Below are 113,996 nucleotides of genomic sequence, written 5' to 3'. Positions count from 1 at the left end.
TTTCTTACGGTAATACTCGTGAGCAAGCCATTCGCCGTATGCAGATTGCGCTCTCTGAGATGGTGATTGACGGCATTACAACCAACGTTCCACTCCACCGTGAGCTCATGCTAGATCCGAACTTCATTGAAGGCGGTACCAGCATTCACTACTTAGAGCATCGCTTAGAAGAGCAAGCTGCGAGTCGCGGTAAATCCTAATGATGAAAGCGCCTCATGTCTTATCGTGAACTGGTATTCACGGTAGCTGCTGAAACCGCCGAGCCTTTGGGTGATGCGCTTTTGGATTTGGGTGCCCTGTCCGTCACAGTTGAAGATGATGCTGCTGGTGGCTATGACGAAAACCCACTTTATGGAGAGCCTGGGCTTCATCCAGAAGTACAGGCTTGGGATAGATCCGCAGTAACCGCGCTTTTTAATCCAGAGATTGATGCTTCAGGCAGCGCAGAATTTATTCCCGAACTACTCGCATCCCTTAAAGAGGCAGGCTTTCATCTAGCACCTCCCCAAGAAAAAACAGTCGAAGAGCAAGACTGGGTTCGCTTAACCCAAAGTCAATTTGCACCCATTCAGATTGGTGAGCGGATTTGGGTGGTGCCATCTTGGCACGATGCACCGACTGATCCCAATGCGATCTGCCTTGCGGTTGATCCAGGTCTCGCATTTGGCACCGGCAGTCACCCAACCACGCATTTATGCCTTCTTTGGCTTGAGCAACAAAGTCATTTACAAAATCAAAGTCTCTTGGATTACGGTTGTGGCTCAGGCATTTTGGCAATTGCTGCCGCAAAGCTGGGTTGTAAGCCAGTGATCGGCACCGATATTGATCCACAGGCGATGGTAGCTGCTCGTAGCAATGCAGAAATCAACAACACCACTATTCGCTTCGTGCTTCCAAACGAGGGTGCGCTCGAATTGGCTGCTGAAACCAAATACGACATCGTGATGGCCAATATTCTGGCAAATCCACTGCAAGTTCTTGCTCCTGCCTTAGTCAACAAGATGAAAATAGGCGGACGTATTGTTTTATCTGGTGTACTTGCCCGCCAAGCAGAAGAAGTGATTGCTACTTATAGCCAATGGCTCAAGCTCTCTGTCTGGAAAGAGAGTGAAGGTTGGGTTTGCTTGCACGGCACCTTACACAAGGACAAGCAAAGTCATTCTGAATCTACTTTTGCTGCACCTGCTCAAAAAAAAAGTCTTAAGTTCGTCTTTCTAGCTGCCTTACTTCTGCTGCTCCTAGTTTTTGGAGAGCATCTCTCCAGAAATTCATTGCTTCCTGCATTAGCACCACGAATTGATGGGACATCGAATTCCATTTCCGTTAGTGCGTTTCATGTTTTAAAACGTATCGATGCAAAACTTTGTCGTGCACTAGGATGTCTAGATCGCACTGTGAGCGATTTTTCTGCATGGAAAATAACTTCCGCCGCACTTGCGCCAGAAAACGCGCGTGAGGGCCTTAAAAACCCTGCAAATCAATCTCTGTTGCAAGTGGAGATAAAAAATCGTCTAGCTATTGCCGTTTTAGCTCCAAATTTAGAAATTTCTTTGACTGATGCAGAAGAATCTGAAATCAAATTACTGCAATTCACTCCACAAGAGTGGCTGCCCAAAGCTTGGCAAGAATCTCATCCTGATTTTTTAAAAAAGGGGATCCCTTCTGGTGAAACGCTGCAGCTTGAGTTGCTTATTTCTCTTCCACCGAATGCTGCGGGCTATCGCGTTCGAGTGCTCTACCCCTAAATCAATTCAAAAACACCACATTTACACCCAATTTTTATAAAGAAAGTAATTTATGGCTAGCTTGATCTGCGGCTCTATTGCCTACGACACCATCATGAACTTTGAAGGCAAATTTGCCGATCAGATCCTCCCCGAACAGATTCATATCCTGAACGTAGCCTTTTTGGTGCCAACTATGCGCCGCGAGTTTGGTGGTTGCGCTGGCAATATTGCCTACAACCTCAATCTTTTGGGCGGCGATCCGATCATCATGGCTACAGTGGGTGGTGATGCTGCGCCTTACATGGGCCGCCTTGAGCAACTCAAAATTGATGCGAGCCATATTCGCCAGATCGATCAAGCGTTTACCGCACAAGCCATGATCACCACCGATCAAGCTAATAACCAAATCACTGCTTTCCATCCAGGCGCCATGGGGGAATCCCACCTGAACCAAGTCTCGGCAGTTGTGGTTGAGCGTAGCAAGAACGCTAAAGGTCCAGTGAAATTAGGAATCGTTGCGCCCGACGGTCGCCAAGGAATGTGGGAGCACTGCCATCAATTGGCCGATGCCAATATTCCCTTTATCTTTGATCCAGGCCAAGGTTTACCAATGTTTAATGGTCCCGAGCTTCTGGAATTGGTAGATATCGCTAGCTACTTGGCGGTAAATGACTATGAAGGAGAAATGCTTTCTCAAAGAACGGGCTTGAGCTTGGCAAAAGTGGCTGAGCGAGTCAAGGCACTGATCGTTACTAAAGGTGCTGAAGGTGCGGATATCTACTTTGAGGGTAAATGCATTGCCATTCCCCCGGTGCCAGCTGCAAAAGTAGTAGATCCAACAGGTTGCGGAGATGCATTCCGCGGTGGATTGCTGTTTGGTTTAGAAAATGGCATGGACTGGGACACCACTGGTCGACTTGCTAGTTTGATGGGTTCAATCAAAATTACCCACCAGGGACCACAAAATCACCAATTGAGCAAAGATCAGATCACTGAGCAATTTAAAGCGGCGTTTGGCTTTAGCTTCTAAGCAAAAACAGTCCTAGCTGGCCTAGGATCACTCGTTTAATAATCCAGAAATAAAAAAAGGGGTCTCGTGAGAGACCCCTTCTAGTAACACCCGTCCAATTAAGGACGTGTGCCAGTTGGGAAGGGCCAAGCAGCAGCAGGATTCAACGCACTAGTCGCTGGTGCAGCTTTCTTAGCCGCGGGCTTTTTTACAGCAGAGCCCGCTTTCTTCGCAGCAGGCTTACTTACTTTTTTTTTGCTACTTTACGAGCTACTTTTTTAGCAGCTGGCTTTTTAGCAGCTACTTTACGAGCTACTTTTTTAGCAGCAGGCTTCTTAGCAGCAGGACGCTTCTTAGCTACTTTTTTAGCGGCAGGCTTCTTAGCAGCAGCTTTTTTAGCAGCAGGACGCTTCTTAGCTACTTTTTTAGCAGCTGGCTTTTTAGCAGCTACTTTTTTAGCAGCAGGCTTCTTCTTAGCTACTTTTTTAGCAGCAGGCTTCTTAGCAACTACTTTTTTCTTAGCAGCTGGTTTCTTTGCAGCAGGTTTTTTCTTGGCGATTGCCATATTAATACTCCTTCACGTGAGGATTAGTACAAACTACATTAAGAAGACCCGACCACTCATTTCCGCCTGGTTTTGCAACCTTTTGGATCTGACGAGCGAGCCATTCATCGGCGCGCGGCTTGATGCTAGGTGCTGCACGCTAATGAATCCTGGAAAAAAAGCCGTGGTCCCAAAGGACAACGGCTTCTTAAATGTGCTGGAAAAAATGGAGAGAATAGCCCAGACACCCTTGAGCAAGGGTTTTCGGATTTGAGTCTGTTTTTGCTGACTTCTTAAACTATCCAACCGTCTAATCTCCAATTTAGCCGGCTATGCGCTTACTTACTGCTTACTACTCCCAACTTAGCGCACCGCCAGTTTGATACTCAATAACGCGTGTCTCAAAAAAGTTTCTTTCTTTCTTAAGATCAATCATTTCTGACATCCATGGAAATGGATTCTCTTCATTTGGGAACATCGCGTCAAGTCCTATTTGCAAACATCTGCGATTACAGATGTATCTTAGGTACCCTTTGAACATCGGAGCGTTCAATCCGAGCACTCCGCGAGGCATCGTATCTTCGGCATAACGGTACTCTAATTCGACTGCTTTTTCGAAGATGGATTTGATCTCATCTTTGAACTCGGAAGTCCATAGCTGCGGGTTCTCCAGCTTGATTTGGTTTATCAAATCAATGCCGAAATTGCAGTGCATAGACTCATCGCGAAGGATGTATTGATACTGCTCAGCAGCACCCGTCATTTTGTTTTGACGACCCATTGCAAGTATTTGCGTAAAACCAACATAAAAGAACAAACCTTCCATCACACAAGCAAAAACAATGAGTGATCGGAGTAACTTTTGATCGTTTTCTAATGTGCCAGTCTGAAAATTCGGGTCAGTTAAAACATCAATAAACGGAATTAAGAACTGATCTTTCGCGCGAATAGATTCAATTTCGTTGTACGCATTGAAGATTTCGGATTGATCTAAGCCCAAAGATTCAACAATATATTGGTACGCGTGGGTATGAATTGCCTCTTCAAAAGCCTGGCGCAATAGGTATTGGCGGCATTCTGGAGCGGTAATGTGGCGATAAGTACCCAAAACAATGTTGTTTGCTGCCAAAGAATCTGCAGTTGTAAAGAAACCCAGATTGCGCTTGATGATGCGACGCTCATCCTCTGTTAGGCCATTCGGATCTTTCCAAAGCGCGATATCGCGGTTCATATTGATCTCTTGTGGCATCCAGTGATTTGCGCAACCAGCTAAATACTTCTCCCAAGCCCATTTATATTTAAATGGAACCAACTGATTAACGTCAGTCTTGGCATTAATGACGCGCTTGTCAGCGGCATTAACACGCAAGGCGGCGCCACTAACTGCAGCAGCTTGTGATGGGCCGGCAGAAACAACTTGAGGGGCTACTTGAGCAACCTGATCCACCTGTGGGCGCTGTGGCTCGACTGCAACCGGTTGCGGTGCAAGATTCGCCTTGGCTAGTGCCGGAGCGACTTCTTCTTCCCAATTCAACATAACTTTCTCCTAATTCTTTTATTCTGACCAATAAGCAAATCGCTTATTGGCATGCTTCACATTCTTCGAAACCAGCATCGCCTGGGCGCATTGTGCAGGCTGGGCCATCTAATTCTTGCGCCGCTGCCGCATCAGTACCATTCACGCCACCACCACTAGAAACCGAATTCAACTGACCGCTAGTAACGGTTGATTTCTCAACGTGAGTTGCAGCCATTGTGCGGAGGTAATAAGTGGTCTTCAAGCCACGTAACCAAGCTAATTTGTAAGTGTCATCCAATTTCTTACCGGAAGCGCCGCCCATGTAAATGTTGAGTGATTGCGCTTGGTCGATCCACTTTTGACGGCGGGATGCTGCCTCAACCAACCAGCTTGGCTCCACTTCAAAGGCTGTTGCATACAAATCACGCAAATCTTGCGGAATGCGGTCAATTTTCGACAATGTGCCATCAAAGTACTTCAAGTCGGCAATCATCACCTCATCCCAAAGACCGCGATCTTTCAAATCACGCACCAAATACTCATTTACCACTGTGAATTCGCCTGAAAGGTTCGACTTCACAAACAAGTTCTGGAATGTAGGCTCGATACAAGCTGAAACACCAATAATATTTGAAATCGTTGCTGTTGGCGCAATTGCCACGCAATTGGAGTTGCGCATACCGTATTGCTTGATGCGTGCACGTAAACCACTCCAATCCATAGTAGAAGAGTTATCTACCTCTACGTAACCACCGCGCTCGGCCGCCAACATGGCCACTGAATCCTGCGGGAGAATGCCGCGATCCCATAAGGAACCTTTGTAGGTGCTGTAAACGCCACGCTCTTCAGCCAATTCATTAGATGCTTGGTATGCGTAGTAGCAAACCGCTTCCATTGAAGAGTCAGCAAACTTCACAGCCTCATCGCTAGCGTAAGGAATACGCTGCATATGCAAACAATCCTGGAAGCCCATGATGCCCATGCCCACTGGACGGTGCTTCAAGTTCGAATTACGTGCTTTAGCAACTGCGTAGTAGTTGATATCAATCACGTTATCCAACATGCGCATTGCAGTACGCACAGTTCTTTGGAGCTTCTCGTGATCCAAAATCATCTTGCCGTTGGCATCTGTAGTCATGTGAGCCGTTAAGTTCACAGAGCCCAAGTTACAAACCGCAATTTCAGTCTCGTTTGTATTGAGGGTGATCTCAGTACAGAGGTTGGATGAGTGAACTACACCGACATGCTGCTGTGGACTACGAATGTTGCAAGGATCTTTGAAAGTAATCCATGGGTGACCTGTTTCAAACAACATGCCGAGCATCTTGCGCCACAACTGTTGCGCCGGGATACGGCGGAATGGCTTCAATTCACCACGATCCGCTTTTTGCTCATAGGCAACATAAGCCTCTTCAAATGCTCTGCCGAATTTGTCATGCAAATCTGGAGTGTTTGATGGTGAGAACAAAGTCCAATCGCCACCTTCCATTACACGCTTCATGAACAAATCAGGAATCCAGTTTGAGGTATTCATATCATGGGTACGACGACGGTCGTCACCAGTGTTCTTACGCAACTCCAAGAACTCTTCGATATCTAAGTGCCATGTTTCCAAGTAGGCGCAGACCGCACCTTTACGCTTACCACCCTGGTTAACAGCAACTGCAGTGTCGTTCACCACTTTCAAGAACGGCACAACACCCTGTGATTTACCGTTAGTACCTTTGATATGGCTTCCCAACGCACGAACGTTAGTCCAGTCATTGCCCAAACCACCGGCAAACTTAGACAACAAAGCATTTTCTTTCAATGCTTCGTAAATTCCATCCAAATCATCATCCACTGTCGTCAAGTAGCAGCTAGAAAGCTGTGGGCGAGTAGTTGCTGAATTGAACAATGTTGGTGTGCTGGACATGAAATCAAATGTAGATAGGATTTCATAGAACTCGATTGCACGACGCTCACGATCCATCTCATTCAAAGACAAGCCCATTGCCACGCGCATAAAGAAAGCCTGTGGCATTTCAATACGACGCTCTTCAATGTGCAAGAAATAGCGGTCATACAAAGTTTGCAAGCCGAGATAGTTGAATTGCAAATCACGGCTGGCGTTCAAGGCTGCAGCCAAGCGTGGCAAGTCAAACTCACGCATGCGTGGGTCCAGCAACTCAGCAGAGATACCTTCATTGATGTACTTCGCAAAATAAGTGCTGTATTCGGCTTGCGTATCGCCCTGCAATACTTCCTTGCCAAAGATTTCTTTACGAATCACGTGCATCAAAATGCGCGCTGTTACTTGGCTATAGGCCGGATCTTTTTCAATCAAAGTACGGGAAGCCAAAATAGCAGAGTCATACACCTGCGCCATTGGTACGCCGTCGTACAAGTTCTTGATGGTTTCAGTAATGATTGGTGTTGCATCAATGTTATTACCCAAACCTTCGCAAGCTGCCTCAATCACAGTACGCAAAGCAGCCATATCAAGCCACTTCTCAACACCGTTGTCAGTTACCTTGATGCCAGACTCGCCAGCTTGATTCGCAGTTTGTGCTTCTTGGGAAACTTCTTGCTGAGCAGCGCGCTCTTGGTTGCGCTTTTCACGATAGAGGACGTAAGCACGAGCAACGTTGTGCTCACCACTACGCATCAAAGCCAATTCAACTTGGTCCTGAATATCTTCGATGTGGAAAGTTCCGCCATTTGGGCGGCTACGCAACAATGCGCGCACAACAGAGTGGGTCAACTGCTCTACTTGTTCGCGAACACGTGCTGATGCAGCGCCTTGTCCACCATTAACCGCTAAAAATGCCTTGGTTACTGCAATCGCAATTTTTGATGGCTCAAACGCTACAACTGAACCATTACGGCGAATAATTTTGTAATCAGACAATTGGGTTGCCTGGGTGCCACCAACACCACCAGCCACAAAGCTGGCAGAAGGGGCTTGATTTACCGCCCCTGCAGGACTCATTCCCGGGTTATTCGCTCCAGCTGGTTGGCCTGCTGTCTGTGGATTAGCGTATGTCATGTTGCTCCTGCGTATATATAGTTATTTGGACAAAATATCGTTAAAAAACAATGAGGTGTTGCTAGATTCAAACACTACATCTAGTGTTTCGAAGCGCATTAGGCACTAAGTATAGGGAAATATTTGATAATTGGTAAGCCATTTATGACAAATATTTATTAGTATTTTTACTAAGTTTTCCACTTATTCTGGGGTCATTTTGGTGCGGATTTTTTGACCCGTTTTAGACAAAGGCTAAAAAAGTAAGCGTACGCTCACATACAAAAATAAGACTATCGAGAACTTAGACCAAAAGGTAGTTTTTCAGGAGAAATGCCTGTCTCTTTTTGGAACTTTTTCCAGTCAAAATAAATTCCAGGATCAGTTTTGCGACCAGGCGCAATGTCGCTGTGTCCCGCAAATTGCAAATGAGGATAAGTGCTCGCCAATTTCGTAATGAGATTTGCCAAAACTTGATACTGAGAAGCCTCGAATGGCGAATCTCCATCTCCCTCCATCTCAATGCCAATCGAAAAGTCATTGCACTTTTCCCTGTCAAAAAATGATGAAATACCAGCGTGCCAAGCCTTGTTCTGTGTAGAGACAAACTGAATTAAATCTCCAGAGCGGGTAATCAAAAAATGACTGGATACCTTTTGGTCGGCAATCTGCGCAAAATAAGGGTGCTTGTTTGGGTCCAGCTTATTTTGGAAAAAGTCGACTATATGCTGACTAGATGATTGATTTTTGAAATCGCCTGGGGGAAGACTGATGTGATGAATCACCACTAAATCAGGGATAACATTTTCTGGTCTAGTGTCTTGGTTAGGCGAAATTCTCCATTGCGCATCCCCAACCCAACCATTTAAATCGAGAGCATGAAGATGTTCTTTGGAGCAATAAAAACGATTGTCAAAAGTAAAGGCTTCTGGCTGAGGAAGGTGCACTTTGCAGTATTGGCATTGCACCATTACCTCAGGCGCAGTAGGCCTCTCAGGCTTATTATTATTGGGTTTAGGGGGGTTTTCTGCGTTGAACTGCGCTTGCTTCTTACCCTTAATCCAAAGATAAAAAAGACCAGCACCTGCAAATAATAAAAGCCACTTAAACAATGGTTAAGCTCTCTGCAGAATGACTTCAACTACAAAACGACTGCCGACATATGCAAGCAACAAAGCGGTATAAGCACTTAATACCCATCGAATAGCCGCTCTGCCACGCAGCCCTACTCGCCAACGCGCTATCAAAAGACCAGCAAACAAAAACCAGGAAACCAAAGCAAAAATGGTTTTGTGATCAAACAACAAAGGTCTGCCAAACAAGGTTTGCGAAAAGAGTAGACCCGAGAAGACGGTCAAACTCAGAAGTGCAAAACCAACATAGAGCAAATTGAACAAAAGACTTTCCATTGTCATGAGCGGGGGCAAATCCTCCAACCAGTGAGCAAGGCGGCCATTGGGAATGATTGCCAACTGTCGATGCAATGCGCGATCTTGAACGCTCATGAGCATGGCATGCATCGCTGCTAGACTCAGCAAGCCCACTGAAACAGTAGCCACCACGAAGTGCCCCTTAAACCAAGGATCTGAAACCGCTTTCGGCGAAAGCAGGGTCCCTGGAAAAATGGAAGGGAGCAATGCGCAAATGAGCGCAAACATTAGGGCCATCCAACGTAAGCTTGAGATAGGTAAAAACCAAGATTGAAACCAATAAAAGGCCAGGCCAACCCAAGCAATCAAGGACAAATCCTGTGCAAAACCAAATACAAAGCCTTGAGGGGTAAAGACGGAGTCATGCAATTGCACCCCATGAATGACCAAAATCACAAAAATAGCAGCCTGGACCAGAGTGCTGGAGAGTCCAGACTCCACGCCGCTCTTGGCTTTGAAGCTCAAAACCAGCAAAAGCACTAAATAAAGTGCGGAAGGGAGCCATCCGTAACTTGAGTAACCTAAAATATCCATCTGGAAAGTCTAATCGATAAATGCTAGAAAACCTCACCGACCGCCTATCACGCGTTGTTAAAACAATGCGGGGCCAAGCCCGCCTCACTGAAGACAATACCGCAGAAATGCTGCGGGAAATCCGTTTGGCCTTGCTAGAGGCTGACGTAGCGCTGCCAGTAGTGAAGTCACTGCTTGAGCAAATCAAATTTAAAGCCCTTGGCGAGGAAGTGGTTGGGAGCCTCAGTCCTGGACAAGCTCTGGTTGGCTTAGTTCAACGTGAACTCGCCCAAGTCATGATGGGCGACACCAATCAAAGCGGCGAACTCAATCTTGCTACCCAGCCTCCTGCAGTTATCTTGATGGCCGGCTTACAAGGTGCGGGTAAAACGACATCCGTTGGCAAACTCGCCAAGTGGTTGAAGGAGAAAAAGAAAAAGAAGGTTCTGACTGTTTCTTGTGACGTCTATCGTCCTGCTGCGATTGAGCAATTAGAAACTGTTACCAAGCAGGTTGGCGCTGAGTTTTTTCCGAGCGACATTAGTCAAAAACCAAATGACATTGCTGTAGCTGCCCTAGATTGGGCACGCCGCCATTACTTTGATGTGGTGATTGTGGATACCGCAGGACGTCTTGGTATTGATGAAGCCCTCATGCAAGAAATAAAAACTTTGCATGCCAGTCTCAATCCAATTGAAACCCTATTTGTAGTTGACGCCATGCTGGGTCAAGATGCTGTCAATACTGCTAAAGCCTTCCATGAAGCGCTCCCGCTTACCGGCGTGATCCTGACTAAGTTAGATGGCGACTCTCGGGGTGGTGCAGCACTCTCCGTTCGACAGGTAACTGGTGTTCCACTCAAATTTATCGGCGTCGCCGAAAAGATGGATGGTCTAGAGGCATTTGATGCTGAACGCATGGCAAATCGCATTCTGGGCATGGGCGATATTCTGGCTCTAGTTGAGCAAGCTCAGCAACACGTTGACGTTGCCAAGGCAGAAAAATTAGCCAGCAAGATTTCTAAAGGTGGTTTTGATCTAGAGGATTTTAGAGATCAACTCATGCAAATGCAAAAGATGGGTGGCATGGCTAGTCTGATGGATAAGTTACCCAGCCAAATGGCACAAGCCGCCTCCAAAGCAAATCTCAGCAATGCAGATAAACAAACTACGCGTATGCGTGGCATTATTGATAGCATGACTCCTCGGGAGCGCAGAAAGCCTGAATTACTTAAAGCCAGTCGTAAGCGTCGCATTGCCGCCGGCTCTGGCGTAGAAGTGCAAGAGGTCAATCGCCTGCTAGCGCAGTTCGAGCAAATGCAAACCATGATGAAGCAATTCAAGGGTGGAAAAATGGCGCGCACCATGGCCACCATGGCTGCAAAAGGAGCCGCCAAGGGTATTGGCGGGCTCTTTAAGAAATAATTAATTAACTAAGATCTTCGCTGCTTGAACTGCAGCAATCACTTTTGCTTTGATGTCATTTAGTGGGATGTTCTCGGACTCAGCATCCGTGCGGCCCTTAAATTCGACTTGAGAGTCTGCCAAACCACGATCACCAATCACTACACGGAATGGTGCTCCAATTAACTCCCAGTCAGCAAACATCGCGCCTGGGCGTTCATTGCGATCATCCAGAATCACATCAACGCCAGCTGCTAATAGCTCGTCATGCAACTGATCGCATGCGACTTTAACGGCTTCTGATTTCTCGTAACCCATTGGGCAAATGACCACCTCGAAGGGTGCCATTGAGATCGGCCAGATAATACCCTTCTCATCATGGCCCTGCTCAATTGCAGCGCCAAGCAAACGAGTAACACCGATCCCGTAACAACCCATCACCATCGGCTGGGCTTTGCCCTGTTGATCCAAGTAAGTGCAACCCATTGCTTCTGAATAACGAGTACCCAATTGAAATACGTGACCCACTTCAATGCCGCGGCAAATATCAACAACCCCTTTGCCATCCGGCGAAGGATCACCGATCACCGCGTTACGAATATCCAACACTAAAGGCTCAGACAAATCGCGACCCCAGTTCACACCAGTCAAGTGATGACCAGCATCATTGGCGCCACAGACAAAGTCGGCCATATTAGCGACCGTGCGATCAGCAACAACAGTCACGTCAGCACTTACTCCGACGGGACCTAAATAACCTGCAGGCGCATTACAAGCTTGTTTGATTTCTGCTTCAGTAGCAAAACGTGATTCAGCCATACCCGGAATTTTGCTTGCTTTGACTTCGTTAAGCTCATGGTCACCGCGCACCAACAACATAAATAGCTTAGCTGGACCTTTTTCCTGATCCGCAGCAAACAATAGTGACTTCACTGTGCTCTCAAGCGGAATATTTAAGAACTTTGCTACATCTGCGCAATTTGTCTTGTCAGGCGTTGGCACTTTGGCCATCGCAGCAGCTGCAGCGGCACGTGTAGCAATTAAAGCTAAAGACTCGGCCGCCTCTAAATTGGCTGCGTAATCAGAGCTAGGGCAATACACAATCGCATCTTCACCAGTATCAGCAATCACATGAAACTCTTGACTGCCAGAGCCACCAATGGCGCCATTATCTGCGGTTACCGCACGGAACTGAAGGCCCATACGCTTAAAGATGCGGGTGTAAGCATCAAACATCATTTGATAAGACTTCTTGAGACCCTCAACATCGCGATCAAATGAGTAGGCATCTTTCATGCTGAACTCACGACCACGCATGATGCCAAAACGAGGGCGACGCTCATCACGGAACTTGGTCTGTATCTGATAGAAGTTCACTGGCAATTGCTTGTAACTCTTAATCTCATTTCGAGCCAAATCAGTAATGACCTCTTCAGAAGTGGGCTGAATCAAAAAATCGCGATCATGGCGATCTTTGATGCGCAGCAACTCTGGACCCATTTTTTCCCAACGACCAGTCTCTTGCCACAACTCAGCAGGCTGAATCATTGGCATGAGTAATTCAATTGCGCCAGCACGATTCATTTCCTCACGAATAATGTTTTCTACTTTGCGGATAACCTTCAAACCCAGCGGCAAATAGTTGTAAATGCCTGCGCTGAGCTTACGAATTAAACCTGCACGCACCATGAGTTTGTGCGAAACCACCTCAGCGTCGGAGGGGGCTTCTTTTAGCGTTGCGAGAAATGATTGTGAGGCTTTCATGTATGGATATAATCAAATCGTTGATTTTAAAGGATTTGAGGCACGATCATGCTTGACCGTGAAGGGTATCGCCCGAATGTCGGCATTGTCCTCCTCAACAGCCGTAACGAGGTTTTCTGGGGAAAACGCGTTGGGCAGCATTCGTGGCAGTTCCCGCAGGGCGGGATTCAGCATGGTGAAAGCCCTGAACAGGCTATGTACCGCGAATTGCAAGAGGAGGTTGGCTTACTGCCGGAGCATGTCCAAATTATTGGACGCACCAGGGATTGGCTTCGCTACGACGTCCCTGAGGAATACTTGCGCCGCCAACATGCCACTCGGGTCCATAGAGCAGCATACCGCGGTCAAAAACAAATTTGGTTTCTCTTGCGTCTCGTAGGTCTAGATAGCGATATCCAACTACGCGCTTCAGAACACCCCGAATTCGATGCCTGGCGCTGGGTACCATTCTGGATTCAACTAGATGCAGTCATTGGCTTTAAACGTGAAGTTTATCAACTTGCGCTTTCAGAATTAGCGCGTTTCTTATCCCGTGGCATGCGTATGCAGCAACTTGCCTGGGGATCCCCTCTTGATTTAATTCAGTCTTTTTACGGTGGCTCTCACGAACATCCGAAAGACGACAACCCAAACGATCAATCCACATGACTATTTCTCTGAAGCGCCTGTATCTCTCTTGCTGCACCGCAATCTTCGGCATTGCATTATCTGCATGCGGCGGAGATGCCCTCATTAGTGGCGAAGATCCATTTGCACCCATGGTATTTAAAGAGGGTACAACTACTATGCCCTTAAGCCCACCGAACCAGGCTACCTTACTGCCTTTTTATGTTTCTCAGCACACCATCTTTAAATTTGCCGTAGATACTGACTCTATTCTGATTGGTGCCGATGGAGTGACTCGCTATATTGTCGTGCTCACAAGTCCAAGCGGTAGCGTGCAGGCTCAATATGAAGGCATTCGTTGTGATTCATTTCAGTGGCGGCTTTATGGCACTTTAGAAAATGGCGCCTGGAAAGAGAATCCCTTGTCTACTTGGCGCAATATTCAAAGCAACGTACCCAATCGCTATCAAGCAGCTTTAGCACAAGGAGCTTTTTGTAATTTCAGCTCTCAAGAAAAGAATATCAAAACTATTTTGAATTCTCTCAACCCGAATGGCTTTATTGGTGGGCAAAAGCCAACCAACTCAAACGGTATTCAATAAAAAGTTGAGATCTACGTACTTGGCGCTTACTTAGCGCTCAAGTAGGTCCCAATTTTCTCGCCCGCCATTAGGCGAGTAAGCACATGAGGTTCGCGCCCAGAGGCAATCACGGTAGCTGCGCCGGTTTGTACGGCAATCTTTGCTGCCAGTACCTTAGTCAACATACCACCCTTACTGAGCTCACTAGCGGCACCACCCGCCATTTTTTCTAAAGCAGGATCTCCCGCAACAGCGTCTGCAAGCAAGGTGGCATTTGGATTTTGACGTGGATCTGCAGTAAACAGACCGCCTTGATCAGTCAAAATCACCAAAAGATCCGCATGAATTAAATTGGTTACTAAAGCGGCAAGGCTGTCGTTGTCACCAAACTTAATTTCATCGGTTACTACTGTGTCATTCTCGTTAATGATGGGAACTACACCCAACTTCAACAAAGTATCGAGGGTAGCTCTAGCATTGGCATTCCGTTCAGCATCAGCTAAGTCTGCATTAGTCAGCAAGACCTGAGCGCTACGGAGATTGAAGCGCGCAAAACAGCTTTCATAAACCTGAACCAAACCCATCTGACCGACTGCAGCAGCGGCTTGTAGTTGGTGAATTTCTTGTGGGCGCTTAGTCCAACCCAGACGCTGCATGCCTTCAGCAATAGCGCCTGAGCTCACCATCAACACCTCATGACCTGCCTTTAATAGCCCAGCCATTTGCTCAGCCCACATTGCAATCGCAGCATGATCCAAGCCTTCACCATTATTGGTGACTAGGCTAGATCCTACTTTGACAACAATCCGTTGAGTTTTTTTAGCGTTCATAGCAAAAGGCGAATGAAATGTTTAATCTGGTTTTTTATCTTCTAGCTGATCTTGATAACGCGGATCTTGAGCGCGCTCATCCGCATCATCTCGGTCACGACGTACAGAATCCAAATAATCCTGTAAAGAATAGCAAAGCTTGTCGCAACCCAAGCCTGTTAAGGCTGAGATCTCGAAGACGGGGCCTTTCCATTTAAAGCGCTTTATAAAGTCAGCAACGACTTTCTTGCGATCTTCTTCTGGAATCATGTCCACTTTATTTAAGACTAGCCAACGCGGCTTCTCAACCAAAGCTTCGTCGTACTTACGCAATTCATTCACAATCGCTACAGCATCTGCCACTGGATCAACATTTGCATCAAATGGAGCAATATCAACCAAATGCAGCAATACGCCTGTACGTTGTAAATGGCGCAAGAAGCGATGACCCAGACCAGCGCCTTCAGCCGCGCCTTCAATCAAACCAGGAATATCAGCGATCACAAAACTGCGTTCAGCTCCCACACGCACTACACCCAAATTTGGATGCAAAGTGGTGAATGGATAATCCGCAATCTTTGGACGAGCATTCGAAACTGCAGTAATCAAGGTAGATTTACCCGCATTAGGCATACCCAATAAACCAACGTCGGCCAATACTTTTAATTCGAGCTTCAGCTTACGGCGTTCACCTTCTTTGCCATTCGTCTTTTGACGTGGCGCCCTATTCGTACTACTCTTAAAGTGAATATTGCCCCAACCACCAACACCGCCCTGCGCCAAACATAAGCGCTCACCATGGGTAGTTAAGTCAGCAATGGGTTCACCAGTTTCATAGTCGGCAATGATTGTGCCAACTGGCATCCGTAACTCGATATCGTCACCAGCGCGGCCATAGCAATCTGCGCCACGACCAGGCTCACCATTTTTTGCAGTATGTGTTTTTGCGTAGCGGTAATCAATCAAGGTATTGATGTTGCGATCGGCTATTGCCCAGACGCTACCGCCTTTGCCGCCGTCTCCACCATCAGGCCCGCCAAATTCAATGAACTTTTCGCGGCGCATAGAGGCACTCCCGGCGCCACCTTGCCCTGCTATCACTTCGATACGTGCTTCGTCTATAAATTTCATGAATAAAAAAGGCCTCGCTTAGCGAGGCCTGTTCCTAAGAGTTAAATTCGGAATAAATCTGAATCAAACGTGTCTCAGTCAGGCTGCCTTATGAACGAGGCAAGACTGAAACTTGGGCCTTCTTCAAAGCACCCTTAACGCCGAATTCCACTTGTCCGTCAATCAAGGCGAACAAAGTGTGATCCTTGCCAATACCAACGTTAGCACCTGGATGAACACGTGTGCCACGTTGACGAATGATGATGCTGCCAGCATTAATATGCTCGCCGCCAAATACCTTAACGCCTAAGCGTTTCGATTCTGAGTCGCGGCCATTTCGTGTTGAGCCGCCGCCTTTTTTCTGTGCCATATCTTTCTCCTACCCTGAATTAGGCTTTAATCGTGTTGATCAAAATTTCAGTGAAATTCTGACGATGGCCTTGGTGCTTTTGATAATGCTTGCGACGGCGCATCTTAAAGATTGTCACTTTATCGTGACGTCCCTGGGAGACGACAGTGGCCATCACAGCTGCACCATTAACCAATGGATCACCTAATTTCAGTGAAGCGCCTTCGCCAACGGCGAGGACTTGGTCAAGAGTGATTTCGCTGCCGATTTCCGCTGGTATCTGTTCTATTTTCAATTTTTCGCCTGCAGCAACTTTATATTGTTTGCCACCGGTTTTTATGACCGCGTACATGGTTTGAAACCTCAATTAATATCTACATTTAAGCTAATCCACCCTGGACCAGCTAAGCCCATTATTATATCTTGCATGACGAGCACTGTCAAAACCAATGACTTAAGCCAAATTCTGGCCCCAATTGCCTTAGATTTCAAGGCCTTAGACGAGGTTATCCGTCAGCGTTTAGCCTCAAAAGTCGCCTTAATTGACCAAATCTCGAGCTATATCATCCAGGCTGGCGGCAAGCGGGTCAGGCCCGCCCTGTTGATGTTGGTGGCCAAAGCCCTCGCCAATGGCAAAGAAACACCCCACACCCTGGAAATGTCGGCTGTAGTTGAATTCATCCACACCGCTACCCTGCTTCATGATGATGTAGTTGATGAATCTACCCTGAGAAGAGGTCGCGAGACTGCCAATGCCGCTTTTGGCAATGCTGCCAGTGTTTTAGTGGGCGACTTCTTATATTCCCGAGCCTTCCAAATGATGGTTGGCCCAAACGACCTTCGAGTCATGCAAATTTTGTCAGACGCAACCAACACGATTGCCGAAGGCGAAGTTTTGCAACTTCTCAATATGAATGACCCAGAAGTAGATGAAGCAAGTTATTTACAGGTCATTCGCTATAAAACGGCCAAGCTTTTTGAAGCCTCTACTGAGCTTGGCGCCATCCTAGCCAACGCCTCCGATACGCAACGCGAACAAGCTGCTGCATTTGGACGTCACATCGGTACGGCTTTTCAGTTAATGGATGACTTGCTGGACTACACCGCTAATGCTGCACAGATGGGAAAAAATGCCGGGGATGATTTACGCGAAGGTAAGCCTACGCTGCCACTGATTTACTTGCTAGAAAACGGTAGTAATGAAGAACGTCTTTTAGTGCGCGCAGCAATTGAACAAAACCAAGATTTACCAGATGATGTGTTTACACAAATCCTTGCCGCCGTAAAAAACTCTGGCGCACTAGATTACACACAAGCAGCAGCCAAGCGTGAGGCCGACCTGGCCTTAGCCTGCCTAAAAGACTTCCCATCAAATGAAGCCAGTGCTGCGCTGGAAGCTCTGTGTGCCTACTCTCTTACGAGGCAAACCTAAGATCCCAAAGTATTCAATCTGAGTTCACGCGCAGTCATTCGGACCTGTTCCGCCTCTTCACGCAAACGTGCAATTTCTTGCGGCAATAACTGCTCTAGATTGGAATAATCTAGTTTCCACGAAGGATCTTCTGACCATACCAATGGTGATTGAACCGTTGTGCGGGCTGCAGGAGCAGACTCCAAAAGCCGTAATGCCAACTCAAAATTCAAATCCTGAGAAGGCACATCATTTGGTTTTGCAGCCGCATTACCTAACGGAAAATCACTAAACATTAGTCGTGGCACCCCACAATATTCAACAATGTCTTTAGCGGCGCCCATCACGACTGTTGAAATGCCTGCAGCCTCTAAGTAACGCGCTAATAAACTTTGGCTCTGATGACATATTGGGCAGTTCGGAATTAATGCCACTACATTGACACCGTCGGCTTTTATCATCTCTAAAACGCGGGGGGCATCAATCTCTAATGTGTGGCGCTGACTTCGATTAGTCGGCAAGCCATAGAAGTTTTCTGAAACCTCACCTATCCTTCCATCTGCAAGCGCTCGTTTAGCAGCGTCCAGCGGAAACCAACAATTGCCGTCTTCCATATTGGCATTCTCGCGATCAACCCCAACATGGGCAATTCGTAAATCGATACTTCCTTCGATTGACTGTTGATAGGGCTGATAAAACTTGGCTGCAGCATTGTAAGGAGCGCCCTGGCCTTGAGGTCCTTTACTGGGGTCATGAGGAACGGCCGTAGTAATGAGACCCAAGACAGATTGCGCAAGTGGTTTTTTCAGCGGAGTAAATGGCACATCAATATAGTGAGCCCATACATACGGATTCTCATAGCCTAAACCCAAGTAGTAGCTGCGGGTGCGCTCTATATAGCGAATCGGCTGATCCCGTTCTGGTGCAAATATGAGTTCAGAAATCTTAGACATCAATCCATCCCTGTAAGATATTGCATATCAAATATTTAATCTCATAGGAACTCATTATGGCTCAGTGGCTTAGATTTCAGCATCAAGGAAAAAGTGGTTTAGGACAAGTACAGGGCGACCAAATCGCAGTGTATGAGGGTGACTTATTTAAAGGACCCAAGGTCACAGGCGAAACACTCAAGCTGGCTGATGTAACGATTGATATCCCATGCACTCCTTCCAAGATGGTTGCCATGGTCGACAACTTCCATGCACTGGTAACGAAGCTTGAGCATGCCGTACCTGCAGAGCCTTTGTACTTTCTCAAGGGAAATAACTCCTTCTTAGCCGCCAACCAAGTGATTCGTACCCCCAAGTCCTATTCCGGAAAAGTTGTTTATGAAGGGGAGCTTGGTATTGTGATTGGCAAACGCTGTCATGAAGTGGATGAGGCGGAAGCAGCTCAAGCCATCTTTGGCTATACCTGCATTAATGATGTTACCGCGATTGAAATCCTGAACCGCGACCCTGGTTATGCACAGTGGACTCGCTCTAAGAGTTTTAATACCTTTGGCGTATTCGGCCCTTACATCACTACCGATGTAGATCCGAGTAAGCTAACGATCAAAACCATTCTCAATGATCAAGAGCGTCAAAACTATCCGATTGCGGACATGATTTTCGCACCCGCAAAATTAGTGAGCCTCATTTCCCAAGATGTACCGCTTGAAGCTGGAGATATCATTGCTTGCGGCACTTCCGTTGGTGTGGGCTCCATGAAGCCTGGTAGCAATGTCAGCATCATTATTGATGGGGTTGGCCAACTAGATAATCGCTTCGAATAATTTCTATCCCCACAAAAAAACCCTTGCTATGTTCAGTAGCAAGGGTTTTTTGTTTCAAGAAACTTTACTTTTTTAGTAGCCTGATACTGATGGCAATGCCAAGCTACCTTTAGAGGCCTGGACGTTTTCATCCAAGTATTTAGTCAAAGCAAATACGGTATTCAAGCAAGGTGTTGGGGTTTGGGTGATCTTACCCAGCTCAATCACTGACCCCAATAAAGCATCAATCTCTAAGCTACGACCCGCTTCCAGGTCTTGCAACATGGAAGTTTTGTGTTTACCGACTTTTTCAGCACCAGCGATACGACGCTCTATATCCACACGGAAAGTCACACCCAACTTCTCGGCAATCGTCTGCGCTTCGGCCATCATGTTGCGAGCCAACTCTTTGGTCAATGGGTATTGGCAGATGCCTTCCAAGGTTCCATGCGTCAAAGAGCTAATTGGATTGAAAGTCATATTGCCCCATAGTTTGAGCCAGATCTCAGAGCGAATGTCATCCAGAATAGGAGACTTAAATCCAGCTGCGCCCATCATCTCCGATATCTTCTGAATGCGCTCAGTCGTTGTGCCATCCAACTCACCCAATGGAAAGCGATTACCTTCAACGTGACGAATCACGCCAGGCGCTTGAGTAAAGGTTGCTGGATAGACTACGCAACCAATAATGTTATTTGGGTTAATGGCATTCTTAGCGATACCACCAGCATCCACTGTTTCCACTGAATGATCTTGATATTCACCGCTCAACTTCTGGAAATACCACCAAGGAATTCCGTTCTGCATTGGGATCAAAATAGTTTCGGGACCCATAATGGCCGCCAAATCATCAATGATCGGCTCTACTTGATGAGCCTTCACCGCAAGAATCACAACATCAGGAGTCTCGGCATCACCAATTTTTTCCACCGCTTTAACTTGGGCAACCAAAGGCTCTGGTTGGTCATCCATAATTAAAGCTAGGCCACGCTCTTTAATTGCGGCCAAAGTAGCACCGCGCGCAACAACCGTTACCTCATTGCCCGCTCGCGCCAACATGACAGCTAAGTAACCGCCAATAGCGCCACCCCCGCCGATCACACAGATTTTCATAGGAACTCCATAAGAATAAAAAATTTTGTATTACTGTCATATTAGAGGAGATCATTTTGCGGTGCAATATATTCTTAGTTGCATCATTTTTAAGCAGATCATGCTCTAAACAGCCTTTAATGAGTCTTTCGGTACGAGGCTACCTAAAATCATGCCTGCGATGCTAGCAAATAGACCGGCTAATTGGGGCGGCAATATGGCATTCGGAGCCAAAGTCTCACAACTGATCCAAATCGTTAAGCCTCCAACGACGGCCAATAATCCGCCCAAGGAGTTCGCTCTAGGCCAATAAACCCCAAACGCTAATGGCACAAATGCGGCAACTAGAGTCACTTTATAGGCACTCTCCACCATCTTAAAAATAGACAGCTCCGAGTTCACCGCAAAGAAAGTGACCACTACAGCAAAACATAAAACCGTAATCCGCATGACCTTTAACAAATCATGATCAGATAAATGTTTGAAAAAACCTCGCACAATATTTTCAGCAAACGTTACCGATGGCGCTAATAAGGTAGCGCTGGCACAACTCTTAATGGCTGAGAGGAGTGCACCAAAGAACATCACCTGGGCAATAAGAGGTGCGTGGTTCAGAATCAACTTAGGCAAGATCATCTGTGGATCAGTGGTGAGGTATTCCTTGACCAAATCCGGACTAATCAAGGTTGCCGAGTAAGCCAAATACATGGGTACAAATGCAAAAATAAAATAGAGCACTCCGCCTAGCAAAGCTGCTTGGACAGCAATGTTCACATTCTTAGATGAGGTAATTCGCTGAAAGACATCTTGCTGCGGAATAGATCCCAACATCATGGTGCATAAGGCAGCAACGAAGCCCAAGATCGAAGCTAAATTCATATCTGGCCAGAAGTTACTAAATTGGCCACCGGCGGCTGCATGCTCAATCACCACACCAATACCGCCAGTCTGCGAGGTCATCTCACCACCGATATAGAGCATGCCGACCACAATAATGATCATCTGAATGAAGTCCGTAATAGCAACCGACCACATCCCGCCAAATAAGGTGTAAATCAATACACTAGCAGCACCAATCATCATGCCGCCCGTCTGAGAAATGCTTCCTTCAGAGACAACATTAAATACCAATCCTAGAGCTTTAATTTGTGCAGCAACCCAACCCAAGTAAGAAACAACAATACAAAGAGTGACTAAAACCTCAACTGTGCGGCCATACTTCTCGCGAAAAAAATCACCGATAGTGAGCATGCGACGGTTATAAAGATGGCGAGCAAAAAACAGTCCCACCAAAATTAAACAAAGAGAGGAACCAAAGGGATCTGCAACCACTCCCCCCAATCCTTCTTTTAAAAAAGTGGCCGGAATTCCTAAAACGGTTTCAGAGCCAAACCAGGTTGCAAATACAGTGGCGGTAACAATGGGCAAAGGTAGGCTATGGCCAGCCGCAGCAAAGTCAGCAGTATTTTTGACTCTTAGGGCTGCCCATAAGCCAATGCCGACCGAGATAACCCAGTAAATAATGACAAACCAAATTAGCACGCCCAAATACTCCTTGTGAAATTTGATGAAATTATATGGCTATGTCACTTTTGGTAGTTAGCAAAAAGTACCCATTTGGATCACTCCACGTTGAGCATTGGTCTGACATAATTCAAGAGTGAGAACACCCGAACAATCCCCGACATTGAGTCCATCAGCCGATCTGGCCTACCAAAAGGCTATTTTGGGATCTGTCTCGCGTACTTTTGCCCTTACCATCCCACTTCTACCCCCAAGCATCGAAAAGGTAGTCGGCAACACCTATTTGCTATGCCGCATTGTTGACACTATTGAGGATGCCGCAGATTTAAGCCCACAGAGCAAGCAAGCTCTTTCGGCGCTGTTTTTGGATGCAGTGCTTGAGAGGGCTCCAGTTGAGGCATTTGTTGCACCCTGCCTCAACGCATTAAAAAATTACAGCAATCAAGATGAGTTGGATTTAATTTCTCATACACCCACTGTTCTGCGAATTTTGCATACCTGCTCTACCCAGGATCAAGCAGCAGTCAGTCGTTGCGTTTCCATCATGTCTGAAGGAATGTCGTGCTTCCATGGAAGACAAAACCAAGCCGGCCTTCAAGATCTTGCTGAGTTTGAACAATATTGCTATGTCGTGGCAGGGGTAGTTGGCGAACTGCTAACAACCATCTTTAGCAACCATTCCCAGGCCTTCAAAGAAAAAATGGCGGAGCATGAAAATTTGGCAATTGCATTTGGTCAAGCACTACAAATGACCAATATTCTTAAAGACTCACCAGAGGATAAGGCCCGCGGGGTCTCCTGGAAGCCAATCAATGTTAGTCATGAAGCACTTCTCAGGCTTGCCTATGAAAAGCTCCGGGAATCTCTGCATTACATTCTGTTGATTCCTAAACAGGAACAGGGTATGAGACGTTTCTGCTTTTTGGCTTTTGGTTTGGCGGTAATGACTCTGTCAAAGGTTGCAGATCGTAAAGAATTCGACAGTAAAGATGAAGTAAAACTTTCTAGAAACACTGTCATGAGTTTCTACGGCTTTACAAAGTGGGCCGTTAAAAGCGATATGGTGATGAAGATTTTTTTCAACCTTAGTAGCAGATCACTCGCTAAATAAGCAAACCTACAAAGCGCCTTCATGCTTTAAAAGCCAGAGCTTAATTTGGCGATACAGACCTGGGGAGTTTTCTTTCATAAAGCCACCAATACCTTGGGCTGACACGACTCGATGGCATGGTGCAATTAAGGGGTAGGGATTGGCACCGCACGCTGTGCCTACTGCACGCGCCCCACTCTTGATCTTTTTAGCTACATCACCATAGGTTCTTGTTTTTCCAGCAGGTATGTCTTGGATACTAGTCCACACTTTTCTTTGGTGCTCAGTACCCGCGGGTTTTGTGGGTAAGTCAAATTGCCAATGAGGATCCTGAAAGTAAGCCATGCACTGCCGCGCAACCTCTTTAGCCAGCTGATTCTGTGGAGCGATTAAAACCGTGTTGGCTGGCAAATAATCCATTCTAGAAAGCATTAGGCTACCCTCCACCATTTCCGTCGAAATGCCCAGACACCCAAAAGGCGCCGCAATAACACAGTAGTTAGCGCCATTTGAGCTCAAAGGGGTTGGTATGGAAGCCATATCAAGTGATTCTCACATAAATAAACAAGAGGGATGACAGATATTTATTCCATGGCTATAGCTTGAGAAATGCCACTTTGCTATATTGACTCATCCTTACTTTTTTCAGGCAGACCTCATGGACACCTTTTTTGACGATTGGCCGCTTTATGGCCAAGTTGCTCTAGTCCTATTTTTACTTGCACTCTCTGGCTTTTTCTCGATGGCAGAAACCAGCATGCTGTCCTCCAATCGTCACCGTCTACGTGCAATGGCCAATGGTGGCAATGCAGGTGCAGCGCTAGCTGACAGACTCCTAAAGCGTATTGACTCCTTATTGTCGGTGCTGCTGATTTCGAACAACCTGATCAATACCGTTCTTCCTATTCTGGTTACGGGGATTGCTCTGCATATTTTTGGTGATAGTGGTCTCGTACTCTCAATTGCTACTTTAGTTGTTGCCCTACTCATCATTATTTTTAGCGAGATTACCCCGAAGGTCATTGGTGCCGCTTTTCCAGAAAAGATTGCCTCCAATGTTGGCTGGTTTATTTTGCCCCTGACTTTTGTATTGAAACCGCTGCTTTGGTTTATCAATAACTTTGTTTCTGGTCTTATGAAAGTATCTGGCCTGCAATCCTCTTCTGATAGCAGGGCTATGAGTAAAGAAGAGTTACGCAGCCTCGTTTTGGAGTCAAATCGTTTTGTCTCCAATCATCATCGCAACATCCTGCTCAACTTATTCAATTTAGAAAACATTACTGTTGATGATGTGATGACACCCAGGTCCAAGATTGAAGTTTTGGATCTCTCAAGACCTATTAATGAAGTAGTCCAACAATTGGAGACTTGCTATCACAATAAATTACCCGTTTGTGATGGTGACTCTGAACGTATTGTCGGAATCCTTTCTGTCAAAAAGGCCTTGACTCTGCTAGGTGACACCGACCTTGAGCATGAAGACTTTAAGGTGTTATTAAATGAGCCTTACTTCATCCCGAGTAGCACCCCCGTATTGCAGCAAATGCAATTTTTCCAAGATAACCAACAACGCTTAAGTTTGGTTGTAAATGAATATGGCGAAGTTCTGGGACTAGTCACTTTTGAAGATATCGTCGAAGAACTTATTGGGGAATTCACGACCTCTTTCTCCAACCTCTCAACTGATCCTCATTGGCTCCCCAATGGAACCTATCTAGCAACAGGTGGTGCCTCACTACGAGATCTGAATCGCTTACTCAACCTTAGCCTCCCTTTAAATGGTCCGCGCACCTTAAATGGACTCATTCTCGAAAAACTCGAGGCCATCCCCGATCATGATGTCAGCATTCGTATTGCTGGCATCGTCATGGAAATTGTTCAATTTGACGAGCATAGTGTTAAAACAGTGAAGCTTTATCGTCCCGCCATTCGGACTCCAGAACAAGATTGAGCGTTAACGCTGATGACTCACTGATCATTCGCACTTGGTATGAAATCGCTACATATGCCCTAGATGCTCGAGCGAGTGATATTCATATAGAGGCTGGAGTCCAAGCCACACTCATTCGTATTCGGGTCGATGGCCTGCTACAAGTACAGTCGCATTACCCGATTGAATTTCATGACCGCCTCATCACACGCATTAAAGTGCTGGCGCGCTTAGATATTGCAGAAAAACGCCTGCCGCAAGATGGACGCCTTTGCATTGGCCATGACTTTTCCAAACCCAATATTGATTGCCGGGTCTCAATCTTGCCAACCCTTCATGGAGAAAAGGCGGTTGTTCGCATACTACCCAGCTGCGTAGAGGAGCTTGATCTTCAAGACATTGGCCTCCTCTCGGAACAACTCGAGATATTTCAGCAAGCCCTTGCTCAATCCAGCGGGCTGATCCTAGTGACCGGGCCAACTGGGAGCGGCAAGACTCGAACGCTCTATAGCTGCCTGCGTCAGCTCAATCAAAATCATCGCAATCTTTGCTCGATAGAAGACCCCATTGAAATTCGTCTTGCTGGAGTCAACCAAGTAGCCTATCACCCCCGGGCAGGCTTGGATTTTCCAACAATCATTCGCGCCCTTCTTCGGCAAGACCCGGATGTCATCATGATCGGGGAGATTCGAGATACCGCTACAGCCCAACTTGCTATTCAGGCGGCACAAACTGGGCATCTCGTTCTCAGCACCTTGCATACCCGAAATGCTTGTGGGGCAGTTCCTAGACTTGGCCATCTAGGAGTAGATCAACAATCTTTAGAGTCCTGTCTCTTAAGCGTCAGCTCACAGCGCCTCGTGCGAAAAACTTGCGCTCAATGTCTTGGATTTAAGATCAAAAATAATGTGCCATGTTCATTCTGCAAAGGCAATGGCTACCTTGGGCGCATTGGGGTTCATGAAGTACTAAGCAAAACCCATTTGTTTAACTCGTCTACTTCATACCTCAACATGCGAGATGCCGGATTAATGCATATGCAAGCGGGCCTTATTAATCAAGCAGCCCTAAATGCAGAAGTGGGCACATGGCACTAAGCAAGCAGAATCAACTTCATTTTGCTGAGCAGCTTGTAACATTGCTAGAGGCAGGCCTACCAATCCTCAATGCGATTGAACTTGTTTATTCAACCGCCCCAAAGACCTGGATTCCTTGGGTGACTAGCATTCACACCCAGCTCAAAAAGGGTGAAAGTTTTTCTCAATGCTTGCGCGCCCAAGAAAATCTATTCTCTATGGAATTTATTAATCTCATTCGGGTTAGTGAGCGTACTGGTGACTTTCATCTGGCGCTAAAAACCATCTGCCAGCAACTTGAGGCCCAAATTGAATTACGTCGAAAAATTCAACAGGCAATGAGTTATCCCGCCATCACCCTTACTAGCTCTTGCCTTCTAGTGATAGTGATGATGATTTGGGTTGTGCCCGTCTTTAAGGATGTTTTTGCTCATTTTCAAGCGGAGTTGCCAGCTCCGACTAAAGTGTTAATTCAGGCATCGTCATGGTTTGAAGCGTTTTACCTCGAAATCGCGATAGCCTTCATTGGCTTTGCCATGCTTTTTAGTCTTGCATGGTCTAGGATCCCCAAAATACAAAAGCACTGCGATAGACTGAGCTTCTCTATACCCATCATTGGCCAGCTCCTAAGATTGGCCACTCTGACCTACTGGTGCCGGACATTAGGTCACCTCCTGAAGTCTGGATTACCCCTTCCAGATGCATTGAGGGTTACCGCACAATCATCTAACCACTGGCTTAGCCATGATTTCAGCGCAGATATATTCAAACACCTTACCCGTGGCTGGTCACTCGGAGATGCCATATCAAAAGCAGATCCCAAACGCCTGCTATTTGATCAGGAAACATTGCAGCTCTTACGAATAGGATCTGAAAGTGGTGCGCTCGCTGAAATGCTAAAAAAGCGCGCATCAGCATTGAGTTCTCAATTAAGCAATCGCCTAAACACCTTAAGCCAAAGCTTAGAGCCCTTATTAATCATTTTCGTTGGACTCATTATTGGAAGTCTGGTCATAATCCTATATCTCCCCATCTTTAACCTAGGACAGATTGTTTAATGGGTAATTTTGTTTTTTTCGACTGGATACGAATCTGCCTGATAACAATCCTGGTGTACTTAGCTTATTTCGATTTGCGCACCTTTCGCTTGCCTGATGTCATCACCTTACCACTCATCTTGCTGGGTCTCTTGTTTAATGGCCTTTCAAATCAAAGCTTCATTTCTTTTCAAAACGCAATCATTGGAGCGGTCCTAGGCTACACCAGTCTTTGGCTCCTCAATCTTCTTTATCGGATAGTCAAAAAGCAAGATGGGATTGGAATGGGAGATGCCAAACTACTGGCAGCCTTGGGCGCTTGGCTTGGCTGGTTTGCATTACCCAGTATTTTGCTAATGGCATCCCTGACCGGACTGATTGGCGGCATTATTTGGCTGCAATGGAATAAACAAAATCATCGCTCAGCTTTTCCGTTTGGCCCTTTCCTGGCTATTGCTGGCATCATTGAGTTGTTATGGCCACAAACCCTACAAACCCTTCTTCTGAGCAAGCCGGTCTAGACATCCTAAAAGGGCATGTACCCTTTGTAGGTCTTACTGGAGGTATTGGCTCAGGAAAAACTGCCGTGAGCGATCAGCTCGCTCAACTGGGTGCGGGCATTGTCGACACTGATCTCATCGCCCATCAGATCACCGCCCCAAATGGAGTGGCTATCCCCTTCATTCAAAAGCAGTTTGGCTCTGAGTTTATTGACTCAAGCGGGGCTTTAGATAGAGTCAAGATGCGTAGTCTAGTATTTTCCGAGCCGGTAGCTAGGCAATCTTTAGAAGCAATCACCCACCCCCTCATAAGGGAAGAATCCATTCGGCAAACCAAACGGCTGATAGAAAAAAAGGTTCCTTACCTTGTTTTTGTAGTGCCCCTGTTGATTGAATCAGGTAATTGGGCACCCCTTCTGGATTACCTCGTAGTCGTGGACTGCCCAGAGGAAACTCAAATTGAACGAGTGATGCAGCGCAGCAAATTACCCAAAAACGAGGTAGAGAGAATTCTGAAGGCTCAAGCCAGCAGAGAAGAGCGTATTGCCAGGGCGGATATGGTCATTGAGAATCAGGGCTCTCTTGAGAACTTAAAAACTGAAGTTTTAAAGTTGAACGAAAAAATCTTACAGATTCAGAAAGATCGCACCAGTTCGTCATAGAATATGGGCTTGTGATTGTTTACGAATACCCCTTTAACGAATTAGTTCGAAGCATGCTTCGACTGGAGTATTTGTTCGCCCGCTTTAACCACTTTGTCCGCTCTGATGACCCAGAGTTGCACCACAATGCCATCTCTGTTTTGTTTGATCTTGGTGACATCGGTGCACGCGGTGACATCAAGTCTTTACTACTCAAAGAATTTGAGCGTCAAAAATATGCACTTAATGGATTGAAGTCGTCACAAAAGGTTGATCAAGAGGCGCTGACACAAACTCTCTCAGAAATTGATTCCGTTGCTAGCAGTATTAATCAATCAACAGGCAGACCCAACTCTGTGATTACAGAAAGTGAATGGTTAAATGCGATTCGCACCAGATTAAATATTCCAGGTGGCACCAGTCCAATTGATTTGCCTAGTTATCATGCCTGGAAAAATAGTCCATCATCTGAGCGGCGTGAATTGCTTGAAAAATATGTTGGACCACTCTTGCCATGGCATGAGGCATGCCAATTATTTTTACGACTGTTACGTCAATCAGGTGAGGCTAAAGATGTGGTCGCACACAATGGATCTTTTCAGCAAGCTCCATCGGGCAAGGTGTATCAGTTAATGCGCATTGCCGTAGAAGACGATGCTTTGTTTTCTGAAATTAGCGCAAATAAATATTTACTCTCAGTTCGCTTCTTAAAGTCCGAACGCGATAAAAAAGCACAGTTAGTAAATGCTGACGTGCCATTCAAACTCACCCTCTGCCAGTTTTAAGTCAAAAGGGCTCTTAGCCTTTCCAGCATGGGCCAGGCGGCCGGTAATAAGGGTTCAACACTAGGCTTTTCGGCAGCAAGTAACTCCCACGATAAGGCTTGATTCTCACAACCTTTGGGGACTCCTCTCCAATCGCGAATAATGCTCACATGTAAGCGAACATAGGCATGGGGGTAATCATGCTCCAGAACGGTAAGCTCTTCACTAGATTGAATATCAATGCCGAGCTCTTCTTGAAGTTCACGCTTCAGCGCCTCGAAAACAGTTTCCCCTTTTTCGATTTTCCCACCCGGAACCTCCCAGTAACCAGCGTAGGGTTTGCCTTCAGGTCTCTGCCCTAAAAGATAGCGCCCTTCAGAATCCAGCAAGATTCCTGCTGCCACTTCAGTAACTGGACGATTGATTTCACTCATCAAAAAATCTTAAGATTTTGAACCTGCCCAATGCTTAGCAAATTGCCAAGCAACACGACCAGAGCGTGAGCCACGCTCCAATGCCCAGACCAAAGCTTCTGAACGCGCCACTTCAATTTGCGCAGCACTTAAACCAAAATGCTGCAACCAATGCGTCACGATCGCCAAATACTCATCTTGTTTTGGTGGATAAAAAGATAACCAAAGACCAAAGCGCTCTGATAAAGAAATTTTTTCTTCGACCACTTCACCAGGATGAATTTCACCATCATCGTTATGAACGTAGGTCTCGTTATCCTTCATATACTCAGGTAATAAATGGCGACGATTAGAGGTGGCATAAATCAAAATATTGTCGACTTGCGCGGAGACAGAGCCGTCTAAAGCTGATTTCATAGCTTTATAGCCAGATTCACCATCCTCAAACGAGAGGTCATCGCAAAAAATAATAAAGCGCTCTGGACGCTCAGCCAAAAGCTCAGTAATGTCAGCTAAATCGGCCAAATGCTCCTTCTCAACCTCAACCAGGCGCAAGCCTTGGCTCGCAAACTCATGCAAGCTCGCTTTGATCAGCGAGGACTTTCCAGTTCCCCTGGCACCAGTCAACAAAATATTATTAGCTGGCTTTTTCTGAATAAAGTTTTTGGTGTTATCGCGGATGGCATCACGCTGACGATCGATATTTTGTAAATCCTCAAAAGTAATATCTGCAACGTACTTGACGGGCTGCAAAAACCCAATGCTGCCAAAAATACTATCACGTCGACGCCATCTATATGCAGTAGAAGATTTCCACTGTTCCTCAGTCAGGGGCTTCGGTAAAAAAGTATCAAGATGGTCTAAAAGACGGTCTAATTTTTCATTCATATTCCGGATGGTCTTTTATGAGCGGTAATCTGCATTAATGGATACATAGTCATGCGATAAGTCACAAGTCCATATGGTTTGTGTAGCGCTGCCGCGACCCAAGTCAATCTTGACGGTGATCTCTGGGGCCTGCATGACCCTCTGACCATCAGCTTCCAGATAATCAGGATTGCGCCCACCATTTTTAGCAACCCAAACATCGCCCAGCCACATTTGTACGCGACCCACATCTAAATCGGTGACGCCTGCGTAGCCAATCGCTGCCAGGATGCGACCTAAATTAGGGTCGCTTGCGAAGAAAGCGGTTTTTACTAATGGGGAATGGGCAACTGCCTTAGCAACCAAGCGGCACTCCTCAGGAGTCTTTCCACCAAGCACTTCGATCGTCATAAATTTAGTTGCCCCTTCGCCATCGCGCACAATCATTTGCGCTAGCTTTCTAGCTAATGCAATTAATGCATCTCGCAAGATCGCATAACTAGGTTCGTTCGCTGATTGAATTTGCACTGACGACTGACCCGTCGCCATAATGATGAAAGAATCATTAGTGGATGTATCACCATCAATGGTGATCGCATTAAATGAAAGGTCCGCTATCTCACGAGTAAGACCACTCAAGAGGCCAGACGCAAATCCAGCATCAGTAGCAATAAATCCCAACATGGTTGCCATATTGGGATGAATCATGCCAGCGCCCTTACAGATACCGGTAATGGTCACCAATCCTGCAGGTGTTTGCACAGTTGCTGAAGTAGCTTTAGGCTGAGTATCCGTAGTCATGATGGCTTCAGCCGCATCAAACCAATTGTCCTCGCTAAGGTTTGCCACTGCCTTTGGCAAAGCGCTAATAATTTTCTCAATCGGGAGCGGCTCAAGAATGACCCCAGTTGAGAATGGCAGAATCTGCCCTGGATGAATCTTCAGATCCTTAGCCAAAGCTGCGCAGGTTTCTAAGGCGTGCTTTATACCAGATTCACCAGTCCCAGCATTAGCATTGCCGGTATTCACCACGAGGGCTCGGATTTCGCCATTACGACCCTCTTGCGCCAAATGCTCGCGACAAACTTGCACTGGAGCAGCGCAAAAGCGATTTAGAGTAAAAACGCCAGCGACCTGGGAACCAGGAGCTAAAGTCATCACCAATAAATCTTTACGATTTGCCTTCTTAATACCAGCTTCGGCGATGCCCATCTCAAAACCTTTAATAGGCTTTAATTCGGCTTTTTGGGGGAGGGGTAAGTTAACAGTCATAGTCTGATAATTGTAGATGAGGCTCAAAAATAAAGCGCACCTTCTGGGCGCGCTTTATTTTGGTTAAAACCCCATTACAGATACTACGCCTTGATTGGCAACTCCCGAATCCGCTTGCCAGTTGCTGCAGCAATTGCGTTGACCAGAGCTGGGGCCACTAAAGGCACCCCAACCTCACCCAAGCCACCCGGCTTCTCCTGACTTAGCACCAAATGCACCTCAACCACAGGCACTTGATTTTGTCGCAAGCTCGGGTAGTTATTGAAGTTGTTCTGCTGAACCCTGCCATTCTCGATTGTGATTTCATTGCTCAAGGCTGCACTCAAGCCGTAAATCACGCCACCAGTGAGCTGCGCCCTTGCTTGATCAGGATGTACCGTAATTCCGCAATCAGAAACGAACGTAATTTTCTTAACCTTGGTCTCTTTAGCCGCAGGATCCAATTCTAGTATGCAAGCAGAATAAGTGTCATAACACTCCATCTGTGCAACACCAAAACGCTTACTGCCAGGAACGTATCCAGACTTTTTCACCGCCAATTCAAGAACAGCTTTTGCTCGTGGGTGTTTGCTTAAAGATGCCATGCGATATGCAACAGGGTCTTTACCAGCAGCTTTAGCAGCTTCATCCACAAAACTCTCAATTGCAAATGCATTGAGAGCATTACTTACTGAGCGCCAATAACCTACTCGAAGTCCGGTATCCGTAATCACGTTAGTAATTTCTAGATTGGGAATCTCATAGGTAATATTGTTCGAGCCTTCCACCATGAATGGATCAAAACCATCTTTCACAAAACCAGGAAAGGCTCGTGCTGTCACTGACTGAGAAACCATTTTGGCTTTCAAGGAAGCTAACTGACCATTGGCGCCCAAGATTCCATCCACCTTATGAACACTCATAGGACGATAGAAGTCATGAGTAATGTCATCTTCCTTAGTCCAGAGCATCTTGACTGGCATGCCAGCCGCCTTAGAAATTTCAGCGGCTTGACGAATAAAGTCCAGCTCTAACTTGCGGCCAAACCCACCACCCAGGAAGGTGGTTTCAATCGTGACATCTTCTGGCTTAACCCCAGCAGCAGCTGCAGCTACCGCCTGCCCACCTTGCTGAAACTGAATTGGGCCAATAATTCTGCACTTGCCATTAGATACATCAGCAGAGCAGTTCACAGGCTCCATAGTGGAGTGGGCTAAGTATGGCAAAAAGTATTGGGCACTCAACGGCTTGCCATTTACAACGGTAGCGTTAGCATCACCCACTGTTTTAATCACAGCACCTTTTTTAGATAAACCTTCTTCTAAGGATTTACGAACAACAGCATTGCTCAGGTTCGCATTAGAGCCTTCATTCCAGGTAATTTTCAGGGCATCCCTACCCTTACGCGCTGTATAAAAATCTTTAGCCAATACTGCAACGCCATCCGAAATCTGGACAACTTTAATCACTCCAGTTACCTTCATTGCAGCGGAAGCATCAAAGGATGTAGGCGTACCTCCAATAACAGGGCATTGCGCTAAGGATGCAATTGCCATACCTGGAATCTTGACGTCAATTCCATAAACTGCTTTACCAGCAACTTTACTTGGCGTATCCAAGCGACGCATTGTTTCTTTGCCAATCACCATAAAATTCGCAGGCGACTTTAGGGTTGGTTTTTCTGGAAGGGGTAGCTTAGCTGCATCTGCAGCCAATTCACCATAGGTAGCTGACTTGCCACCTGAATGGGTTACCTTGCCATTCATAGCTTTACAGTCGGCAGCAGAAACGTTCCAACGTTGGGCTGCGGCCTGAATTAAGACTGTACGAGTTGCAGCTCCAGCAGTTCTTAATTTATCGAAGGCCTCACGAACTGAAGTTGAGCCTCCAGTAATTTGGCCACCCAACATCGCATTAATATAAACAGGAGCAACTCCGGCAATCTGCACCTGAATCATTGAGAGAGGTAAGTTTAATTCCTCAGCTAGCAAGGCTGGCAAAGAGGTATATACGTCCTGACCCATCTCAGAGCGAGCACAAATGAGGGTAATTTGATTATTGGGAGTAATTTGCACCCAAGCGTTTGCTAAGGCAGGCTTTGCAACATCCCCTAAAGCAGCCTCACTTGTCATCGGCAGATGCATCCCGACAACAAAGGCACCGCCAAGCGCAGCACTTTGCTGAATAAATTGACGACGGCTGTTGCTTTTTAAAGATTGATTTTTCATATGATCTTTACCCTTTATGCCAATTTATCTGCAGCGCGTTTGACTGCTTTTTCGATACGGGAATAGGTACCGCAGCGACAAATATTTCCGCTCATGGCATTTTTAATATCCTCACTACTAGGCTGTTTTTTCTTTGCCAATAAATCGGCTGCAGACATCATTTGGCCGGTCTGACAATATCCACACTGAGGCACATCGAACTCGATCCAAGCGTCTTGAAGTGCTTTCCCAACTTTTGCCGTTAAGCCCTCGAGAGTAGTAACTGACTTACCGCCCGCAACAGATACAGGGGTAGAGCAAGAACGGATGGCGGCACCCTCCAAGTGAACGGTGCATGCACCACAAAGTCCTGCGCCACAGCCATACTTTGGACTCGTGACATCTAAATGGTCTCGTAAAACCCAGAGAATCGGTGTTTCAGGATCCCCATCGAAATTAACGGCTTTACCATTGAGAGTAAAAGACACGGCCATAACGCCCCCTTAGTTAAATTTGAGATTTTGCAGACAAAGCAAATGTTTTCTACCTACAAATCATGACAGATCTCAGGGTCTCTAGGGGTATTAAATGATTAGGGATTCCACCAAGAAAAATGGCCCAGATAAATCTGAGCCATTGAAGCACTGTCGTGTGAAGATTAAAAATCTAAGCTAAGGCGCCGTGGCAGTTCTTGTACTTCTTACCGCTACCGCACGTACAAGGATCATTGCGACCCACCTTTGGACCTGTGCGCAGAGGTGCAGGCTGAATATCAATAGCGGCACCACGATCACCCGTTGATCCAGCAACCTCTTTCTCGGGATCGGCATGCTGATACTGGACATCAGAAAGCTTAGCCAAATCGTCATTCATCGACTCGGATGCCTGATCTAATTCATTGGCACTACGAATCTGAACCGTCATGATGTTTTTCACAACGTCATTTTTGATGACATTGAGCAATTCACCATACAGCTCAAATGCTTCACGGCGGTACTCTTGCTTAGGATCTTTCTGCGCGTAACCGCGCAAATGAATGCCCTGCCGCAAATGATCCAAAGCAGCCAAGTGCTCACGCCAGTGGCTATCCAAGCTATACAAGAGAACGGAGCGCTCAAAGCCTGCAAAAGATTCACGCCCAGAGAGTTCGACCTTTGCATCGTAAGCTTCTTTAGCGGACTGCAATACACGGTCAACGATTTCTGCATCATCTACAGTCTCGGCACCTTCAACCCAATTTCTGAGGTCAATTGTGAGGCCCCACTCACTGGCTAAAACGTTTTCCAGCCCAACTAGGTCCCACTGCTCTTCCATAGACTCCAGAGGAACATAAACCGAGCAAACGGAACGTAAAACATCTTCGCGCAAATTAGCAATTAACTCGCCAATATCAGCACTCTCAAGCACTTCATTTCTGAGGCGGTAAGTTTCTTTACGCTGATCATTAGCAACGTTGTCATATTCCAGCAATTGCTTACGAATATCAAAGTTGCGACCCTCAACCTTGCGTTGAGCAGACTCAATAGAGCGCGTCACCATACCCGCTTCAATCGGCTCGCCATCAGGCATCTTGAGACGCTCCATCACTGAACGTAAACGATCGCCTGCAAAGATACGTAGCAGCGGATCATCCAATGAAAGGTAGAAGCGGGAAGAGCCAGGATCACCCTGGCGGCCTGAACGACCTCTTAACTGGTTATCGATACGACGACTCTCGTGTCGCTCGGTACCAATGATATGCAAACCACCAGCAACTAGAACTTGATTGTGAATACTTTGCCACTCGTCCTGCAGCTGCTTAATTTTGGCTGCTTTATCAGCATCAGCTATAGCGCTATCAGCCTCAATCAATGAAGACTGTTTGCCAACGTTGCCGCCAAGCACGATATCAGTACCACGGCCAGCCATATTAGTAGCAATTGTGATCATTTTTGGCCGACCAGCTTGAGCAATAATTTCTGCTTCGCGAGCATGCTGTTTTGCATTTAAAACTTGATGCGGTAATTTGCGTTGATCCAATAGATTCGCAATCAACTCAGAGTTTTCAATCGAAGTGGTACCAACTAATACTGGCTGGCCACGTTCATAACAATCTTCGATATCTTTAATCACCGCGTCATAGCGTTCGCGAGATGACTTGTAGATCTGATCTTGCTTATCTTTTCTTTGGCTAATGCGATTTGGCGGAATCACAACTGTTTCCAAGTTGTAGATTTCTTTAAATTCATACGCCTCAGTATCGGCAGTACCGGTCATACCGGCTAGCTTGCCATACATGCGGAAATAATTTTGGAAAGTAATTGTCGCTAGAGTTTGATTCTCATTCTGAATCTGCACCCCTTCTTTGGCTTCAACAGCTTGATGCAATCCATCAGACCAACGACGACCTTGCATTAAACGGCCAGTAAATTCATCCACGATGATGACTTCGCCGCTCTGAACAACGTATTGTTGATCGCGGTGATAGAGAGTGTGTGCGCGCAGAGCAGCGTACACGTGATGCATCAAAGTAATATTTTGTGGCGCATAGAGAGATTCGCCATCATTGAGCGCGCCCAATTGAACCAATATAGACTCAGCCTTGTCATGACCTTGTTCGGTCAAATAAACCTGCTGAGACTTCTCGTCTACCCAGTAGTCGCCTGGTTTCTCGACACCTGTGCCATCAGCCTTCTCTTCGCCAATTTGACGTTCTAAATGAGATGGCAGAGCATTAATCTTGACATAAAGATCGGTGTGATCTTCAGCCTGACCAGAAATGATTAATGGGGTACGAGCTTCATCAATCAGAATGGAGTCGACTTCGTCAACGATCGCATAAGCCAAACCGCGTTGAACGCGCTGATCCAAATCCTGAACCATGTTGTCGCGTAAGTAATCGAAGCCAAATTCATTATTGGTGCCGTAAGTAATATCAGCGGCATAAGCTTCTTGCTTAGTGGTGTGATCCATTTGAGATAGATTCACACCTACCTTCATACCCAAGAAGTTATACAACTTAGACATCCATTCAGCATCACGCTGCGCTAAATAATCATTCACCGTAACAACATGAACACCTTTACCAGTTAAAGCATTCAAATAGACCGGAAGAGTGGCTGTTAAGGTTTTGCCTTCGCCTGTACCCATCTCGGCAATCTTGCCTTGATGCAAGGCTAGACCACCCAGAATCTGCGCATCAAAGTGGCGCATCTTCATGACGCGTGTGCTAGCCTCACGAACTACCGCAAATGCTTCTGCAGCAATATCATCTAAGGACTCTCCAGCGGCAAGGCGTGACTTGAATTCTGCAGTTTTTGCAGCAAGTACAGAGTCATTCAAAGATTGCAGGCTCGCCTCAAAAGTGGCGACCTTAGCAACGACTTTGCGATACTGTTTTAAGAGGCGGTCGTTACGACTGCCGACCAGGGTTTTAAGAAGACCGATTACCATGGGATATTGAAGAAAATTAAGTCCTTGAGTTTATCACCCGCAAGCCCATTTTTTATGAACTTTAGCCCCAAATCATCCCGCAAGCCCTCAGCTCACGACTGGATGGATTACCTACGTGAATCCGATGGTCTTGGGGGAATTTTGGCTAAAACCGAAGATCTAGCCAAACTCAAGACAATTATTAACTCAGCCCTAACGAAGCTTGATTTAAACCATCTGAGCCCAAAAATTGAAGCTGGTTGGCGCTCTGGCTCGCAGGATGAGCTATTTTTACTGGTCAGCAGTGCGAGCATCGCCAGTCGCTTACAGCAAATATTACCTAGTCTAATCAATGAGTTAGGTAAATCTGGCTTATCCTGCAAGGCAATAAAGGTGCGAGTAAAACCCGCTCCACCCGCTTGGGAAGTTAAACCTCGCCAAGATCAGCGTGAAAAGCCAAAAGGGCTAAATGAGGTTGCCAAAAAATCCTGGGAGTCCCTATTAGAGAAGTTAGGGCCTGACTCTGGTTTACGCTCCTCCATCGAGAAGCTGTTGAAAAATAAACCAAAGTAGACGAAAACTACTTCGGGCCCCTTAGAAAAAGAGGGGCTGGCTTTCCTGGGAATAAGCGCCTGGAGCCTTATTTTCAGCAAAGGAGCTGATTTCATAAGAGCTAGGGTCTTCCAAAAGCTTCCGCAAAAGTGCGTTATTGAGAGCGTGGCCTGATTTTTCGGCAATATAAGCTCCCACAATAGGGTGTCCGATGAGATACAGATCACCAATCGCATCTAAAATTTTGTGCCGCACAAATTCATCCTCATAACGAAGTTCTTCGTTATTCAAAATGCGGTGCTCATCTAAAACAATTGCGTTATCTAAACTACCGCCACGCGCTAATCCCATTTCTCGCAATGCTTCTACTTCGTGCGCAAATCCAAAAGTACGTGCACGACCAATTTCACTGCGGTAAGCTTGTTCTGCAAAATCAACCGCAAAGCGTTGCCCTGTTTTATCTACCGCCGGATGCTTGAAGTCAATCGTAAAATCTAACTTAAACCCAAAGAATGGTTCTAAGCGAGCAAGCTTATCGCCCTCGCGAACCTCTACTGGTTTTTTAATCACTACAAATTGACGTGGCGCATCTTGCTCTGCAATGCCAGCAGATTCAATTAAGAATAAGAATGAAGCGGCACTACCATCCATGATAGGCACCTCTTCACCGTCAAGCTCTATCAATAAATTATCGAGGCCAAGACCAGCACAGGCTGAAAGTAAATGTTCCACGGTAGATACACGCACACCATCCTTCTGAATAACAGAAGCCAATCTTGTGTCACATACAGCTAAAGCGGTTGCAGGAACCACTGACTGTTCAGGTGTATCCACCCGAACAAACTGAACCCCTGAATTTACTGGTGCAGGCTTGATAGAAATCGTCACCTTGCGACCAGAGTGCAAGCCAATCCCCACGGTCTTAACCGGAGTGGCAATGGTGCGTTGCTTCATCATATTTGGGTTTTAAATTCAGGGGGTATTAGTTATATTAGAGTTTGAATTACAGCTTTTTCAAGATGGAAGCGGCATCACTCACTTCAAACTTACCTGGAGCTTCGCGGTCAAGAGACTTTACAACACCATCTTCAATAATCATGGCATAACGATCTGAGCGAACACCAAAACCACGAGCAGTTAGATCTAACTCTAAACCAAGCTTTTTGGTGAACTCAGCACTGCCATCACCCAACATGCGAATCTTTTTGCCAACCTTTTGATCGCGTCCCCATGCGCCCATCACAAATGGGTCATTTACAGAAACACACCAAATCTCGTCAACACCTTTAGCTTTAATCGCATCGTAGTGCTCAACGTAACCGGGCACGTGCTTAGCAGAGCAAGTTGGTGTAAATGCACCAGGCAATGCAAACAACACAATCTTTTTGCCAGCTACTAGCTTTTCAACTTCAAAAGCATTTGGCCCTAAGGAGCAGCCTTCGGTCTCTTCATTCATAAATTCATAAAGAGTAGCGTTCGGTAATTTTTGTCCAACAGCAATCATGACATCTCCAATAAATAATTGTTAGTAAGCATGCCAACGCAAGCGCGGGATTCGTCGTCCGGAGGGGCGCCGCGCTGGCATTTCGCAATTACCTATTGTATTAAGCAGTTAATTAATCTGCTTGTTTACGTAAAAAGGCTGGGATTTCATAGTAATCAGCCCCTTTGTCCAACATAGATTTAGCCTGAGGAGAACTATCCGCACCTAATGTAGGCGCAGGAGTCGCCTCACGAGAGCTACGAAAAACCCGTGGCAAGTCATATTGGCTATAGTCAACACCAGTACTTGCCGATTGAGTTGCCATTGCTGGAGCACTACCTGTTCCAGTGAGAGCCAAACCTGCGCTAGTACTTAAAGCAGAATCCACACTGATCTTGCTCATTGCTGCTGATGCGCTAGCAGGAGCAAAGCTATTGAGGTCTGCCATCGTTGGCATTGCATCATGAGTACCAGTAGCTTGTCTCCAAACCACTTCAGGTTGGTTGTTTTTACGTGCTTGAGGATTATTCAAACCAGTAGCAACCACAGTTACACGTAAGGCATCGCCTAGGCTTTCATCATAAACGGTACCAAAGATTACGGTTGCATCATCAGCGGCATAACCACGAATCGCTGCCATGACTTCGCGAGTCTCAGATAACTTCAATGAACGGCTAGCTGTAATGTTTACCAATACGCCACGTGCACCTGACAGATCAACACCTTCAAGCAATGGTGATGCCACCGCAGCTTCAGCAGCTAAGCGTGCACGGTCCATGCCAGAAACAGTTGCCGTTCCCATCATGGCTTTACCTTGCTCACCCATTACTGTTTTAACGTCTTCAAAGTCAACGTTGATCAAGCCCTGAACATTGATGATTTCTGCAATGCCAGATACTGCGTTATGTAACACATCATCGGCACAAGCAAATGCCTTATCGAACTCAGCATCTTCACCCATCACTTCAAAGAGTTTTTCATTAAGCACAACAATCAATGAATCTACATATGACTCAAGCTCTGCTGCACCATTTTCAGCAACCTTCAAGCGCTTTACACCCTCAAAGTCAAAGGGCTTACTAATGACACCAACCGTCAAAATGCCCATTTCTTTAGCTACTTGAGCCACGATTGGGGCCGCTCCAGTTCCTGTGCCGCCACCCATACCAGCAGTGATGAACACCATGTGGGCGCCTTGTAATGTATCGGCAATGCGAGCACGTGCTTCTTCAGCAGAAGCTGCGCCGATTTCTGGTTTGGCACCAGCGCCTAATCCGCTAGAACCCAGTTGCAAATTCACAGATGCCTCAGAACGCTGTAAAGCGCCAGCATCGGTGTTCATGCAAATGAACTCTACGCCGTTAACACCGCGACGGATCATGTGCTGGACAGCATTGCCACCAGCGCCACCGACTCCAACCACTTTAATAATGGTCTTGCCAGCTGTTTCTTGATCTAACATTTCAAATTCCATATACCCTCCTAGGTAAATACGTACTACATTGACGACGACGAAAAAAACTTAAAAATTTCCTGCAAACCATTCTTTCATGCGCGATATAACACCTTGCAACGCGCCTGATTGAGAAACACGACGACCGCGCAATAACTGCGCTTGGCCTTCCATCAGCAAACCTATGCTGGTGGCATATCTGGGACTACGTAAGACTTCATGGAGATGGCCACGGTATTCAGGGGTACCAATACGGGCAGGCCTTAGGAAGACTTGTTCTGCCAACTCCACCATGCCCGGCATTAATGCGGTGCCACCTGTTAAAACAATTCCCGAAGAAACCATATCTTCGTAACCGGAGTCACGCACTACCCCTCTTACCAACGTAAATAACTCTTCAACACGCGGCTCAATGACTGCAGCTAATGCTTGCTTAGACATCGGGCGTGGCTCACGATCACCCACACCAGGAATATCAATCATTGCGGTTGGATCAGCCATCTCTTGACGAGCAATGCCGTGTGCAATCTTCAAATCTTCCGCATCAATTGTTGGTGTACGTAATGCCATCGCAATGTCATTAGTGATCTGATCGCCCGCAATAGGAATCACTGCTGTGTGACGAATCGAACCCTGGCAATAAATTGCAATATCGGTTGTACCACCGCCAATATCAACCAATACCACACCAAGCTCTTTCTCATCTTCGGTTAATACCGCCAAGCTAGATGCCAAAGGCTGCAAGATGAGGTCATTCACTTCGAGGCCACAACGACGCACACACTTCACAATATTTTGTGCTGCGCTTACGGCGCCAGTAACAATATGTACCTTCACCTCTAAGCGAAGACCGCTCATACCAATTGGCTCGCGTACATCTTCTTGGCCATCAATAATGAATTCTTGAACCAGGATGTGCAAAATCTGTTGATCTGTTGGAATGTTGATTGCTTTAGCCGTCTCCAATACGCGCTCAACATCACCAGAACCAACCTCTTTGTCGCGTATTGCAACCATACCGCTGGAGTTAAAGCTCACAATGTGGTTACCCGCGATACCTGTAAATACTTGGACAATCTGGCGATCGGCCATTACCTCAGCCTCTTCAAGCGCCTTCTGAATCGACTGAACGGTTGCCTCAATATTGACTACAACACCCTTCTTTAGTCCCTTCGATGCAGTTTGACCAACACCCACTACGTTGAATTGACCATCCGGAGCTAATTCAGCAACCAGGGCAACCACCTTGGAAGTTCCAATATCTAAACCAACCAAAATATCGCGATTGTCTTTACTCATTACCATTCCTCATTGCTTCAGCTCACTTTTTTTGCCATCTACTTCATTCTTTTTCAAGCTTGCAGAAGCAAGATGAACCGCAAAACCATTTGCATATCGCAAATCGACTGCATCTACTCGATTCGCCCACTTCTCTTGTACTTGTGGCCAATATTTAAATAAACGCGCCACACGTTCTTCCGTTAAATTTTTATCGGAGCTTTCCTCATCGCGGCCAAACTCTACTTTCATTCCGTTTGAGAGCTTGACGTGCCATGCGTAGCGCTCAGTCAGAGCAAGGCTAGTGACTTCTGAACCCCATGGTTTAAACCAGTTGTTGGCTTTTTCATAAAGACTCATCACTTCTTTGCTCGCATCTTCAGGGCCAGAAAAGTCAACTAAACGCACATCCTCACTCACCTCAGTAACGCGTCCAGTAAAGAGCTCGCCATGGGTATTCATTAGGATACGACTCTCAGCGCCACCCCAGGTACCAAAAGGCTTCTGCTCTTCAATACTCACCACTAAACCATTTGGCCAAACACGGCGGACATTGGCGTGTCGTACCCAAGGCATACTTTCAAAGCCTCGCTTCACATCTTCTAAACGAACACTGAAAAAATTACCCTGCACTGTTGCTAAAACTTGTTGCTTAACAATAGGCTTGTTGATGTGTTTCAATATTTGGCCAGTAACTGGCTCAATCTGAATCTGCTTCAAAGCGAAAACTGGTCGCTGACTTAGCCAAACCAAAATACCAATGACGAGCATTACCACAAAGCAGCGCAGCAAGAAACGACTCAGCTTCTCCATGCGCTCCGCATGATTCCAAAGCGGAGACATCAACATAGAGAAAATTTCACCGAAGCGATCCATGAAGTTGCTCATGCAGCAGCATCCTCTTTTTGATGCAACGTTTGACTGAGTAACCAAAGCACTAAATCTGCATACTCGATACCAGCAGCTTTGGCAGCCATTGGCACCAAAGAGTGGGAAGTCATACCAGGAGAAGTATTCATTTCCAACAAGTAAGGCTTACCGGTCTTTTGATCTAGCATTACGTCAGCACGGCCCCATGTACGACAACCCAAAGCTTTATATGCGGCCAAAGCTAATTCCTGGACGGCGGCATTGACTTCAGGTGCCAGTCCGGTAGGGCATAAGTACTGAGTTTCATCAGAAAAATACTTATTATGAAAATCGTAATTTGCTTGAGGCGGAATAATTTTGATCACCGGTAATGCTTCAGCCGTATTACCCTGACCAACTATTGGGCAAGTTAATTCATCGCCAATGATGCAAGTCTCTGCAATCACTTTTTTGTCTAATCCAGCTGCAAGCCTGTAAGCAGCGGGCAACTCTTCTGCGGACTTTACTTTCGTTAAACCCAAAGAAGATCCTTCATTTGCTGGCTTCACAATCAAAGGCAAGCCCAGGTGCTTCACGACTGCATTCCAATTGCTATCAGCAGTTAATTCTACATACTCAGGAGTAGCAAGTCCATTACTAATCCAGACTTGCTTAGTGACAATTTTGTCGATTGCTAGAGCAGAGGCCAAAACACCACTACCCGTATAAGGTAACCCTAACAACTCCAGCAATCCTTGGATGGTTCCGTCTTCACCAAAGCGGCCATGCAAGGAAATGAATACACGATCGAAGTTTTCTTTTACTATTTCGGTAGGGCAACGCAAACCCGTATCAAAAGCATGGGCATCAACCCCTTTTGCGCGCAAAGCCTCTAATACGCCATTACCTGACATAAGAGAAATCTCTCGTTCGCCTGATTTCCCGCCAAGCAAAACACCAACACGTCCTAACGACTTAAGATCTAGGCCAGCCAAGCTGGACTTAACGCGATCACCCCAAGAAATCAAATTAGCACCTACCTTAGACATTCTTTGCCTCCGACAGCGTATGTGGCAAAGCAGAAATTGATCCCGCACCCATCGTAATTAATACATCCCCATCTTTTAAAACCTGACTTAATTTTTCTGGCATCTCTGCCACGTTTGCAGCATAAGCAACTGCACTTGAATCCAATAAAACTTTAGAATTCTTGTCTTCAGCAATTGCGGCCTTTATTAAGCTCTTACTATCAGCCCCTGGAATTTTTGCTTCGCCCGCTGGATACACATCAGTCAGCACCAAAGCGTCAAAATTTTTGAGGACTTGAACAAACTCACCGAAGCAATCACGCGTTCTAGTAAAGCGGTGCGGCTGGAATGCTAAGACCAAGCGACGATCTGGGTAAGCACCTCTCGCTGCAGCTAAGGTTGCAGCCATTTCCACTGGGTGATGGCCGTAATCATCGATCAAGGTAAAGCTACCGCCAGATGCCAAAGGAATCTCTCCATAGCGCTGGAAGCGACGACCAACACCACCAAACTCAGACAGGGCTTTCATAATTGCTTCATCACCCACACCCAACTCTGTTGCTATACCAATAGCAGCCAAGGCATTGCAGACGTTATGCAAGCCTGGTAAATTCAGGGTGATATTTAGTGGGCCTGGTTTATTGCCATGCCTACGCACAGTACGACGGTCAACCGTGAAGTGCATCTGTGTACCATCCGCACGAACATTACTTGCGCGAATATCTGCATCCCCTGATAAACCATAGCGAAGTACTGGCTGAGATACAAACGGAATAATGTCGCGCACATTAGCATCATCAATACAAAGTACTGCTACACCATAAAAAGGCATGCGCTGAATGAATTGAACAAATGCCTGTTTCAATCTAGCCATATCGTGCTGATAAGTATCCATATGATCAGCATCAATATTGGTTACCACTTCCATAGCTGGAAATAATTGCAAGAAGGAGGCATCTGATTCGTCCGCCTCAACCACAATAAAATCTCCACGCCCCAAGCGCGCATTGGCACCTGCAGAATTGAGTTTGCCGCCGATCACAAATGTGGGATCTAGACCACCTTCAGCTAAAACGGATGCAACCAAGCTGGTAGTAGTTGTTTTGCCGTGTGTGCCAGCAATTGCAATACCCTGTTTCAGGCGCATCAACTCACCTAACATGACTGCGCGCTGAATCACTGGTACCTTCGCCGCGCGTGCAGCCAAAACTTCTGGATTATTGCCTGCAACAGCGGTGGAAATGACTACTGCCTCTGCCGTACCAATATTTTTAGGATCATGCCCAATATGAATAATTGCACCTAATTCTCTCAGACGCTTAGTGACTGCGCTATCCGCTAAGTCTGACCCTGAAACTTGGTAACCCAGGTTCAATAGCACCTCAGCAATACCGCTCATGCCAGCACCACCGATACCGATGAAGTGAATTTGCTGAACGATATTTTTCATATTCCCACCCCCGCACAATCTGCGCATACCTCAGCTACACGCTGGGTAGCATGTGGCTTTGCTAAAGCATGCGCACGTAATGCCATCTCTTTTAATTCTGTGCGATTAAAGTTCTGAATCATCATTGCTAAATCTTGTGGATTCAGTAACGTCTGCGGCAATAAAACTGCTGCGTTAGCATTTGATAAGAATTTCGCATTCGCAGTTTGGTGATCATCGATTGCAAATGGGAATGGAATAAGGCAAGATGCAACACCACAAGCTGCTATTTCAGAAACTGTCATGGCACCTGAACGGCAAATCACTAAATCGGCCTGTGAATACGCGGTTGGCATATCGTCAATAAAGGGGCGAATATCTGCCGTTACACCTAAGCCAGCATATCTCTGCTGTAGATCTACTAAATGCTTATCGCCCGCCTGATGAATCACTTTGGGGCGTGACTCCGCTGGAATTAATGCCAGCGCAGCCGGAAGACTTTCATTAAGGGCAGCAGCACCCAAGCTACCACCTACTACCAAGATAGATAAAGGCCCTTGGCGCTGGTCATAACGTGCTGCAGGCGCCAGCATGTGATCAAACTCTTCCCGAATCGGGTTGCCTACCCACTCTGCATGATCCATTGTGTTGGGGAACCCAGTGAGAGTCCGCATTGCAATTTTGCTCAACGCACGATTAGCACTACCAGCTACTGAATTCGCTTCATGCAAAACCAATGGACGTTTCAGAACTTTCGTGATTAAACCACCAGGGAAAGTAATATAACCACCCATACCTAAAACCACATTCGGTTTTAGGCGACGCATAATCTTCCAACTTTGATAGCAAGCGCGCATAAGATTAATAGGTAGCATCAACTTTGCCTTTAATCCCTTGCCACGTAGACCGCCGAACTCGACCGCCTCAAATGGGAAATCACAAGACTTCACGAGGCGATACTCCATGCCCGCTTGATTACCCAACCAAGAGACCTTCCAGCCGCATACCCGCAAATATTCAGCGACAGCGAGGCCTGGAAAAATATGTCCACCAGTACCACCAGCCATCACCAAGATTGAGGGTTTAGTCAAAGCTTCCCTCCACGCATGAGGATGCGATTTTCAAAATCAATACGCAGCAACATTGCAATGGCAACTGCGTTCATCAAAATGCCAGAACCGCCATAACTTACCAATGGCAAAGTCAGGCCTTTCGTTGGTAACAACCCAAGGTTCACGCCCATATTGATGAAGGCTTGCCAACCAATCCAAATAGCAACACCTTTAGCAGCAAGTCCAGCAAAGCTACGATCCAACTGCAAAGCAGTGCGGCCAATTAAGAAGGCACGACGTATGATCCAATAAAACAAGAAAATCACTACCACCACACCAACAAATCCCAACTCTTCGCCAATCACAGCCATAATGAAATCGGTATGCGCTTCTGGTAAATAATGCAATTTTTCTACGCTACCGCCAAGTCCTGTACCAAACCATTCGCCCCGACCAAATGCCATCAATGAATGGGTTAACTGATAGCCTTTATTGGCAGCGTTATCTACTTGCCATGGATCCATAAAGGCCAGCATGCGTCCACGACGAAATGGAGAGAGCGCAATCATGGTTGCGCCACTCATCAAACCAACTAGGATCAAGCCGCCAAATAATTTAGCATTGATACCGCCCAAAAAGAGAATGCCGAATGCAATCAAGGCAACCACTACGAATGCGCCCATATCTGGCTCAGCCATCAATAGACCACCCACCAGGGCAACTGCAATACCCATTGGTAGCATGCCCTTTACAAAGGAATGGAGATATTCCTGACGTTGAACGGTATAGCTTGCTGCAAATATCACAGCAGCAAATTTCATCAACTCGGATGGCTGGAAGTTCATTAACCCCAAAGGAATCCAACGCTTCGCACCATTCACACCTTTACCCACACCAGGAATGAGGACGGCGATCAGCAATAAAACAGTAAATCCAAAAATGACTGGTGAATAACGATCCCATACCTTAGTGGGAATCTTAAAAGCCCAGATGCCGACACCAATCGCAATCACCAAAGAAATCACGTGACGAATGAGAAAGAAGTTACTACTGTAATTTGCATACTTCGGTCCATCGGCCAAAGTAATGGAAGCCGAGTACACCATGACTAAGCCAATCAAGGTCAAGGATAAGACCGCCCACACAAGTAACTGGTCATACTCCATCATGCGCGAACGGGTTTGCTCTACGCCTGAAACAGCATCACGCAAGCCAGTGCGGAAGTTATCAATTCCACCTCTTGAAAAATTCCAGAAGCGATTGAGTCCAAGCCGATTTTTGGGGAAGAATTTTTCTTTTAAATTCATACCTGGACCCCTTCAAGGCGCATACCCAACTCTTCAACCTCTGCAGCAAATACTTGGGCACGTTCAACATAGTCACGGAATTGGTCTAAGCTTGCGCAAGCTGGTGAGAGCAATACCAAGTCTCCTGAGACTGCTTTTGAGGCAGCAGCCTGAACTGCAGAAATTAAATCGCCACAATTCGTACTTTGAATTCCAGAGCCAAGAGCCTCACCAATTGCAGCGCCATCTTTGCCGATTAGGAAAACACCCTTCACAAAACGTAACGCAGGTTCACGTAATGGACTGAAATCCTGGCCTTTTCCGTCGCCACCAGCAATCAACCAAATGCGCTTGCCAGACTCGTTGCTGCCTAAGCCATTTAATGCAGCGACAGTCGCACCTACATTAGTGCCTTTGCTGTCATCTACGTACTCAACATCCTTAACAATCGCAATACTTTGCACACGATGTGGCTCACCATGGTAATCACGCAAGCCATGTAACAGTGCATTCATAGGTAAATTAGCGGCGCGTGCTAAGGCTAGGGCTGCTAGCGCATTTAATGCATTGTGACGGCCACGTATTCTTAAGGCGTCAGCTGGGATAAGGCGCTTGAGGCGTAACGGCTCATCTTCTTCAACTACTGCGGATTTACGACGACGCTTAGGCTTAGGCTCAACATCTTCATCTACTTCAGCCCATACCAGCCAATCAATTCCACCAGCACGTAAATCATGCTCAATTCCAAAAGCGCCTTGCTCATCTGGGCGATTTGAGCCAAAGGTCACAATGGCTCTCTCTGCTTTTTGCTCTTCAGACAGTAGCCCCATTACAAGGGAATCATCGCGATTCAAAATACAAACTGTATCAATACCAAATATCCGTGACTTAGCTTGCGCGTACGCTTGCATATCGCCATGCCAATCTAAGTGGTCTTGAGTAATATTCAACACCGTTGCTGCCGTAGCATTCAAAGTATGGGTATAGACCAACTGAAAGCTGGATAACTCCAAGACCCAAACGTCTGGCATGTCTACGATTTGATCAGCAATATCCAAGCAGCTCATGAGCTTGTCTAATGCTGCAGGACTAATGTTTCCTGCCACAGCAACCTTCTTGCCGGCGCGCTCACAGAGTTGTCCGGTTAATGCGGTGGTAGTTGTTTTACCGTTGGTGCCAGTCACAGCCAGTACTGCAGCCGCATAACTCAACTCTTGCGCTTGTGACATACGACTTAAAGCAGAAATTGCGCGAGCAAAAAATTCAATCTCACTCCACACATCGATTTCAGCCTGCTCAGCCTTAACCAAGAAAGCATAGGTTGGGTCTTGCACCGGAGAAAGTCCTGGGCTAATACCAATCACATCAATATTATTGAGCAAGCTCTCATCTAAAGGGCCAAAACAAATATCTTTGAGGCCCGCAATCTGAAGCTCTTCCAGCCAGGCGTTTTGACGCTCAGTAAAAGAGGATTGCTCGCGCGTATCCGCTAAGCGGACTTCCGCACCATTTCGTAGGCACCACTTCGCCATAGCTACGCCAGACTCACCCAATCCCAGAATAAGGAATCGGCTTGGAGCCTGGTAACCCTCATCACTCATGAAGGCTGCATTTGCAAAGGTATTTTCTAAAATCAACATATTTACTTTTGGATCACCGTAACTTCAAGCTAGATAAGCCAATTAAGACTAGAAGGATGGTAATGATCCAGAAACGCACAACCACTTGCGTTTCCTTCCAACCACCCAATTCAAAATGATGATGCAATGGCGCCATTCGGAAAATGCGACGACCCTCTCCAAAATGTTTTTTAGTGAGCTTGAACCAAAATACTTGCATCATTACCGAAACAGTTTCAGCAACAAAGATGCCGCCCATCACAAACAACACAATTTCTTGACGAACAATCACAGCGATGGTGCCAAGGGCTCCGCCCAAAGCAAGTGCGCCCACATCACCCATAAATACTTGCGCTGGGTGTGTGTTAAACCAAAGGAAGGCTAAGCCAGCACCGCCCATAGCTCCGCAGAAAATCATGAGCTCACCAGCGCCCGGTATGTAAGGGAAGAGGAGATACTTTGCATAAATCGCATTACCCATCACATAAGCAAAAGCACCCAAAGCAGCACCTACCAAGATCACCGGCATGATGACAAGACCATCGAGGCCATCAGTCAAGTTCACTGCATTACTGCTGCCTACGATTACTAAATAGCTCAAAATAATGAAGCCCATCACACCCAACGGATAACTCACTTCTTTCATGAAGGGCAGCAGCAAGTTGGTTTTTGCAGGCAGATCTAAAGCAAATCCACCTCTTAACCATTCATAAAATAATTGCAATACTTTTAGGTTATTTACTTCAGAAACGGAGAATGCAAGATAGATAGCGGCAAATAAGCCAATTAGTGTTTGCCAGAAGAACTTCTCTCTTGAAGCCATGCCTTTAGGATCTTTGTAGACCACTTTGCGATAGTCATCTACCCAACCAACTAAACCAAAACCAAAAGTCACAATCATCACAATCCAAATAAATCGATTGCTGAGATCGGCCCACAACATGCATGAGATAAAGATACCGATCAAAATCAAAACACCACCCATAGTTGGGGTGCCCGATTTCACTAAATGGGTTTGTGGTCCATCTGCGCGGACTGCTTGACCCATTTTCAGGGCGCTTAATTTACGAATTACCCAAGGTCCCGCAGCTAAACCAATCAATAATGCAGTCACCGTTGCCATCACGGCTCTGAAAGTGATGTAGTTAAATACCCGGAAGAATCCGAAATCATCTTGCAACCATTGCGCCAATATTAAGAGCATGTTTTAGCCTCCTCTAACAAGGCCTGCACTACACGCTCCATGCGCATAAACCGTGAACCTTTAACCAAAATATTTAAGTGTTGATTGCTACCGCTAGACTGGGCATGCAAAGCATCTCTTAATTGCATAATGAGACTATCTATATCGGCAAAATGAGTTGCATTAGATACAGCCGCACTATTACCAACAACTTCATTAAATCCCTGAAGAGCAAATTGGCATTGCTCCCCCAAAGCAAATAGTTTTGAGATTCCTTGCTCAGCAGCATAGGCACCAACTTCACGATGGAATTCGGGACCCTGATTACCAACCTCACCCATATCACCCAAAATCAACCAAGATAAATTACCCGATTGCTTTAAAGCATCGATAGCGGCTCTTACGGAATCCGGGTTAGCGTTATAGCTATCGTCAATTAAAGTGTTATTTGAATCAATCACTTTTGCCTGCATACGCCCATTTACTGGCGAGAATGCTTCAAGACCCTGCTTAATCTTTTCAAGACTTACACCTGCCGCGATACCAACCGCACTCGCAGCCAAGGCATTGCGAACATTGTGACTGCCCAAAGTATTTAATTGAACTTCGATAGCCCCTCGTTCAGTTTTAATCTGTACATGCCCATTGCTTAGCAAACTTCCGGTCACAGCAGCCGCAACCTTAGACTGAGCAGACAACAAAACAAAATCAATCACTTTTCGACCTGCAGCAGCCTGGCGCCAAACACTTGAAAATTCTGAGTCTGCTGGGAATACAGCAATACCATCAGCTGGCAAAGCACGAATAGCATCTGAATGCTCTTCTGCTACCGCCGCAACCGTAGCCATGAACTCTTGATGCTCGCGCTGGGCATTATTAATTAATGCAATATTTGCCTGCGCAATGGCTGCTAACTGCGCTGTTTCACCAGGATGATTCATGCCGAGCTCAACTACAGCAAGGCGATCTGTTGCACGCAATTTCAACAGCGTTAACGGCAAACCAATATCGTTATTCAGATTTCCTTTAGTAACCAAAGTATTTTGTTCGCCCACTGCGGCTTTAAAAATAGAGGCGATCATCTCTTTTACGGTGGTCTTACCATTGCTGCCAGTAACCAACGCCAAAGGAATGGGGTGATTTGTCCGCCATGCTTTTGCTAAATTTCCCAAACCAACACGCGTGTTTGAAACGCAAATAGCAGGTAAATCAGGCGGGCATTTATCTTGCGCACTAATAAGGGCAGCACTAGCCCCTGCCTTAGCCACATCGGATAAAAAGTCATGCGCATCAAAGCGCTCGCCAACTAAAGCGACAAATAATTCGTTACGATCGATCTGGCGACTATCAGTACCCACTCGAGAAACAGAGATTTCCTGGGCAGCTTGCGCAGAAATATTCAGTAATTTACTTCCAGGCAACATTACCTGTGCTTGTGCAAGGGTGGTCATGATAGACATCAGACTCCACCTCCAGCGGCTAAGCGAATATGCTCTTGATCAGAAAAATCAAATTTCTTGCCATTGATTTCTTGAGTAGTTTCATGACCCTTACCGGCAACCAGAACAATATCGCGGGCATCCGAATGACGAATTGCGGCCATGATGGCGGCCGCACGATCGGCAATAATTTGAACGTTCTGCGCATCCTTGCTAATACCACTGCGAACCATCTGCATGATAGCCTGTGGATCTTCAGAGCGAGGATTGTCACTTGTAATCAGAATATGGTCGGCATTACGCTCTGCGACAGCACCCATTAGCGAACGCTTACCAGCATCGCGATCACCGCCACAACCAAAGACACACCAAATTTTTCCACCGCGCTGCTCAGCAATAGGTCGTAATGCTTGTAAGGTTTTCTCTAAAGCATCTGGGGTATGCGCGTAATCCACAACTGCTAACAAGCCCTCTTTCTTTTGAGATTTACCCAAAGGAATTAACTCCATACGACCACGCACTGGATTTAATTGGCTCACTTTTTGAGCGGCTACTTCCAAGCTCATGCCCTGTGAAAGTAATGCCGTCCACACCGCAAGCGCATTACTTAAATTAAATTCACCTAGCAAAGGAATATGCAATTGAGCGCTTCCCACTCCATCAAAAATGAAGCTTGCGTTGTAACCCGCTCCACTCAGTAGAATATCTTTTGCATAAATACGAGATAAACGGTCACCGAATTTTTCAAATCTTTGGAACGCGGATTGAGACAATGCATATGCCCAGACCTTCAAACTCTCTTTTGCCAACAAGTTCATGGCAAGCTCACGACCAAAAGCATCATCCAAGTTAATCACTGCGTGCTCAAGGCCGGTTTGCTGAAATAACTTAGCCTTTGCCTCGGCGTAATCAGCCATGCTGCCGTGGTAATCCAAATGATCCTGCGTCAGATTCGTAAATACCGCACAGTGAATATTTGTTCCAGCGACTCTCTCTTGATGCAAAGCATGCGAAGATACTTCCATCGCGACTTGTTTAGCTCCAGCGCTGCGCAACTCTGCTAACTGCGTTTGTAATTTAGGTGCATCTGGAGTGGTATAGCCAGTTTGCACCAATGCGCCAGGGAACCCGGTACCTAAGGTGCCCAAAACTGCAGTGTGATGACTGCTAGTATCTAAAGCCTGGGCTAACCATTGCGTGATGCTAGTTTTGCCATTAGTGCCAGTGACACCAATGATTTTTAATTCTTTGCTCGGATGACCATACCATTGCGCACAAAGCTCACCTGCTTTTGTAGCAAGATGTTCAACCGCAAAACATTGTGGATGATCTAAATACTGCTGATCCGTACCCGCTGGATCGAAGACCACTGCGGCTGCACCACTCTCTAATGCCGCTTCAATAAATTGACGACCATCACACAAGGCGTTGCCGTGACCTACAGGGTAGGCAAAAAAGATATCGCCAGACTGAATCTGGCGACTGTCCGCACATACTTTTGCGGAGGAGTTCGCTAAAGTATGTAAGTGGTCAATCAAATGATTGGTGTCTATTTTCAAATCCACCCTCATCGCTTCAAAACCACATGTTGAGCGTGTGCAGCTGCTGGCCGAATTTCCTCTGGGGCTTTATCTTCCAACACCATTTGCTTAACTTTGTTGTCTGGCAAGACATTCAATGAACGGAGCGTCTCTCCAACAATTGTCGAGAATACGGGTGCCGCAACATCACCACCGTAGTGACTTCCACCAGTAGGCTCATCAATCATTACCGCAACCACAATACGTGGAGCACTAATGGGGGCAAGTCCAGCAAAGTAAGCGCGATAAGAATTGCCATATCCTTTGCCAACTAATTTATGGGCAGTGCCTGTTTTTCCGCCAACGCGATAACCTTCAGCCTGCGCTTTGACTGCAGTTCCCCCCGGCTCAGTAACCGCCTCCATCATGTTGCGCATTTCAATAGCCGTTTTTGGTGAAAGCACTTTAACGCCTGGCTTGAACTCAGGACTACGCTCAATCGTCAGGGGAACTAATTCACCATCACGTGCAAAAACTGTGTATGCGCGCGCCACCTGAAAGAGTGACGCAGAAATACCATAGCCAAAAGCAATACGGGCTTGATCAGTAGGCATCCATTTTTTGAAAGGATGTACCGTGCCCGCAACAGCACCAGGGAAACCAATTTTTGGCGCTTGGCCAAAGCCAACTGCGGTATATAAATCCCACATTTCTTCGGCAGAAAGATTATTCATGGCAATCTTTGCAGTACCAATGTTGCTAGATTTTTGAATAATTTGTGCAACCGTTAGATTCCCATAGGGATGCGTATCGGTAATTGGCTTTGGTCCAACTAAATAACTCGCACCAATCACCATATTAGTATCTGGCCTGATAGCGCCTTTTTCTAAAGCAATTGAAATTGTTAACGGCTTGATAGTTGAGCCAGGCTCAAAGGTGTCAGTCAATACGCGATTACGCAATTGCTCGCCAGTTAAGTACCTTCGATCATTTGGGTTGTAGCTTGGGTAATTTGCCAACGCCAAAATCTCACCAGTTTGGGTATCAAGCACTACTGCACCGCCTGCTTTAGCGTGATGTTGCTCTACAGCATCTTTAACGGCGTTATAGGCCAAGAACTGTATCTTGCTATCAATGGATAGGTTTAAGTCTTTTCCATTTTGTGGCAACTGTAAGATCGCAACATCCTCAACAACGCGACCCAAGCGATCAACTACTACTCGTCTTTGACCAGGGTGACCAGCAAGCTCATTCTCACGAGAAAGCTCCATCCCTTCTTGACCTTTGTCATTCACATTTGTAAAGCCAACCACGTGTGCCATCGCCTCACCTTCTGGGTAGAAGCGACGATATTCATTATTTAAACCAATGCCAGGGATCTCTAGCTGTTTAATTTGCTGCGCTACAACTGGATCTACTTGACGCTTTAAGAAAACCTGCTTGCGCTCTTCTTTCAACTTTTTACGCAGATCAGATTCGCTCATTTGCAAAAGACTTGCCAATTTCTGCACTTTGTCTGCGGCCAAATCATCAGGAACGGTGTCGTTATAGGCAATGACCGACTTGGCTTCCAAGCTCGTTGCAATCACTTGGCCGTTACGATCCAAAATTTTTCCGCGACTAGCGGGGAGCTCCAATTCGCGCTGAGTTCCACGCACGCCTTTAGCTTCATAGAACGCATTTCCTGGACCCTGAATCCAAAATGCGCGTAGCAGTAACATCATGAATACAAAGAACAAAAGGAATAGCATCAAACGAGACCGCCACATTGGCAGGCGTAAAACTAAATTTGGCGTAGTGGAGAAGCCAACCGGTCTCATTTTGCCTCCTTCAAATACAAGGTGCGCTCAGGAGAAATCGGAGACATATGTAATTGATTGCGAGCAACGTCGCGAATACGTGCAGACTTCGATAAATTCCGCTGTTCATACTCTAAACGCAACCAGTCTTGATTTAACTTACGCTCTTCTATCTGCGCGCGCTCTTGAAGGATGAATAATTTTCGCGCACGCTGCTGAGCCGCAACCAGAGATAGCGCGCAAATTAATAGCAATGCGAGCAGAGTCAAAGTAGCGCGATTCATGCGGATACTCCCATGCGCTTTTCAGCCACACGCATAATTGCAGAGCGGGCACGAGGATTCTCAGATATCTCAGCATCGCTTGGCTTAACTCGACCAATAATTTCGAGGGCGCTTTGTGGCAAGTCTTTTTCGCGTACCGGTAACCCACGGGGTACTTCGACTTTTGCATGCGCTTGCATAAACTGCTTCACGATACGATCTTCTAACGAATGAAAACTAATCACTGCAAGTCTTGCGCCGGGCTTTAATAACCTCAGGGCCGCCTTCAAACCGAGCTCCAAATCTTCTAACTCGCGATTAATAAAAATACGCAATGCTTGAAAGGTTCTTGTTGCGGGATCTTGGCCAGCTTCGCGCGTGCGCACTACGCTTGCAACTAGGCTTGCCAACTGAGTAGTCGTTTTAGGGGAAAGGCCCTCTTCTCGCTTAGCCACAATGGCTTTTGCGATCTGAAATGCAAAGCGTTCTTCTCCGTAAGTCTTAATCACGTGAGTGATTTCCTCTGGTGACGCCTGCTCCAACCACTCTGCTGCGGTTAAACCATGATCGGTGTTCATGCGCATATCGAGTGGTCCTTCTCGACGAAAAGAAAATCCCCGATGCGCTTCGTCCACTTGGGGCGAACTGATTCCCAAGTCCAACAAAATTCCATCGACTGATTCCACCTCTGCATACTGATCCATGTGTGCAAAACTGTCGTGCACAATCTTTAAACGTGGATCGTTGATTTTTTGCGCCACTGCAATCGCATCCAAATCTTTGTCGAAAGAAATCATACGTGCCGAAGGATTCAACTCCTTGAGCAAAGCTTGTGTATGACCGCCGCGCCCGAAGGTTCCATCGATTACCAAAATTTTGTTTGCTGCACTTTGATTTTGAATCAGCGGAACGCCAACTAGCGCTGTCACCGCCTCGGCCAGTAATACTGGGCGATGAGTTATGTTCATGGCACCCTGTCATCAAAAATTAAATTGCTTGAGTGCTTCAGGCATGCCTTGCGCAATCGCAGCCTGTTCTTTTGCAGCGTATGTAGCCGCGTCCCACAACTCCAAGTGACTTCCCATGCCGAGCAAAATCACTTCTTTTTCGATTCCGGCAGCAGCGCGCAACTCTGGACTTACCAGTACACGACCAGCACCATCCAAATCTATTTCCGCAGCGTTACCTAAAAAAATACGGCGCCACCAATGGGCATCCATCGGAAGTTGTGCAACTCTTGCTCTAAAGGTTTCCCACTCTGGACGCGGGAAGAGAAGCAGGCAGCCGTCGGGGTGTTTTGTAAGCGTGATTCGGCCCTCACCCTGTACCAACAAGGCATCACGATGCTTAGCCGGCACAGACATGCGGCCTTTTGCATCTAAATTGAGAGCTGACGCACCTTGAAACACCATTTACCCCACTTTTTCACACTTCCTCCCACTTTAGAGGATCACACCAAGAGGGTCAAGTGTTTTTAGGAGTTTTTTTAGGAATTTCTCTAGTGTTTACAAACACTTAGCGTCATGTGTTGAGAAAATGGTGATAATAAAATAGCTACTTGAAACAACGGCTTGGAAAATATACTTAAGAATAGATCTTAGCTATTGAGCTAGATAATGGCTAAATATACTGTAATTAAAAACAGTAATGCTTAAGAAATCCACCAACAATTAATCAGAAATTGATTTTGAAAATTAAATCAGATTTCTGTCTTAAATTTTATAAGCAGTAGTGGTCATTATCTTGGACATCGCCTGCATTATTTTTTGAATGGGTTCTGGCAAATTTGCACCGCCAGCATTTTTTGCGGCTTGTCCGTGAGCAATTTCATCAACGCGCATTTGATCCACAATTGCACGAGATCGCTGATCTTCTTTTGGTAATTTTTCGAGATGACTTTCCAAGTGATTCTCGACTTGTTTTTCTGTTTCAGTAACAAAACCTAAACTCCACTTATCGCCCGCTAAGCCTGCTGCCAAGCCAATTGCAAAGGATCCCGCATACCAAAGTGGATTGAGATAACTGGTGTGTGATCCGAGCTCTTGAAGACGAGTTTCACACCAAGCGAGGTGATCCATCTCCTCTTGTCCGGAGTGATCCAACATCTCCTGAATTTCTGAATTTCGAGCAACTAATTTTTGCGATTGATACAACGCTTGCGCACAAACTTCACCCACATGATTGACTCGCATGAGTCCTGCTGCATGTTTGCGCTCGTTAGCATCCAAACCGGAATTACCCCCAAAATCAGATCCTGGCGTGGGTCTATGGGCATGAGCACCACCGACCACCGACCGAAGGGCGGTATCAAACTCCAGAATGAGGCGATCTATCGGGGACATGCGCGTGGAAAACTAAACCAAAACCTCTGCTTTGCAGCTTTGTTTGGTCTTTAAACCCAACTCTGCCAAGAGCTCACGGTCTTGTTCTGCCTCGGGATTACCGGTAGTGAGTAGTTGCTCACCATAGAAAATAGAGTTAGCTCCAGCCATAAAGCACATAGCCTGAACCGCCCTACCAAGCTCCTGACGACCAGCAGATAAACGTACGCGGGCTTTAGGCATCGTGATCCTAGCAACCGCAATCGTTCTCACAAACTCCAGTGGGTCTAAAGGCTTTTGCTCAGCTAAGGGTGTACCGGCTACCGGCACTAGATGATTGATAGGAACGGATTCTGGGTAGGGGCTCAAATTTGCCAAACGGGCCAAAAATGCGGCGCGCTGCTGTCTAGACTCGCCCATACCGACAATACCACCACAACAAACCGACATGCCGGCGGCACGGACATTGGATATCGTATCCAAACGGTCTTGGTAGCCTCTGGTTGAGATCACTGAACGATAAAAATCTTCGCTGGTATCTAAGTTATGGTTATAAAAGTCTAGGCCAGCCTCTTGCAGTGCCTGGGCTTGATCTGCCTCCAACATGCCTAAGGTGGCACAGGTCTCCAGACCCAAGGCTTTTACGCCCTTAATCATGGCAGTCACTTTTTCAATATCGCGGTCTTTGGGTTCGCGCCAAGCGGCACCCATACAGAAACGGTCAGACCCAGCGGCTTTAGCAGCTTTGGCAGCCTCTAAGACCTCCTCTAAGCCCATTAACTTCTCAGCCTTAACATCGGTGTCATAACGAGCAGCTTGCGGGCAATAACCACAATCCTCAGGACAGCCGCCCGTCTTAATTGACAGCAAAGTAGCTAATTCAACATCACCTTCTGGGAAATAGGCTTTATGAGTCTCTTGAGCCCTCAGCATCAGCTCATTTAAAGGGAGTGCAAATAAGGCTTCAATTTGAGCCACTGACCACTCGCCAGATGCCTCGCCCCCTGCATTTACGCCCTGATGCAAATCCGCTTTAGATTTGAATTGGGTTAAGGGTATTTCGACGGTTTGAGTGTCCTGCATGGGTAAATTCCAGAAAATAAGGGGATTCAAGACATAAACATAACAGATACAGGTCTGAATTTGGAAAAACTAGTGGTCAAATATCAAACATGAAGGTTATTTCTGATTTAAATCAAGCCCCTCTCGTTGATCGCAGCCTTGCAGCCGTTTGGCACCCATGCACTCAGATGAAACAGCATGAGTCCTTTCCGCTGGTTGCCATTACAAAAGGTAAGGGTGCTTGGCTCTATGACGAAAACGGAAAAGCCTTACTCGACTCCGTTAGTTCTTGGTGGACCAATTTATTTGGTCACTCCAACCCACGCATCAATCAAGCCATTACCGCGCAACTCGAAAAAATTGAGCATGTGATGCTCGCCGGATTTACGCATGCGCCCGTAGTAGAGTTATCTGAAAAACTGTCCGCACTCACCAATCACCATTTAGGCCACGTCTTCTATGCTTCCGATGGTGCGTCTGCAGTAGAAATAGCGCTCAAGATGAGTCACCACTACTGGCAACTCAATGGCAAACCACAGAAGAAAAAATTTGTTTGCTTAGAGAATGGCTATCACGGAGAAACACTTGGTGCATTAGCAGTGACGGATGTTGCTATTTTTCGGGAAGCCTATGGATCGCTCTTGCAAGATGTATTCACGATTGCATCACCTGATGCACGCAAAGCAAAAGCTGGTGAGAGCACAGAAGATGTAGCAAGACATGCAGCAAAACAACTCGAAGAATTATTTGTAAAAGAACATGGCAATATTGCCGCCATCATTGTCGAACCATTAGTGCAGTGCGCAGGGCAAATGGCCATGCATTCCCCTAAATATCTTCGTTTAGTCAGGGATTTATGTGATCGCTATGAAGTGCATTTGATTGCAGATGAGATTGCAGTGGGCTGCGGGCGGAGTGGCAAGTTCTTTGCCTGCGAGCATGCTGGTATCTGGCCAGACTTCCTAACTCTCTCCAAGGGTATTAGCGGTGGCTATCTTCCGCTATCCCTTTGCCTTACCACTGACATGATTTACCAAGCTTTTTATGGTGATCAAATCCAGCAAGGATTTTTGCATTCTCATTCTTATACCGGCAACCCACTAGCCTGTGCTGCTGCACTAGCTTGTCTAGAGATTTTCGAAACTGACAAAGTATTAGAAAAAAATATTGAGCGCTCAAAAGATCTAGCAAATGCGTTTGCGTGGGCAAAAACGGATTCACGTATTGAGCATTGGCGCCAACAAGGAATGATCTTGGCATTTGATATTAGGCATGAATTTCTTAAAAATCCTAAGATGTTTGCGCGAACCATGTTCTCAAACTGTTTAAGCGAGGGTGTATTGATTAGGCCAATCAGTAATACTGTGTACGTCATGCCACCGTATATTTTGTCTCCACTAGAAACTACGCAACTAGGTAATGCTGTGCAAGCTGCTCTTGAGAAAACCTTGGTATGACGAAAACATATCAGGCCTTAGAGTTAGCGCAAGAGCAAATTGCAAAACTTGAGTCGCAATTACTCAAACGCAAACTCAGAGCAACAGAATCTCCATGCGATACCAAAGCTTGGGTTGATGGACGCGAGCTGAAAGCGTTTTGTAGTAATGACTATCTAGGACTAGCAAACCATCCTGAGTTAATTCATGCACTTGCTGAAGGCGCTCAGAAGTATGGGGTAGGCAGTGGCGCCTCCCACCTCATTAGCGGCCACAGCAGGGCTCATGAGCTACTTGAAAACCAATTAGCCTCTTTTCAAAAGCAATACATTCCGAATGCGCGCGCCCTATTTTTTAGTACCGGCTATCTCGCCAACCTTACCGCCATCACAGGTCTAGCGAGACTTGCGCCGCAAAAATCTACTAGCATTTATTCAGCCAAGCTAAACCATGCTTCTTTAATTGATGGCATTCGTTTAGCAGCTGCTCAGACTCAAGCAAATGTCGCGCTATTTGATCATACGCAACTTGACTCATTAAATGAATTACTGAAAACAGATCAACATCCACTAAAGATCATTGTTACCGATGGCGTCTTTAGCATGGATGGTGACCTCGCTCCAGTAAAAGAATTATTAAAACTTGCTGAGCAATACGATGCGCTGTTACTTGTGGATGATGCTCATGGTTTCGGAGTATTGGGCAAACACGGTCATGGCATTTTGGAGCAAGAGAATATTTGCTCTGAGCGCATTATTTATATTGGCACCCTTGGAAAAGCTGCAGGCGTCAGCGGCGCCTTTGTTTGTGCACAAGCCACTTTTATTGAGTGGCTCATTCAGAAGGGTCGCCCTTTCATTTACAGCACTGCAACGCCACCTGCGATAGCACATACACTCTCAAAAAGCTTGAATATCATTGAAGGGGACGAGGGCAGCAATCGCCGCACTCAACTCAATAAACTCATTCGCATCTGGCAAGATGAAATGCAATTTACTCAATGGGAAAAGGTGTCTTCTTGTACTGCCATTCAGCCCGTCATTTTGGGCAGTAATGCCAATGCCCTGCTCGCCGCTAAGTTACTAGATGAGGCAGGTTATTGGATTCCTGCTATTCGTCCTCCTACCGTACCCAATGGCAGTGCAAGATTACGCATTACGTTCTCTGCTAACCATAGCGAAGCAGATGTGCGTCAACTAATTGATACCTTAAAGGTCATTGAGCAAATAGTCATTCAAGAGGGTTCTCATGAGTAAGACCACAGGCTTCTTTGTCGCCGGTACAGACACCGAAGTTGGAAAAACCTTGGTGAGTGGCGCTCTCATTCTGAAATTGCGCGAACAGGAAATGAATGTGATTGGCTTTAAACCAGTCGTTGCTGGAACTTATCAAGATGCACAAGGCCACACTCTGAATGAAGATTTAGAAACACTGCGCATCGCCTCAAACCTTAACTCCACTGAATTAAGTTTGTGTCCTTATGTATTAGAGCAGCCAGCGGCTCCCCATTTGGTAGCCGCGCAACAAGGTCTGAAACTTGAAATTAGTCTGATCTTGCAGAGTTTTCGGAATGTTCAAAATCAAGCAGATTGCGTTGTGGTTGAAGGTGCCGGTGGTTTACTTATCCCCCTAAATGACCGGGAAGATTTGGCGACTTTTGCCCATGAAATTAAATTACCCATCATCTTGGTGGTCGGTATGAAATTAGGTTGCATCAATCACGCCCTCCTGACCTATGAGGTAATCAAAGCGCGCAACTTAAATATTGCAGGATGGGTAGCTAATGCCCTATCCACAGAAATGCCTTTGCTTGAAGAAAATATTCAGACTCTGCAAGCCAGAATAGACACCCCATTTTTAGGCCTTATTCCAGTACTTCCAGAAGAACTCAAAAAGGCCGATAACAGCCCATATTCAATTGAAGCCTTAGGTTTTGCTGCAAAGCACATTCAACTACCCAGCAATTAATTTGCGGTAATTTAGCCCAAAAGGCATATCCAAAGACTTTCGGATAAGATGAAGGGATGCATTTATCCCCAGAAATTATTGACTCCGCGGAAGCTATTCAAGAAATTCGACGCAATATTCATGCGCATCCTGAATTGCGTTTCGAAGAAAATCGCACTGCTGATCTAGTTGCAGAAGCGCTTTCTAGCTGGGGAATTACAGTCTATCGCGACATGGGGAAAACGGGTGTCGTAGGTCGTTTAGATGGTGACTTAGGTCCCGGAAAAATGATTGGTTTGCGCGCTGATATGGATGCGCTTCCATTGCAAGAGCACAACAACTTTGCTCATGCTTCAACAAACCCCGGAAAAATGCATGCTTGTGGACATGATGGTCATACCGCAATGTTGCTTGGTGCTGCACAGTATTTATCAAATCACCGCGACTTCAAAGGCACGGTGATTTTTATTTTCCAGCCAGCAGAAGAAGGTGGTGCTGGTGCGAATGAAATGATTAAGGATGGACTTTTCAAAGAGTTTCCATGCGACGCAGTATTTGGATTACATAATTGGCCCGGCTTGGCAGAAGGTCACTTTGGAGTGACCTCCGGCCCAATGATGGCTTCAAGCAATACTTTTGAAATTACCATCACCGGCAAAGGTGGTCACGCCGCCCTACCCCACAATAGCGCAGATCCAGTATTGACAGGCGCCCAAGTAGTGCTTGCATTACAGAGCATCATTACACGCAATAAGCGTCCTGTAGATGCTGCTGTTTTATCGATTACGCAATTTCATGCTGGCGAAACAAGTAATGTCATTCCGGATAGCGCCTTCATTGGTGGTACGGTACGTACATTCACTTTAGAGGTCTTAGATTTAATCGAGCAACGTTTACGAGAAATTGCTCATAGCGTTGCAGGCGCGTTTGATTGCCAAGCAGAAATTGCGTTTTCTAGAAATTACCCGCCCCTCATCAATCACGCCAACGAAGTGGCATTTGCAACCGAAGTCATGAGTGAACTGGTTGGCAAGCAGAATGTGAATGCCTCAATCGATCCTACGATGGGCGCGGAAGACTTCGCGTTTATGTTGCTAGAAAAGCCGGGCTGTTACGTATTTTTAGGCAATGGAGACGGCGATCATCGCTCGGTAGGTCATGGCATGGGCCCATGCCACTTACACAATCCCTCTTACGACTTCAATGACTCTTTGATTCCAGTCGGCGTGAGCTATTGGGTCAAACTAGCTCAACGCTTCCTAGAAAAAAACTGAGTTCTTTCAAACTTTCTCTTCGGCTATTAAATTAAGAGTTGGTAAATTTGGCTGGGCGTTTTTCCATGAATGCAGCCATACCTTCTTTCTGATCATTCGTTCCAAAGCAAGCATGAAAGAGGCGGCGCTCAAAATGAATACCTTCAGACAAAGTGGTTTCATAAGCAGTATTGATACTTTCTTTTACCATCATTGTGGTTAACAAAGGCATATCTGCAATTCCTTTGGCAATTGCTTTAACTTCTTTCAGCAAATCTGCTTGTGGGAAGATCCTTGCAACCAAACCAGAGCGCTCAGCTTCAGCGGCATCCATCATGCGCCCCGTCAAAGCTAGATCCATCGCTTTTGCTTTGGATACCGCGCGAGGCAAACGTTGTGTGCCTCCAGCCCCAGGAATGATGCCTAACTTCACCTCAGGCTGTGCAAACTTCGCGTTATCCGCTGCCATGATCGTGTCGCACATCATGGCCAACTCACAGCCGCCGCCAAGCGCATAGCCAGAGACAGCAGCAATTACAGGCTTACGTACTTTTTTGATCTCTTCCCAATTGCGGGTAATGAAATCACCGCGATAAACATCCTTCAAACCATACTTAGCCATTGAAGCAATGTCCGCCCCAGCAGCAAATGCCTTTTCACTGCCAGTAACGATCATGCAACCAATATTGTCGTCCGCGTCAAATGCTAATAATGCAGCGCCAAGCTCCTCCATGAGCTGGTCGTTCAAAGCGTTTAACACTTCAGGGCGATTCAAAGTTATGGTGGCAACCTTACCATCCACTTCAGTCAAAATAGTTTTGTAGCTCATGAATTTCTTTCGGTGAAAAGTATTAATTAACGTGGCAACAACAACCACATCCTGCCATTTTGTTTCATACGACCTGCTATCTCTCCAGCAGCATCTCCGGATCCCCAATAGTAGTCCGCTCTGACGCCACCCACAATTGCTTTGCCCGTATCCTGCGCCATCACCAGCTTTTGCAAAGGCTGACTACTTAATGGTTTGGTGGCCGCTAAAAAGACAGGCGCGCCCAGTGGCAAGGCTTGTAAATCTACTGCAATACTGCGCTCAGCTGTGAGCGGAACACCGAGAGCGCCATTAGGGCCTAAATCAGCAGAGACATTGCTAGGTAACTCTTTAAAGAAAACAAAACGGGGATTGGCGTTCAGCATTTCATTTACTTGGCCGGGATTTCTTTTGGCCCATTGTGAAATGCCTTGCATCGTTGCCTCACTGCGTGTGATTTCTTTACGATCAAGCAACCACTGAGCAAAGGATTTAAAAGGCTGATCATTAGTGCCCGCAAAACCCAGACGCAGGATGCGTCCATCCTCAAGACGAATTTTTCCAGAGCCTTGAATTTGCATAAATGCTGCCGCTACTGGATCTTGCACCCAGGCAATTTCAGAACCCTGCAAGACACCAGAACTCATTAGCTCGGCACGGCTTGGGCCTGGGGTAGGTTTTGATTTGCGCCAAGCATTAGGGTAGCCGTAGAGCGGCACGTTATAAGTACTCGTACGAGTTTGTGAGCCATTCATTAACGGCTCGTAATAGCCCGTGATTAAGCCCGTGTCACTACCGGAGCTATTGCGAATTTCATAAGCTTGAAAATTATTTTCAAAATATGTACGAATAGCCTGCGTATCACGGCTAGATACATTACCAGCCTGGGTACACACTGAACGCCAGTTCACATCACCACTTTTTTTGTGCAAGGCTTCACAACTTTTTAACCATGCAGGCCAGGCTTGAGATAAATCGTCATCTTGCCATCCAGGTAAAGCCTGCCAAGAGACAGTACTAAAGCTTGCAATCGAAGATTTATAGCTTGATGGCGAAGCGCCGGAACCACTTGAACGATATCCCGTACCCCGAGTGGGAGGCGTAGAGCATCCAGCAATCAAGCTAGCCATGAGAATAGCGAATACACTTAACGGAACTAATTTAAATTTAGAAATCATGATTGCCAATTTACTCGATGAATACCCAATGCTACTGTTTGCTTTCGAAGGCGCCGTGGCCTTAGGGCTTTTGTTATTTATTGTCCTTTGGACGGGCAAGGGCAAAAAATAGTATTCCCGCTACCCTACGTTAATGCAGGGTACGTGGCATTACCAGGGCAAACTCTGGGATAGGGGCCTGAAAGAACTGGGCATCCTCAGTCACGCAGAAATACTCCCCGCGCATCGTTCCGGCCGGAGTGGGCAAAGTTGCCCAGCTGGTGTACTCAAAATGCTCTCCAGAGCGTAATAGCGGTTGCTGCCCAACAACGCCGAGGCCTCGGACCTCCTGGACATCGTTATCCCCATCCGTAATGAACCAATGTCGGGCAATTACCTGAATACTGGCAGTCCCCGCATTGCGGATAGTTACCGTATAAGCAAAGGCAAATTGGCGGTTATCGGGGTCAGATTGCTCAGGAAGGTACTGGGCTTTGACGGTAATGCTCATTTCGTGGGGATTCATGGACGAATTCTGCTCTATCCTAAGGCCAACTGCAAGCTAGAATCTAGGGATGGAAAGCCAAAAATCATCCTCAAATAGTCAATTTGTTATTGCCCCATCCATTTTGTCGGCTGACTTTGCCTGCCTTGGCAAGGAAGTTCAGGACGTTTTAGTGGCAGGCGCTGACTGGATTCACTTTGATGTGATGGATAACCACTATGTGCCCAACCTCACCATTGGCCCGTTGGTTTGTGAGGCGATTCGTCCTTATGCAAATAACGATGGCAAACCTGCGGTGATCGATGTGCATTTAATGATCGAGCCGGTAGATCGTATCGTCCCTGACTTTGCCAAAGCAGGTGCCAATTTAATTAGCTTTCATCCCGAAGCAAGTCCTCATGTCAACCGCACATTGAACTTGATTCGCGATCAAGGATGCCAAACGGGTCTCGTTTTGAATCCAGCTACACCACTGGATCATCTCGATCACACTCTGGAATTACTCGATCTGGTTTTGCTGATGTCAGTCAACCCAGGCTTTGGTGGCCAGTCATTTATTCCGAGCACCCTTAATAAAATTGCTCAAGTACGCACACGCCTCGATCGCTACCAGGCTGAAACTGGTAGACATATTCGTCTTGAGGTAGATGGTGGAATCAAAGTCGATAACATTGCAGAAGTAGCGCGAGCAGGCGCAGATACTTTTGTTGCAGGTTCTGCAATTTACGCACAAGAAAATTATGCAAAAGTAATTCAAGCAATGCGCACTGAATTAGGAAAGTCAGGAAAAGCATAATGCAGCTTGAAGAATTTAACGCCCTAGCAAAGCAGGGTTTCAATCGTATTCCCCTGGTCAAAGAAGTTCTGGCAGATCTAGAGACTCCGCTATCACTCTACGTCAAGCTGACTCAAGCGTTTGGCAAGACCAATACCTACTTATTGGAGTCTGTTTTAGGTGGCGAGCGTTTCGGCCGCTTCTCCTTTATTGGCCTGCCGGCCAGGACCATTGTCAGAACTGTTGGCACCCCTTCAATACCAGTCAACGAAGTAGTGACTGATGGAAAAGTAGTTGAGACAAATACTGATAATCCACTCGATTTTGTGGATGCTTATTTCAAGCGTTTTAAGGTGGCTTTACAAGCTGACATGCCCCGCTTTTGCGGTGGTCTTGCCGGCTACTTTGGTTATGACACCGTTCGCTATATCGAGTCACGTTTAGCCAAAAATCAACTAGCAGATGAATTAGGTGTACCTGATATTCAGCTCATGTTGACTGAAGAGTTGGCAGTGATTGATAACGTTGCTGGCAAAATTTATTTGATTGTTTATGCAGATCCGAGCATTGCTAATGCTTTTGAAAAAGCACAAGATCGCTTAAAAGAATTACTCGCCTGTCTTAGTAAGCCAGCAAATATGCCGGCATCTTTACCAAGCACTAAAACTGAACTCATTCGTAAATTCAAAGCAGCAGATTTTGAAAAGGCAGTGCTCAAAACTAAAGAATATATTTTGGCTGGCGATTGTATGCAGGTAGTCATCGGTCAGCGTATTAGCAAGCCATTTACGGACTCACCATTAGCTCTCTACAGAGCTTTGCGTTCGCTCAACCCATCGCCATACATGTACTTCTATGACTTTGGCGATATGCAAATTGTTGGCTCATCTCCTGAGATTTTGGTACGCCAAGAAAAACGGGCTGCCGAAAAGATTGTGACTATCAGGCCACTAGCCGGCACCCGTCCTCGCGGAGCCAATCCAGAAGAAGACGAGCGTTTAGCCAAAGAACTCTTGGCTGATCCCAAGGAAATTGCTGAGCATGTGATGTTGATTGATTTAGCCCGTAATGACGTGGGCCGCATTGCCAAAACCGGCTCAGTCAAAGTTACTGACTCCATGTCTATTGAGAAGTACTCCCACGTTCAGCACATCGTGAGTTCAGTGGAGGGCCATCTTTTGGACAATATGAGCAATATGGATGTATTGCGAGCGACCTTCCCGGCTGGCACCCTATCAGGCGCGCCAAAAATTCGAGCGATGGAAATCATCGATGAGATGGAAATTGTGAAGCGTGGTGTTTATGGTGGTGCAGTAGGTTACCTGTCTTTCTCAGGTGATATGGACGTGGCCATTGCGATTCGTACCGGCGTGATCCGTGACGGCATACTCCACTCCCAGGCAGGTGCTGGGGTAGTGGCTGATTCTGATCCGACTGCTGAATGGAAAGAAACGGAAGCTAAGGCTCGCGCGGTATTGACGGCAGCAGATTTGGTACAAGGAGGACTTGATGCTCCTAATGATTGATAACTACGATTCTTTTACTTACAACCTCGTTCAATACTTTGCAGAACTTGGTGAAGAGGTGAAAGTATTCCGCAATGATGAAATTGCGGTGGAAGAGATTGCTAGACTGAATCCCGCGCGTATTTGTATCTCACCTGGGCCATGCAGCCCCTCTGAGGCAGGTATTTCAGTCGCAACCATCAAGCGTTACGCAGGTCAAATTCCGATCCTAGGGGTTTGCTTGGGGCACCAAGCTATCGGCGAAGCATTCGGCGGCAAAGTCATTCGCGCCCAAAAAGTCATGCATGGCAAGACCGACAGCATTCATCACACAGGTGTGGGTGTATTTAAGAATTTGCCAGATCCATTTAAGGTCACTCGCTATCACTCACTGGCTATTGAGAAAAGCTCTCTACCTGCAATGCTAGAAGTGACTGCCACTTCATCTGATGGTGAGATCATGGGTGTACGCCATAAAGAGCTCGCGGTTGAGGGTGTGCAATTTCACCCAGAGTCTATTCTCTCTGAGCACGGCCACGCCTTACTCAAGAATTTTTTACAAAACAAATAAACAGTCTGTCAACAGCGCCATGTCAATTACCCCGCAAGAAGCCCTCCAACGCTGCATTGAACATCGCGAACTCTTTCATGATGAAATGACAGCCATGATGCGGCTCATTATGAGTGGTGAAATGGCGCCAGAGTTAGTGGCAGGATTATTGGTTGCCTTACGCACTAAAAAAGAAACCGTTGGTGAGATCGCTGCTGCCGCACAAGTGATGCGAGAGTTTGCTACCTCAGTAAAGGTGGATGACCGCAAGCACTTGGTGGATGTGGTGGGCACAGGCGGTGATGGCGCTCACACCTTCAATATCTCAACTGCAGCGATGTTTGTGGCTGCCGGTGCAGGAGCAAAGATCGCTAAGCATGGTAATCGTAGCGTGAGCAGCAAATCAGGTAGCGCAGATGTATTAGAAGCGCTCGGCGTAAATCTAGCTCTTTCCGCCGAGCAAGTCGCCACGTGCATCTCAACGGTAGGCGCAGGCTTTATGTTTGCCCCTAACCATCATCCAGCAATGAAAAATGTTGTGCCTATTCGCAAGAAGCTCGGCGTCCGGACTATCTTCAACATCCTTGGCCCACTCACCAACCCCGCTGATGCCAAGCGAATTTTGATGGGTGTATTTCATGCTGACCTAGTTGGTATTCAGGCACGCGTATTACAAGCCCTGGGAATGGAGCACGCTCTCGTTGTGTATGGGCGAGACGGCCTAGATGAAATTTCCTTAGAGGGTCCAACTTTAGTTGGCGAACTTAAAGATGGCGTAGTGCGTGAATATGAAATTCATCCAAAAGATTTTGGTTTAAATACCGCGCCCACCAACAGCTTTAAAGTGGCTAATGCTGAAGAGTCCAAGCAGACAGTCTTGGATGTACTCGATGGCAAACCCGGGCCTGCAAGCGATATCGTCTGCCTTAATGCCGGCGCCACACTATATGTAGCCGGAGTAGCAAAAGACATTGCTAGCGGTATTGCCCTAGCTAAAGTAGCCATTACAACTGGAGCGGCACGTCAAAAGTTAGATGCTTTTGTTGTAGCAACCCAATCTCAATAATTGATTATTCATGAGTGATATCCTCGATAAAATTGTTGCCACTAAGAAGATAGAAGTGGCTAACTGTCTGCAGAAAATGTCGCTTGCCAATCAACGTGAGCAAGCTGAATCCAATAATCATGATGCCCTTTTAAAGCCAAGAGGCTTTATTTCAGCTATTAAGAACAAGCTTTCTGCCGGCAAGGCAGGCGTTATTACTGAAATTAAAAAAGCCAGTCCAAGTAAAGGCATCTTGCGTGAAAACTTCATACCAGCAGACATTGCCCAGTCCTATGAAAAGCATGGTGCAGCCTGTTTATCAGTACTCACTGATGTGGATTATTTCCAAGGTTGCAATGCCTATCTGCAGCAAGCTCGTGCCGCCTGCAATATTCCTGTTTTGCGTAAAGATTTCACCATTGATCCGTATCAAGTCTATGAAGCTCGTGGGATTGGCGCCGATGCAATCCTGCTAATCGTGGCTTGTCTAGAATTAAATCAAATGAAAGAGCTTGAGGCTTGCGCTCATGAATTAGGTCTAGATGTTTTAGTCGAAGTTCACAATGCCCTAGAATTAGAGCAAGCACTAGAACTCAGAACACCTTTACTTGGCATTAACAATCGAAACCTCAAGACCTTTGAGGTAACACTGCAAACCACCCTCTCTCTAATGTCCATGGTTCCGGATCACAAAACCTTAGTAACAGAGTCTGGCATCTTGAGTCGCGCTGATGTAGAGCTCATGCGCAACAATCAAATCAATGCATTCTTGGTTGGGGAGGCATTTATGCGCGCCACAGATCCAGGGGCAGCCCTTAGTGAGCTGTTTTCCTAGTCTTACGCAGTAGATCTAGGCAGTATTTGATCAAAGAGATCAGCAGCAGTGAACCCAGCACATCGCCTATAAACATCACTACAAAGTGATTCACGCTACCCGTATCTTCCAGGGTCATCGTAGCGAACCACCACTGATGTAAGCCTGCGGAAAGCAAGGCATAAGTCAAAATACAAACAATGAGTTTGGGGAAATTGAGATTACTTAGGTCTGACTCGAGGCGAAGATTGCTAAAAACAAAAAATCTAGCCAAATAAGGCGCAAACCCCGAAATTAATCCAACACCAATACACAGCGTTAAATCATGCGGGAAATCGCCGTAATAGCTAATTAAAAATGAGGCTACAGTAATTCCGATGGCGCCAGGTAAACCAAAAATCAAAGTCAGAAATAGGCGGAGGCCAGCAGGCAGATAAATCCAACTTACCCCTAAGCTAAAAGTGATATCACTTGTTAACCAGTTGTTGAAATAAAAAAGAAATGTGTACGCCAACGCACTAATGGCGCATCCAATAAACCACTCTGAAGAAATTGCGAATAATTTAGACATTGTTATTAGTATGGATTAATTTTTATTGATGCGCATCAATTGCTAAAATCAGACCAAGGGAATACACTAGTATTAGCCCAAAAGCTAATATAAATAAATATAAAATATGTCATCTACTAAACCGTCACCCTACATCAAGTTCCTCAACTTGATTGATGCTCTTGATCGAATCAACCCAGGCAAGAAGCTGGATTGCATCGAAGAGAGTTTGCTCGATAAGATTGTTTCTTGCGCCCATGCCAAGCAAGCAATTTTGGTTGGTGATTTGATCTCCATCTCAGACCTAGGCTCACAAGCTACCTTGCATGGTCGCCTCAAAAATCTCAGCGCCTTGGGCTATATCAAAATGGCTGCTAATGCTGATGGTCGTAAAAAAGAAGTATTGCCCACCAAGATTGCTCTAAAGCGCTATGAAGAAATTTCTAAATGTTTAGAGAAGGCAGCAAAAGCCTCTTAATCACTTAGCCCCACTACACAATAAAAAAGCCCTGAAAAGGGCTTTTTTATTGGACAAACAAGAATGCCTTAGACGTTAAACAAGAAGTTCAATACATCTCCATCTTTAACAACATACTCTTTACCTTCCGCGCGCATCTTACCGGCCTCCTTGGCACCAGACTCTCCTTTGAACTGCACAAAATCTTCGTAGGAGATTGTCTGAGCACGAATAAAGCCACGCTCAAAGTCTGTATGAATCACGCCGGCCGCTTGAGGTGCTGTATCGCCAACATGGATAGTCCAAGCGCGAACCTCTTTAACTCCAGCCGTGAAATAGGTTTGTAAACCAAGCAATGAATAACCCGCACGAATCACCCGATCTAAGCCTGGCTCTTCCATTCCTAAGTCAGCCAAAAATTCAATCTTGTCGGCCTCTTCTAAATCGGCGATCTCTGCTTCAATCGCAGCGCATACCGCAACGACTGGAGCGTTTTCTTTTGCGGCATGTTGCTTCACGGCCTCGAGATGTGGATTATTTGAGAAGCCATCTTCTTTGACGTTCGCAACATACATTGCGGGCTTAGCGGTAATCAAACACAACGGTTTAATCAATAATTTTTCATCATCATTGAGATTCAAACTGCGCACTGGCAGAGCAGAATCTAGATGAGTCTGAACTTTAGTCAGAACGGCAACCAAAGCAGCAGCCTCTTTATCGTTGCCAGACTTAGCGGCCTTGCTTGAGCGATTCAGGGTTTTCTCAACCGTTGCCAGGTCCGATAAAGCCAATTCGGTGTCAATCACACCAATATCAGCAATGGGATCAATTTTCCCGGCGACGTGGATAACGTTGGGATCCTCGAAACACCGGACGACATGGGTAATAGCATCAGTTTCACGAATATTCGCTAAAAACTGATTGCCAAGACCTTCGCCTTTTGAGGCGCCAGCTACCAAACCAGCAATATCGACAAATTCGACTGCTGCAGGCAGAATGCGCTCAGGCTTTACGATCTCAGCCAAGGCGGCTAGGCGGGGGTCAGGAACCTCAACAACGCCCACATTAGGCTCAATCGTGCAGAAAGGATAGTTTTCCGCTGCGATCCCAGCCTTGGTAAGCGCATTAAAGAGGGTAGATTTGCCGACGTTAGGCAGGCCGACGATGCCACATTTCAAAGACATACCGTTATTGTAAAGGGGCTGGTTTCGATATCATCGAGTTATGTCAGAAGTTCACCCAAATAACGCATCTAAATCCCACGCCCAAATCCGCACAGTAGACGTTGTCGTGGTTGGCGGAGGCATTACTGGTAAGGCTTGCGCCCTAGGTCTAGCCCAGCTTGGGTTACAAACCATTGAAATTGCCCCCGATTTAGGACAAAACGTTGCAAGCCCGCAAGGCACTCAATGGGGCCAAAGAATCTACGCTTTTTCGCCTAGCACCCAAAAATTACTGGCTCATTTGCACATTTGGGATGCAATTGATCACAGCCGCCTGCAAGCAGTCCGAGATATGCGCATCTACGGTGATCGAGGCGAAAAGAGTGACCATCTCCATCTTTCTGCATTTGAAGCGGGCACTCCACAACTTGCTTGGATTGGAGAGGCCAATTTAATTGAGCACACCATCGATCAAGCTTCACGTTTTCAGAACAAGTTAGAGCGCATTAATGATGTTGTCGAAAGAATGCAGGTTGATGCTGATGGAAGTACTCTGCATTTAAAAAATGGTGGGGGCATTCGTGCGCAACTCGTGATTGCAGCTGATGGCGCCAACTCACCAATACGCAATCAATTGGGTATTAGCGCGAGTGAAGAAAGTTATTCACAAAGTGCAGTAGTTGCCAATTGGCTGTGTGACTATCCCCATTTAGAAACTGCCTTTCAGTGGTTTTTACCAGGCGGCGATATCGTGGCCATGCTGCCCTTGCCAGGAAAACAAGTTTCAATGGTTTGGTCCACCTCCCCAGAACATGCAGCGGATTTATTAAAGCTAGACCAAGTGCAATGGCTGGATCAATTCTCTTCCATTACTAATGGTGCAATTGCTAAACAATTGGGTGAATTGACCCTGAACTCAGTACCTGCAGCCTTCCCCTTAAGAAAGATTCGAGCCAAACGATTTATTGGGCCAGATTCCTCTCCTAAGGTCATACTCATTGGTGATGCTGCCCATGTCATGCATCCGCTGGCTGGGCAAGGCCTGAATCTAGGGCTGCGAGATGTTGCGGTATTGCTGAATATTTTGGGCAAGCGTGAATCCTTCCGTTCGCCTAGTGACTTAGTATTGCTTCGGCGCTATGAACGACAACGCCAAGGCGACACTAGCGCACTCTTATGGGTGACCGATAAACTTAAGAAATTATTTTCTGCAAGCAGTAGCACTGAACGCCAGCTCCGCAACTGGGGTTTAGGTCTCGTGAACAAAAGCCACTTTATAAAACAGCGCTTAATTGAACGCGCTTTAGGAGAAATTGATTTTGAATAAATTGTTATCTGCGATTGCATTTATTGGCGCCGCCCTGCTCTGCACTAGCCCACTTCACGCACAACAAGAACAGCAATTAAGGGCTGAGATCCAAAAGAAGTTGGGCGCCAATGCCAAAGTAAAAAGTGTTTCGCCAGCCCCAGTTTCTGGACTTTATGAAGTATTGGTCGGTAACGATATTTTTTATACCGACACCTCTGGGAAGTACCTAATTCAAGGTGAGATCATTGAGCTCGCATCAGGTAAAAATATTACCGAGCAAAGGCAGACAGACCTAAACCGTATTAAATGGAGTGATTTAACACCTGCCAATGCGATTAAAAATGTTCGCGGCAATGGCAGTCGCCAGCTGGCAGTATTCTCCGACCCAAACTGTGGCTATTGCAAACGCCTAGAGAAGTCATTGCAACAACTAGATAACATCACGATCTATACCTACTTAATACCTATTCTGTCGCCAGACTCCACCCAAAAAGCAAAGCAAATTTGGTGCTCTTCTGATCCCTATAAAACATATATAGATTGGATGGTGAATGGCATCGCGCCTAGCGGTAAGGGAGAGTGCAGCACACCACTAGATAAGAATATGGCTTTCGCAAAGACCTATGGAATCACGGGCACGCCGACTTTATTCTTTACTGATGGCAGCCGTTTCCCTGGCGCAGTGCAAATTAACGATATCGAAAAGAAATTTAGCTCTCTGAAATAAATATCATGAACCATGCCGACTTACCTGCGATTCAATATACGGTCTGGCCGGCAGACCTCCACGGCCATCACTTTCGCGTCAAGCTGCATATTGCCAATCCCGACCCCGAAGGCCAGGTGCTACAAATGGCAGCCTGGATTCCAGGTAGTTATTTAATTCGTGATTTCAGTAAACATGTCGAATCAATTGAAGCGTTTTCAGTAGAGGGTGCCAAGAGAAAAATAGCACTCGAACGGATTGATAATGACCATTGGCGCTTACCGCCATGTAATGGCCCGATAGAGGTGCTCAGCACTGTTTATGCTTTTGATACTTCAGTACGTGCAGCGTATCTCGATACCGAACGCGCCTTCTTTAACGCCACCAGCCTATGTCTAGCCGTCAAAGGGCAAGCGCATTTACCTTGCTCACTCGCCATCACCCCGCCGGAACTTGCCTTTGCTGACCACTGGACGGTTCAAACTACCTTAAGGGCAGCGAAGACAGATGGGCGTGGGTTTGGTTTTTATCTGGCACAAAATTATGATGATCTATTGGATCGCCCCGTGGCTATGGGCGAGTTCCAACTTGTGCACTGGAAATCGAATGGTGTAGCTCATCGCATGGCAGTACAGGGCTGCAATCATATTGTTGATGCCAAACGTCTTGCACAAGATTTACAAGCAATCTGTGCCAGCACCATTGACCTCTTTGAGCCAAAATCTAAACGCGCCCCTTTTAATGAATACCTTTTCTTAGTTAACGCGGCATTAAATGGCTATGGCGGCCTTGAGCATCGCAATAGCACTGCACTACTCTGTAGGCGCGATCAAATCCCCCAAGAAAATATTCTCTTTGAAGAATCTGCATATAGAGAATTCTTAGGCCTCTGTAGTCACGAGTATTTTCATGCATGGCTGGTTAAGCGTATTCAGCCAAAAGCCTTTCAACCGTATGATCTGGCTAAACGTAATCACACTCGCTTACTATGGGTGTTTGAGGGCTTCACCAGTTACTACGATGATCTTCAACTACTGCGTAGCAAGCGAATTGATCTTAAGACTTATCTCAAACTCGTTGCGGATAACTGGAACGGGATCTTGCGCGGTCCCGGGCGCCACAAGCAAAGCTTAGCTGACAGCTCTTTTGATGCCTGGACCAAGTATTACCAAGCGGATGAGAACACGCCAAATTCAGTTGTCAGCTACTACGGCAAAGGTGCCTTAGTTGCACTTGGTCTTGATTTACAGATTCGGGCATTCACTAAAAATAAACAGTCTCTAGACGACCTCCTGCGCCTACTTTGGAATAAGCATGGCGTCACCTTGGATGGCATTGCAGAAGACGGACTAGATGATTTGATTTTTGAATTGCTAGGAAACGGCTTTAGCAAGACCTGGAATGAAATGAAGGCCCGCTATATTTTTGGTACAGAAGATATTCCTCTGCAAAAATGGATTGGCTCAAATCTCATTTCTGTAAAAACAAAATCTCAATCTACGCTGGAAAAACTCAAGCTACAGTTTGGGATACGCCATACAGATGCCAATGGCTGGCTTAAGGTTACCCATGTGCTTGATAGCGGGATTGCTCAAGCAGCAGGCCTATCAGCTGGTGATTTACTAGCCAGTATTGATGGTCAGCGTGTCACTGGCGTCCGCTGGGACAGAATCTTAGGCAGTCTTTCTGAAAACTCCCATGCCCGCATTACTTTCTATCGCGATGATCTAGAGCATGAGCGCATGGTTTCAATGCAATCTGCCCAGCTACCTGTGCAATATGAACTGACACCCAAGAAAGATGTCTGATCGAAATTGAAAGCACTATTTTCAAAAGACGATATCCCAAAGGATTGGCAAGAATTACTAGGGAATTATTTCGAGTCAGCAGATTGGTGCTCACTAGAAAAAAATTTACAGACCGCTCTTGATGCTGAAATTATTCAACCCGAGCCTCAGAACTTTTTTAAAGCTCTCAAACTTTGCCCCGTTGATTCAGTAAAGGTGGTGATCCTGGGCCAAGACCCTTATCACTCACCAGGGCTGGCTCAAGGACTAGCCTTTTCGATACCCGCTGAAATTGCAGTCAATTCACGAGAATTTCCCAGCTCACTACGCAATATCAGTAAAGCATTGGCATTAGAAGGTTTTGGGTCTTTACCAAATGGTGATCTTCACAATTGGGCCGAGCAAGGAGTGCTACTTCTCAATACTGCTTTGAGTGTCAAGCTGGGCGAGGCCGGCAGTCATACGGGTCTAGGATGGAAAAGCTTCATTGATCATTTGATCAGCGCTTTATCCAAAACAAGACCACATGTTGTCTGGATGCTATGGGGTGGTCATGCCCAATCTAAGCTGCCACTCATTGAAGGTGGTCAGAATCCTTTGATATTGCAATCCTCCCATCCATCTGGACTTGGCGTATACAAGACGAATAAGCCTTTTTTGGAGCCTGGAGGCAAGGCCAGTTGCAATCACTTCATTAAAGCCAATCAATGGCTGATTGAACAAAAGAGTGCGCCTATTCAGTGGGTGACGAACAATCGCGCTGACTTATTTAGCTAAAGCAGCAAAAACACACCCCACTGCGCAGGCAGCAAAAATAGCGCTGGCCCACTCGAGGATTTGCCCAGATTGGAAAAGATCCCAGTACTGCCCTGCATACGAGCTAGCCGCCGCCGCAATAGATCCTAGTAAGAAGGTCATCAGAATCCTGCCGGGATTGACCCCACCAGAAGCTCCGGGGTAAAAAATCCCGGCTGACACCCCAGAAACACCCCCAATCACCAGAAAAGCCAAAAACCCCATTGATACCCCCATTAATGCTGCCATCAAATCTATAATTGCCATTATGAAGTTGTTGACACTCGGCATCAATCATCACACAGCGCCGGTCGCCATTCGGGAAAAGGTCGCCTTTGACCCTGAATTTCTTCAAGAAGCGTTGCACGACCTTCGCCAACATTTAGTTGGCGCGAATCAGGCCGGGCTTCCCGAAGCCACAATTTTGTCAACCTGCAACCGCACTGAGGTCTACTGTGCCGCAAATGATGCCAGTGCCGCAGGTCTTTTGCATGAAGCTACTTTCGATTGGTTGGCCAAAACTCAACAGCTTGCCCCAAGCAGTCTTGAGCCTCACATTTACTCATTACCGCAATCAGATGCAGTGCGACACGCCTTCAGAGTTGCGTGCGGTTTAGACTCCATGGTGATTGGTGAGACACAAATCTTAGGCCAAATGAAAGATGCGGTTCGCACCGCAAATGATGCTGGTGTATTGGGAACCTATCTCAATCAACTATTTCAGAAAACATTTGCAGTCGCCAAAGAAGTACGCGGCTCTACTGAAATTGGCGCACACTCTATTTCGATGGCTGCAGCATCTGTTCGTCTCTCAGAGCGCATCTTTGAAAAAATTGCAGATCAAAAGATTTTGTTCATTGGTGCCGGTGAGATGATTACTTTATGCGCAACGCATTTTGTTGCGCGCAAACCGAAGAATGTGGCGATTGCTAACCGCACGATAGAGCGCGGTCAAGAGCTCGCAGACTCCATTTCCTCGCAAGACGTTGAAGCTGAATCCTTTAAGCTCTCGGAGCTCCCAGGGCGCCTACATGAGTTCGACATTATTGTTTCTAGCACTGCCTCATCATTACCCATCATTGGCCTGGGCATGGTGGAGAGCGCTCTAAAACAGCGTCGCCACAAGCCGATGGTCATGATTGATTTAGCAGTGCCGCGAGATTTTGAACCTGAAATCTCCAGACTAGATGACATCTATCTTTACACCGTTGATGATTTAGGATTAATGATTCAGACTGGCGCCAGCTTACGTCAAGCAGCAGTTGGCCAAGCTGAAGCGATCATCGAAGATCGTGTTGGTAACTTTATGCATTGGATGCAAGGTCGTAATGCAGTTCCACTGATTCAGGATATTCAGCAGCAAGGTGAACGTTTGCGTCAGCTTGAACTCGAGCGGGCGATGAAACGCTTGATGCGTGGCGATGATCCACAAGAAGTTCTCAATGCCATGGCACAAGGTCTAACTAATAAATTTCTGCATGGCTCACTCCATGCACTGCAACACTCTAATGGCGCTGAGCGTGACGCCTTGATTAAGTTGTTACCCAAACTATTCGCCTCGCATTCCAAGCCAGAAGACCATTAGATGAAGCCCAGTATGCGGGCTAAGCTAGACCACCTAGACACGCGCTTAGCCGAACTTAACTCCTTATTAACCTCCGAAGATGCAACCAAAGATATGGATGCTTATCGGAAGCTCACACGTGAACATTCAGATATTGCTACCGTAGTAGAGCAGTTTGGCCTCTACAAGCAAGCTGAGGCAGACGCCCAAGCGGCAGAGGAAATGCGCAAAGATCCTGAAATGAAGGACTTTGCTGATGATGAGCAGAAGCAGGCTTTAGCTACGATGGAAGAGCTTGCAGGCAAATTACAAAAGCTCTTACTTCCTAAAGATGAAAATGATGATCGTAACGTTTTCTTAGAGATTCGTGCGGGCACTGGTGGTGACGAGAGCGCACTCTTTGCTGGTGATCTACTTCGCATGTACAGCCGCTTTGCTGAACGCCAAGGCTGGAAAGTAGAAATGGTGAGTGCTGCTGAATCTGATTTAGGTGGTTACAAAGAAGTTGTTCTTCGCCTTGTCGGTCAGTCTGTTTACTCACGTCTTAAGTTTGAATCTGGTGGCCATCGTGTGCAGCGCGTACCGCAAACAGAAACGCAGGGTCGCATTCATACATCAGCCTGCACTGTGGCAGTCATGCCAGAAGCAGATGAACTTGAGGCGGTCAAAATTAATCCCGCAGAGTTGCGTATCGATACCTTCCGCGCTTCAGGTGCCGGCGGTCAGCATATTAATAAAACGGATTCTGCCGTGCGTATTACTCACTTACCTACCGGCACTGTAGTTGAATGCCAAGATGATCGTAGTCAGCACCGTAATCGCGAACAAGCCATGAAGGTATTGGTTTCCCGCATCATGGATGCTAGAGAGCGTGAGAAACATCAACTTGAGGCGCAAACCAGGAAGTCGCTGGTTGGGTCGGGCGATCGCAGCGACCGCATTCGCACCTATAACTTTCCGCAAGGTCGTATTACCGACCACCGCATCAATCTCACACTTTATAAAATTGATGCCATGATGGATGGTGACATCGACGATCTTTGCAATGCTCTAGCATCTGAACATCAGGCAGAGTTACTTGCTGCCCTTGGTGATAGTTAAGCGATCACGAAATCTGTGAATCAGGATTTGAGCCTACGCTCACTATTGAGTAATTCAGTACTTGCCCCTGCTGAGGCAAAAATTCTGATGGCTTATGTCCTTGAAAAGTATTACCAACTTCCACGCTCTGCTCTGCTATCACGCGATGATTTGGTGCTCAACGCTAAGGCGCTTGAAGAGTGGAAAATGCTTGAATCCAAGAGAATACAGGGCGAGCCGATCGCCTATCTGATTGGCAAAAGAGGCTTTCACAATATTGAGCTTTATGTTGCTCCTGGGGTGCTGATACCGCGCCCCGAAACTGAGCTCTTAGTAGAAATTGGTTTGCGTGAAATCACACGTTTGAATGCTCCAACCAATATTTTGGATTTAGGGACGGGCTCGGGTGCCATAGCTTTAGCCATTGCACATGAAGCTCCAGACGCGCAACTTACTGCGACCGATCAAGCTATAGAAGCCCTAGATATTGCCAAAATAAATGCCAAGCTTTTAAATATGGAGTCTCGAGTACAGTTTTTTCAGGGAAGCTGGTATGAGGCGATAGAAGCTAGCGCTTCTTATGATGTCATTTTGAGTAATCCACCCTACATAACATCCCAAGATTCACACCTAAGCCAGGGTGACTTGCGCTTTGAGCCAATTTCCGCCCTAACTGATCATGGCAACGGACTCACCTGCTTAGAAAGCATTATTTCAGGCGCCAAACACCATCTAAATCCCAATGGCCTGCTAGCGGTTGAGCATGGCTTTAACCAGTCAGAAGCAGTTGTAGCCCTCATGCAGCAAGCGGGTTTTCAGGATGTACAAGCACATCTGGATTTAGGCGGCCATTACCGGGTCGCCTCGGGCAGAAAATAGGTTGAAATAACCTTTTTTCACATTAAGTCTTAAAATCAATAAAACCTTATTTTCAAACCGTCTTTGCAATAAGACTGCCGCAGTAGACACTTAGTAGAAAGAATATATGGACTCACAAGCTCAAATTAAAGAAATTGTTACTAGCCACCCAGTGGTGTTGTTCATGAAGGGAACTGCGCAGTTTCCACAATGCGGTTTTTCTGGAAATGCCATCAACATCTTGCGTGCTAGTGGTGTTGAAAATCTTCACACAGTAAATGTCTTAGAAGATGCCGGTATTCGTCAAGGCATTAAAGAGTTTGCAAATTGGCCAACGATTCCCCAGCTTTATATCAATGGTGAATTTATTGGTGGCTCTGACATCATGACCGAAATGTTCCAGTCCGGCGAACTCCAAAAACTCGTTAAAGCTTAATCAAGAATTTCGTTGAGACTTTGACGCTGTGACTTTTGATTTAAGCTCTCTTCTATTATTTGGCCTGCCATTTGGAGTTTGTGCAGGCCTTTTAGTTTATGCGTTAAACCTGCGCTCTACCCTTGCTCGCGTTGAGCTGCAAGCTCAAACAGAGCTTGCCCTAGGGCTTAGCTTGCGTACCGAGCGTGACCAAGCACTACAAAATGCGATTCGCCTTGAAGCAGAGCTGGACTCTGAACGCAAACAAGGTCTAGGCAGAATTGAATCACTTAATGAAGCTAAAGAGGCTTTGACAAATCAGTTCAAAAATTTAGCCAATGAGATCCTGGAAGACAAGTCTAAGCGCTTTACCGAACAAAATGCAGCGAGTCTAGATGCTCTATTAAAACCCCTGCAAACCAAACTCACTGAATTTAAAGAGCAAGTCAGCACTTCTTATGGCAATGAAGCTCGTGAGCGCCATGCGCTCAAAAGTGAAATCGAGCGTTTGGCCAATCTCAATCTGCGCATGTCAGATGAAACACGTTCTTTAACCCAAGCATTAAAGGGCGATTCTAAGGTTCAAGGCAATTGGGGTGAGCTGGTACTGGAATCCATCCTCGAGTCCTCTGGCCTTCGCAAGGGTGAAGAGTATCTTGTGCAAGACAGCCACACCCAAGCTGATGGCTCGCGCCTACAGCCTGACGTCGTGATTAAACTGCCTGAGGGCAGAAGTCTGGTTGTAGATAGCAAGGTATCGATTACAGCCTATGCCCGCCATGCTCAAACTACAGACCCTATAGTTGCTGAGCAAGAGTTGACTGCGCATATCCAATCGCTGCGTCAGCATATTCAAGGCCTTTCAGGAAAGAACTATAGCTCGCTTTATGGAGTGGGTTCAGTAGACTTTGTTTTAATGTTTGTACCAATCGAGCCCGCATTCTTACTGGCATTAAAAACCGCACCCAACTTATATCAAGAAGCTCTGGCAAAAAATATTGTGTTGGTCTGCCCAAGCACTCTTATGGCCACGCTGCGAACAGTTGCCCATCTATGGCGACAGGATCATCAAAACCGCAATGCATTAGAAATTGCGAAACAATGTGGCAATTTATACGATAAGTTTGTAGGCTTTGTAGATGACTTAGAGAAGCTTGGCCAGCGATTAGATCAAGCGCAAACCAGCTACCACGATGCATTCAATAAACTAAAAACCGGCAAGGGCAACCTCATCCGCTCTGCTGAAAAGGTGCGGGAACTAGGCGTGAAGCCCAGTAAGAATCTATCTCCGCCCCTGATTGAGTCCTCTGCAGATTTTGAATAATTTAGATAATTAAAAACCCCGCCCAGTTTGCACTAGGCGGGGTTTTTAGTTTTAAATCTATTACTTAATACTTAATTAATTCTTAATCAATTAAGCAGCTTTACGGCTACGTGATGCAGGTGTAGCAGCTTTCTTAACTTGAGCGATTTGACCTTGTACAGTTTCGATTGCTTGATCAGCAGTTTTTTCTGCGGTGGCAAAAGCTTCTTTGCTTGCAGCGCGGAATTGCTCAAAACCTTGCAATGCGCTACCGTATACAGTCTTGAATGAAGACAAGAAAGTTTCTGAACCGGCAGGTGCATTAGCGGCAACAGTATTTATCCAATCTTGGAAACCATCTTGCAACTGGTCGATGCTTGCATCAACTACGTTTACAAATTCTTTATTACTATCGCGCAATACTTTGCTAACTTTCTTTTGGTAAGCAACAGCTTGGTTGCCAGCAGATTGCAAAGTTTCAGCATTTAACATCTCAGTAACTTGCTTAGGATCTTTAGCTGTCAATACTTGTTGAATACCGTCTTGAGCATTAACCAAAACATCTTTGGAAGCAGCGTAGTTCAGTTCAGCCAATTTTTGAGCATTTTCCAAAGCAGCTTCGCTCAAAGAAAATGTAGCCTCGAGGCCTTTGCTGTTAATTTGGGACAATTTAGCGGTGATTTGATCTTGGTTCATGTATTTCTCCAGAAATTAAGTGGTACAACTTGTCAATTAAGCACACGATTTAAGAGATGGAAAACTGTAGATACCTTAAATATTGCACTGCACCATCAAACTGTAACTGAAGGGATAGGGCAAATCAAGAAGTTTTTGCTGCTGTGCAACAAATATATTCAAGAAATAAAATAAACACAATATAATCAATAACTTAATGTCAAAACAGAATTCCCACTCCTATCGAAAAGTCGCTATAGCAGCCTGTTTTGGCACTTTTTTAGAGTGGTATGACTTCCTGACATTTGCAACGCTGGCAGTCGTTTTTGCACCGCTCTTCTTTCCCTCAGCAGACCCCAATACAGCCCTTTTAGCGAGCCTAGCGACTTTTGGCGTTGGAATGGTAGTCAGACCTATTGGAGCAGCCTTATTTGGCTCTATGGGCGATCGGATCGGCCGTAAACCCGTCTTTATGATCACCATTGCCCTAATGGGGCTGGCAACCGTGAGCGTCGGCTTTTTACCTACTTATGCCCAAGTAGGTATTTGGGCGCCCATCCTGTTGGTTGCCCTACGCTTGCTTCAAGGGCTCTCTGCCGGCGGTGAAATCGGCGGTAGTGCCGTCTACCTCACCGAACATGCCGGTGCTGAGCATAGAGGATTTAAGACTAGCTTCCTCCAACTCATGGGCCCTCTTGGCATTCTGTTTTCTACCTTGCAAATTGCATTGCTCAGAAGCCAGTTATCACCAGAAGAATTTCAATCTTGGGGTTGGCGTGTGCCATTTTGGATTTCGATTGCGCTTTTGCTAATCGCCTTTAAAGCAAGGATGACTCTAGAAGAAACACCTGTGTTTTTAGAGCTGAGTAAATCCCATCAACAATCCGCAAGTCCACTACTGAATAACTTCCGGGACCCACAAACTCGCAAACGCATGTTTTTACTCTTCTTCTGCATCTCGGCGGGTGGGGCAGTGCTGTTCTTTTGCGTCCAAGTCTATACAGCGATTTTTCTAAAAACTTCTGTGAAGCTGGCGCCCGAGTTAGTTGACCAGCTCAGCATTTATGCGACTCTAGCCTTATTCCCGCTTACTATTTTTGCTGGATGGCTGTCAGATAAGGTTGGCCGTAAACCAGTAGCCGTTTGCGGACTATTCTTGGGCGCTGCTTTTATTCTGCCGGCATTTCATCTGCTCAAGAACTTTGGTATGGAATATCTCAACAACCCAGCAGATTCTCTAAATCTTATTTTGATTGGCATGCTACTAATAGGCTTATCTCTAGCACTTGCTTTAGTGGTTGGCCCCCAGACTGCAATATTAGCTGAACTTTTTCCTGCTAAAACCAGAAACAGTGCAGCAACCCTTCCTCACAATCTAGCTGCAGGATGGATTGGTGGCTTACTGCCTTTAATCGTTACTTGGTTAAATCAACGCTGGCAAAGTGATAGCGCCGGACTGTGGTATCCCACGATATTTTTAGCAAGCGCTGCAATTGTCGCTCTTCTATATCTACCTGAGACAAGAAAAACAAATCTGCATATATAGGCAAAGCACTAAAGAAAAAAGCTTCTAAGTGTTTACCTAGAAGCTTTTAGAATTTGGTGCCCCTTGTCCGACTCGAACAGACCACCTACTGATTACAAATCAGTTGCTCTACCAGATGAGCTAAAGGGGCAACGGTTGATATTTTATCCTATTTCACAATCGTCAAGGATGGTCTTGTGGTTTTGGGCTTTTCAGGGGCGACATCGGTCGAGTCAGCAATATGTAGATCTCGGGCCTGGGCAGGATCAAACGGGAAAGACATCCCTTGACCATTTTCCCTGGCGTAGATTGCTAGAACATGGGTGACTGGGACCATGATCTTTCTTGGAATACCGCCAAATCGCGCTTGGAAGCTGATCCAATCGTTTTCTATCGCAAGCTGATGGCATGCCTCCAGGGAAAGATTCAGAACAATCTCATCGTTCTTCACAAATTCCATGGGCACTTCTACCCTAGCATCCACAAAAACCGCTATGAAAGGCGTAAAACCAAAATCCGTGCACCACTGATGTAGGGCACGGATTAGATACGGTTTATTACTTGGAATGTCAGACATGCCGACGAGTCATGTACCGCTAAAAATGCTTAGCGGCGCATTACCTTCTCAGAAGGAGTCAAAGCCTCGATGTACGCAGGTCTGCTAAAAATGCGCTCAGCATATTTCAGCAAAGCCGCTGCATTGCGAGACAGATCAATGCCGTAATGCTCAAGACGCCACAACAATGGCGCAATCGCTACGTCCAGCATAGAGAACTCATCGCCCAACATGTATTTGTTTTTAACAAAAATCGGTGCCAACTGAGTCAAACGATCACGAATCGCTAAACGCGCTTTTTCATGAGTCTTTTCAGCAGCTTTACCTTTTTCATTTTCCAAAGCGGCTACGTGCACAAACAATTCTTTCTCAAAATTGAAGAGGAAGAGGCGTGCGCGTGCGCGTGCTACTGGATCAGGTGGCATTAATTGTGGATGAGGAAAACGCTCATCAATATATTCATTGATGATATTTGACTCGTACAAAATTAAATCACGCTCAACCAAGATAGGTACTTGGCCGTAAGGATTCATTACTGAAATGTCTTCAGGCTTGTTGAACAAGTCGACATCGCGGATTTCAAAATCCATGCCTTTTTCAAAAAGCACCAAACGGCAGCGTTGCGAGAATGGGCAGTTAGTACCCGAGTACAACACCATCATAAATTTATTTCCTTAAATTTCTACTTCAATACAACAAACGCACATTAGCGTTAAATCTTTTTACTAATGAGTCCTAAGCTCAGGACCCATCAAATTCAATTAGTGAATATCTTTCCAATAGGCCTTATTCAAACGCCAAGCCAACAGGGTAAAGATTGCCAAGAACAAGAGCACCACTACACCAAGACGCTTACGCTCTAACTGCACTGGCTCAGCCATCCATGACATGAAAGCAACTAAGTCGGCGATATTGTCGTCATACTCTTGTGTGCTCATTTTGCCGGGAGTTAACTGCTCAAAGCCAACAAAGACTTCTTCTGTTCTGCTTGGGTCATGTGGGTCTTTGTGCTCTTCAAACTTGGCAGCACGCTCACCTTGCAACTGCCAGAGAACGTGTGGCATACCGACTTTAGGGTAGACCAAATTATTCCAACCAGTTTGTGTCGTGTCGTCTTTGTAGAAAGTGCGGAAGTAGGTATAAAGCCAGTCCGCTCCACGAGCACGCGCCTCAACTGATAAGTCAGGCGGAGTCTTACCAAACCAAGCCTTAGCTTCTTTTGGTGTCATCGAGATGGTCATCAAATCACCCACTTTGGCATCAGTCAAAATGAGGTTGTCTTTGATTTGTTGATCGGTCAAGCCAATGTCGCGCAAACGGTTGTAACGCATGCTTGCCGCTGCATGGCAGTTCAAGCAGTAGTTCACAAATATCTTTGCACCGTTTTGCAATGAGGCATTGTTACTAACACGGTTAGGGGCTTGATCTAAAGGAAAGCCCCCTTCATTTGCATTGGCACTAATGCCAAAGCCCAGGGCCGCAACCAATACTGTTGCTTGGCAGACGCCCATCAAAGTTTGCAGAATTTGTTTCATACTAATTCCTAATTTCTCTTTGCCAGTATCTCAGGCGTGAATTAATGGGACTTAAAAGTAACGCGTGTTGGAACTGGCTTAAATTTACCAAGCGTGCTCCAGAACGGCATTCCTAAGAAGAAGCCCAGATAATAAATAGTGCATACCTGAGAAATCTTTTCAAACACTGGTGATGGTGGCTGAATACCCAAGTAACCCAAGATCACAAAGCTCACTACAAATACGCCATAAATATACTTATGGAAATCTGGGCGATAGCGAATAGATTTCACGGGCGAGTGATCAAGCCAAGGCAAGAAGAACATGATCACAACAGAACCGCCCATGATCACAACACCCCAGAACTTAGCATCAAACAAGTAGAAGCCAGCCGCCAATATCAAAGCGATTGCAGCGCATGCGCCCTTCACCTTGAGATTTTTACTCTTCAGAGCAAACATTCCGAGAATGACTGCCAAGAAAATCCATAAAGGCAGCAAGAAGTTCGTTGTAGTTGCACGCAACATTGAATAGAACGGAGTGAAATACCAAACAGGGGCAATGTGCGGAGGTGTTTGGAATGGGTTCGCAGGAACGAAGTTGTTTGCCTCAAGGAAGTAACCGCCCATCTCTGGTGCAAAGAACACAATACATGCAAACACCATCAGGAATCCACCCAAATACATTACATCATGCACGCTGTAATAAGGATGGAATGGGATGCCATCAACTGGATGGCCATTCGCATCTAAGTTCTCTTTAATTTCAACGCCATCTGGGTTGTTTGAACCCACTTCATGCAGAGCCAAAATATGGGCTGCAACCAAGCCAACCAATACCAATGGAATTGCAATGACGTGGAATGCGAAGAAACGATTGAGGGTTGCATCACCCACAACATAGTCGCCACGCAACCATAAAGATAGATCTGGGCCAATGAATGGAATTGCGGAGAACAAGTTCACAATCACTTGAGCGCCCCAATAGGACATTTGACCCCATGGGAGCAAGTAACCGAAGAATGCTTCACCCATCAAACACAAGAAAATTGCGCAGCCGAAGATCCAAATGAGTTCACGCGGCTTGCGATAAGAGCCGTAGATCAAACCACGGAACATATGCATATAAACCACCACAAAGAACATAGAGGCGCCAGTGGAGTGCATATAGCGAATCACCCAGCCCCACGGAACTTCACGCATGATGTATTCAACCGACTCGAAAGCCTTTGCAGCATCAGGCTTGTAGTTCATGGTTAAGAAAATACCGGTCAGTATCTGATTTACTAAAACTACGATAGCTAATGCGCCAAAAATGTAGAAGAAATTTAAATTCTTTGGCGCGTAATACTCGCTCATGTGACGCTTAAATGCTTCTGTTACGGGTAGACGTGAGTCAACCCAAGCCATTAACTTTTGGGCTGCGGAGGCGTCTGCTGGGACTTGTTTTTCTTGGAATGCCATTTATCTCTCCTTAGGCCTTCTTGTCTTCGCCAACCAGAATCTTGGTGTCGCTCAAATACATGTGTGGCGGCACTTCAAGGTTATCTGGGGCTGGTTTGTTCTTAAATACACGGCCTGCCATATCGAATGTAGAACCATGGCATGGGCAAAGGAAGCCGCCTGGCCAAGTGTTTGGCAGGGATGGCTGAGGACCAGCCTCAAACTTAGCATTAGGAGAGCATCCCAAGTGGGTGCAAATACCAACCACTACCAGGTACTCAGGCTTGATAGAGCGCCACTGATTCTGGGCATAAGGAGGCGTGAATTGGGATGGGTCACGCAATGAATTCGGATCAGCCAATTCGCTATCAATTTTGGACAACTCAGCAACTTGCTCAGGTGTACGACGAACTACCCAAACAGGCTTACCGCGCCACTCCACCATTCTCATTTCATCTGGCTGCATACCAGAGATATCGATTTCAACAGCAGCTCCAGCGGCTTTTGCGCGCTCAGAAGGCTCAAAACTGTCTACAAAAGGGTAAAGGGCTGCGGCTGCACCTACGCCACCAACCGCCGATGTGGCGATCAACCAGTTACGGCGATCCTTGTCCATACAGGGCTTGTCACTCATTTACAAAATTCCTAAAAAGGGTATTTATGGGTGGAAATTGCTTAAAGGTAGGATTTTAAAGTAAAAAGTGGGGTAAGCAAGAAAGTTATGGGGTTAATCTGCATCTATAAGAGAAAGGAAGCATTTATGAGTGTTTTAAAAGAGTTTCGGGACTTTGCCGTCAAGGGCAATGTGATCGATTTGGCGGTGGGCGTCATTATTGGCGGCGCCTTTGGGAAAATCGTAGATTCCCTGGTAAATGACATCGTTATGCCTGTTATTTCAACCCTTTTGGGAGGTCATATCGACTTTACCAACCTATTTATCGTCCTAGGACATGTCCCAGAGGGGGTACCTAGAACATTTGATGCCCTCAAAAAGGCAGGGGTACCGATTTTTGCCTACGGAAACTTCATCACCATCTCCATCAATTTCATCCTTTTAGCCTTTGTCATCTTCCAAATGGTCAAAGTAGTTAATAAGATTCGTTTGATGGATGCTCCACCTCCCCCACCTGTGCCAGAGGATGTAGTGCTGCTCCGCGAAATTCGTGACAGTCTAAAAAAATAATTTGTCCAATTATTCTCATCAAGAAGCGCGGGAGCAATCGCAACTCATTTTTCAAAATGGTTTGCGATCTCCTCTATAGGTTATAAATTACCAAAGCACATCCTCAATGAACTCTCTTCTCAATAAATATTGGCTCTTATTTGCGCAGGCTGTCACCGTGATGTTGGCAGCTTTGTTTATTGTTGCCACTTTAAAACCTGAGTGGCTTTCAGAGTCTAGGGTTAGCTCTTTGGTTGATACGGTCTCGCTAAAAGAAAGCAACTATGACGGGCAACTGAGCCCTGGTTCGTATCACGAGGCTGTGAAGCGCTCAATGCCAGCGGTCGTCAACATTTTTACAAGCAAAGCCTCCGCTAAGCCAAAGACTCGAAAGGGTGGAAGCCCAAATTCTGCAGATCCTTTATTTAAATTCTTTTTTGGGGATCAGCCGCCAGAGGAAGAGCCCAGTTCAAGCCTAGGGTCAGGAGTCCTCGTCAGCCCCGAAGGCTACATCCTGACTAACCATCATGTCATTAGCGATGCGGATGATATTGATGTGGCTTTATCAGATGGTCGAAAAGTAAAGGCGCAAGTGATTGGTAGCGATCCAGAAACCGACATTGCTGTATTAAAAATTGAAGCCAAAAAACTACCTACCCCAATCACTCTGGGCAAAGTTGAGTCTGTGCATGTAGGTGATGTGGTTCTAGCTATTGGCAATCCATTTGGCGTCGGCCAAACAGTCACTTCCGGGATTGTTTCTGCATTAGGTCGCGACCACGTGGGCATCAATACCTTTGAAAACTTTATTCAAACCGACGCAGCAATTAACCCCGGAAATTCTGGTGGCGCACTGATTGATACTCGCGGGAATCTGATTGGCATAAACACCGCGATCTACTCAAATAATGGCGGGTCTATGGGCATTGGCTTTGCGATCCCCGTCAATCTTGCTAAGCAAGTCATGGAGTCCATCCTAGCAAATGGCAGCGTTACTAGGGGGTGGATAGGAGTCGAGCCTCAGAACCTCTCCAAAGAGCTCTCAGAGTCCCTAGGACTGCCTGCCAATACTGAAGGCGTTCTCATATCTGGCGTGCTTGAGAATGGCCCTGCAGCACGTGGAGGGATAAAGCCAGGAGATGTGCTGATTACGGTAAACGGCAATCCAATTAAGGATGTGCGGAGCCTACTGAATCAAATTGCTCAAATTAGTCCAGGCAATGACGCCAAGCTCACGATTCTGCGCAAAGGCAAAGAAATGGAGCTAATAGCTCAAACTGGAAAGCGCCCAAAACCAAAACAGCTTACTAACTAATGGGTGGCTTTGCTAAAGGCTAATGGGCCAGTATTTTTGATAGAAACTCTTTTACTCTTGGTGAGCGAGCCTCAGGATTATCAAAAAATTCAGCTTTGCTGCAGTCTTCAACGATGCGCCCTTGATCCATGAAGATCACACGATGACTCACCTTTCTAGCAAAACCCATCTCGTGTGTAACGCAGCACATTGTCATGCCTTCGTTAGCAAGCTTAACCATCACATCCAAAACTTCACCGACCATTTCGGGATCCAGGGCAGAAGTAGGTTCATCAAATAACATCACTATCGGGTCCATACTTAAAGCCCTGGCAATGGCAACGCGCTGTTGCTGACCGCCGGATAACTGGCCTGGAAATTTATCTTTCTGTGCTAGCAACCCCACACGCTCTAAATACTTAAGCCCATGCGTGTTTGCTTCATCGGTGGTTCTTCCTAACACCTTCATTTGCGCAAGCGTTAAATTTTCTGAAACGCTTAAATGTGGAAAAAGCTCGAAGTGCTGAAATACCATACCCACTCTAGCGCGTAGCTTGGGTAGGTTAGTTTTTGGGTCATGTAGCTGGACTCCATCAACCGATATTTCACCTTTTTGAAATGGCTCTAATGCATTAATTGTCTTAATTAAAGTGGATTTACCTGAGCCTGATGGTCCACAGATAACTACCACCTCTCCCTTCTGGATCGTTGCACTGCAATCAGTCAGCACTTGAAAGGAGCCGTACCACTTTGATACGTTACGAAGTTCAATCATGATGTATTAGTAACTTAAAAAATAATTAACGAATGATGGCGACTTTGGCATGAATCTTGCGTACCACCTTAGACAGCGAGAAACAAATGAGGAAATACGTAAAAGCAGCCAAGAGGTAAGTCTCTATTGGACGGCCATAATTTTTACCTGCAATCTCAAAGCCCTTGAGTAAATCATAAGCACCAATTGCATAAACCAAGGATGTATCTTGAAATAAAACAATGGTTTGCGTCATAAAGACGGGAATCATGTTTCTAAAGGCTTGTGGAAGAATAATAAAGCGCATGTTTTGCCCGTAAGTCATTCCTAAGGCTTCCGCTGCATATGCCTGCCCCTTTGGAACTGACTGAATTCCAGCCCTCACAATCTCCGAAAAAAAGGCAGCCTCAAATGCAATGAAGGTAATGGTGGCGGATAAGTCAGCACCAATGGGTTTACCAATCAGCATTGGTATTAAAAGGAAGAACCAGAGGATAACCATCACCAATGGAATTGAGCGCATGGTATTGACGTAAAAAGTAGCTGGATATACCAATGATGGCTTCCCAGATAAACGCATCAGCGCTAAAAATGTGCCAAATATTATTCCGCCAATAGTGGCAAGTACTGTTAACTGCACACTAAAGAGCAAGCCCTTCAGAATGTAATTAGTAAACAGTTCCCAGTTATAGAAACTTAGATCCAGACTAAACATTTAGTGAGCCCCCGCGTCGCTAGAGGCCACAATGAAGCCAGGTATACGAGTTCTTTTTTCAATCAATGCCATCACACGATTTACAGCAAATGCAGATAAAGCATACAAAAATGTTACCGCTAAATAGATCTCTACACCATGCGATGTTTCCTCTTGAGCTTGCATTGCAAATAAGGTGAGCTCAGGAACTGATACTGCAAACGCCACGGATGAATTCTTAATCAGATTCATGCTCTCGGAAGTGAGTGGAGGAATAACAATACGCAATGCCATCGGCAAAATGACATATCGATAACTTTGAGCGGTCGTCAGGCCTAAAGCAGTTGCTGCCATGCGCTGACCACTTGGTAGCGCCTGAATCCCCGCCCTCACTTGCTCAGCAATACGCGCAGAGGTAAAAAAGCCTAGCGCAATACTGACCAACCAATAAGAAGGCAAAGCCTTTAAAGGTAAGATAAAAGCAGGAATCACGTGATACCAAAGAAATACCTGCACGAGAATGGGAATGTTTCTAAAGAGCTCAACCCACGCTGTTGAAAATCGCACCAACCATTTGTTTAAAGTGCCGGTCTGTGGCAGCGTGCGAAATGTTCCCATCACCGCACCTAAGACCAAGGCAATAGCTAGGCCTAAGATAGCGACTGCTAAGGTCCAACCCCAGGCCTTGAAAAGCCAATCCAAGTAACTTGGGTCAGCATTTTTCCCAAGCCCAAATAATGAGGAGAAGCAGTGATCAACCGCTTCTCCATCTAAGGTGCTCTTACAAAAGACACCTAAATCTAATGACATAGTAGAAACTTATTTTTTATTGATTACTTCTTGTTATAGTCTTCTGCAGGCTTGTCATTCAAATTGGCCCAAGCATTTTTAGTTGCTGGAGATAACTCAAGGCCAACTACGATATTTTTTGGTGGAATTGGTGACAAGAACCACTTATTCCACAGTCCAGGCATTTTGCCATTCGCAACAATCTTCGCAATTGCCGCATTTACAGCAGCCTTAAACTCAGGATCATTTTTAGGAACCATGATGGCAATTGGCTCTGTACTTAAAACTTCACCAACAATTTTGTAATCTTTTGGATTCTTAGAGTTGGCAATATTTCCAGCCAAAATAGATCCATCCATGACAAATGCGTCGGCGCGTCCAGACTCCAGCAATAAGAAACTATCGGCATGGTCTTTTCCAAATACTTCATCAAAATTAACGCCAGTCGCTTTTTCATTTTTGCGCAAGAGCTGCACAGAGGTAGTACCTGTAGTAGTTGCTACTTTTTTACCGTTTAAGTCAGCAATCGATTTAATTCCTGAATTTGCCTTTACGGCAATACGAACCTCTTCCACGTAAAGCGTATTTGCAAAGCCAACATCTTTTGCACGGTTTACGTTATTAGTTGTTGTACCGCACTCAATATCTACGGTGCCGTTTTGAACCAAGGGCACACGATTTTGGGAGGTAACAGGCTGATAATTGATACGCAGCGTACTCATTCCAAGCTTATCTTTAATGTCAGCCAAAATCATCCGGCAAATTTCGACATGGTATCCGTCAAAACGGCTATCGCCAGTGGTATAGGACATTGGTATAGAGGATTCGCGAACCCCCATGGTGACTGCACCAGAGGATTTCATTTTATCCATGGTTGCGCTAGCAGCATATGCACTAGATGCAAAAACTAGCGAAGCAAGCAGTACAAATGGTGCTGACTTAGAGAAAAGTGAACTGCTCTGTGTTCTTTTCAACATTTTTAACCTTTATTTTTCATTACTGATGAATTTTATCTATTCGCACATTTCCAACTGAGGGTGAACGCGCTATTGATCTATCCACTTTTTAGCAGACTTTTCGCCTTTAATCTATAGAAAATGCTTGATCTAAGTGCATCTACTTAGAGTTTTTATTAAATACATGGATATTGCTTACTTTATGAGCCGTCTTTTAATTCAATGCCCAGTACCAGCAAAAGAAAAAACCCACCGTGTTTCCACAGTGGGTTAATTTAATACCAAACTAATTCTTAACTAGCCTAAGCTAGCATCCAATTAGAAAGTGTGACGTACGCCAACTGCATAGTTGCTGTAACCACCGCTAGAAGTTACACCAGCAGCAGCAGAGTTAGATGTCAAAGTTTGACCGTAGATAGCATACAAGTTTGTACGCTTGCTAAGGTAGTAGTTAGAACCCAACTGCCAGCCATTAAAGTTCGCTGTTGGTGTACCTTGACCAAATGCTGTGTAACGACCTAAACCAGCAGATGCCCAACCTTCGATTGTTGGAGTAAGGTAGCTACGAACACCAATTTGCTCAGCTTGACGCTTGAGGTAGTAGTTTGTACTTGCAGTAGAAGTAATTTTACGATTGATGTACTGAGCGTATGCCTTCAAAATACCGAAGTCATAAGTTGCACCAGCATAAACTTGGTTATCGGTTGTGTTAAACGCGCCTGTAGTCGCTCCAGTGGCAGACAAAGGTGCAGTAGTTGCACCGTTACCCTGCGCCTGATCCCAACCAGTACCACCAGTTGCAGCATTGTTGCCAACAGTTGTCAATTGCTTGAGTGACTGGTAAGCAGCTGTTACGTAGAATTTATGGAATGTGTAATCAGCACCTAAACCCCAACCGCTTGCATTGGTGTTACCACCAGCAGTTGCTACACCAGAAGTGTTGTCAACTTGTGATTTGTTCTGGTTGTTCAATGTAACCATTGCGTTAGCACCAAAACCAGCAAACTTATCAGATGCAACAGTCAATGTATTGGATGTGCGAACTGTCATACCCTTGCTGTTTGCGCCATCATTGCTGTTACCACTAGAGTTAGCAGGATAAATTACGTTACCAGCCATGTTATTTGTTTGACCAACGTCTGTGGCAGCTACAGCGCTAAATACTGGCGTGTATTGCAAACCAACAGCAGCTTGACCTAAACCATTCTTTTTCAAACCAACGAATGTTTGACGGCTTTGTAAGCCACCTGTTGTGTTGCCAGACAATGTTTGATCTTGTGGATAGAGGTAAAACTCAGCAGTAAAGAATGCTGATGAACCGCCACCTAAATCTTCAGTGCCTTTTAAACCCAAACGTGAAGTTTGCTCAGCAGACTGTCCGAATTGGTTAGTAGTAGTCTTAGATTGACCACCGTTTGTTGCTGTAGCTGAAGAGCTAACGCGTCCGTTTGTACCGATGTAACCAACGTCCAAGATACCGTATACGGTTACGCTGGACTGAGCTTGAGCAACGCCAGCAATAGCTGACAATGCTGCGAGTGCTAATAGCGATTTTTTCATTCTTTAAATCTCCAAAAATTAAAAGTAATGCCCAAATAAAACTGGGACCTACGAATTTTGCTTCTTTTGCCTCACCAGACTGGGGGTCAGGGTATTTAGGAGATCTTTTTGCTTGTCAAAAGGTAGTTTTTTGGCTTTCTTCGTTGTATCTCGGCAACAAGACCTTTGTTTTCTGTCTTTTATGGGCCTTAGATGACAAAATTGTCATATGGCAAGCCGCGAATTCTTAAAAATCCTCAGTTCAGCACGATTGGGTGACGTTTCTGCGCAACAAAAACTGGCTTCCGCATATTTAACGGGTGCTTTTAAAACCCCCATTCAGCCTGCCAACGCCCTCATTTGGTTGGAAAAATCCTATTTTTCCATTACAAATCAATCACTTGAAAATAAAAGCTCAGGTGACGCTGAAATTCTTGATCTTTTAAGCCAGATTGCCAACATTCCGCTTGCTGAAACCTTTAGCTCACCTGCCTTTGGGTTTGGCTGGGACTCTTTTTGGAAGTTAGCTGAAGCTGAAAAGGCCTCTGATGCCAATCTTGCTGCTAAATGGCAGCTTGTTAACCTATTAATTAATCCTGCCAATCAGAGTGTCCAATCGCAACTGGCAGATTGGCTCAAAAAGAATTCATCATCCACTCTAGAAAAATTGTCTTCTTTGGATTTTGTCGGCATTCAAAAGATTGCTAAACAATATTTACAGGATCTTGCAGATGGAGAATCTCTTTTCGCAAACAACGCAAAAGAGTTGCTGATTAAATTGCAGCCTAAGAATGAAGCTCTCTCCTCCCTCTGGAAGGTATGGCTTGATGATCAAAATGAAGATGCATTAATTCAAGCAGCCGAGCTTGGTTTAACTGTTGCAAAACTTACGCTAGGCCTGCGCCTCGCACAACTCGACGAACGGGTTGAGGTGGCCGAAACAAAATCCAATGCATCACTGAAGAAAGCCGCCTATTGGTTAGAGCTCGCTGCCAAAGATGGTGATCGCGATGCCTGGTACGCGCTCGGTGAAATTTATCGTCGTCCGCAGTTTTCTGGTTACAACGCCGCAGAAAGTGATCGCTGTATTGATCGAGCTGCCGATCTTGGTCATCCACAAGCACAACTGCGTAAAGGCGCTAATCTGTGGCGCAAGCGTGAAAAGAGCGAAGAGAAGGTACGCGGTCTACAGGCTTCCTATTGGGTATGGCAAGCCCACCAACAAGGTGTGCCAGAAGCTAAAGAATTGCTCAGCAAGATTTTGGAAAGTTGCTCTAATCCCAAATCCAATGAATGGTATGAATTAGCTCAGTGCGCCGAAGAGGCGATTAATCACCATGCCGAACATAAGGTGGATGAAGATTGGTTATTGCTCTGCCATCGCATCATCATTGCAAACCAATTTAATTTTAGTAAAGCAGAATTATTATTGAGCGAGGTAGGACAGCTACAGCACGAGCATTGTGTTGTGGTGGATATTCGCTGGGAATTACCAAAGATCTTGCCTAGATTGATTCAGATTGAAACGATTCAACAACGTCGCGCCCTCTTGGCGGCTGGCAAAGCCTTTGCTGGCTCGGAGATGGATCTGGAGGGCAATTTACGCCAAAGACGCTATCGCTTTGATCGCGTTACCAACTGGCTTACAACGACTTTCTCCAAGAATCAGGTCGACGCAGAAGTCGATTGATCAGTTTCGGCATCCTCATCGGAGGGTTTTGGCACGTAAAAGCGCGCAACCAATAGCCCTATTTCATAGAGCAAGGTCATTGGTACGGCTAGCAATAATTGAGAAAGTACATCGGGTGGTGTCACTACAGCTGAAATCACGAAAGCTCCCACAATCACGTAAGGGCGAATTTCTTTCAGTTTAGCCAGGGGCACCATACCCATGCGCACCAAGACAACCACTACAACAGGCACTTCAAAAGTAATGCCAAATGCCAAGAAGGTTGTCATGGCAAAACTTAAATAGTTATCAATGTCGGTCGACATCTCCGCACCCAAAGGTGCGTTGTAACTTGCCATGAACTTAAATACCGTTGGAAATACTAAAAAGTAAGCAAATGCCATACCAGCAATGAACAAGGTATAGCTACTCACGACCAAAGGCAGAATGAGTTTTCTTTCATGCATATACAAACCAGGCGCAATGAATGCCCAAAGTTGATACATCACCACTGGTAAAGCGATGATGAATGCGACCAGCATAGTGACCTTCATCGGTACAAAGAATGAACCTGTGACGTCTGTCACAATCATCTTGCCACCGGCAGGCAAAGCCTTTAATAAAGGCTGTGCAAACAAATGGAAAATATCCGGCGCCCAGTAGACTAGACATACGAAGACAACAATAATTGCGAGCGCTGCTTTAATTACGCGATCACGTAATTCAAATAAGTGGGAAAGAAAGGTTTCTTGTAATCCCGAATCTTCAGTTGAATTGTTTTCAGTCATGCGTAAGTGTTTTTATTATTTTACTTTTTACTATTATTTTTATTTGCCAGCACTGTGATGAAAGCGCTTCATCCTAGCAGCGCCAGATTGCACTCGAGTACGAATGCCAGCGGAACGCTTAAACCAAAGCGGCCTTGCAGCTCGACGCACACCCCAGCTGTTGCGGCCTTGGCGCTTGGTTTTGCGAAGTACTTCTTTTTCATCTAAAGGCGGCTTATCAAAGCTCGTTTCAAAAATATCCGCCTGATCGCTTAAGTTAGCGCTAGCCTCTTGAACCGTAGAGCCGATACTGTTTTCAACCTCTTTGAGAGTGGCAGCAGTTTCTTCTCGAAACTTTTTAAATTCCTCCACCTCCATCTGACGACTCACTTCAGACTTGACGTCCGCCATATAGCGCTGTGCACGGCCAAACAAATTACCAGCCATGCGAGCTACTTTAGGCAGGCGCTCTGGTCCAACCACCACCAGAGCAACTACAGCAATCAGCGCAAGTTTTGAAACTCCGAGATCAATCATGTAACGCAGTTATTTAAATGCAGCATGAGTTTCAAGTGCGCTTCAGCTATTAGTTAGTTATTTGTTTACGTCTTTAGCTTGCACATCAACAGTCTTGTCTGCTGTTGCAGTACTTTGTTGAATTTGTTCTTTAGGCTCTTCAGCAGATTTCATGCCATCTTTAAAGCCTTTTACAGCGCCGCCCAAATCTTGGCCGATATTGCGCAATTTTTTGGTACCGAACACCAACATCACGATCACCAAAACAATTAACCAATGCCAAATGCTAAATGAACCCATTTTTAATCTCCTTGGATTATTTTTTCCAGGGGCGGGGACCGCCCATCACATGTAAGTGCAAGTGATAAACCTCCTGCCCACCATCCGCACCATTGTTCACCATCAACCTAAAGCCACCATCCTTACCAGGACGACAGCCTTGCTCTTTGGCAAGACGCGGTGCTAATTCCATCATTTTACCCAGCAAAGGAGCATCCACGCTTTCTGCTGACTCCAGCATGGGGATATGCTTTTTAGGAATCATCAAAAAATGGACTGGCGCTGCCGGGTTGATATCTTTAAAAGCATAGATTTCTTCATCCTCATAGACCCTCTGGGAGGGAATCAAACCTTGAGAAATCTTACAAAACAGGCAATTAGGATCGTGTGACATACTTTTTCTCGTATTTATCCGTACTTACTCTTTACCAGCCGCTTTTCTCGCGGCCTTCTCTTCAATGCCAGAAGTACCCAAGCGACGATCAAGCTCGGCAATGACATCTTCCGGGCGTAGGTTAAATTGAGACAAAGCAATCAAGCAGTGAAACCACAAATCAGCCATTTCGCCGACTAAGAGCTTTTGTTGATCGGCCGCCAAATTAGAATTGCGCGCATCTTTTGCCGCCATCACAGCCTCAGTCGCTTCTTCGCCAATCTTTTTCAAGATCCCGTCATCACCCTTTGAAAAGAGCAAGGCGGTATATGAAGTTTTGGGGTCTGCTTGGCCTGCCTTAAATGCATCACGACGTTGATCAACTACATCGGCTAAATGGGTGAGAGCAGATTCAATTTTTTTGTCTGAGTTCAGTATTTTGTTCATTAGTATATTTTGCAGACTATACAGTCCAATCCTCTACCTTTAACTGCTTTATCCTTTTAAAAGCCTGGTCATTTGTCACCAGAATTACTCCAAGCTGAGAAGCATGTGCTGCAATTTGCATGTCAAGAGAGCCCAACACATTTCCATTGCCCTCTAACTGGGCCCTTAAAACACCATAATGCTCGGCTACATCGGTATCCCAAACTAAAACATCCACTCGCTTTAAAAACTCTTGCACAACCAAATGTAAGTTCCTTGCATTTGGCTTTTTTGCCAAACCATAGAGAATTTCACCTTCAGATATAACTGACAAGCATAGTCTTTCCATGGGAACACTAGCGATTTTTCTACTTACTACTGGGTTTTTCTTAATGAGGCTGCTGATGGTATTGGTATCGAGCATATATCTCATCAGTCATTGACTCCAGCAAAAGGATCTCGATCTTGCGAGTCTTGATTTCGATCTTCGGGACTTAAGAAATCCAAAGGAACATCCGCGCTTGCAAGCGCCACGAAAAAGCTATCCCAGTTTTCGGGCCTTCTGGACAGAATTAAGTCGCCAGTACTGGGATCACGCCGAATAAATACTTCTTTTTCCTCAAAACGAAAGGCTGCAGGCAATCTTATTGCTTGACTACGCCCATTCATAAAGATTTTTGCTGTTAGACCCATCATCCTAGCCCCTTGGTATATATCAAAGTATATACCATTCTAAACGACTATAAAGTGGAAATACAGACCATAAATATTTATTTGGGTCAGTTTTTACTGATCTTTTGCCAATTTGAGCTTACAGAATCCCACTCCCTAAAGAAGCAGCTATGCTCACCCGTATGGCAAGCAATCCCGTCTTTTTGCTCAACCATCAGCAAAATCGTATCCCCATCACAATCCAGACGAATTTCTTTTACTTTCTGGGTATGGCCAGACTCTTCGCCCTTGTGCCACAGTTTTTGTCTGGAACGAGTCCAGTAGACTGCCTCGCCTAAGCGTAAGGTTTCCAATAAGGCGTCGCGATTCATCCAGGCCATCATCAAGATATCCTTGCTGCCAACTTCTTGGGCGATTACTGGAACCAATCCTTGATCATTCCAAGTCACCGCTGCTAATAGCCCCTGGTCTAGTGAGTTTTTATTTGTATCTGACATTTATCCGATTTTGACAGAATTATTAAGAGTCACCCAAATAAGAATCGCCTACGGCTTACTGCAACAGCCCAACCCACCTTCTGGACAATAACCCTGTTTGTGTGTATGATGTGTATAGAATTTATAATTCGAGGATGAATAGCAAAGAACTCATCAAGGCATTAGAAAAAGATGGCTGGGTTTTGCGGGGCTCAAAAGGGTCTCATCATGTTTTTAACCACCCCCGCAAAGCTGGGCACATTACGGTTCATCATCCCAAAAAAGATCTAGGAATTGGATTGGTTCAAAAACTACTGAAACAAGCAGGAATTAAATAGAAGGATGAACAATGAAATATCCAATTGCTATTGAACCAGGTGGGCATAAGTTGGTGTGGGGTGTGATTGTTCCTGACATGCCAGGCTGCTTTTCTGCCGCTGACAGTGGAATTGATGAGGCTATTGAGAATGCCAAAGAAGCGATTGAGCTTTGGATTGAGGCCGCATTAGACGCGGGCGAAGATATCCCAAAGCCCAGTTCTATTACCGAGCTGCAAAAGAAGAAAGAGTTCAAAGGATATATTTGGGCAATTGCTGAGATTGACCCGGCATTACTGTCGGACGATATCGAAAGAGTAAATATTTCTTTACCAAAAAGGGTTCTAGCAAGATTAGATGCTAAGGCCAAATCTGCTGGTGAAAACCGCTCCGCCTTTATCGCGCATATGGCGATTAGCGCTTAAGAACACCGATTAAATCCGAACCGGAATTCCTTGGGCTGCCATATATTCTTTTGCCTGCCCAACGGTGTAATCACCATAGTGAAAAATACTAGCCGCCAATACTGCATCTGCATGGCCCTTAGTAATACCATCGACTAAATGCTGCAAATTACCAACGCCGCCAGAGGCAATCACGGGAACAGGAACGGCATCGCTTACTGCAGCAGTTAAAGCCAAGTCAAAGCCATCCTTACTGCCATCGCGGTTCATGCTTGTTAAGAGAATCTCGCCTGCACCACGTTTAGCCACTTCAGTAGCCCATGTGACTACATCCATTCCAGTCGCAGTTCTACCGCCATGGGTAAACACTTCCCAATTGCCAGCTTCAGTTTGCTTGGCATCAATCGCCACCACAATACACTGAGAACCGTAATAAGCGGCTGCATCGGAAACTAAATCGGGGTTGGCTACCGCAGAAGAATTCATGCTCACTTTATCTGCGCCGGCATTCAGCAAGCGACGCACATCAGCCACTGCACGCACACCGCCGCCAACAGTAAGCGGAATAAAAACTTGTGATGCCACATCCTCAATGATGTGCAAAATCAGATCGCGTCCATCAGAGGTCGCAGTAATGTCTAAGAATGTCAGCTCGTCGGCGCCTTGGGTGTCATACCGTTTAGCGATTTCTACAGGATCGCCTGCATCACGCAAGCCTACAAAGTTCACACCTTTAACAACGCGCCCTGCAGTGACATCCAAACAAGGAATAATTCGCTTCGTTAACACTAGATGATTTTCTTTGCGTACTTGAGGGTTAACTCATCAGCATATTTTTGAGCAGCTGCAAGATCAAGATCACCCGCATAAATAGAGCGACCAGCAATCACGCCCATGACGCCTTCTTCTTCCGCCTTGCAAAGTGCATCAATATCTTGATTATTAGAGAGTCCACCACTGGCAATTATCGGAATGCGAATGGCTTGAGCCAGCTTGATTGTGGCTTCAATGTTCACACCCTTGAGCATGCCATCCCGACCAATATCGGTATAGATAATGGCTTCTACGCCCCAATCTTCAAACTTCTTGGCAAGATCAATCACTTCATGGCCAGTAATCTTGCTCCAGCCGTCAGTAGCCACTTTGCCATCACGTGCATCAAGACCAACCATCACATGACCAGGAAATGCTGTGCAAGCATCTTGCACAAAGCCGGGATTCTTTACGGCTGCGGTACCAATGATGACAGTGCTAATACCGTCATCTAATAAACGCTCAATGGTTTCAAGATCACGAATACCGCCACCGAGTTGCACAGGGATTTCATTACCAACCGCTTTGAGAATCGATTTAATCGCAGCTTCATTTTTGAGCTTGCCGGCAAATGCGCCGTTGAGATCTACCAAATGTAAGCGTCGAGCGCCTTTGCTAATCCAATGCGCCGCCATTGCGCCAGGGTCTTCTGAAAACACTGTAGCTTTATCCATATCACCCTGTTCGAGTCGAACACAGTGGCCGTCTTTAAGATCAATTGCGGGAATCAGCAGCATAGCAAATGGTTAGGAATATTAAGGTTGCCAAGAAACAAAATTTTTATAAAGCTTTAAACCGTATTCTGCACTTTTTTCTGGATGAAATTGAGTTGCAAAAATATTATCTCGCGCCACCGCAGAAGTAAACCAATCGCCATATTCAGTAGAACCGGCTGTATCTTCATTACGCTGCGGCACAACATAGTAGCTATGCACAAAATAGAAGCTCGTTAAATCAGGTATGCCATCCCAAAGCGGGTGTTTTCGGTCTTGGCGCACTTGGTTCCAGCCCATATGGGGGACTTTATATGAGGAGCCATCTGGCTGCTTTTGACCAACCAGCTCAAAACGACGCACTTCCCCGGGAATCAAACCCAAACAAGGTGTCCATTGCTCGGTAGCGCGTACCTCTGCACTTCTATCAAACAGCATTTGCTCGCCTACACAGACTCCTAAAAGCGGCTTGCTTTTAGAAGCTTCCAGTAAGGCGTCTAACAATCCAGATTCCTCTAGATGCTTCATGCAATCTGGCATAGCGCCTTGACCAGGCAAAACGACGCGATCTGCAGAATGAATCTCTTCTGGCTGATGAGCAATCAATACATTGTCATCAGGCGCAACATGATGAAATGCTTGATATACGGAACGGAGATTACCCATTCCATAGTCGACGATCGCAATGGTTTGCGCCAAAATTTACCTGTTGTCTACTGTTGTCTACTGAGCAACCTTGGGGAGTCTAGATTAAAGACTTCCTTTAGTTGAAGGAATGGCGCCTGAAGCACGCGGATCAACCGCCAAGGCCATACGCAAAGCACGACCAAAAGCCTTGAACACAGTTTCAATTTGGTGGTGGGCATTAATACCGCGCAAATTATCGATGTGCAAAGTGACTCCAGCATGATTAACAAAACCACGGAAGAACTCAATGCTGAGATCCACATCAAAGTCGCCTACACGTGCACGGGTAAATGGAACATTAAATTCCAAACCTGGGCGACCAGAGAAATCAATCACAACACGAGAAAGGGTCTCATCTAGAGGCACATAAGAATGGCCATAGCGCGTAATACCCGCCTTATCACCCACTGCTTTGGCAAAAGCCTGGCCTAGCGTAATTCCCACATCTTCAACTGTGTGGTGATCGTCAATATGGGTGTCGCCATTTGCAACCACTTTGAGGTCAATCATGCCGTGACGCGCAATCTGATCGAGCATGTGGTCTAAAAAAGGGACTCCGGAGGCTAGCTCAGCCTTACCGGTTCCATCTAAATTAATGGAAATCTGAATTTTGGTTTCCGAAGTGTTTCGGGTGACGTCGGCTTGCCGCATGCTTCATTGCGCCGCGAGGCGAAGTGTTGATTGAAGCCTCATAATATCATTCCTAGAAGAGATTTAAATATCGATATTGCTGCACTTTTATCCCGATTTTTGACCTGAGAACCCTCATGAGCCGTTTTTGGAGCCCCGTTGTTCAAACCCTAACCCCCTATGTTCCAGGGGAACAACCGCAAATGCAGCGGCTGGTAAAACTCAATACCAACGAGAGTCCCTATGGCCCATCGCCCAAAGCGCTTGCTGCTATTGAAGGTCAAAATACTGCCGATTTACGCCTCTATCCCGATCCGGAAGGCGCAGCCCTAAAACAAGCTATCGCTAAATTACATGGCTTAGATGCAAATCAAGTCTTTGTAGGCAATGGCTCTGATGAAGTGTTGGCGCACGTCTTTGCTGGTTTACTCAAGCAAAGTAAACCCGTGCATTTTCCAGACATTACTTATAGCTTTTACCCCGTCTACTGCAAACTTTTTGGAATTAATGCCCAAATAGTTCCCTTGGACGAAAATTTTGAGATTAAAACTGCTGACTACCAATCTCCTAACGGCGGAATTATTTTCCCTAACCCTAATGCGCCAACTGGTAGATCGATTCCCCGCTCAGAAATTGAAGCGCTAGTCTTGCGCAACAAAGATTCAGTACTTGTTATTGATGAAGCTTACGTAGATTACGGAACTGAATCTTGCATTCCACTGTTGCGTGGCGCCAACTGTCCAGAAAATTTGTTAGTAGTACACACACTCTCTAAATCCCGCGCTCTAGCTGGCCTGCGCGTCGGCTTTGCCGTTGGCCATCCAGCCTTGATTGAGGGCTTAGAACGAGTCAAGAACAGTTTTAACTCCTACCCCTTGGGGCGCCTTGCTCAAGCTGGTGCGGTTGCAGCCATTGAGGACCAAGCGCACCTAGAAGCAACTTCAGCCAAGGTAATTCATACTCGTACAAAGTTAATTGAGCAACTCGATGCTTTGGGATTTGCAACCCTGCCTTCGACTGCAAACTTTATTTTCACGCGACATCCCCAGCATGCTGGAGCTAAGCTATATCAAGCCTTACGGGATCGCGGCATCATCGTGCGTCACTTCAAATCACCACGCATCGAAGAGTTCTTGCGCATTACGATTGGCACAGACGAACAAAGTAATGAACTTGTTGCCGCTTTAAAAGAAATTCTGAATTAAATTTTTAAGAAGTCAGCGCAGGTTTATTACACGCTTACTTCTTTAAGCGCATCTCAGCTGCACGTGCATGGGCTTGTAAGCCCTCACCGTGAGCTAGCGTACTTGCAACAGCGCCCAAGGTTTGGGCGCCAGCTTCACTTACTTCGATCATGCTCGAGCGCTTGATAAAGTCATACACACCCAATGGTGAAGAAAAGCGTGCCGTGCGTGCAGTAGGTAAAACGTGATTAGGGCCGGCGCAGTAATCGCCCAAGGATTCACTAGTGTAGTTACCCATGAAGATGGCGCCCGCATGACGAATTTGGTCAGCCCACTGACGTGGATCGGCAGCGCAAATCTCCAAGTGCTCAGCAGCAATCGCATTAGCAATCTCACAGGCTTCAGACATATCGTTTACCTGAATTAACAAAGCGCGATTTGTGAGTGAAGCTTCAATCACCTTTGCTCTTGGCATTTCAGGGAGGAGCTGGTTGATGCTTGCTTGCACTTGCTCAATATATTGAGCATCTGGACAGAGAAGGATCGATTGAGCCTGCTCATCATGCTCAGCCTGAGAAAACAGGTCCATTGCAACCCAATCCGGAGGAGTAGATCCATCACAAAGAACCAAAATTTCCGATGGGCCAGCGATCATATCGATGCCAACAGTGCCAAAGACTCTCCGCTTGGCTGCAGCCACATAGGCATTGCCAGGTCCAACAATCTTATCAACCGACGGAATAGTTTTAGTGCCGTAGGCTAAAGCGCCAACTGCTTGAGCGCCACCGATCGTAAAGACGCGATCTACTCCAGCAAGATAGGCTGCCGCCAAAACCAAAGGATTGCGCGCACCATCAGGGGTAGGTACCACCATGATCACCTCGGCAACACCCGCTACTTTTGCAGGAATAGCATTCATCAATACGGACGAGGGATAAGCTGCTTTACCGCCTGGCACATAAATGCCAACACGATCTAATGGAGTTACTTTTTGACCGAGACGTGTTCCATCTTTCTCTTCGTACTCCCAAGAGTGGCAACCCGCTTCAATCTTTTGCCTCTCGTGATAAGCACGCACTCTTTGCGCAGCAATATCGAGAGCATTTTTTTGTTCAGCAGTTAAAGACTGATAAGCCAGCTCTAAATCTTTGCGAGAAATCTCTAAATCTGAAACACTTGCCACATTCAAGCGATCAAACTGTTTTGTAAAACCTAGAACCGCTTCATCACCTTTGTCTTTAACTGCTGCCAAAATCTTCACTACTGCAGCATCTATCGCCTCATCATCAGCAGACGGCAAGGACAAGCTCGACAACAGAATTTCTCTGAAGCCTGCATCCTTGCTATTGAGGCGTTTTACGTTAATGTTTGAAGACATAGGGAAAAGACTTCTCGATCTGACTACTATTACTTCAGTAGCTCAAAAATAGGTTGTAGCTGCGCACGCTTGCGTTTGTATGAAGCTTGATTGACCACTAGGCGAGCGCTGATATCAGCAATTGGCTCAACTTCCACTAAGCCGTTCGCTTTGAGCGTATTACCAGTAGACACCAGATCCACAATCGCATCTGCCAAGCCGACCAAAGGAGCGAGCTCCATTGAGCCATACAGTTGAATCGTATCGATATGCACACCTTTATTGGCAAAGTGTTCACGTGCGCAATTGACATACTTCGTAGCAACTTTTAAACGAGAACCTTGTTTTACTGCGGCAGCGTAATCAAATCCTTCACGGACCGCGACAGACATGCGGCACTTTGCAATATTCAAGTCGTAAGGGACGTACAAACCATCACTCCCTTTTTCCATCAATACATCCAACCCAGCTACCCCAAAATCAGCGCCGCCAAATTGCACATAAGTAGGCACGTCTGAGGCGCGAACAATAATCAGGCGAACATCTAGATTAGAGGTCTCAATAATGAGTTTGCGTGACTTCTCAGGATCCTCCAGCGGCACTATGCCAACCTTGGACAAGATCTCTGCAGTTTCTTCGAAGATGCGCCCTTTGGAGAGGGCTAAAGTCAATTTCATGGACTAATTATCCATCAGCCTTACTTAACGCGCTCAATATTGGCGCCCAAGAGGGTTAACTTTTGCTCCATGCGGTCATAGCCACGATCTAAGTGGTAAATCCGGTCTACTTGGGTTTCGCCTTGGGCGGCCAATCCAGCAATCACCAAACTAGCAGAGGCCCGCAAATCGGTGGCCATCACAATCGCACCCGAGAACTTTTCTACCCCCTGGGCAATCGCAGTATTGCCTTCAATAGCAATGTCCGCACCCAAACGATTGAGTTCTTGAACATGCATAAAGCGGTTTTCAAAAATCGTCTCGGTAATGGTTGAGCTACCCGATGCGATTGCATTGACTGTCATGAGCTGCGCTTGCATATCTGTCGGAAAAGCAGGGTATTCAGAAGTGCGGAAGTTGACTGCTTTAGGACGACCCTGCATCGAAGCCTTAATCCAGTCTGGACCAATCTCCATTTGCAGACCCGCTTCTTTCAACTTCACAATCACGGCATCCAAAGTATCGGGACGGCAATGCTTAACGGTGATCTCACCACCAGTGGCTGCAACTGCACATAAGAATGTGCCCGCTTCAATACGATCCGGAATAACCGAATGTTCTGCACCATGAAGTTTTTCAACGCCCTCGATAACCAGACGATCACTACCAATTCCAGAAATCTTCGCACCCATCTTCACTAACAATTCAGCCAAGTCACCAACCTCAGGCTCGCGTGCAGCGTTTTCTAAGATAGTTGTACCCGACGCCAAAGTGGCCGCCATCAATAAATTCTCAGTACCGGTTACGGTAATCATGTCAGTCAGAATGGAGGCGCCCTTTAGACGATCTGACTGTGACTTGGTTTCAGCCTGAATGTAGCCACTCTTAATCTTGATACTCGCGCCCATCGCCTTCAAGCCTTTGATATGCTGATCTACTGGACGTGCGCCAATTGCGCAACCACCCGGCAACGAAACCTTTGCGCTATGCATTCTGGCCAAAAGTGGGCCAAGTACCAAGATAGAAGCGCGCATAGTCTTCACCATCTCATAAGTCGCTTCTGAACTTTTAATGACCGCCGCATTCAATACCATGTGACTACGATCACCAGCACTTGGGAAATCGACTGTTACACCAATTTCTTGTAAAAGCTTGAGCATAGTACGCACATCTTGCAAATCAGGGACATTACGCAATACAACTGGTTGATCAGTTAATAGACAAGCGCACAGAATGGGCAATGCGGCATTTTTAGCGCCGGCAATCACTACCTCTCCATTGAGAGGGGTGCCGCCAACCATTCGTAATTTATCCATGAAACGATTCCAGTAAAAACATATTTATTAATTTGTAATGAGTAATGATGTAATTTTTATGCTGCTGAGTTTTGCGCAAACTCTTCAGGTGTAAATGCCTTGATTGATAAAGCATGAACTTCTGCCTTCATACGATCACCCATTGCACCGTATACCAATTGGTGGCGCTGTACCAAACGCTTACCTTCAAACTCGGGGCTCACGATGGTGGCAAAAAAGTGCTGGCCATCACCCTCAACCTGTATATGAGTGCACTGAATGCCTTGCTTGATATAGCCTTCAATCTGTTCTGGGGTGGGTAGCATTTCTTCTCCTAATAAAGCTTGGGGTATCAACAATTAATAGCGGAGCTTATAGCCCTTTTGCAGCAGCCGCAGGGCAATGACTGACACCACTACAAAAAAGCAGAACACAATGACTAAGCTGCTCCAAGGGGAGTTATCTGAAACCCCAAAAAAGCCGTAACGGAAGCCATCAATCATGTAAAAGAACGGATTGAAGTGCGACACCACTTGCCATGCTGGCGGTAAAGAGTGAATAGAGTAAAAGACACCTGACAGCATCGTTGCGGGCATGATGATGAAGTTCTGAAAAGCAGCTAACTGGTCATATTTATCAGCCCAGATGCCAGCAATTAAGCCAAGACTTCCCAAAATTGCCGCGCCCAAGAAAGCAAACGTCAAAATCCATAATGGATATTCTAAAGTGGGTGTTGCGAACCAGATGGTAATTAATAGAACGCCCAGTCCCACAACAATTCCCCGAAATACTGCAGCCAAAATATAGGCAGAGTAAAACTCAAAATGACTTAGGGGGGCCAACAAAACAAACACTAAGTTGCCGGTGACCTTAGATTGAATCAAAGAAGATGAAGTATTTGCAAAAGCATTTTGCAAGACACTCATCATTACCAGACCAGGAATTAAGAAAGCTGTGTAACTTAAACGTCCGTAGACTTCTCTGCCCTCAAGAACATGACCAAAGATCATGAGGTAGAGGACCGCTGTAAGCACCGGTGCAGCCACCGTCTGGAAGGCCACTTTATAAAACCGCTTTACCTCTTTAAACAATAGGGTGGGAAAACCGCTGCCGTACTCTAGCGCAGGTCGATTGAGGCCATGTTTCATTGCGCACTTCCCGACATGATGTTAACGAAGACTTCTTCTAAGTCCGTTTTACCTTCACCATCTTTTTTGACAGATCCGTAACGACTTAATAAATTAGCAGTGGTATCTAGAGCCACAATCTTGCCTTGTTTGAGCATGGCAATGCGTTGACACAAAGCTTCAGCCTCTTCCAAATAGTGGGTGGTCAGAACAATCGTATGGCCGTCTTGATTCAACCGGCTAATAAATTGCCATAAGGATTGACGTAACTCAACATCCACCCCAGCAGTCGGCTCATCCAAAATAATGACCGGCGGTCTATGAACTAAAGCCTGAGCTACAAGTACTCGACGCTTCATTCCGCCAGACAAAGAACGCATATTGCTATCTGCTTTGGAGGTGAGGTCAAGATTAGCCATAATCTCATCAATCCACGCATCGTTATTTTTAATCCCAAAATAACCGGATTGAAAACGTAAAGTTTCACGAACAGTAAAAAAGGGGTCAAAGACTAACTCTTGAGGAACTACACCTAACATCCGGCGTGCCTCACGAAACCCCTTCTGAACATCTGCGCCCATGATGGCGGCATGACCATGGCTAGGCCTCACTAGACCAGCCAAAATAGAAATCAAGGTAGTTTTGCCAGCACCATTGGGCCCCAATAAACCGAAGAATTCCCCTGGCTCAATGCTCAATGAAACATCATCTAAAGCCTGAAGTGCTCCGTATTGCTTAGATATATTTTGGATGGAAATTGCAGGATGTATCGTCATTACAAACCTAGCAATACATTTACGCCGTAAACACCAGCGAGGACTTTTAACTTTTCAGGCGCATGCTCAACTGAAATAGATTGGCCACTGACCAAGAGCTTTTTCTGCCATGCCAACAAAACAGTTAACACTGTCGAATCAAAATCTTTCAATTCGGAGCAATCAATCGAGCGTAAATTTGGACTATTTAACAAGCCTTCTTTTTGTAACTGCAATGCATTTTCTTGCGTCACTTTTTTAGGCAAAAGAAAGGGCATGATGTTTGTACTCATCAATTAATTGGCTGGTTTAGCAGTGGCTAATTGCTTATTGCGGTCTTGCAAAAACTTCACCAAGCCTTCAATGCCGTTTTGACTGATCTGATTAGAAAACTGATTGCGATAAGCCTCAACCAACCAAACGCCCATGATGTTCATGTCGTAGACCTTCCAACCATTAGCTGTTTTTTCAAGGCGGTAATCCAAAGGTACTGGATCGCCACGACCAAGCACTACAGTTTTAACAACTACTTCTCTATCGTCAGGCGCGGCACGCAAAGCCTTAAATTGCACAGTTTGGTCACGTAGCTGGCTCAAAGCGCCTGAGTAAGTGCGAATGAGCAGATTCTTAAACTCGGAAGTCAGTTGAGCCTGTTGCTCGGTCGTTGCCTTTTTCCAGTTAGGGCCCATCGCCATTTCTGTAGTGCGACGCATGTCGGTATATGGAACAATTTTCTTCTCGACCAACTCCACAATCTTGGGGATATTGCCTTTTTGAATATCGGGATCAGCCTTCACTGTTGTCATCACCTCAGTGACAACTATTTTAATTAAGACATCCGGCGGAGTTGTTTGATCAGGAGCCTGTGCAAAAAGAGCACCAGAAACCAAAAACAAACTTGTCGCTAAATATTGAGTAAGTATTTTTTGAATTTTCATAGGTTCCATTTCATTATCTGTACATCAATGCGAGTTGATTAAGCCGCTCAGACTTACTGATATCCGTTCTCGTAAGGAGGCATGCTAGGCTCCTCCTCATCTTTGCCCTCGTTAATCTGATAGGCACGTCTTTGGATATAAGCATCTCGTAAGAAGCTGTACTTATCAATTGCAGCGCCATCCAATAAATCACCGGCCTCGTAATAGGTATTACGTGCGTTCACTACACGCAAACCAGTAATACTATTTCGCAGACCCACATCCTTCACATACTTAAATAGATAGTCCGACTCTAAATCGGCTACTGTGCCAAAAGTATCTCGCACATTACTTGGGCCAAAGAACGGAAGAACTACATAAGGGCCTGAGGGCACACCCCAAACACCTAAGGTTTGACCCCAATCTTCTTTGTGCTTCTCAAGACCTCCAGGAGTAGCTAGATCCAAGAATCCACCCAATCCCATTGTTGTGTTGACCACCACGCGCATGAGGTCATTAAAGGCATAGTCCGGCTTACCTTGCAGCAAGTTATACAGAGCAGTATAAATATCGTTGTAGTTGCTAAAGAAGTTATATATTCCATCGCGTACAAATTCAGGCAATACAAAGCGATAGCCTGTAACTACCGGCTTAAGGACATAAGCATCTAAGCCTTCGTTAAATTCAAAAACTGAGCGATTGAATGGCTCCCAAGGATCCTGGGGAGAGCGCTCTACGCCAGCAGGAATGGATGCGCAGCCAACCAAAGAGGCCATCAAACCAAGCAAGATTACCATCTTGACTTTGCGCATAAAAAGCAACATCACTTTGCTGCGCCCTTTTCTTGGCCGCTATCTGCTGCTTTATTGTAAAGGAACTGGCTGATCAAATTTTCTAAAACAATGGCTGATTGTGTCTGCGCAATCTTTTCGCCATTGGTCAACATATCATCTGATCCGCCCGCCTCAAGACCAATGTATTGCTCACCCAATAAGCCGGATGTCAAAATCTTAGCGGATGAATCCTTTGGAAACTTATAGGAGTCTTCAATGGTCATCACCACCGTTGCTTGATAAGTTTTGTCATCGAAGGAAATATTAGCAATTCTGCCAACCACCACGCCTGCACTTTTCACTGGTGCGCGAGGTTTGAGGCCGCCGATATTGTCAAAGCGTGCAGAAATTTTGTATGTTGGCGCAAACGACACTGCATTCATATTGCCAACCTTCAGTGCGAGAAATAGAGCAGCCAGCAAACCAATAGCAACAAAGATTCCTACCCAGACATCAATTGCACTTTTTCTCATAAGAGCCCTAGTTTATTCTTTCTAATTTGAGAACATCATCGCGGTTAGCAAGAAATCCAATGCTAAAACCGATAAAGAAGAGATCACCACCGTACGAGTAGTGGCTTGCGAAACGCCTTCAGGCGTGGGCTTGGATTCATAGCCCTGATAAAGAGCAATAAAAGTGACCGCTACACCAAACACCATGCTTTTAATTAAGCCATTGCCAATATCCGAAAACAGGTCCACTCCGCCTTGCATCTGTGACCAGAAGGCGCCTGAGTCGACTCCAATCAAAGGAACGCCCACAAGGTAACCCCCGAGAACGCCGACTGCTGTAAAAATAGTTGCCAAGATTGGCATAGAAATAATGCCGGCCCAAAGTCGCGGCGCAATCACGCGCCCCAAAGGGTCCACTGCCATCATTTCCATAGCAGTCAATTGTTCACCAGCCTTCATGAGGCCAATCTCCGCAGTTAAAGAAGTGCCGGCTCTACCGGCAAACAATAAGGCGGTAATGACAGGACCCAACTCACGAGTTAAAGAGAGGGCAACCAATAGGCCAAGTGCTTGCTCTGAGCCATAACGATTTAAGGTGTAGTAACCCTGCAAACCCAGGACGAATCCAACAAACAATCCTGAGACTGCAATGATCACAAAAGAATGATTGCCAACAAACAAAATTTGATCAATCACTAAACGTGGTCTTTTGAGCAAGAATCCTGAGCGTGCGATCACTGCCGCAAACATACGAGCAGCTAAACCCAGACTACTTAAGTTGCGACGCACAAAAAATCCAAGGTCGCCAAACAGATTCAGAAGCGTGGTCATGAGGTGCTCATTCCAAAATCTTCTTCTAAGCTTTTTCCTGGGTAATGAAAAGGTACAGGGCCATCTGGCGCTGCATCTAAAAATTGTCTAACAAAAGGATCTGCTGAGCGACTTAATTCCTTAGGAGTTCCTTCAGCACCAATACGGCCATTCGCAATGAAATATACATAATCAGCTATTGCAAAAGTCTCTTCAACATCGTGCGTAA

119 protein-coding genes, 1 tRNA gene and 4 pseudogenes (2 of these 124 only partly in view) are annotated in these 113,996 nt (G+C 46.0%); 43 read left to right on the top strand and 81 right to left on the bottom strand.

Features of this window, described 5'->3' with window-relative positions:
* The 4 genes and pseudogenes from accC to ICE90_RS02455 all read left to right on the top strand — a co-directional run.
* Positions 1-200 carry the 3' portion of an acetyl-CoA carboxylase biotin carboxylase subunit gene (gene accC / locus ICE90_RS02465; protein ID WP_215362568.1) on the top strand. The gene continues 1,165 nt to the left of window position 1, outside the view, so 200 of the gene's 1,365 nt are visible here — the last part of the coding sequence; the start codon falls outside the window, past its left edge; the stop codon is at positions 198-200.
* Between the two features lie 15 nt (positions 201-215).
* Positions 216-1,136 (top strand): annotated as a pseudogene (prmA, locus tag ICE90_RS10805) (50S ribosomal protein L11 methyltransferase); the annotation flags it as partial.
* On the top strand, positions 1,125-1,745 hold the full coding sequence (locus ICE90_RS10800; RefSeq protein ID WP_370624643.1) for a DUF3426 domain-containing protein: 621 nt from the start codon (positions 1,125-1,127) through the stop codon (positions 1,743-1,745). The pseudogene prmA and the gene ICE90_RS10800, both read left to right, overlap by 12 nt.
* A 52-nt stretch (positions 1,746-1,797) precedes the next feature.
* A complete protein-coding gene (locus ICE90_RS02455; RefSeq protein WP_215321396.1) occupies positions 1,798-2,757 on the top strand; it encodes a carbohydrate kinase family protein in 960 nt (319 codons plus the stop codon).
* A gap of 98 nt (positions 2,758-2,855) precedes the next feature.
* On the opposite strand, the pseudogene ICE90_RS02450 reads toward ICE90_RS02455, so the two are convergent.
* The 5 genes and pseudogenes from ICE90_RS02450 to ICE90_RS02430 form a co-directional block, all read right to left on the bottom strand.
* Positions 2,856-3,301 (bottom strand): annotated as a pseudogene (locus ICE90_RS02450) (histone H1-like DNA-binding protein).
* 331 nt (positions 3,302-3,632) lie between these two features.
* Positions 3,633-4,817, bottom strand: a complete 1,185-nt coding sequence (locus ICE90_RS02445) for a ribonucleotide-diphosphate reductase subunit beta (protein ID WP_216190740.1) — start codon at positions 4,815-4,817, stop codon at positions 3,633-3,635.
* Between the two features lie 43 nt (positions 4,818-4,860).
* Positions 4,861-7,770, bottom strand: coding sequence for a ribonucleoside-diphosphate reductase subunit alpha (locus ICE90_RS02440; protein WP_370623804.1), 2,910 nt, complete (start codon positions 7,768-7,770; stop codon positions 4,861-4,863).
* Between the two features lie 329 nt (positions 7,771-8,099).
* Complete coding sequence (gene ampD / locus ICE90_RS02435) at positions 8,100-8,918, bottom strand: 1,6-anhydro-N-acetylmuramyl-L-alanine amidase AmpD (RefSeq protein WP_255533271.1); 819 nt, start codon at positions 8,916-8,918, stop codon at positions 8,100-8,102.
* Between the two features lie 3 nt (positions 8,919-8,921).
* Complete coding sequence (locus tag ICE90_RS02430) at positions 8,922-9,770, bottom strand: inner membrane protein YpjD (RefSeq protein ID WP_215321393.1); 849 nt, start codon at positions 9,768-9,770, stop codon at positions 8,922-8,924.
* 20 nt (positions 9,771-9,790) lie between these two features.
* Between ICE90_RS02430 and ffh the strand changes: the two genes are divergently transcribed.
* The gene (gene ffh / locus ICE90_RS02425) at positions 9,791-11,173 is read left to right on the top strand and encodes a signal recognition particle protein (protein WP_216190739.1); all 1,383 of its coding nucleotides are present in this window, start codon (positions 9,791-9,793) and stop codon (positions 11,171-11,173) included.
* On the opposite strand, the gene ICE90_RS02420 is transcribed toward ffh, so the two are convergent.
* Positions 11,174-12,916, bottom strand: coding sequence for a proline--tRNA ligase (locus tag ICE90_RS02420; protein WP_216190738.1), 1,743 nt, complete (start codon positions 12,914-12,916; stop codon positions 11,174-11,176).
* A 48-nt stretch (positions 12,917-12,964) separates the two neighbouring features.
* Between ICE90_RS02420 and ICE90_RS02415 the strand changes: the two genes are divergently transcribed.
* On the top strand, positions 12,965-13,564 hold the full coding sequence (locus ICE90_RS02415) for an RNA pyrophosphohydrolase (RefSeq protein WP_215321390.1): 600 nt from the start codon (positions 12,965-12,967) through the stop codon (positions 13,562-13,564).
* Complete coding sequence (locus ICE90_RS02410; RefSeq protein WP_216190737.1) at positions 13,561-14,124, top strand: CNP1-like family protein; 564 nt, start codon at positions 13,561-13,563, stop codon at positions 14,122-14,124. Before ICE90_RS02415 ends, ICE90_RS02410 begins: the two co-directional genes overlap by 4 nt.
* 29 nt (positions 14,125-14,153) lie before the next feature.
* Here ICE90_RS02410 and proB read toward each other — a convergent pair.
* The 4 genes and pseudogenes from proB to rplU all read right to left on the bottom strand — a co-directional run.
* Positions 14,154-14,933, bottom strand: a pseudogene (gene proB / locus ICE90_RS02405) (glutamate 5-kinase); the annotation flags it as partial.
* A 21-nt stretch (positions 14,934-14,954) separates the two neighbouring features.
* The gene (gene obgE / locus ICE90_RS02400) at positions 14,955-16,043 is read right to left on the bottom strand and encodes a GTPase ObgE (protein WP_215321387.1); all 1,089 of its coding nucleotides are present in this window, start codon (positions 16,041-16,043) and stop codon (positions 14,955-14,957) included.
* An 88-nt stretch (positions 16,044-16,131) separates the two neighbouring features.
* Positions 16,132-16,392 carry a 50S ribosomal protein L27 gene (rpmA, locus tag ICE90_RS02395; RefSeq protein WP_011902041.1) on the bottom strand — a complete coding sequence of 87 codons (261 nt, stop codon included), beginning with the start codon at positions 16,390-16,392 and terminating at the stop codon, positions 16,132-16,134.
* 19 nt (positions 16,393-16,411) lie between these two features.
* Positions 16,412-16,723 carry a 50S ribosomal protein L21 gene (gene rplU / locus ICE90_RS02390; RefSeq protein WP_011902040.1) on the bottom strand — a complete coding sequence of 104 codons (312 nt, stop codon included), beginning with the start codon at positions 16,721-16,723 and terminating at the stop codon, positions 16,412-16,414.
* Positions 16,724-16,798: 75 nt separating this feature from the next.
* On the opposite strand from rplU, the gene ICE90_RS02385 reads away from it, so the two are divergent.
* Positions 16,799-17,803 carry a polyprenyl synthetase family protein gene (locus ICE90_RS02385; protein WP_216190735.1) on the top strand — a complete coding sequence of 335 codons (1,005 nt, stop codon included), beginning with the start codon at positions 16,799-16,801 and terminating at the stop codon, positions 17,801-17,803.
* On the opposite strand, the gene ICE90_RS02380 is transcribed toward ICE90_RS02385, so the two are convergent.
* Positions 17,800-18,735, bottom strand: a complete 936-nt coding sequence (locus ICE90_RS02380; RefSeq protein WP_216190734.1) for a glycine/sarcosine/betaine reductase selenoprotein B family protein — start codon at positions 18,733-18,735, stop codon at positions 17,800-17,802. The genes ICE90_RS02385 and ICE90_RS02380 overlap by 4 nt on opposite strands.
* A 56-nt stretch (positions 18,736-18,791) precedes the next feature.
* On the opposite strand from ICE90_RS02380, the gene ICE90_RS02375 reads away from it, so the two are divergent.
* On the top strand, positions 18,792-19,559 hold the full coding sequence (locus ICE90_RS02375; RefSeq protein ID WP_216190733.1) for a fumarylacetoacetate hydrolase family protein: 768 nt from the start codon (positions 18,792-18,794) through the stop codon (positions 19,557-19,559).
* A 72-nt stretch (positions 19,560-19,631) separates the two neighbouring features.
* Here the strand turns inward: ICE90_RS02375 and ICE90_RS02370 are convergent, their stop codons facing one another.
* Both ICE90_RS02370 and ICE90_RS02365 read right to left on the bottom strand, forming a co-directional pair.
* Positions 19,632-20,651 (bottom strand): 2-dehydropantoate 2-reductase, encoded by a 1,020-nt coding sequence (locus ICE90_RS02370; protein ID WP_215321383.1) that lies wholly within the window; start codon positions 20,649-20,651, stop codon positions 19,632-19,634.
* Positions 20,652-20,756: 105 nt separating this feature from the next.
* Positions 20,757-22,172 (bottom strand): sodium:solute symporter family protein, encoded by a 1,416-nt coding sequence (locus ICE90_RS02365; RefSeq protein ID WP_215321382.1) that lies wholly within the window; start codon positions 22,170-22,172, stop codon positions 20,757-20,759.
* 145 nt (positions 22,173-22,317) lie between these two features.
* Here ICE90_RS02365 and ICE90_RS02360 point away from each other — a divergent pair, with 145 nt between their 5' ends.
* Positions 22,318-23,265: a squalene/phytoene synthase family protein gene (locus tag ICE90_RS02360; protein WP_216863818.1), complete on the top strand. Its 948-nt coding sequence runs from the start codon at positions 22,318-22,320 to the stop codon at positions 23,263-23,265.
* 6 nt (positions 23,266-23,271) lie between these two features.
* On the opposite strand, the gene ICE90_RS02355 is transcribed toward ICE90_RS02360, so the two are convergent.
* Positions 23,272-23,676 carry a methylated-DNA--[protein]-cysteine S-methyltransferase gene (locus tag ICE90_RS02355; protein ID WP_251368498.1) on the bottom strand — a complete coding sequence of 135 codons (405 nt, stop codon included), beginning with the start codon at positions 23,674-23,676 and terminating at the stop codon, positions 23,272-23,274.
* Between the two features lie 226 nt (positions 23,677-23,902).
* Here ICE90_RS02355 and ICE90_RS02350 point away from each other — a divergent pair, with 226 nt between their 5' ends.
* The 6 genes from ICE90_RS02350 to zapD are packed head-to-tail and all read left to right on the top strand — an operon-like array spanning position 23,903 to position 29,213.
* Positions 23,903-25,195, top strand: coding sequence for an HlyC/CorC family transporter (locus ICE90_RS02350; RefSeq protein ID WP_215321379.1), 1,293 nt, complete (start codon positions 23,903-23,905; stop codon positions 25,193-25,195).
* Entirely contained in the window at positions 25,192-26,271 is a 1,080-nt protein-coding gene (locus ICE90_RS02345) for a GspE/PulE family protein (RefSeq protein WP_216190731.1), read from the top strand. The genes ICE90_RS02350 and ICE90_RS02345 overlap by 4 nt, the downstream gene beginning before the upstream one ends.
* Positions 26,262-27,308, top strand: a complete 1,047-nt coding sequence (locus ICE90_RS02340) for a type II secretion system F family protein (RefSeq protein WP_216190730.1) — start codon at positions 26,262-26,264, stop codon at positions 27,306-27,308. The genes ICE90_RS02345 and ICE90_RS02340 overlap by 10 nt, the downstream gene beginning before the upstream one ends.
* Positions 27,308-27,808 (top strand): A24 family peptidase, encoded by a 501-nt coding sequence (locus tag ICE90_RS02335; protein ID WP_215321376.1) that lies wholly within the window; start codon positions 27,308-27,310, stop codon positions 27,806-27,808. Before ICE90_RS02340 ends, ICE90_RS02335 begins: the two co-directional genes overlap by 1 nt.
* Positions 27,763-28,449, top strand: a complete 687-nt coding sequence (gene coaE / locus ICE90_RS02330; protein WP_215321375.1) for a dephospho-CoA kinase — start codon at positions 27,763-27,765, stop codon at positions 28,447-28,449. The genes ICE90_RS02335 and coaE overlap by 46 nt, the downstream gene beginning before the upstream one ends.
* Before the next feature lie 11 nt (positions 28,450-28,460).
* The gene (gene zapD / locus ICE90_RS02325) at positions 28,461-29,213 is read left to right on the top strand and encodes a cell division protein ZapD (protein WP_215321374.1); all 753 of its coding nucleotides are present in this window, start codon (positions 28,461-28,463) and stop codon (positions 29,211-29,213) included.
* Here zapD and ICE90_RS02320 read toward each other — a convergent pair.
* The 6 genes from ICE90_RS02320 to secA form a co-directional block, all read right to left on the bottom strand.
* Positions 29,210-29,626, bottom strand: a complete 417-nt coding sequence (locus tag ICE90_RS02320) for an NUDIX domain-containing protein (RefSeq protein WP_215321373.1) — start codon at positions 29,624-29,626, stop codon at positions 29,210-29,212. The genes zapD and ICE90_RS02320 overlap by 4 nt on opposite strands.
* A 9-nt stretch (positions 29,627-29,635) precedes the next feature.
* A complete protein-coding gene (locus tag ICE90_RS02315; RefSeq protein WP_215321372.1) occupies positions 29,636-30,493 on the bottom strand; it encodes an ATP-binding protein in 858 nt (285 codons plus the stop codon).
* Between the two features lie 15 nt (positions 30,494-30,508).
* The gene (argJ, locus tag ICE90_RS02310; RefSeq protein ID WP_216190729.1) at positions 30,509-31,744 is read right to left on the bottom strand and encodes a bifunctional glutamate N-acetyltransferase/amino-acid acetyltransferase ArgJ; all 1,236 of its coding nucleotides are present in this window, start codon (positions 31,742-31,744) and stop codon (positions 30,509-30,511) included.
* A gap of 83 nt (positions 31,745-31,827) precedes the next feature.
* Positions 31,828-33,951 (bottom strand): xanthine dehydrogenase family protein molybdopterin-binding subunit, encoded by a 2,124-nt coding sequence (locus ICE90_RS02305; RefSeq protein WP_216190728.1) that lies wholly within the window; start codon positions 33,949-33,951, stop codon positions 31,828-31,830.
* Between the two features lie 14 nt (positions 33,952-33,965).
* A complete protein-coding gene (locus tag ICE90_RS02300; RefSeq protein WP_216154369.1) occupies positions 33,966-34,424 on the bottom strand; it encodes a (2Fe-2S)-binding protein in 459 nt (152 codons plus the stop codon).
* A 172-nt stretch (positions 34,425-34,596) separates the two neighbouring features.
* Positions 34,597-37,362, bottom strand: a complete 2,766-nt coding sequence (gene secA, locus ICE90_RS02295) for a preprotein translocase subunit SecA (RefSeq protein WP_216190727.1) — start codon at positions 37,360-37,362, stop codon at positions 34,597-34,599.
* Between the two features lie 54 nt (positions 37,363-37,416).
* On the opposite strand from secA, the gene ICE90_RS02290 reads away from it, so the two are divergent.
* Positions 37,417-37,914, top strand: coding sequence for a hypothetical protein (locus ICE90_RS02290; RefSeq protein WP_216154367.1), 498 nt, complete (start codon positions 37,417-37,419; stop codon positions 37,912-37,914).
* A gap of 21 nt (positions 37,915-37,935) precedes the next feature.
* On the opposite strand, the gene lpxC is transcribed toward ICE90_RS02290, so the two are convergent.
* From lpxC to bioB, 19 genes are all read right to left on the bottom strand, one after another.
* Positions 37,936-38,850: a UDP-3-O-acyl-N-acetylglucosamine deacetylase gene (lpxC, locus tag ICE90_RS02285; RefSeq protein ID WP_215321367.1), complete on the bottom strand. Its 915-nt coding sequence runs from the start codon at positions 38,848-38,850 to the stop codon at positions 37,936-37,938.
* Between the two features lie 46 nt (positions 38,851-38,896).
* The gene (locus tag ICE90_RS02280) at positions 38,897-39,397 is read right to left on the bottom strand and encodes a peroxiredoxin (RefSeq protein ID WP_215321366.1); all 501 of its coding nucleotides are present in this window, start codon (positions 39,395-39,397) and stop codon (positions 38,897-38,899) included.
* A gap of 112 nt (positions 39,398-39,509) precedes the next feature.
* Positions 39,510-40,850 carry a cell division protein FtsZ gene (gene ftsZ, locus ICE90_RS02275; protein ID WP_216154365.1) on the bottom strand — a complete coding sequence of 447 codons (1,341 nt, stop codon included), beginning with the start codon at positions 40,848-40,850 and terminating at the stop codon, positions 39,510-39,512.
* Positions 40,851-40,898: 48 nt separating this feature from the next.
* Complete coding sequence (ftsA, locus tag ICE90_RS02270) at positions 40,899-42,128, bottom strand: cell division protein FtsA (protein WP_216190726.1); 1,230 nt, start codon at positions 42,126-42,128, stop codon at positions 40,899-40,901.
* Positions 42,129-42,137: 9 nt separating this feature from the next.
* The gene (locus ICE90_RS02265; RefSeq protein WP_215321363.1) at positions 42,138-42,995 is read right to left on the bottom strand and encodes a cell division protein FtsQ/DivIB; all 858 of its coding nucleotides are present in this window, start codon (positions 42,993-42,995) and stop codon (positions 42,138-42,140) included.
* Positions 42,992-44,005: a D-alanine--D-alanine ligase gene (locus tag ICE90_RS02260; protein WP_255533270.1), complete on the bottom strand. Its 1,014-nt coding sequence runs from the start codon at positions 44,003-44,005 to the stop codon at positions 42,992-42,994. Before ICE90_RS02260 ends, ICE90_RS02265 begins: the two co-directional genes overlap by 4 nt.
* Positions 43,998-45,434 (bottom strand): UDP-N-acetylmuramate--L-alanine ligase, encoded by a 1,437-nt coding sequence (gene murC / locus ICE90_RS02255; protein ID WP_216190725.1) that lies wholly within the window; start codon positions 45,432-45,434, stop codon positions 43,998-44,000. The genes ICE90_RS02260 and murC overlap by 8 nt, the downstream gene beginning before the upstream one ends.
* The gene (murG, locus tag ICE90_RS02250; protein ID WP_216191309.1) at positions 45,431-46,480 is read right to left on the bottom strand and encodes an undecaprenyldiphospho-muramoylpentapeptide beta-N-acetylglucosaminyltransferase; all 1,050 of its coding nucleotides are present in this window, start codon (positions 46,478-46,480) and stop codon (positions 45,431-45,433) included. The genes murC and murG overlap by 4 nt, the downstream gene beginning before the upstream one ends.
* Positions 46,481-46,500: 20 nt before the next feature.
* Entirely contained in the window at positions 46,501-47,772 is a 1,272-nt protein-coding gene (gene ftsW / locus ICE90_RS02245; protein ID WP_216190724.1) for a putative lipid II flippase FtsW, read from the bottom strand.
* Complete coding sequence (gene murD, locus ICE90_RS02240) at positions 47,769-49,352, bottom strand: UDP-N-acetylmuramoyl-L-alanine--D-glutamate ligase (protein ID WP_255533302.1); 1,584 nt, start codon at positions 49,350-49,352, stop codon at positions 47,769-47,771. The genes ftsW and murD overlap by 4 nt, the downstream gene beginning before the upstream one ends.
* A 52-nt stretch (positions 49,353-49,404) precedes the next feature.
* Positions 49,405-50,574 (bottom strand): phospho-N-acetylmuramoyl-pentapeptide-transferase, encoded by a 1,170-nt coding sequence (gene mraY, locus ICE90_RS02235; RefSeq protein ID WP_216190722.1) that lies wholly within the window; start codon positions 50,572-50,574, stop codon positions 49,405-49,407.
* Complete coding sequence (murF, locus tag ICE90_RS02230; protein ID WP_216190721.1) at positions 50,565-52,013, bottom strand: UDP-N-acetylmuramoyl-tripeptide--D-alanyl-D-alanine ligase; 1,449 nt, start codon at positions 52,011-52,013, stop codon at positions 50,565-50,567. Before murF ends, mraY begins: the two co-directional genes overlap by 10 nt.
* Positions 52,013-53,563, bottom strand: a complete 1,551-nt coding sequence (locus ICE90_RS02225; protein ID WP_216190720.1) for a UDP-N-acetylmuramoyl-L-alanyl-D-glutamate--2,6-diaminopimelate ligase — start codon at positions 53,561-53,563, stop codon at positions 52,013-52,015. Before ICE90_RS02225 ends, murF begins: the two co-directional genes overlap by 1 nt.
* Positions 53,560-55,332 carry a penicillin-binding protein 2 gene (locus tag ICE90_RS02220; protein ID WP_215321356.1) on the bottom strand — a complete coding sequence of 591 codons (1,773 nt, stop codon included), beginning with the start codon at positions 55,330-55,332 and terminating at the stop codon, positions 53,560-53,562. The genes ICE90_RS02225 and ICE90_RS02220 overlap by 4 nt, the downstream gene beginning before the upstream one ends.
* A complete protein-coding gene (ftsL, locus tag ICE90_RS02215) occupies positions 55,329-55,595 on the bottom strand; it encodes a cell division protein FtsL (RefSeq protein ID WP_072583399.1) in 267 nt (88 codons plus the stop codon). Before ftsL ends, ICE90_RS02220 begins: the two co-directional genes overlap by 4 nt.
* Entirely contained in the window at positions 55,592-56,542 is a 951-nt protein-coding gene (rsmH, locus tag ICE90_RS02210; protein WP_216190719.1) for a 16S rRNA (cytosine(1402)-N(4))-methyltransferase RsmH, read from the bottom strand. Before rsmH ends, ftsL begins: the two co-directional genes overlap by 4 nt.
* A 12-nt stretch (positions 56,543-56,554) precedes the next feature.
* A complete protein-coding gene (gene mraZ, locus ICE90_RS02205) occupies positions 56,555-56,983 on the bottom strand; it encodes a division/cell wall cluster transcriptional repressor MraZ (RefSeq protein WP_216121756.1) in 429 nt (142 codons plus the stop codon).
* A gap of 303 nt (positions 56,984-57,286) precedes the next feature.
* Entirely contained in the window at positions 57,287-57,916 is a 630-nt protein-coding gene (gene coq7 / locus ICE90_RS02200) for a 2-polyprenyl-3-methyl-6-methoxy-1,4-benzoquinone monooxygenase (RefSeq protein WP_216863817.1), read from the bottom strand.
* A gap of 12 nt (positions 57,917-57,928) precedes the next feature.
* On the bottom strand, positions 57,929-58,978 hold the full coding sequence (gene bioB, locus ICE90_RS02195; protein ID WP_216190718.1) for a biotin synthase BioB: 1,050 nt from the start codon (positions 58,976-58,978) through the stop codon (positions 57,929-57,931).
* An 89-nt stretch (positions 58,979-59,067) separates the two neighbouring features.
* Here bioB and bioA point away from each other — a divergent pair, with 89 nt between their 5' ends.
* From bioA to ICE90_RS02175, 4 genes are read left to right on the top strand one after another with little or no spacing between them, the layout of a single operon-like run.
* Positions 59,068-60,414, top strand: coding sequence for an adenosylmethionine--8-amino-7-oxononanoate transaminase (gene bioA, locus ICE90_RS02190; RefSeq protein ID WP_215321353.1), 1,347 nt, complete (start codon positions 59,068-59,070; stop codon positions 60,412-60,414).
* On the top strand, positions 60,411-61,649 hold the full coding sequence (gene bioF, locus ICE90_RS02185) for an 8-amino-7-oxononanoate synthase (RefSeq protein WP_216190717.1): 1,239 nt from the start codon (positions 60,411-60,413) through the stop codon (positions 61,647-61,649). Before bioA ends, bioF begins: the two co-directional genes overlap by 4 nt.
* The gene (gene bioD, locus ICE90_RS02180; RefSeq protein ID WP_216190716.1) at positions 61,642-62,361 is read left to right on the top strand and encodes a dethiobiotin synthase; all 720 of its coding nucleotides are present in this window, start codon (positions 61,642-61,644) and stop codon (positions 62,359-62,361) included. Before bioF ends, bioD begins: the two co-directional genes overlap by 8 nt.
* A gap of 56 nt (positions 62,362-62,417) precedes the next feature.
* Positions 62,418-63,614: a M20 aminoacylase family protein gene (locus ICE90_RS02175; RefSeq protein ID WP_216190715.1), complete on the top strand. Its 1,197-nt coding sequence runs from the start codon at positions 62,418-62,420 to the stop codon at positions 63,612-63,614.
* Between the two features lie 31 nt (positions 63,615-63,645).
* On the opposite strand, the gene ICE90_RS02170 is transcribed toward ICE90_RS02175, so the two are convergent.
* The 3 genes from ICE90_RS02170 to apaG form a co-directional block, all read right to left on the bottom strand.
* Positions 63,646-64,422: an enoyl-CoA hydratase gene (locus ICE90_RS02170; protein ID WP_215321349.1), complete on the bottom strand. Its 777-nt coding sequence runs from the start codon at positions 64,420-64,422 to the stop codon at positions 63,646-63,648.
* Between the two features lie 26 nt (positions 64,423-64,448).
* Entirely contained in the window at positions 64,449-65,579 is a 1,131-nt protein-coding gene (locus tag ICE90_RS02165) for a murein transglycosylase A (protein ID WP_216190714.1), read from the bottom strand.
* 130 nt (positions 65,580-65,709) lie between these two features.
* Entirely contained in the window at positions 65,710-66,084 is a 375-nt protein-coding gene (gene apaG / locus ICE90_RS02160) for a Co2+/Mg2+ efflux protein ApaG (protein ID WP_215321347.1), read from the bottom strand.
* A 49-nt stretch (positions 66,085-66,133) separates the two neighbouring features.
* On the opposite strand from apaG, the gene rpe reads away from it, so the two are divergent.
* Genes rpe through trpC form a run of 5 tightly spaced genes read left to right on the top strand, consistent with a single transcriptional unit; the run spans position 66,134 to position 70,773 of the window.
* Positions 66,134-66,859, top strand: a complete 726-nt coding sequence (gene rpe / locus ICE90_RS02155; RefSeq protein ID WP_216154351.1) for a ribulose-phosphate 3-epimerase — start codon at positions 66,134-66,136, stop codon at positions 66,857-66,859.
* The gene (gene trpE / locus ICE90_RS02150; protein WP_215321345.1) at positions 66,859-68,364 is read left to right on the top strand and encodes an anthranilate synthase component I; all 1,506 of its coding nucleotides are present in this window, start codon (positions 66,859-66,861) and stop codon (positions 68,362-68,364) included. The genes rpe and trpE overlap by 1 nt, the downstream gene beginning before the upstream one ends.
* Entirely contained in the window at positions 68,348-68,914 is a 567-nt protein-coding gene (locus ICE90_RS02145) for an aminodeoxychorismate/anthranilate synthase component II (RefSeq protein ID WP_215321344.1), read from the top strand. Before trpE ends, ICE90_RS02145 begins: the two co-directional genes overlap by 17 nt.
* 19 nt (positions 68,915-68,933) lie before the next feature.
* A complete protein-coding gene (gene trpD / locus ICE90_RS02140) occupies positions 68,934-69,959 on the top strand; it encodes an anthranilate phosphoribosyltransferase (protein ID WP_216190713.1) in 1,026 nt (341 codons plus the stop codon).
* A 10-nt stretch (positions 69,960-69,969) separates the two neighbouring features.
* On the top strand, positions 69,970-70,773 hold the full coding sequence (gene trpC / locus ICE90_RS02135) for an indole-3-glycerol phosphate synthase TrpC (RefSeq protein ID WP_216190712.1): 804 nt from the start codon (positions 69,970-69,972) through the stop codon (positions 70,771-70,773).
* Here the strand turns inward: trpC and ICE90_RS02130 are convergent.
* Positions 70,754-71,323, bottom strand: a complete 570-nt coding sequence (locus ICE90_RS02130; RefSeq protein WP_216190711.1) for a hypothetical protein — start codon at positions 71,321-71,323, stop codon at positions 70,754-70,756. The genes trpC and ICE90_RS02130 overlap by 20 nt on opposite strands.
* 106 nt (positions 71,324-71,429) lie before the next feature.
* Between ICE90_RS02130 and ICE90_RS02125 the strand changes: the two genes are divergently transcribed.
* Entirely contained in the window at positions 71,430-71,780 is a 351-nt protein-coding gene (locus tag ICE90_RS02125; RefSeq protein WP_216154347.1) for a hypothetical protein, read from the top strand.
* A gap of 68 nt (positions 71,781-71,848) precedes the next feature.
* Here the strand turns inward: ICE90_RS02125 and ychF are convergent, their stop codons facing one another.
* Entirely contained in the window at positions 71,849-72,943 is a 1,095-nt protein-coding gene (gene ychF / locus ICE90_RS02120) for a redox-regulated ATPase YchF (protein ID WP_216121513.1), read from the bottom strand.
* A gap of 40 nt (positions 72,944-72,983) precedes the next feature.
* Here ychF and ICE90_RS02115 point away from each other — a divergent pair, with 40 nt between their 5' ends.
* The 4 genes from ICE90_RS02115 to ICE90_RS02100 are packed head-to-tail and all read left to right on the top strand — an operon-like array spanning position 72,984 to position 77,501.
* Positions 72,984-74,249, top strand: a complete 1,266-nt coding sequence (locus ICE90_RS02115; protein ID WP_216190710.1) for an FAD-dependent monooxygenase — start codon at positions 72,984-72,986, stop codon at positions 74,247-74,249.
* On the top strand, positions 74,242-74,958 hold the full coding sequence (locus ICE90_RS02110; RefSeq protein ID WP_216154345.1) for a DsbC family protein: 717 nt from the start codon (positions 74,242-74,244) through the stop codon (positions 74,956-74,958). The genes ICE90_RS02115 and ICE90_RS02110 overlap by 8 nt, the downstream gene beginning before the upstream one ends.
* Before the next feature lie 5 nt (positions 74,959-74,963).
* Entirely contained in the window at positions 74,964-76,745 is a 1,782-nt protein-coding gene (locus ICE90_RS02105; RefSeq protein ID WP_216190709.1) for a M61 family metallopeptidase, read from the top strand.
* 6 nt (positions 76,746-76,751) lie between these two features.
* Positions 76,752-77,501: a uracil-DNA glycosylase gene (locus tag ICE90_RS02100; protein WP_216190708.1), complete on the top strand. Its 750-nt coding sequence runs from the start codon at positions 76,752-76,754 to the stop codon at positions 77,499-77,501.
* On the opposite strand, the gene ICE90_RS02095 is transcribed toward ICE90_RS02100, so the two are convergent.
* A complete protein-coding gene (locus ICE90_RS02095) occupies positions 77,490-77,786 on the bottom strand; it encodes a hypothetical protein (protein ID WP_251368493.1) in 297 nt (98 codons plus the stop codon). The two genes, ICE90_RS02100 and ICE90_RS02095, sit on opposite strands and share 12 nt — an antisense overlap.
* 1 nt (position 77,787) lies before the next feature.
* Between ICE90_RS02095 and hemA the strand changes: the two genes are divergently transcribed.
* The 5 genes from hemA (at position 77,788) to ICE90_RS02070 (ending at position 82,760) form a co-directional block, all read left to right on the top strand.
* Positions 77,788-79,104 carry a glutamyl-tRNA reductase gene (hemA, locus tag ICE90_RS02090; RefSeq protein ID WP_215321334.1) on the top strand — a complete coding sequence of 439 codons (1,317 nt, stop codon included), beginning with the start codon at positions 77,788-77,790 and terminating at the stop codon, positions 79,102-79,104.
* Positions 79,105-80,184 (top strand): peptide chain release factor 1, encoded by a 1,080-nt coding sequence (gene prfA, locus ICE90_RS02085; RefSeq protein WP_215321333.1) that lies wholly within the window; start codon positions 79,105-79,107, stop codon positions 80,182-80,184.
* A gap of 15 nt (positions 80,185-80,199) precedes the next feature.
* Positions 80,200-81,042 (top strand): peptide chain release factor N(5)-glutamine methyltransferase, encoded by an 843-nt coding sequence (gene prmC, locus ICE90_RS02080; protein ID WP_215321332.1) that lies wholly within the window; start codon positions 80,200-80,202, stop codon positions 81,040-81,042.
* A gap of 106 nt (positions 81,043-81,148) precedes the next feature.
* Positions 81,149-81,457 (top strand): Grx4 family monothiol glutaredoxin, encoded by a 309-nt coding sequence (gene grxD, locus ICE90_RS02075; RefSeq protein ID WP_072583421.1) that lies wholly within the window; start codon positions 81,149-81,151, stop codon positions 81,455-81,457.
* Positions 81,458-81,485: 28 nt separating this feature from the next.
* On the top strand, positions 81,486-82,760 hold the full coding sequence (locus ICE90_RS02070) for a DNA recombination protein RmuC (protein ID WP_216190707.1): 1,275 nt from the start codon (positions 81,486-81,488) through the stop codon (positions 82,758-82,760).
* A 90-nt stretch (positions 82,761-82,850) separates the two neighbouring features.
* On the opposite strand, the gene ICE90_RS02065 is transcribed toward ICE90_RS02070, so the two are convergent.
* Complete coding sequence (locus ICE90_RS02065) at positions 82,851-83,435, bottom strand: phasin family protein (RefSeq protein ID WP_215321330.1); 585 nt, start codon at positions 83,433-83,435, stop codon at positions 82,851-82,853.
* A gap of 196 nt (positions 83,436-83,631) precedes the next feature.
* On the opposite strand from ICE90_RS02065, the gene ICE90_RS02060 reads away from it, so the two are divergent.
* Positions 83,632-84,960 carry an MFS transporter gene (locus tag ICE90_RS02060; RefSeq protein ID WP_216190706.1) on the top strand — a complete coding sequence of 443 codons (1,329 nt, stop codon included), beginning with the start codon at positions 83,632-83,634 and terminating at the stop codon, positions 84,958-84,960.
* A 54-nt stretch (positions 84,961-85,014) separates the two neighbouring features.
* On the opposite strand, the gene ICE90_RS02055 is transcribed toward ICE90_RS02060, so the two are convergent.
* From ICE90_RS02055 to petA, 6 genes are all read right to left on the bottom strand, one after another.
* Positions 85,015-85,090: transfer RNA gene (locus tag ICE90_RS02055), tRNA-Thr, on the bottom strand.
* An 18-nt stretch (positions 85,091-85,108) separates the two neighbouring features.
* Positions 85,109-85,516, bottom strand: coding sequence for a ClpXP protease specificity-enhancing factor (locus ICE90_RS02050; protein ID WP_216190705.1), 408 nt, complete (start codon positions 85,514-85,516; stop codon positions 85,109-85,111).
* Between the two features lie 29 nt (positions 85,517-85,545).
* Positions 85,546-86,157 carry a glutathione S-transferase N-terminal domain-containing protein gene (locus tag ICE90_RS02045; RefSeq protein WP_028819209.1) on the bottom strand — a complete coding sequence of 204 codons (612 nt, stop codon included), beginning with the start codon at positions 86,155-86,157 and terminating at the stop codon, positions 85,546-85,548.
* A gap of 99 nt (positions 86,158-86,256) precedes the next feature.
* Entirely contained in the window at positions 86,257-87,030 is a 774-nt protein-coding gene (locus ICE90_RS02040) for a cytochrome c1 (protein WP_370624632.1), read from the bottom strand.
* Between the two features lie 41 nt (positions 87,031-87,071).
* Entirely contained in the window at positions 87,072-88,472 is a 1,401-nt protein-coding gene (locus tag ICE90_RS02035; protein WP_216190704.1) for a cytochrome bc complex cytochrome b subunit, read from the bottom strand.
* 10 nt (positions 88,473-88,482) lie between these two features.
* Positions 88,483-89,085: a ubiquinol-cytochrome c reductase iron-sulfur subunit gene (gene petA / locus ICE90_RS02030; protein WP_072584012.1), complete on the bottom strand. Its 603-nt coding sequence runs from the start codon at positions 89,083-89,085 to the stop codon at positions 88,483-88,485.
* A gap of 126 nt (positions 89,086-89,211) precedes the next feature.
* Between petA and mscL the strand changes: the two genes are divergently transcribed.
* Complete coding sequence (gene mscL, locus ICE90_RS02025; protein WP_215321324.1) at positions 89,212-89,634, top strand: large conductance mechanosensitive channel protein MscL; 423 nt, start codon at positions 89,212-89,214, stop codon at positions 89,632-89,634.
* A 106-nt stretch (positions 89,635-89,740) separates the two neighbouring features.
* Positions 89,741-90,928, top strand: a complete 1,188-nt coding sequence (locus tag ICE90_RS02020) for a Do family serine endopeptidase (protein ID WP_216190703.1) — start codon at positions 89,741-89,743, stop codon at positions 90,926-90,928.
* Positions 90,929-90,947: 19 nt separating this feature from the next.
* Here the strand turns inward: ICE90_RS02020 and ICE90_RS02015 are convergent, their stop codons facing one another.
* From ICE90_RS02015 to ICE90_RS01995, 5 genes are all read right to left on the bottom strand, one after another.
* On the bottom strand, positions 90,948-91,682 hold the full coding sequence (locus ICE90_RS02015) for an amino acid ABC transporter ATP-binding protein (RefSeq protein WP_216190702.1): 735 nt from the start codon (positions 91,680-91,682) through the stop codon (positions 90,948-90,950).
* 25 nt (positions 91,683-91,707) lie between these two features.
* Positions 91,708-92,376 (bottom strand): amino acid ABC transporter permease, encoded by a 669-nt coding sequence (locus ICE90_RS02010; RefSeq protein WP_216190701.1) that lies wholly within the window; start codon positions 92,374-92,376, stop codon positions 91,708-91,710.
* Entirely contained in the window at positions 92,377-93,165 is a 789-nt protein-coding gene (locus tag ICE90_RS02005) for an amino acid ABC transporter permease (RefSeq protein WP_216154330.1), read from the bottom strand.
* 23 nt (positions 93,166-93,188) lie between these two features.
* Entirely contained in the window at positions 93,189-94,121 is a 933-nt protein-coding gene (locus ICE90_RS02000) for an amino acid ABC transporter substrate-binding protein (protein ID WP_255533268.1), read from the bottom strand.
* Between the two features lie 297 nt (positions 94,122-94,418).
* On the bottom strand, positions 94,419-95,660 hold the full coding sequence (locus ICE90_RS01995; RefSeq protein ID WP_216190700.1) for a porin: 1,242 nt from the start codon (positions 95,658-95,660) through the stop codon (positions 94,419-94,421).
* 208 nt (positions 95,661-95,868) lie between these two features.
* Between ICE90_RS01995 and ICE90_RS01990 the strand changes: the two genes are divergently transcribed.
* The gene (locus ICE90_RS01990) at positions 95,869-97,329 is read left to right on the top strand and encodes a tetratricopeptide repeat protein (protein WP_216190699.1); all 1,461 of its coding nucleotides are present in this window, start codon (positions 95,869-95,871) and stop codon (positions 97,327-97,329) included.
* Here ICE90_RS01990 and tatC read toward each other — a convergent pair.
* The 8 genes from tatC to hisI form a co-directional block, all read right to left on the bottom strand.
* A complete protein-coding gene (tatC, locus tag ICE90_RS01985) occupies positions 97,305-98,096 on the bottom strand; it encodes a twin-arginine translocase subunit TatC (RefSeq protein ID WP_216154327.1) in 792 nt (263 codons plus the stop codon). The genes ICE90_RS01990 and tatC overlap by 25 nt on opposite strands.
* A gap of 39 nt (positions 98,097-98,135) precedes the next feature.
* Positions 98,136-98,612, bottom strand: coding sequence for a Sec-independent protein translocase protein TatB (tatB, locus tag ICE90_RS01980; RefSeq protein WP_072582109.1), 477 nt, complete (start codon positions 98,610-98,612; stop codon positions 98,136-98,138).
* A gap of 57 nt (positions 98,613-98,669) precedes the next feature.
* On the bottom strand, positions 98,670-98,891 hold the full coding sequence (gene tatA / locus ICE90_RS01975; protein ID WP_215321314.1) for a Sec-independent protein translocase subunit TatA: 222 nt from the start codon (positions 98,889-98,891) through the stop codon (positions 98,670-98,672).
* Between the two features lie 16 nt (positions 98,892-98,907).
* Positions 98,908-99,264 (bottom strand): histidine triad nucleotide-binding protein, encoded by a 357-nt coding sequence (locus ICE90_RS01970; RefSeq protein WP_216190698.1) that lies wholly within the window; start codon positions 99,262-99,264, stop codon positions 98,908-98,910.
* 24 nt (positions 99,265-99,288) lie between these two features.
* Positions 99,289-99,690 carry a phosphoribosyl-ATP diphosphatase gene (locus tag ICE90_RS01965; RefSeq protein WP_216190697.1) on the bottom strand — a complete coding sequence of 134 codons (402 nt, stop codon included), beginning with the start codon at positions 99,688-99,690 and terminating at the stop codon, positions 99,289-99,291.
* Between the two features lie 16 nt (positions 99,691-99,706).
* Positions 99,707-100,093, bottom strand: coding sequence for a type II toxin-antitoxin system VapC family toxin (locus tag ICE90_RS01960; protein WP_255533267.1), 387 nt, complete (start codon positions 100,091-100,093; stop codon positions 99,707-99,709).
* 8 nt (positions 100,094-100,101) lie between these two features.
* Complete coding sequence (locus ICE90_RS01955) at positions 100,102-100,365, bottom strand: antitoxin (protein WP_370623801.1); 264 nt, start codon at positions 100,363-100,365, stop codon at positions 100,102-100,104.
* Positions 100,366-100,448: 83 nt separating this feature from the next.
* Entirely contained in the window at positions 100,449-100,838 is a 390-nt protein-coding gene (gene hisI, locus ICE90_RS01950) for a phosphoribosyl-AMP cyclohydrolase (protein ID WP_215321311.1), read from the bottom strand.
* 134 nt (positions 100,839-100,972) lie between these two features.
* Between hisI and ICE90_RS01945 the strand changes: the two genes are divergently transcribed.
* Together ICE90_RS01945 and ICE90_RS01940 are read left to right on the top strand one after the other, a co-directional pair.
* Entirely contained in the window at positions 100,973-101,155 is a 183-nt protein-coding gene (locus ICE90_RS01945) for a type II toxin-antitoxin system HicA family toxin (protein ID WP_216190696.1), read from the top strand.
* A gap of 11 nt (positions 101,156-101,166) precedes the next feature.
* On the top strand, positions 101,167-101,559 hold the full coding sequence (locus ICE90_RS01940) for a type II toxin-antitoxin system HicB family antitoxin (protein ID WP_215321309.1): 393 nt from the start codon (positions 101,167-101,169) through the stop codon (positions 101,557-101,559).
* A gap of 9 nt (positions 101,560-101,568) precedes the next feature.
* Here the strand turns inward: ICE90_RS01940 and hisF are convergent, their stop codons facing one another.
* Genes hisF through hisB form a run of 4 tightly spaced genes read right to left on the bottom strand, consistent with a single transcriptional unit; the run spans position 101,569 to position 104,402 of the window.
* The gene (gene hisF, locus ICE90_RS01935; protein WP_215321308.1) at positions 101,569-102,327 is read right to left on the bottom strand and encodes an imidazole glycerol phosphate synthase subunit HisF; all 759 of its coding nucleotides are present in this window, start codon (positions 102,325-102,327) and stop codon (positions 101,569-101,571) included.
* Positions 102,327-103,088, bottom strand: coding sequence for a 1-(5-phosphoribosyl)-5-[(5-phosphoribosylamino)methylideneamino]imidazole-4-carboxamide isomerase (gene hisA, locus ICE90_RS01930; RefSeq protein ID WP_215321307.1), 762 nt, complete (start codon positions 103,086-103,088; stop codon positions 102,327-102,329). The genes hisF and hisA overlap by 1 nt, the downstream gene beginning before the upstream one ends.
* An 18-nt stretch (positions 103,089-103,106) precedes the next feature.
* Positions 103,107-103,763, bottom strand: a complete 657-nt coding sequence (hisH, locus tag ICE90_RS01925; protein ID WP_216190695.1) for an imidazole glycerol phosphate synthase subunit HisH — start codon at positions 103,761-103,763, stop codon at positions 103,107-103,109.
* Between the two features lie 51 nt (positions 103,764-103,814).
* Complete coding sequence (hisB, locus tag ICE90_RS01920; RefSeq protein WP_215321305.1) at positions 103,815-104,402, bottom strand: imidazoleglycerol-phosphate dehydratase HisB; 588 nt, start codon at positions 104,400-104,402, stop codon at positions 103,815-103,817.
* A gap of 116 nt (positions 104,403-104,518) precedes the next feature.
* On the opposite strand from hisB, the gene hisC reads away from it, so the two are divergent.
* Entirely contained in the window at positions 104,519-105,586 is a 1,068-nt protein-coding gene (hisC, locus tag ICE90_RS01915) for a histidinol-phosphate transaminase (RefSeq protein ID WP_216190694.1), read from the top strand.
* 34 nt (positions 105,587-105,620) lie between these two features.
* Here the strand turns inward: hisC and hisD are convergent, their stop codons facing one another.
* The 12 genes and pseudogenes from hisD to ICE90_RS01855 all read right to left on the bottom strand — a co-directional run.
* Positions 105,621-106,943 (bottom strand): histidinol dehydrogenase, encoded by a 1,323-nt coding sequence (hisD, locus tag ICE90_RS01910; protein WP_216190693.1) that lies wholly within the window; start codon positions 106,941-106,943, stop codon positions 105,621-105,623.
* A 29-nt stretch (positions 106,944-106,972) separates the two neighbouring features.
* Entirely contained in the window at positions 106,973-107,599 is a 627-nt protein-coding gene (gene hisG / locus ICE90_RS01905) for an ATP phosphoribosyltransferase (protein WP_215321302.1), read from the bottom strand.
* Positions 107,600-107,619: 20 nt separating this feature from the next.
* Complete coding sequence (gene murA / locus ICE90_RS01900) at positions 107,620-108,894, bottom strand: UDP-N-acetylglucosamine 1-carboxyvinyltransferase (protein WP_216190692.1); 1,275 nt, start codon at positions 108,892-108,894, stop codon at positions 107,620-107,622.
* Positions 108,895-108,950: 56 nt separating this feature from the next.
* Positions 108,951-109,199, bottom strand: a complete 249-nt coding sequence (locus ICE90_RS01895) for a BolA family protein (protein ID WP_068320176.1) — start codon at positions 109,197-109,199, stop codon at positions 108,951-108,953.
* Positions 109,200-109,232: 33 nt separating this feature from the next.
* Positions 109,233-110,021, bottom strand: coding sequence for an ABC transporter permease (locus ICE90_RS01890; protein WP_215321299.1), 789 nt, complete (start codon positions 110,019-110,021; stop codon positions 109,233-109,235).
* A gap of 65 nt (positions 110,022-110,086) precedes the next feature.
* Positions 110,087-110,776, bottom strand: a pseudogene (locus tag ICE90_RS01885) (ABC transporter ATP-binding protein); the annotation flags it as partial.
* The gene (locus ICE90_RS01880) at positions 110,776-111,048 is read right to left on the bottom strand and encodes a lipid asymmetry maintenance protein MlaB (protein WP_255533266.1); all 273 of its coding nucleotides are present in this window, start codon (positions 111,046-111,048) and stop codon (positions 110,776-110,778) included. The pseudogene ICE90_RS01885 and the gene ICE90_RS01880, both read right to left, overlap by 1 nt.
* A 3-nt stretch (positions 111,049-111,051) precedes the next feature.
* Positions 111,052-111,693 carry a phospholipid-binding protein MlaC gene (locus ICE90_RS01875; protein ID WP_215321297.1) on the bottom strand — a complete coding sequence of 214 codons (642 nt, stop codon included), beginning with the start codon at positions 111,691-111,693 and terminating at the stop codon, positions 111,052-111,054.
* A 53-nt stretch (positions 111,694-111,746) separates the two neighbouring features.
* The gene (locus tag ICE90_RS01870) at positions 111,747-112,496 is read right to left on the bottom strand and encodes a VacJ family lipoprotein (protein WP_215322234.1); all 750 of its coding nucleotides are present in this window, start codon (positions 112,494-112,496) and stop codon (positions 111,747-111,749) included.
* On the bottom strand, positions 112,496-112,978 hold the full coding sequence (gene mlaD, locus ICE90_RS01865; RefSeq protein WP_215321296.1) for an outer membrane lipid asymmetry maintenance protein MlaD: 483 nt from the start codon (positions 112,976-112,978) through the stop codon (positions 112,496-112,498). The genes ICE90_RS01870 and mlaD overlap by 1 nt, the downstream gene beginning before the upstream one ends.
* A 21-nt stretch (positions 112,979-112,999) precedes the next feature.
* Positions 113,000-113,788 (bottom strand): lipid asymmetry maintenance ABC transporter permease subunit MlaE, encoded by a 789-nt coding sequence (gene mlaE / locus ICE90_RS01860; protein WP_215321295.1) that lies wholly within the window; start codon positions 113,786-113,788, stop codon positions 113,000-113,002.
* Positions 113,785-113,996 carry the 3' end of an ABC transporter ATP-binding protein gene (locus ICE90_RS01855; protein WP_215321294.1) on the bottom strand. 643 nt of this gene lie beyond the right edge of the window, so 212 of the gene's 855 nt are visible here — the last part of the coding sequence; its start codon lies off the right edge, out of view; the stop codon is at positions 113,785-113,787. The genes mlaE and ICE90_RS01855 overlap by 4 nt, the downstream gene beginning before the upstream one ends.

Source organism: Polynucleobacter sp. AP-RePozz3-80-G7 (assembly GCF_018882145.1).
Taxonomy (GTDB): Bacteria; Pseudomonadota; Gammaproteobacteria; order Burkholderiales; family Burkholderiaceae; genus Polynucleobacter.
The sequence above is the reverse complement of the archived record's forward strand: the minus strand, read 5'-3'. Positions and strand labels throughout refer to the sequence as shown.

Bases quoted from the DNA above. Each gene is read 5' to 3' on its own strand.
- ICE90_RS02455 (WP_215321396.1), top strand. From the start codon at position 1,798: ATGGCTAGCTTGATCTGCGGCTCTATTGCCTACGACACCATCATGAAC.
- ICE90_RS02445 (WP_216190740.1), bottom strand. From the start codon at position 4,817: ATGTTGAATTGGGAAGAAGAAGTCGCTCCGGCACTAGCCAAGGCGAAT.
- ICE90_RS02440 (WP_370623804.1), bottom strand. From the start codon at position 7,770: ATGAGTCCTGCAGGGGCGGTAAATCAAGCCCCTTCTGCCAGCTTTGTG.
- ICE90_RS02430 (WP_215321393.1), bottom strand. From the start codon at position 9,770: ATGGATATTTTAGGTTACTCAAGTTACGGATGGCTCCCTTCCGCACTT.
- ffh (WP_216190739.1), top strand. From the start codon at position 9,791: ATGCTAGAAAACCTCACCGACCGCCTATCACGCGTTGTTAAAACAATG.
- ICE90_RS02420 (WP_216190738.1), bottom strand. From the start codon at position 12,916: ATGAAAGCCTCACAATCATTTCTCGCAACGCTAAAAGAAGCCCCCTCC.
- ICE90_RS02415 (WP_215321390.1), top strand. From the start codon at position 12,965: ATGCTTGACCGTGAAGGGTATCGCCCGAATGTCGGCATTGTCCTCCTC.
- ICE90_RS02410 (WP_216190737.1), top strand. From the start codon at position 13,561: ATGACTATTTCTCTGAAGCGCCTGTATCTCTCTTGCTGCACCGCAATC.
- obgE (WP_215321387.1), bottom strand. From the start codon at position 16,043: ATGAAATTTATAGACGAAGCACGTATCGAAGTGATAGCAGGGCAAGGT.
- rpmA (WP_011902041.1), bottom strand. From the start codon at position 16,392: ATGGCACAGAAAAAAGGCGGCGGCTCAACACGAAATGGCCGCGACTCA.
- rplU (WP_011902040.1), bottom strand. From the start codon at position 16,723: ATGTACGCGGTCATAAAAACCGGTGGCAAACAATATAAAGTTGCTGCA.
- ICE90_RS02385 (WP_216190735.1), top strand. From the start codon at position 16,799: ATGACGAGCACTGTCAAAACCAATGACTTAAGCCAAATTCTGGCCCCA.
- ICE90_RS02380 (WP_216190734.1), bottom strand. From the start codon at position 18,735: ATGTCTAAGATTTCTGAACTCATATTTGCACCAGAACGGGATCAGCCG.
- ICE90_RS02375 (WP_216190733.1), top strand. From the start codon at position 18,792: ATGGCTCAGTGGCTTAGATTTCAGCATCAAGGAAAAAGTGGTTTAGGA.
- ICE90_RS02370 (WP_215321383.1), bottom strand. From the start codon at position 20,651: ATGAAAATCTGTGTGATCGGCGGGGGTGGCGCTATTGGCGGTTACTTA.
- ICE90_RS02355 (WP_251368498.1), bottom strand. From the start codon at position 23,676: ATGCTTTCTAGAATGGATTATTTGCCAGCCAACACGGTTTTAATCGCT.
- ICE90_RS02350 (WP_215321379.1), top strand. From the start codon at position 23,903: ATGGACACCTTTTTTGACGATTGGCCGCTTTATGGCCAAGTTGCTCTA.
- ICE90_RS02340 (WP_216190730.1), top strand. From the start codon at position 26,262: ATGGCACTAAGCAAGCAGAATCAACTTCATTTTGCTGAGCAGCTTGTA.
- ICE90_RS02335 (WP_215321376.1), top strand. From the start codon at position 27,308: ATGGGTAATTTTGTTTTTTTCGACTGGATACGAATCTGCCTGATAACA.
- coaE (WP_215321375.1), top strand. From the start codon at position 27,763: ATGGCCACAAACCCTACAAACCCTTCTTCTGAGCAAGCCGGTCTAGAC.
- ICE90_RS02320 (WP_215321373.1), bottom strand. From the start codon at position 29,626: ATGAGTGAAATCAATCGTCCAGTTACTGAAGTGGCAGCAGGAATCTTG.
- ICE90_RS02315 (WP_215321372.1), bottom strand. From the start codon at position 30,493: ATGAATGAAAAATTAGACCGTCTTTTAGACCATCTTGATACTTTTTTA.
- argJ (WP_216190729.1), bottom strand. From the start codon at position 31,744: ATGACTGTTAACTTACCCCTCCCCCAAAAAGCCGAATTAAAGCCTATT.
- ICE90_RS02305 (WP_216190728.1), bottom strand. From the start codon at position 33,951: ATGAAAAATCAATCTTTAAAAAGCAACAGCCGTCGTCAATTTATTCAG.
- ICE90_RS02300 (WP_216154369.1), bottom strand. From the start codon at position 34,424: ATGGCCGTGTCTTTTACTCTCAATGGTAAAGCCGTTAATTTCGATGGG.
- secA (WP_216190727.1), bottom strand. From the start codon at position 37,362: ATGGTAATCGGTCTTCTTAAAACCCTGGTCGGCAGTCGTAACGACCGC.
- ICE90_RS02290 (WP_216154367.1), top strand. From the start codon at position 37,417: ATGAACTTTAGCCCCAAATCATCCCGCAAGCCCTCAGCTCACGACTGG.
- lpxC (WP_215321367.1), bottom strand. From the start codon at position 38,850: ATGATGAAGCAACGCACCATTGCCACTCCGGTTAAGACCGTGGGGATT.
- ICE90_RS02280 (WP_215321366.1), bottom strand. From the start codon at position 39,397: ATGATTGCTGTTGGACAAAAATTACCGAACGCTACTCTTTATGAATTT.
- ftsZ (WP_216154365.1), bottom strand. From the start codon at position 40,850: ATGGAATTTGAAATGTTAGATCAAGAAACAGCTGGCAAGACCATTATT.
- ftsA (WP_216190726.1), bottom strand. From the start codon at position 42,128: ATGAGTAAAGACAATCGCGATATTTTGGTTGGTTTAGATATTGGAACT.
- ICE90_RS02265 (WP_215321363.1), bottom strand. From the start codon at position 42,995: ATGAGCAACTTCATGGATCGCTTCGGTGAAATTTTCTCTATGTTGATG.
- ICE90_RS02260 (WP_255533270.1), bottom strand. From the start codon at position 44,005: ATGTCTAAGGTAGGTGCTAATTTGATTTCTTGGGGTGATCGCGTTAAG.
- murC (WP_216190725.1), bottom strand. From the start codon at position 45,434: ATGAAAAATATCGTTCAGCAAATTCACTTCATCGGTATCGGTGGTGCT.
- murG (WP_216191309.1), bottom strand. From the start codon at position 46,480: ATGGCTGGTGGTACTGGTGGACATATTTTTCCAGGCCTCGCTGTCGCT.
- ftsW (WP_216190724.1), bottom strand. From the start codon at position 47,772: ATGAATTTAAAAGAAAAATTCTTCCCCAAAAATCGGCTTGGACTCAAT.
- murD (WP_255533302.1), bottom strand. From the start codon at position 49,352: ATGAGTGATGAGGGTTACCAGGCTCCAAGCCGATTCCTTATTCTGGGA.
- mraY (WP_216190722.1), bottom strand. From the start codon at position 50,574: ATGCTCTTAATATTGGCGCAATGGTTGCAAGATGATTTCGGATTCTTC.
- murF (WP_216190721.1), bottom strand. From the start codon at position 52,013: ATGTCTATCATGACCACCCTTGCACAAGCACAGGTAATGTTGCCTGGA.
- ICE90_RS02225 (WP_216190720.1), bottom strand. From the start codon at position 53,563: ATGAGGGTGGATTTGAAAATAGACACCAATCATTTGATTGACCACTTA.
- ICE90_RS02220 (WP_215321356.1), bottom strand. From the start codon at position 55,332: ATGAGACCGGTTGGCTTCTCCACTACGCCAAATTTAGTTTTACGCCTG.
- ftsL (WP_072583399.1), bottom strand. From the start codon at position 55,595: ATGAATCGCGCTACTTTGACTCTGCTCGCATTGCTATTAATTTGCGCG.
- rsmH (WP_216190719.1), bottom strand. From the start codon at position 56,542: ATGAACATAACTCATCGCCCAGTATTACTGGCCGAGGCGGTGACAGCG.
- coq7 (WP_216863817.1), bottom strand. From the start codon at position 57,916: ATGTCCCCGATAGATCGCCTCATTCTGGAGTTTGATACCGCCCTTCGG.
- bioB (WP_216190718.1), bottom strand. From the start codon at position 58,978: ATGCAGGACACTCAAACCGTCGAAATACCCTTAACCCAATTCAAATCT.
- bioA (WP_215321353.1), top strand. From the start codon at position 59,068: ATGAAGGTTATTTCTGATTTAAATCAAGCCCCTCTCGTTGATCGCAGC.
- bioF (WP_216190717.1), top strand. From the start codon at position 60,411: ATGACGAAAACATATCAGGCCTTAGAGTTAGCGCAAGAGCAAATTGCA.
- bioD (WP_216190716.1), top strand. From the start codon at position 61,642: ATGAGTAAGACCACAGGCTTCTTTGTCGCCGGTACAGACACCGAAGTT.
- ICE90_RS02175 (WP_216190715.1), top strand. From the start codon at position 62,418: ATGCATTTATCCCCAGAAATTATTGACTCCGCGGAAGCTATTCAAGAA.
- ICE90_RS02170 (WP_215321349.1), bottom strand. From the start codon at position 64,422: ATGAGCTACAAAACTATTTTGACTGAAGTGGATGGTAAGGTTGCCACC.
- ICE90_RS02165 (WP_216190714.1), bottom strand. From the start codon at position 65,579: ATGATTTCTAAATTTAAATTAGTTCCGTTAAGTGTATTCGCTATTCTC.
- apaG (WP_215321347.1), bottom strand. From the start codon at position 66,084: ATGAATCCCCACGAAATGAGCATTACCGTCAAAGCCCAGTACCTTCCT.
- rpe (WP_216154351.1), top strand. From the start codon at position 66,134: ATGGAAAGCCAAAAATCATCCTCAAATAGTCAATTTGTTATTGCCCCA.
- trpE (WP_215321345.1), top strand. From the start codon at position 66,859: ATGCAGCTTGAAGAATTTAACGCCCTAGCAAAGCAGGGTTTCAATCGT.
- ICE90_RS02145 (WP_215321344.1), top strand. From the start codon at position 68,348: ATGCTCCTAATGATTGATAACTACGATTCTTTTACTTACAACCTCGTT.
- trpD (WP_216190713.1), top strand. From the start codon at position 68,934: ATGTCAATTACCCCGCAAGAAGCCCTCCAACGCTGCATTGAACATCGC.
- trpC (WP_216190712.1), top strand. From the start codon at position 69,970: ATGAGTGATATCCTCGATAAAATTGTTGCCACTAAGAAGATAGAAGTG.
- ICE90_RS02130 (WP_216190711.1), bottom strand. From the start codon at position 71,323: ATGTCTAAATTATTCGCAATTTCTTCAGAGTGGTTTATTGGATGCGCC.
- ICE90_RS02125 (WP_216154347.1), top strand. From the start codon at position 71,430: ATGTCATCTACTAAACCGTCACCCTACATCAAGTTCCTCAACTTGATT.
- ychF (WP_216121513.1), bottom strand. From the start codon at position 72,943: ATGTCTTTGAAATGTGGCATCGTCGGCCTGCCTAACGTCGGCAAATCT.
- ICE90_RS02115 (WP_216190710.1), top strand. From the start codon at position 72,984: ATGTCAGAAGTTCACCCAAATAACGCATCTAAATCCCACGCCCAAATC.
- ICE90_RS02105 (WP_216190709.1), top strand. From the start codon at position 74,964: ATGAACCATGCCGACTTACCTGCGATTCAATATACGGTCTGGCCGGCA.
- ICE90_RS02095 (WP_251368493.1), bottom strand. From the start codon at position 77,786: ATGGCAATTATAGATTTGATGGCAGCATTAATGGGGGTATCAATGGGG.
- hemA (WP_215321334.1), top strand. From the start codon at position 77,788: ATGAAGTTGTTGACACTCGGCATCAATCATCACACAGCGCCGGTCGCC.
- prfA (WP_215321333.1), top strand. From the start codon at position 79,105: ATGAAGCCCAGTATGCGGGCTAAGCTAGACCACCTAGACACGCGCTTA.
- grxD (WP_072583421.1), top strand. From the start codon at position 81,149: ATGGACTCACAAGCTCAAATTAAAGAAATTGTTACTAGCCACCCAGTG.
- ICE90_RS02065 (WP_215321330.1), bottom strand. From the start codon at position 83,435: ATGAACCAAGATCAAATCACCGCTAAATTGTCCCAAATTAACAGCAAA.
- ICE90_RS02060 (WP_216190706.1), top strand. From the start codon at position 83,632: ATGTCAAAACAGAATTCCCACTCCTATCGAAAAGTCGCTATAGCAGCC.
- ICE90_RS02050 (WP_216190705.1), bottom strand. From the start codon at position 85,516: ATGTCTGACATTCCAAGTAATAAACCGTATCTAATCCGTGCCCTACAT.
- ICE90_RS02045 (WP_028819209.1), bottom strand. From the start codon at position 86,157: ATGATGGTGTTGTACTCGGGTACTAACTGCCCATTCTCGCAACGCTGC.
- ICE90_RS02040 (WP_370624632.1), bottom strand. From the start codon at position 87,030: ATGAAACAAATTCTGCAAACTTTGATGGGCGTCTGCCAAGCAACAGTA.
- ICE90_RS02035 (WP_216190704.1), bottom strand. From the start codon at position 88,472: ATGGCATTCCAAGAAAAACAAGTCCCAGCAGACGCCTCCGCAGCCCAA.
- petA (WP_072584012.1), bottom strand. From the start codon at position 89,085: ATGAGTGACAAGCCCTGTATGGACAAGGATCGCCGTAACTGGTTGATC.
- mscL (WP_215321324.1), top strand. From the start codon at position 89,212: ATGAGTGTTTTAAAAGAGTTTCGGGACTTTGCCGTCAAGGGCAATGTG.
- ICE90_RS02020 (WP_216190703.1), top strand. From the start codon at position 89,741: ATGAACTCTCTTCTCAATAAATATTGGCTCTTATTTGCGCAGGCTGTC.
- ICE90_RS02015 (WP_216190702.1), bottom strand. From the start codon at position 91,682: ATGATTGAACTTCGTAACGTATCAAAGTGGTACGGCTCCTTTCAAGTG.
- ICE90_RS02010 (WP_216190701.1), bottom strand. From the start codon at position 92,376: ATGTTTAGTCTGGATCTAAGTTTCTATAACTGGGAACTGTTTACTAAT.
- ICE90_RS02005 (WP_216154330.1), bottom strand. From the start codon at position 93,165: ATGTCATTAGATTTAGGTGTCTTTTGTAAGAGCACCTTAGATGGAGAA.
- ICE90_RS02000 (WP_255533268.1), bottom strand. From the start codon at position 94,121: ATGTTGAAAAGAACACAGAGCAGTTCACTTTTCTCTAAGTCAGCACCA.
- ICE90_RS01995 (WP_216190700.1), bottom strand. From the start codon at position 95,660: ATGAAAAAATCGCTATTAGCACTCGCAGCATTGTCAGCTATTGCTGGC.
- ICE90_RS01990 (WP_216190699.1), top strand. From the start codon at position 95,869: ATGGCAAGCCGCGAATTCTTAAAAATCCTCAGTTCAGCACGATTGGGT.
- tatC (WP_216154327.1), bottom strand. From the start codon at position 98,096: ATGACTGAAAACAATTCAACTGAAGATTCGGGATTACAAGAAACCTTT.
- tatB (WP_072582109.1), bottom strand. From the start codon at position 98,612: ATGATTGATCTCGGAGTTTCAAAACTTGCGCTGATTGCTGTAGTTGCT.
- tatA (WP_215321314.1), bottom strand. From the start codon at position 98,891: ATGGGTTCATTTAGCATTTGGCATTGGTTAATTGTTTTGGTGATCGTG.
- ICE90_RS01970 (WP_216190698.1), bottom strand. From the start codon at position 99,264: ATGTCACACGATCCTAATTGCCTGTTTTGTAAGATTTCTCAAGGTTTG.
- ICE90_RS01965 (WP_216190697.1), bottom strand. From the start codon at position 99,690: ATGAACAAAATACTGAACTCAGACAAAAAAATTGAATCTGCTCTCACC.
- ICE90_RS01960 (WP_255533267.1), bottom strand. From the start codon at position 100,093: ATGCTCGATACCAATACCATCAGCAGCCTCATTAAGAAAAACCCAGTA.
- ICE90_RS01955 (WP_370623801.1), bottom strand. From the start codon at position 100,365: ATGATGGGTCTAACAGCAAAAATCTTTATGAATGGGCGTAGTCAAGCA.
- hisI (WP_215321311.1), bottom strand. From the start codon at position 100,838: ATGTCAGATACAAATAAAAACTCACTAGACCAGGGGCTATTAGCAGCG.
- ICE90_RS01945 (WP_216190696.1), top strand. From the start codon at position 100,973: ATGAATAGCAAAGAACTCATCAAGGCATTAGAAAAAGATGGCTGGGTT.
- ICE90_RS01940 (WP_215321309.1), top strand. From the start codon at position 101,167: ATGAAATATCCAATTGCTATTGAACCAGGTGGGCATAAGTTGGTGTGG.
- hisA (WP_215321307.1), bottom strand. From the start codon at position 103,088: ATGCTGCTGATTCCCGCAATTGATCTTAAAGACGGCCACTGTGTTCGA.
- hisB (WP_215321305.1), bottom strand. From the start codon at position 104,402: ATGCGGCAAGCCGACGTCACCCGAAACACTTCGGAAACCAAAATTCAG.
- hisC (WP_216190694.1), top strand. From the start codon at position 104,519: ATGAGCCGTTTTTGGAGCCCCGTTGTTCAAACCCTAACCCCCTATGTT.
- hisD (WP_216190693.1), bottom strand. From the start codon at position 106,943: ATGTCTTCAAACATTAACGTAAAACGCCTCAATAGCAAGGATGCAGGC.
- hisG (WP_215321302.1), bottom strand. From the start codon at position 107,599: ATGAAATTGACTTTAGCCCTCTCCAAAGGGCGCATCTTCGAAGAAACT.
- murA (WP_216190692.1), bottom strand. From the start codon at position 108,894: ATGGATAAATTACGAATGGTTGGCGGCACCCCTCTCAATGGAGAGGTA.
- ICE90_RS01895 (WP_068320176.1), bottom strand. From the start codon at position 109,199: ATGCTACCCACCCCAGAACAGATTGAAGGCTATATCAAGCAAGGCATT.
- ICE90_RS01890 (WP_215321299.1), bottom strand. From the start codon at position 110,021: ATGAAACATGGCCTCAATCGACCTGCGCTAGAGTACGGCAGCGGTTTT.
- ICE90_RS01880 (WP_255533266.1), bottom strand. From the start codon at position 111,048: ATGAGTACAAACATCATGCCCTTTCTTTTGCCTAAAAAAGTGACGCAA.
- ICE90_RS01875 (WP_215321297.1), bottom strand. From the start codon at position 111,693: ATGAAAATTCAAAAAATACTTACTCAATATTTAGCGACAAGTTTGTTT.
- ICE90_RS01870 (WP_215322234.1), bottom strand. From the start codon at position 112,496: ATGTTGCTTTTTATGCGCAAAGTCAAGATGGTAATCTTGCTTGGTTTG.
- mlaD (WP_215321296.1), bottom strand. From the start codon at position 112,978: ATGAGAAAAAGTGCAATTGATGTCTGGGTAGGAATCTTTGTTGCTATT.
- mlaE (WP_215321295.1), bottom strand. From the start codon at position 113,788: ATGACCACGCTTCTGAATCTGTTTGGCGACCTTGGATTTTTTGTGCGT.